This window comes from Gammaproteobacteria bacterium, from assembly GCA_021647245.1.
GTDB lineage: Bacteria > Pseudomonadota > Gammaproteobacteria > RBG-16-57-12 > RBG-16-57-12 > JAFLJP01.
This window is the reverse complement of record JAKIVC010000003.1, coordinates 1-115,343: the sequence shown is the minus strand read 5'-3', so window position 1 is coordinate 115,343 and position 115,343 is coordinate 1. Positions and strand designations below refer to the sequence as shown.

Sequence of the window (115,343 nt, the reverse complement as noted above, 5' to 3'; positions counted from 1 at the left end):
TTGTTACGCTATTTTATGAGTCACCCCGGGATTATTCTTTCAAAAAACCGCCTTACTGAGCATGTGTATGAGGGGGATGCGGATCGTGATAGTAATGTGATTGAAGTGTATGTGAAGCGGTTGCGCAATAAACTCGGAAAATCACTTTTTGAAACACGCCGGGGGCAGGGTTATGTTTTTCGTGGGGAGTCGAAGTGAAGTCGTTACAGGGGCGTTTACACTTAGGCCTTGGTACGTCACTGACGCTGTTTATGTTATTGCTCTGGTGGCTCAGTACTACGGTGGTGAATCAAATTGGTGAGCAGATGGTGCTCTCTCGCATGGAGCATGATGGTGAGGCGTTACTGGCTTCACTGCGGCGGGATGATGCGGGTGGGTGGACGCTAGAAGAGTCCAATGTGGGGCATATTTACCAGCGGGTATTTTCGGGGCACTACTACCTGATTGATGTGGCAGGGCAGCCGCTGCGCTCTCGCTCACTATGGGACTATACGTTACAAGCTCCGCAACAACGTCATCAAGCGGGGCCGGATAACCAGCGTCTGTTGCTCTGGAACGCCGACTTTCAGGTGGGTGATCACAAGGTGAAAATTCTGGTGGCGGAAGATATTACCCCGCTTTACGATGCTTTGCACCACTTTAGCCAGCTGTTTGCTCTGGCCTGCCTGGTGATGTTGGGGCTTTTATTGTTACTGCAACGCTGGGTGATTAGGCGCTCATTTTTATCTTTACAACAGGTTACCAATGAGCTGAAAGCGCTTTCGGAGGGTGATTTAACTGCGCTTACCGCAGAAGTTCCCCAGGAGGTTAAGCCATTGGTTGATGAGGTTAACCGGTTGCTTTATCTGCTAGCGCAACGCTTGCAGCGCTCTCGTAATGCGGTGGGTAATCTTGCCCATAGCCTTAAACACCCGCTTAATTTGCTGATGCAGCTGGCGGAGCAGCCAAGCAATAGTGGCTCGTTGAAGCAGGATATGAGTCGTCATACCCAGCAGATCTATCAGTTGATGGAGCGTGAGCTAAAACGTGCTCGCCTGGCGGGTGCCGGTCTGCCAGGTCAGCATTTTGAGGTGGCTGAAGAGATGCCTGTACTGGTGGATGTTTTGCAGCGAGTCTATCAACAAAAACAGCTGGATATTCACTATGAGATTGACCTGCCGTGTGACTATGCCGCTGATCGTAATGATATGTTAGAGCTGTTTGGCAACCTGCTGGATAACGCATGTAAATGGGCGAACCAGCGAGTGGTTTGTGAGATTTCCTGTCAACAGGGTATGGAAATTACTATTGAAGATGATGGTTTTGGGTGCGAGGAGGCGCTGCTATCAAACCTGACTGAGCGCGGAGTGCGGGTTGATGAGGGGGTGCAGGGTTCAGGCCTCGGTTTAGCGATTGTGAAGGATATTGTTGAGCTCTATAAGGGAACACTCGATTTTGAGCCATCGAAGCTGGGTGGTCTTAAGGTGACGGTAGTGTTGCCATAAGGGTGTTGAGTGAGTCATCTATTGCCTTTGGCTGTGAAAATACGCTCCAATTCATCAATCAAACTGCGCTTGGGTTTGTCATAGTAGATGCCGCTCTTTGCGCCTTGTTGGGGGCATATGCCGCGTAGAAACAGGTAGTAAATGCCGCCAAAGTCTGTTTCATAGTCATAGTTTTTCAGCCGTGTTTTAAGGTAACGGTGCAGTGCGACGGTGTAGATTAGGTACTGCAGGTCGTAGCGGTGTTGTTGCATTGCCGCCTTTAGCTGTACAGGCTGGTAGTCTGCAAGCTGATAGCCTAAGTGGTTTGATTTGTAATCTGCAATGTAGTAGCGCCCTTGGTACTCAAATATCAGATCAACAAAGCCGGTCATTATGCCTTGGTGGGGCTTGAAGTTGAGGGCGGCTCCTTCATCGGAGTGCTCTGTGGTGCCGGTGATCACTTGATTGAGTTTTTTGCTGTTGATATGGGCCAGCGGGAAGTGGAAGGCCAGCTCTACCAGCCGTTGCTGGGTGCTGATCTGCGCAAGGGTCAAACCACTGTTTTCATCTAGTACGGTGTTGAGCAGATTATTAACCATGGTCTCGATGACTGGTTGCCACTGCGGCTCAAAGCCATATTTTATCAGCTGCTCTTCACACACTTCGGCAACGCTTTTTCCTTGTGAACCGCTGAAATCGATATTTTCAAATATCGCGTGCATCATGGTGCCCGCATGGGCACCCCGTGGGAATGTGAAGATATCCTTTGTTTGCTGTTTCACTGGGGCGCTGGTTGGCTCGGTGGCATCGTAGTCGGGCAGAATTGCACGGTGGCCTCGGCTGCTGGTGAGGGCACTGAAGCTACTGACTTGCCAGCTGCGCTCAATATGGCCGTTGAACTGGCGAGACTGTGGTGTTTTTGCTGCACCGCTGGCACCCAGGTAGGGTGCGTGGCGGGCATCCGGCAGGGGTTGCACGGCAATGGCATCGGGTTGCAATTGTACCCGTTGTTGCCAGCAGTTGAGGATTTGTGAGTCGTTTGGTTTATCTATTTCATCTTTATAGAGTAGATAGGCCAGCGCTGATTTGTCGGCATCTTTGATCGCTCCCCAGGCAATGTAACAGCGCTGTTTTGCGCGGGTGAGGGCAACGTAGAGTAGGCGTAGCTCTTCAGCTAGGCGCTCGGTGTCGGATAAGTCGTAGCTGTTTTGATACTGCTCTGACCCAATATCCAGTATTAATTTCCCGCTATCTGCACAGTGGTACTCGACGGGTTTTGGTTTTTTGCGTGGCATACTGCCGTAGCTGTACGGCAGGAAGACCACTTCATACTCCAGCCCTTTACTCTTGTGAATGGTGACAATTTGCACCAGCGCTTCATCACTCTCTAGTCGTAGCTGGCGCTCATCTTCATCACTTTTGGCTCCAAGCTGCTCAAAATACCAGTGCAGTAACCCCTCTATGCCGTGTTGCTGTTTGCTGGCTGTTTGTAAGAGTTCGGCAAGTTGTAATAGGTTGCTGAGTGCCCGTTCACCACCACTGCTGGCGAGTATGTTTTGAGATATTTGCTGCTGACGCAGTAGTGCCTGGAACATCGACATGAAGCCGTGGTCACACCACAGTATGTGGTAGTTTTGGAACTGCTCTAGTAGCTCCTCCCAGCGGTTTTCATTTTCGATGAGTTCAAACAGCTGTTGGGCGCTCATCCCCATCATCTCATCACAGAGTGTGGCACGCAGGCGGCGCTCATTGTTTGGCTCTGATACGGCCAGCAACAGCCGTCCCATTACCTCCGCTTCAGGGCTCTCAAATACGCTATCACGGCTGATATAGGCGCTGGCTATCTGGCAGCTTCGAAGTGCTTTCTGTACCGCTTGCGCCTCTCTGTGAGTGCGCACCAGTATTGCAATGTCACTGGGTTGCAGTGCTTTATCGCCAAGGGTTGCCTCACCCGCTAAGCCGTGATTAAGCAGCCGGGCAATCTGCTGGGCGCAACAGGTTGCCAGTCTGTTTTTAGCGACCTCTTTGCTGATCTCTTTGTTCTCATCGCGGGGTATTAGCCACACTTGGAGTGGCGGGGCGGTTTTGCCGTTAATGAGCAGTGTTTTTTGCGTGGTTTGCGGGGCTGCTTTTACCGGATGAAACTGAATATCTTTATCATAGATGAAGGGTTTTTCCGTGGATGAAAAGAGCTGGTTGACGGCGGTGATCAAGAGGGGAGTGGAGCGCCAGTTGGTATCGAGGGTGTAGTGGTGTTGGCTATCATGGCGTGCCTGCATGTAGGTGAAAATATCGGCACCGCGAAAGCTGTAGATGGCCTGTTTTGGGTCGCCGATCATATAGAGGCCGCAGGCGGGTTGCTGGTGATAAAGGGTGTGGAAGATGGTGTACTGCACGGGGTCAGTATCTTGAAACTCATCAATCATCGCAAGGGGGTATTGTTGGCGAATACGGGCGGCTAACAGGCCCGTAGTATCGTTTTTTAGAGCATCATACAAGCCTGTTAACAGGTCGTTGGTGGAGATGACATTGTGTGCTGTTTTGCGCTCAATTAAGGTGTCACGACTGTATTGGATAAACTGCTGCATAATCAGGCTGCGGCGCAGCTGCTCTGCTTTTTCCCACATTGCAAACAATTGGTCATTCAGTTCAAAAAAACGGTGTTGTAAGGGGGGGTGGCCCTTTTTCATTGAGGTACTGATTTTACTGGCAGTGAGTAGCTCTATTTTTTCTGGTAGTGAGCGTGGGTAGGGTGATTCACAAAATTGATTCATTGCGGTGAATAGTTTTTCAAGCGTATCGATACGGTATGTACGACGGTTTAGTCCTTTGTCTTGGGTCAGTAGCGGGCGAAGCGTTTCAGCCTCGTTGTGCCACAGTTTTTGTACTTGCTCAATTAGCTTATTTCGTTGGCTCCACAGCGCCTCAAGTTGGCGGGTTGTGACGGATGGGATGACGGTTAATTCATGTCGGTTAAGCGCGCTACGCAGCTCTTCCAGGAGGGTTGATGGCCCCTCTTTCCACTGTTTGGCTACCCAGGCTGCATCCGCTTCATTCATGGTGTAGAAGTGGCTGCGCCAAAAATCTTCGGCAATTTCGCGCAGGTAGTCGATTTCGTCGGTTATCAGCTCGGCATCAAACAGTGAGCCACTCTCAAAGGCATTTTCAGTGAGCATCCGTTGGCAGAAGCTGTGAATGGTAAAGATCGCCGCTTCATCCATCAGGGTGAGCGCATCTTTGAGTTGCTGTGCGGCGGTTTTGTGGTCATTTAGTTGAGAGAGAATGCCGAGTAGTGCCGGGTCGGCTGGTTGCTTGCTGCCTTGCAGTTGTTGCAGTGCTTCACGCATCCGTTGACGAATTCGACCCCGCAACTCTTCGGTGGCTGCTTTGGTGAAAGTGACCACCAGAATCTGTTTTACCGAAAGGGTGCGTTCCAGTAACAGGCGCAGGTAGAGGGTGGCGATGGTGTAGGTTTTTCCGGTGCCCGCAGAGGCTTCAATGAGCCGCACGCCATCCAGCGGTAATGTGTTGAGATCGAGTGGTTGCATGGTCACTATTTTGGCTCCTCGGCAGCGAGCAGTGGCTGATAGATCGTTTCTGCCAGTGCCATGAAGTCGTGGTTGAGGGGGGATGCGTTACGCAATACCAACTGTATGTATGGGTCTTCGCCTTCACCTTGGCTGTATTTTGGGTTACCCAAAAAGGTTTTTTCTGCTTTGCTCAGTGCCTCACTGGCCATTTTCCCTTTTTTAATTGATAGCGCATAGTCGAATGAGCTTTGCGGGTAAAATGGTAAGGGTTGATGCAGCCCTTGCCAATAGCACTCCAGTAGCTGCTGCAGTGGTGGCAGGGGATCTTTTACCGGAGTTAAACAGAGCTTGCCATCTTCAGCGAAGTGTCGGCTTTGGCACGCCACGTCGTTGGGTTTGAGTGCGCAGAGTGCGAGATGGTTAAGCCACAGAGCCATTCTGTCGTTGGCTTTGATTTTGGTGTAACGGTAGCTCTGCTGTCCATCATGGCTGATATTTTTTAACCAGCCGTGCAGCTGGAAGTCGCCCACGGTTAGATCCAGTTCAAGGGGTTCTAGTGGGGGGGTTAGTTGCGCTTTTAATTGCTCGGCAAATATAACAGCGGCCTCTTGCTGGTCGCTATAGCAGGCATCGGCAAAGGCCGCTGCGGGTAGCTCACCTTTTGCTTTTAGCCGCTCACGGTACTGGTCGAGGTCGCCCGTTTGTAGCTGTTGCTCTAGCAACTGCTGTTTGAGTTGATAGATCTGTAGGCTGTCGAGGGTAAAGGGTTCGCTGTCGAGCAGTGCATCTTCTTGCTGGTCGAGCTGAATGCCGAAGCGTTGTTGCAGGAAGTAGCGGGCAGGGGCTTTGAAAAAACGGATCAGCTCATTCAGCTCGATGCGGCGCAGTGCATTTTCAGCCGGGGGGAGTGGTGCTTCTGAAAAGGGCAGAGCGGCTCTTTTGTTTTGTAGAACATTGGCGGCATCTGCCCACATTTTATCGTAACTGAAAAGCGCCTGATCACCCTGAAAATAGCGTGGGCTGAAGGGTTGCAGGGGGTGCTCTGTTAGCATTTTTTTTAATATGGGTTGCTCGGTGCCGGTGACAAAGCCCTGTTCGATGTAATCTTGTAGCTCACAGACCAGAACGGATGGCAGCATCGGTGCATTGTCGTGAATTGAGCGGCCAATATAGCTGATATAGAGCATTTGCCTGGCGGAGAGCAGTGCCTCCAGAAACAGGTAGCGGTCATCATCACGCCGTGAGCGATCACCGGGGCGCGGTGTATCGACTATCAGGTCAAAACCGAGAGGCGGGCGGGTGCGTGGATAGCTGCGGTCATTCATTCCTATCATGCAGACCACCTTGAAGGGTAAGCTACGCATCGGCATCATGGCGCAGAAGCTCACTTGCCCTGCCAGAAAACGGTGCGGTGAGGCGGGGGAGAGTAGGTGGCCTTTAATGTAATCTTGTACCACTTCCAGTGGGATTTTATGTTCATACTCTGCTGCCTCAGTGTGTAGGCTGAGGTCGTGTACTACATCTCTTAACAGCTGTATCGCCTGCTCTTCATCTTCGCCTGTGATCTCAAAACGTGACAACATCTCATTAATGAGCTGCTGCCACTCGGCCGGTGTGCGGGGGCGGCCAAGGCGCTGGCGCAGTGTGGCAAGGTCATCTAAAAAGCGCTGTAATTTGCCGAGCCACTGCGCTTCCATGCCTTCAATATGCATGTAGGGGAGTGCACCTTCATATAGCTGCTCTTCGGCGGGCATGGCATAGCCGAGCATTAACCGTTGCAGGCCAAATTTCCAGGAGAAGTGCTCATCGTCAGGTTGCCCCCGTTCGCGGCGTGACTCACTGTCCACTCCCCAGCGGATACCACTCTCTCTAACCCACTGGCGAATACGCTGTAGTGCCTGTTGATCCAGCCCGTAGTGACGTGATACTGAAGGCACCTCCAGTAGTGCGATAGTTTCGCTGGCACTCATGCGGGCAGCGGGCAGTTGCAGTAGTTGCATAAAGGCGTGCAACACCGGGTGTTCTGCCTGGGCTGAGCGATCGGCAATCGACCAAGGGATTATCCGCTCGCCGGCAGCGCTACCAAATATGGCTTCGATATAGGGTGCGTAGGTGTCAATTTCCGGTGTCATGACGATGATATCGCGGGGTTGCAGTTCGGGGTCTTGTTCAAACATCTGCAAGAGTTGATCATAGAGCACCTGCACTTCGCGCATGGGGCTGTGGCAGCTATGGAGCGTGAGGGAGTGGTCTTGCGGGGTCACCGGGGAGGGCGTGTAATCACCTTGTCCGCGCTCCAGTAACTGCAAAATATCCGATTGAATGGACTCCAGCAGGGTGCTTTCATCCAGGTAGACGCTACAGTCATGATCTTCGACGGTGTACTGCTCCTGATGGATTAAGCGTTGAAAATCACGCCCCTGCTTGCCCATGGAGGCGAGTAGCGAGTTGCCCACTTCATACATTTCAGAGCAGTCTGGTTTGCCCTGTTTTTGCCACAGTTGGCGCAGTCTGGCGACCGTTTTGGGGGCGCTGATATCTTCCCAGAAGGCCAGGCAAGGGTTGAGTGTGAAGAGGTGAACGTCGATTTTTTTGGCCACAGCCGCCAACACGTCAAGATAGCTGGGTGGCAGGTTGTTAATGCCAAATACCATCAAGCGTTGTGGCAGTTTTTGTGGGTCGATTTTGTCCAGTGCTGCCCGTTGCATAAACTGCTGGTGCAGGCTGGCGCGGTGAACGGGGGGGGTGTCACCTACAACCGCTCGCCACAGGCGCGACTGCCAGGGCTGTTTTTCACAGCCACTATCCTCTCCGCGTTGCCATGCGTGAATCCATTCGGGGCGGTAGATCAGGTATTGTTCAAAGGTGTCTGCGATGTAACGGCATAGCTGATACTGCTTGAGCTGCTCACGGCCAGATTTTAAATAGTGCTTTAGGGGTGTGAATTCTGGCTCATCAAGCAGCCTGGGGAGGCAGTCCATTAAGCGCCATGTGAGAATTGAGCGATCAAAAAGGGAGCTTTCAGGTACGTTATCAAGCTGGCTGCGGTACAATTTCCAGATGTAGCTGGCGGGCAGCGGGTAGTCACAATTGGCGCTGATTCCCTGCACTTGTGCCAGCTGCATCGAGAGCCAGCGTGCCATCCCTTGGTGCTGGGTGACAATCACCTCAGGGGCGAGTACCGATTGCAGTGGCTCCACCTGTATGGTAGCTGCCATATAGATAGCAAGCTGCTCCAGGCGGTTGCTGTGATAGACCTTTAGCATGGGGTTATTACAGTTTTTTGTTTAGGGAGTGCCAGTTTACATTGTCGGAAAATGAATGTGCTGGTTTATGGGCTCTGAAAGCGATTAAATGTGGCTTTAGCTTCGTATGTACAGCCCGATGTATACTCTCTATAGTCGATGAGATCTTTGCACCCATGAGGTCGGCAAGGATCTCGAAGAATTAACCAGACGGGTAGGCTCTGCCCGATTAAAAAGATAGGCCATAAAATGAATCTTCACGAATATCAAGCCAAAGCACTTTTCGCCCAGTATGGCGTTAGGGTGCCGAATAACACGGTCGTCAGTAATCTGGAGGAGGCTGAATCGGCACTGGATTCAATTACTACAATGCCTTGGGTTATCAAGGCTCAGGTGCATGCCGGTGGGCGTGGTAAGTCAGGTGGTGTCAAACTTACCCGTGATCGTGCGGAGGCGCTGGAATTTATCAATAATATGCTCGGCTCACGTTTGGTGACCTACCAGACAACGGCTCAGGGGCAGCCAGTTAACCAGGTGTTGATCGAAGAGCCAAGCCGTATTGAGCGAGAGCTCTACTTGGGCGCTGTGCTTGATCGCGCTTCCCGCCGGATTACCTTTATGGCATCCACCGAAGGGGGGGTTGAGATTGAAAAAGTGGCGGCAGAAACACCGGAAAAAATCCTTAAAGCATCTATCGACCCGTTGGTTGGTCTGCAACCGTACCAGGTGAGAGATATCGCCTTTGCGCTGGGGCTGAAAGGAGACCAGATTAAACAGTTTGGTAAAATAATGGGTGGCCTTGCCACTATCTTTGAAGATAAGGATCTTAGCTTATTGGAGATTAACCCCTTGGTTGTTACCGAAGAGGGTGACCTGATCTGTCTGGATGGCAAGGTTAATATTGATGACTCGGCTCTCTACCGCCAGCCAGAGATAAAGGCACTGCGTGATGTTAGCCAGGAAGATGCCCGGGAGGTGCGTGCGACCGAATGGGATCTTAACTACATTTCACTGGACGGTACTATCGGCTGCATGGTGAATGGTGCCGGCCTGGCGATGGCGACCATGGATCTCATCAAGCTACACGGTGGTGATCCGGCCAATTTCCTCGACGTGGGTGGGACGGCGACTAAGGAGCGTGTTGCTGAGGCGTTTAAAATTATTTTATCTGACGATAAGGTGGAAGGGATTCTGGTTAATATTTTTGGTGGGATTGTGCGTTGCGACATCATCGCTGAAGGCATTATCGCCGCCGTTGAAGAGGTGGATATTAAGGTGCCGGTGGTGGTGCGATTAGCGGGTAACAGCGCCCACCGGGGAAGCGAGTTACTCAGCGAAAGCGGTTTGAATATTATCGCTGCGGAAGATCTTGACTCAGCAGCACAGAAAATTGTCGATGCGGTAGGAGCATAACAGTGAGCATATTGATTAATAAAAACACCAAGGTCATCTGTCAGGGTTTTACCGGCAAGCAGGGAAGTTTTCATTCTGAACAGGCGATTGCCTACGGCACACTGATGGTGGGTGGTGTTACACCGGGCAAAGGCGGTGCTGAACACCTTGGCCTGCCGGTTTTTAACACGGTTAAGGATGCAGTGGCTGAAACAGAGGCGAGTGCCTCGGTTATCTATGTGCCCGCCCCCTTTTGTCTTGATGCGATACTGGAAGCTACGGATGCGGGAATTAAGCTCATTGTCTGTATCACCGAAGGGATACCTGCTCGTGACATGTTAAAGGCGAGCCTGATTGTTAAGGCGGCCGGTGCGCGTTTGGTGGGGCCTAACTGCCCGGGTGTGATTACACCGGGTGAGTGCAAAATTGGTATTATGCCAGGGGATATTCATCAGCCAGGGAGCGTGGGTATCGTCTCCCGCTCGGGCACACTAACCTACGAAGCGGTGGCGCAGACTACAGCCATCGGCTATGGACAGAGTACCTGTGTGGGTATCGGTGGTGACCCGATTCCCGGTACCACGTTTATCGACTGTCTGGCGCTATTTCAGAACGACCCAAAGACAGAATCGATCATCATGGTGGGTGAGATTGGCGGCAGTGCTGAAGAGGAGGCCGCTGAGTATATTAAGGATAATGTCACCAAACCGGTAGTGGGTTATATTGCGGGTGCCACCGCGCCAAAGGGAAAGCGTATGGGTCACGCGGGAGCGATTATCGCCGGCGGTAAGGGGACAGCTGAAGATAAGTTTAAAGCACTGGAGCGGGCAGGCGTTACCACCACCCACTCCCCAGCCGAGCTAGGCAGTACCTTGAAAAAATTGGTAGAGGGTGGTTAGTTAACACCAGCGGCCCTATGGTTTTTTCAGCTCTGAAAGCGAGGTGGTTTTTTCTCTGTCGATAATGTCGCTTAAGATGAGTGCGGTCTCCTGTAATTCCACTCGTTTGAGTGCATCGGAGGTACTTTCGTGCTCTTTTCTCTCAGCCTCTTCATCCACTTTTTCATCGTCCTGAAGGGGTGCTAACCCTTGTGCGACACGGAATGTGTTGATGCGTTGGTCGTGGCTCTCTTCAAGTTGTTTGCGCTCTTGTTTACGCTGCTCTTTTAGCAGCGTAACACTCTTCTTCTCTTCCATAATATGGCGCTGCTCTGCCTGTGCCAGCAAAAACTCAAAGCCGCTGTTGGTTGTAATGCGTTGTTGGTGTTGCTGAATAACATCATTCAGCTGAAAGCCAGTCTGGCGGTAGGGTGTAAATTTAGCGGGCTTAATGGTGGCCCAAGGAAGGGCGTTATCATATGAACGCTCACCCTGTTTGGCATCTTGTTCGGCGGTTGGGAATTGTATGTCGGGTATTACGCCACGGTGCTGGGTACTGTCACCGTTGACACGAAAAAACTGTGCCATGGTGAGTTTTAACTGCCCCAGCCCTAGCTCTTTAGAGCGAACATAGCGATTAAGGTCAACCATAGTTTGCACGGTGCCTTTTCCGTATGTCGGCTCGCCGATAATGACGCCACGACCATAGTCTTGAATCGCTCCGGCAAATATTTCTGAAGCGGAGGCGCTGTAGCGGTTAACCAAGACGGCCAGTGGGCCAAGATAGGCGATGTTGGCATCGGTATCATCATCTGATTTTATCTTCCCTTTGCCATCACGAATTTGCACCACAGGACCTTCTTTGATGAAGAGTCCGGTCAGTGCGACGGCCTCTGGCAATGAGCCACCTCCATTATTGCGCAGGTCGATGATTAAGCCATCAATGCCCTGTTGCTGAAGTGCTTCGATAAGTGCCAGTGCGTCACGGGTGGTGCTGCGGTAATCATCATCACCACGGCGGTAACCTTCGAAGTCCATATAGAATGTTGGAATCGAAATCACGCCGATTTTTTTTGCGCCATTGCCCGGTAGTTCAATAATCGATTTTTTCGCTTGCTGCTCTTCTAGCTTGATCTTGTTCCTTTTCAGGGTGATTATTTTGCTTGGGCCATCCAGGCCACTCTCTTTCGGAAGCAGTTGTAACCGAACAATACTATCTTTGGGGCCACGAATAAGGTCCACCACATCATCCAGACGCCAGCCGACAACATCTTCCATTTCACCCTCTTCTCCCTGTGCAACGCCGGTAATGCGATCTTTAGCGTGTATCAGCTGGCTCAGGTCAGCGGGTCCACCAGGAATAATTTTTTGTACTGTGGTCATCTCATCAGCGATGCGTAAAACGGCACCAATCCCTTCAAGTGAGAGGCTCATGTTGATTTTGAAATTCTCAGAGTTGCGCGGTGAAAAATAGCCGGTATGTGGCTCAATGCTGCGTAAGTAGGCGTTGATGAAATACTCATACGCATCTTCAGCTTGGGTTTGTGTGACGTGTGTTTTGATGCGTTGGTAGCGTTTTTGCAGTACCTCTTGAATATCGTCAGGCTCTTTGTTGGCCAACATGAGATTGAGCACATCATTCTTTACACGTTTGCGCCAAATTTCATCCAGTGCCGCACCATTAGCAGCCCAGCTCGACTCACTGCGATCCAGTGTCAGTAACTCATCAATTGTAAAGTCGAAGGCTAATGGTAGGCGTGACAGTGCGTAATCTGCACGCTCAATGCGGCGTTGGCTATAGCGCTGGAAAATGTCGAAGGCGGGCGACATGTCACCTCTTTTCAAGGCATCATCCAGCGTCGTCTGGTAGCGTTCAAAGCTGTCGATATCCTGCTGGGTAAAAAAACTGCGATTGGGATCAAGGGTGGTAAGGTATTTTTCCAATATTAGTTTCGACTGCTGGTTGGTCAGCTCAGTCTGCTTATAGTGATAGTCATTTATAAACTGGGTAATCAATCGAGTTGATATGGTGTGCTGCGGCAGTGGTTCTAGTGGTGTTGATGAGGCAGGTGGTGCAGCAATTAGAGGCGTTGCGATGCTGAGAAACAGCAGTCCAATTAGAGATTTTTTTAACATCGGTGGTACCTGTTACATCATTAGTTGGCTCCATTATAGAGCATAATGGAGCGGCAGTGTATTAACCGCAGTGGCTCAGGTTTAATCAGCCAGGGTGGATTATCGCCGTTGATAATGCCGCTGCCAAAACTGAGCACGCTCTTCATCTTTCGGCTGTCCGTATAAGCCATCATTGAAGGTTTTATAGAGCGCCCACTGTGCCGGTTTATGATGAGCGATGGCCGCTTTCTCGATCCACTGTAGGCCGCCCTCCTCATTTTTTTTAATGCCTTCGCCGGCGAGCAGTAACATGCCGAGGGCAAGCTGAGCGCGTGGTCGTTGCTGTCTTGCCGCCATGCTGAGCCAAAGTGCAGCCTTTTTGAAGTTTTGTGCTCCACCCTCTCCCTGGATCAGCATCAAACCGTAGCTCTCTTGTGACTTGCCATCACCCTGTTGTGCCGCAAGTGACCAGTAGTGGGCGGCTTGTGGCCAGTCGGCTTTAATGCCCATCGCAAAATAGAGCATGGCGGCAACACTGGTTTGAGCTTTTAAGTGGCCATTATCAGCTGCTTTTTTATACCAATCCAGTGCTAGTTGATGGTCTACACCCATCCCCATACCATGTCGATACATGACTGCAATACGGTGCTGGGCATTGGCATCATTCTGTTGGGCGAGAGGGGTGAGTATGGCCAGCGCACGACTGTACTCCTGTGCTTGGAATGCTTCCATACCACGTTCATAATCGCTCCCCTGGGCATAGCCTGCCCAAAACAGGAGGAGTAATAGCCAATAATGCATGTGATTTAACCGTCTTTGTTAATGCGGTTGAACTCAGTGTGGCTGCACTTGGGGCAAGGAGGAATACGTCCTGTTTTATGGAAGTGAATCTCCTCTTTGCAATTTAAGCATTGGAGTGTACCGATACCTGCGATCTGCCCCGTGTGCCACCCTTGGGCATCTGCCTGCATGGCGATTTGATCAAGCTCCAGCCGGGTTTTATCAACCACTTGTGAGAACATATCGAGTAGTTTGCTTTCGATCAGCAGCAGGTCGAGGCGTAGCCAATCTTTTATTTCATCGCCGTGTTCACCGAGGAAGGTAGCGGCATCGTGGATATCACGTTGTAGGTATTTGGCGATATCATCCGCCTCTTCACGAGTCAGCTCACCCAGCTCAACGGCTTTCTCTTTTGCATAGCGGGTGGCTTTTTCAAAACGGGGTTGGGTCTCGCGACCCAGATCGCTGATAAACTCTTTGGTTCGCTCCAGCATCTGGTCGTAGGCGTGGCTCTGTTTATCATTATGCTCGCTCATGGTGTCCTCTCTGGCGGTTAATTTCTCTAAATTAGGTCCAATCAGCCCATATCCAGAGCTGTCTTAGCAAGTATAGTCGTCTCTTGTCGGGCTACACGCTCTCTTTTTGGTTGCACTGCTGCTGCCAAAAGCCGAGTGCATGTTGCGCCAATGGATAGGGAATCGTTGTAGGCGCTAGCTCATCCTCATCATACAGGGATTCGATGTGAATGCCTTGTTGATCACAGCTATAGTGGTAAAGATTGCCGGAACTGCACCCTTGTTGGCGCTCGATGGCCTGTCGTAGTGAGGCTAACTGGCTAGGGGCGCACTGCACATCCATACATAAAAAGGCATGCAGCCGTTGGTGAATCGGATTGTGACCATCAAAGTCTGGCCAAGGGTGTGATGGCATTGTGGTGAGCCTTCTATTGATAGATTGGAAAGGCAGTATTGATGCGTTGTGGATTATCTCGGAGTCGGGCCGAGGCTATTAGATAACTGCGGCCATCGAGGCCCGTGCAAAATTTAGAGTCGCTCACACCTGGGTTGCTTGGGCCACAACTGGCCCAGCTGGGCGAAGTGCACTTACCTTGCTGTTGATGGATAGAGTAGACAATAGAGTGTTTTATCTGCTCCGCACTACAGTGGCTGGGAAACATCGATGAAAAGCCCTTGCGGTGTTGCTCTTTAAATATCAGTTGAATGTTACGCAGGGTGTAGATGCCTTGCCGGTTGGGTTGGTCTGCCAGCTCGGCATCGCGGTAGCTGCTGGGTGGGTGGCCATTAGGCATGGCATGGAAGCCGACAACACGTCCTTTGCGGTTGATCTCACCACAGAATATATGTTTCAGGTTGAGTTGAATGCTCTTGATTGGCTTGCTCCAGTGGGGGAGCGTGCTGCAATTGATGCCTTCAAAAGTGGGGAGTGAGGAGGCGGTGCCCTGTTGTGAGTCGCTACAAGCACTCAATAATAGGACGGCAGCAAGTATTAAAAGGCTGTTGTAACGACTCAGCGTATTCATTTTTCACCTCGACGCTTTGTTATTTGCGTACTCAATCGGTCACATATTTATTATATGCTCGCTTTTTGTGTGCGAAAAATTCTCGAATTTAGGCAAATCTAAACACGCTGAATAGTTATATGAAGCATCATCTCCGCCAATCGGCGGGCATGATACGGTTACCCTCATCCTCGAATAGAAATGTGCGTTGCGTCTCCATCCGCAGGTGAGGGCGTTATCAAGGCCTTTACCATTACACCGGGTTGTCATCACCCTTTTTGGTTGCTTCAGCTTCTGGTTGCTGGGTAGCGGCTGGCGCGGGTGTTGCTGTTTCGGTTTTGTGGTTAGTTTGCGAATCCACAGCACTATTGACAGTTTTTTCAGTGGCAGGCTTTTCACTGGTTAGCGGTTTTTTAGCCTGACTACTCTCTTGGGCTTGCTGTGCTTTTTCTGCTGCGCGCTTAGCCGCAGTACTGGGTGAAAGCGGCGCTGGATCAGGCTTTATGAACTTGGGCTTCTGTGGTTTTTCAGTGCTGGTTTTTTCCTTTTCTTGGGTGGGAAGAGGTGCTTTATCCTCACTCTTAACTGCCACAGGAGCTGCAGGCTTGGTTTCCACAGGCGCAGGCTTAGTTTCCACAGGAGTCGGTTTAGTTTCCGCAGGAGTCGGCTTAGCTTCCACAGGAGTCGGCTTAGCTTCCGCAGGCGCAGACTGTTGCACTGTCTTTTGCTCGAGGGTGGTCGTGCTACTGGTCGTCTCGGGTGTATCGACACTAGCCGGTGTTGCGACTACGCGATCCTCGGCTGCTTTTGGCTGCTCGGTTTTGCTCACTTCACTGCTGCTAAGTAATGCTCTTGTTGCGTCCGGGTTGCTATCACGGCGTGGACGGCGCATACGTGGCGCGTTATCTACGGGTGATTGTGCTTGGCTCTCTGAACTTTGTGGTGACGGTACAGCGTTTTCAGTTTGTGGCTGATCACTGTTCTGAGGCTCATTGCGGTTACGGTTACGGCTGCGATTACGGTTACGATTACGATTACGACGCTCACTTTTCGGGCGACTGTTTTCACCGCTCTCAGCATTTTCATCGTCATGGGTATGCTCTGCTACTTGGTTTGTGGCCTGCTGAGCGGTGTTGTTACGCTGTCCGCCCTCTTGGTTTCGTTCACCACGAGGGTTGCGGCGGCGTGCATCATTACCTTGCTCGCGTCCTCGATTGCGGCCACGGTTTTGGTTGTTTCCGTTGCGCGGGTTGCGGTTGCGCGGGTTGCGATTACCATTGCGCTGTGGCGCTGCCGGCTTTTTCTCTTCTTCCTCTTCGGTACCAAACAGGCTGGCCCAGAGGCGTTTGATCAGGCTGGGTTTGGCGGGTTGCACGGGCTGCATGGGTTGTGCTTGTGGTGGTGCGGGTGTTGCGGGCACCACACTTTTTACTGCGGCCTCTTCAGTTTTGGCTTTGACTCGGGTAGGTTGTGCGGCTACTTCAGGCTCCACTTTAGTGGCCATCTGGTAGCTGCTTTGTTGTGGGTTGGGTTGCGAGCCAACCTCATCTTCTCTGATGCGTTCAATTTCGTAACGCGGGGTTTCCATGTGGCGGTTCGGGATCAGTACAACCGAGATCTTTTGACGCGCTTCCACATCATGGATGACGGTACGTTTTTCGTTGAGCAGAAAAGTGGCAACTTCTACCGGGAGTTGAGCAACAATTTTGCCGGTGTTCTCTTTCATCGCCTCTTCTTCGATAATACGGAGTACTGAAAGGGCGAGAGATTCAACATTGCTCACGTGGCCTGTGCCGTCACAGCGAGGGCAGAGTGCCTGGCTTGATTCACCCAGTGATGGGCGCAGCCGCTGGCGTGACATCTCCAACAGGCCAAAGCGCGAAATGCGCCCGACCTGTACCCGGGCACGGTCCATCTTCAGGGCATCTTTGATGCGGCTTTCAACGTCACGCTGATTGCGCGAGCTGCTCATATCGATAAAGTCGATAACCACCAGTCCGCCAAGGTCACGCAATCGCAGTTGGCGGGCAATCTCATCGGCGGCTTCAAGGTTGGTATTACGTGCGGTCTCCTCGATGTCGCTGCCTTTGGTGGCACGTGCGGAGTTAATATCGATAGAGATCAGTGCCTCCGTGTGATCGATAACAATCGCACCGCCTGATGGTAGCCTCACTTCACGTTGAAAGGCCGTCTCGATCTGGGTCTCAATTTGGTAGCGTGTAAAGAGCGGGGTAGGATCCTGGTAGTGTTTTACCTTGTTCAGGTTGTGCGGCATAACCAGTTGCATGAACTCTCTTGCTTGGTTGTAAATGGCCTCGGAGTCGATCAGGATTTCGCTGATATCCTGACGGAAATAGTCACGGATAGCGCGAATAACAATATTGCTCTCCTGATAGATCAGGAAGGGCGCTTTACGTTGAACTGCGGCCTCATCAACTGCGGTCCAGAGCTGTAGCAGGTAGTCGAGGTCCCACTGTAGCTCTTCGTGGGACTTGCCAACACCTGCGGTGCGGACGATCATGCCCATGCCGTCGGGTAGCTCGAGTGCATTGAGCGCATCGCGTATTTCATTGCGATCCTCGCCAGTGATTCGGCGTGAGACACCGCCTGCACGAGGGTTGTTGGGCATCAGAACCAGGTAGCGGCCTGCCAGGCTTATGAAAGTAGTGAGCGCTGCGCCTTTGTTGCCGCGCTCTTCTTTATCCACTTGAACAACAACTTCCTGCCCCTCTTTGAGGACCTCTTTGATACTAACGCGGCCACTGGTGTTGGCACCTTCTACAAAGTAGCTGCGTGAGATCTCCTTGAGTGGCAAAAATCCGTGACGCTCTGATCCATAATCAACGAAAGCCGCTTCGAGGCTTGGCTCGATACGGGTAATAGTGCCTTTATATATATTGGATTTTTTCTGCTCGCGGCTGCTGGTTTCAATATCAAGGTCGTAGAGTTTTTGGCCATCTACAAGGGCCACGCGCAACTCTTCAGGTTGAGTTGCGTTAAACAACATTCTTCTCATTATGTCTCTCATGCGCTCTACCACGCTTCGCATCGGCAGAACTGAAGTATCTTTTTTGTTGGCTGGCTGGCGTCATCACCGCTTAAGGGGGAGGCCAGCTGTCAGCTGTATACTTTTAAGTGGGTATTAAACCCAGGCTCCGTCTAAATCATCGAAGCGCAGAAGAGCTATTCAATTGAAGTTCACCACTTTTATCGGGGAGGGCTTCAGTTCATATAAAGAGACCTGCTTAAGGAAGCTGTGAACAAATCATGATTGCTTTACGCTGGCTTAAACTGCCCTCATTTATCTCGAAAGTCACACAAACAGATTAACTGTTACTGCGTCATTCGAAATATATTGAGAACAGTTTTTACTTAGCCTAAACCCAATCAGGCTCATTCAGAGCCTTTCTAAATACAGATCTCGAAAAAATATTTTGTCAATTTCCCTGTGTGACAAGGTGGTTATTCACCACTCACAACGGCCGTCACATAAACTGTAAAACTTTTATTACGTTTGGGATTATAATGGCTCTTCTCCAGAAACACAGCATTTTTTTAATTCTTTGCTGAACTCTCCATTTTAATTGAGTGAATAATCGTATCTATGAGCAGATCTGTACAGCAAGCGACTATCGATGAAGGCCATGAAGGGCAGCGTATCGATAACTTTTTACTCTCTAGGCTCAAAGGCGTTCCCAAAAGCCGTATTTATCGCATTTTGCGCAAGGGAGAGGTGCGTGTAAATAAAAAGCGAATTAAGCCGACCTATCGCCTGCAAATTGGCGATATTGTCCGTATTCCACCGGTGCGTATGGCAGAGGCGGGGGAGGTGATTCGTGCGCCCCAGGCTTTTTTAGCTTGTTTGGAGGCAGCGATTCTGTATGAGGATGAGCAGTTGATTGTTATTAACAAGCCCTCAGGTTTGGCTGTGCACGGTGGTAGTGGTATCAGCGTGGGAGTCATCGAAGGTTTTAGGCAGCTCCGTCCTGATGCCCACTTTCTTGAATTGGTTCATCGCCTGGATCGGGATACCTCGGGTTGCCTGATGATCGCCAAAAAACGCAGCATGCTGCGCGCTCTTCACGCCCTGCTACGGGAGGGTGCTATTAGTAAAATCTACTGTGCGCTGGTGCGGGGTGGTTGGCATGGTGAGGCGCGGCGAGTCGATGCGCGGCTGCAAAAAAACACCCTGAAGTCAGGGGAGCGCCTAGTGCGTGTGCACCCGGAGGGGAAGACGGCGCTAACAACATTTCACCCCATGAAGCACTATAGTGATGCCACCTTTGTGCAGATTGATCTTGGCACGGGTCGTACCCATCAAATCCGGGTGCATGCTCAGCATATCAAAAAGCCCATTGCCGGGGATGAAAAATATGGTGACCAACAATTCAATGAAAAAATGCAGGGGCGTGGACTTAAGCGCCTCTTTTTGCACGCGCAAGAGTTGCGTTTTATTCACCCGGTGGCTGAGGTGACATTGGCGGTTCAGGCCCCCTTAAGTGATGAATTAAAAGCTGTTTTAGAGGGTATGAGCTGAATGACCTCTAAATCCTATGCGCTGATTGTGTTTGACTGGGATGGCACTTTGATGGACTCAGAGGCGAAAATCGTCAATGCCATGCAGGCGGCTATTGCTGATGTTGTCATGCCGTTTCGTAGTCGTGAACAGATTAAAGATATTATTGGTCTGGGGCTCCAAGAGGCGCTCTCTGCACTTTTCGATGGGATTGATGAAGCGCAATCGATTCAGTTGATCGATGCGTATCGACATCATTTTTTATTCGCGGATGAGACACCGATGCCGATGTTTGAAGGTGTGGGTCGTTTGCTTGAAACGTTGAATAAACAGGCGTACTGGTTGGCCGTTGCCACAGGAAAGAGCCGCAAAGGGTTGGATCGGGTGTTGGATGAGTGTAATCTGCGCCATTACTTTCATGTCACACGCTGTGCTGATGAGTGTTTTTCCAAGCCCCATCCTCTGATGATGGAGGAGATTATGGCGTTTGTGGGTGTGACATCAAATGAGACACTGATGGTGGGTGATAGTGAGTACGACATGCTGATGGCGAAAAACGCAGGTGTGGATGCACTGGCGGTCAGCTATGGCGTACACGAGAAGAAGCGACTTTTGGATTGTGGTGCCTTGGGCTGCCTCGATGATATTCGCGAATTACATGACTGGTTGCCGGGTGAAAAATAATGAGTGATGAGAAGAAAAATCAAACACCAGAGGGTGGTGTAACAAAAGATGTGTGGACTGAGGGTGAGCCGGTACACGCTTCTCGTAATGAAACCGATGCTTCAACAGCAAAAAAAGAGCAGGAGGTTGATGAGGCTGCGTGGCAGCGTGACCTGCTGAATCGACTGGCCTTTTCTGCAGTCAACGAACAGCGGCGTACCCGCCGTTGGGGTATCTTTTTTAAGTTTATGGTGTTCGCCTATATCTTCTTTATCCTGTTTTATATCCCGCGAGACTGGGGCGGGGCTGACATTAAGCTGGGGGGGGAGCATACCGCACTGATCGAAATTTCAGGTGTGATTGCAGCCGATACCCCCGCAAGTGCGGATACGGTTGTCGGTGGTTTGAGAGCGGCCTTTAAGGATACAAATACGGCGGGTATTATCTTGCGTATCAACAGTCCTGGTGGCAGCCCAGTGCAGTCGGGTTACATTTATGATGAAATCAAGCGCTTGCGTGCACTGTATCCGGCAATTCCGCTCTATGCGGTGGTGGTGGATGTCTGCGCTTCCGGTGGTTATTACATCGCAGCGGCAGCCGATGAGATTTATGCCGATAAGGCGAGTATGGTCGGTTCGATTGGTGTCGTGATGAATGGCTTTGGTTTTACCGGCGCGATGGATAAGCTGGGTGTGGAGCGTCGCCTTTTAACCGCCGGAAGCAGTAAAGGGTTTTTGGACCCTTTCTCTCCCTTGAAAACCGATGAGGTGGACCATGTGAAAGGGATGCTGGGTAACATCCATCAGCAATTTATCGATGCGGTTAAAAATGGCCGAGGTGACCGACTTGCAGACTCCGATAAGATTTTCACAGGGCTTGTCTGGAGTGGTGAGCAAGCCGTGGAGCTGGGTTTAGTCGATGGTTTAGGGAGTAGCAGTTATGTCGCACGCGAGGTGATTGGTGTTGAACGAATTGTCGATTTCACACCACGCCCCGACTACTTCCAACAGTTCGCTGACCGTATTGGAATGACGATGGCCAACGGTTTATCGAATCAGTTAGGCCTCTCGCTTGAGTGATTGGCTTTAAAACCCTGATTTTCGGATCATGACTTGATTAGGGTGTGACCTTTGCCTGGGAGTTGAGGCTGATGCCAGTTGACTTGTTTAGATTTTTTTCACCCGCAGGGCTATTGCTTGTTCTACTGTTGATCTTGTCGGGTTGTACATCTTTAGGCCCGGTGGGCGCGCCGGGTTTTGATGATGAATTTTCACGCACCATAGCGCCGGGTGAACAGCTTGAACACTACGCACCTTGTTATCTTTATGCGGGAACCTACATGGATGGTAAGCCGTTTACTGTTCCCGTTTATGAAGGGGTGCTGGTGATGACTGATCAGCGGATTATTTTTACTCAGTGGGATGCGTCGGAAAAATACTACAAGCCACGGGTATGGATAAAATTGAGTGATATCAGACGGGTGAAAAAACAGCACGATTCGTTACTTCGTTATGTGGCTGTTGAAGGGCGTGATATGAGCAGGAATGCCTATCATATGATGGGGCCGAGCGTGGATCTGGTTTATGAGAAGATCAGGGCGTCGGTTAAAAGCCGGTTATCGTCACCATAACGAACACTATTTACCCTGGTTCGCTTTTTTTTCTATTTTTCTCCGCAAATAGGTTCCGGCTAATATTGATGTGGGTAGTGCGACACCTGCGACGATAAGAGATGAAATTACCCAGTAAGGATCCATGTAACCCGCTTCGGCATAGGCGAGGCCGTGAAAGATGAGTAGGGTATATGTCACGCTTGCAATATTCGCGGGCCAATAGGGTTTGATGAAGTAGTGGCAAAACAGGCTGCAAATCAGCGCGATGGTTGTGGCCGCAAGCAGGCTGACAAGAAGGGCTATCATGGGTTTTCCTTAGGTTTTGCAGATTTTAGTTGGCCCATTTTAGCTTGTTTTTAAGGTGTATTGGTAGGTGATATAATGTGTGCAAAAATCTCACGGTTTTGCTTGTTAAGTATTGGCTTGAATGTCCGACTAACTGACTAATGCCTGTCTGTAGTGTAGTTCTCTCTCTTCTTTTGATTATCCCGGATAGCCGATGCTGAAGCTTGGTGGTAAGTTGATTCTTGGTGTGTTGCTGACCCTGGGAACAATTCTTTCAGTTGGTTTTTATTTTATTTTGGATAAGCAGACGGCTGGCTTGCTGGATGAGATACGAGAAAATTCGATCTCTATTTCTAATATTGTCAGTTTGAGTATTGGCGAGATCTTAGGTGAAATTGAGAGCCAGCAAAACCAGCTGCAATCCCTTTCGGATGAGCTGGTGAAGCATCCCGATATTGAGAGTGTGGTTGTTTTGGGGGGGCTCAGTCATGTTATTGCCAGTACCACTCCCCAGCTGACCCCATTTGAGCCGAAAGGTGCGCTCTCTTCCAGGATTGCAGCTGTTTTTGAAACAGCTCTGCCGCAAGATATTTTTTCTGAAAAGGAGGGGTTTCAGCGCCTCTATGCGGTGGTGGGCGGGCATGATGGGGTGGTCGCAGTGGTGATGGTCTCATTTGCCTCGGCGAAATCCAGTAGTAGCGAGGAGGATGTTACTCAAGCTACCCGGGCACATATGGCAGAAATTCTCCACCATAAGAAGGAGAACAAACGCTTTCTTAATAAGCTGGTAACCCAGGTTCGTGATCTTCCAGAGGTGATGACTCTGGAGGTTTATAATGAACAAATTATGTTGCTACAGTCTTATGCTGATCAGCAGTTAGTAGACCCTGTTATCCTCTCTTCATCTATCAAACATGTGTTTAATTCAGGTGTCGCCCATGAGTCGGGTGGCGACGATGTCGGCTATTACCAGCGCTTAGAACCGGTATTCTTTTTGGGCGGTGATGAGGTTATTGGTGTGGTGCGTCTGGTTAAGGATATGCAGCCGGCACTCGATAAGGTTGCTGAGCTCTCTCATACCATGCGTCTTATTGTGGCGACGGTGGCGATTGCAATATTCTTTGTACTTTCATGGTTAATGCAGCGAGTTATTATTCGCCCGATTCGCCTGCTTTCTGAATCGGCACAACTACTTTCTGAGGGGCATTTTAAGAAGGTTAAGGTGCCGCGTTCCAACGATGAAGTTGCGCAGCTGGGGCGTTCATTTAACCGTATGGTGGATTATCTCTTTGACTCCCAGTCAAAGCTCATTAACGCTAATGAATACAATGAAAACATTCTTCGCACCATGGGGGATGCTCTTTTTGTGGTCGGGGTGGATTACCGCATAGAGCATGTGAATGATGCGGCGCTGAAATTATTAAACTATCCGGCGCGGGATGATGTGATCGGTTTTCCGCTTAGCCTGGTTTGCAGTGATACCCCGGACTGCAAAGGTGAACAGCTCTCATTCTTGATGGAAGATTATGACTTTAATGATCAGGAGAAGTACCTGATCACACGTACTGGAAGTTTTGTGCCGGTGTTACTCTCCTTTTCTCATATTTACGGTGCCGATGGTGAGGTGGATGGCGCGGTATGTGTTGCTAAGGATATTACTGAGCGGAAACGTACCGAGCAGGTGTTGCGCGAGGCGCACGTTAAGCTGGAGGCGCGAGTCAAATATCGTACAGAGGAGCTGTTTCAGGAGAAAGAGCGACTGCAGGTAACATTACGATCAATTGCAGAAGCGGTGGTGACCGTGGATACCCTAGGGCAAATCGCCTATTTCAATCCCGCCGCTGAGCGGGTGACTGGCTGGTCATCTTTTGAGGTTATTGGGCGCGATATGGAGGAGGTGTTGCCATTCTTTGACGAGAAGGGTGAGCGGATGGATTCTGGGTTGCTTAAGGAGTGTATTGATCAAGGTTATTGTGGCCAACTGAATGTGAACCACAGTATGAACTTACTGAATCGTCGTGATGAGATGGTGGCGATTGAGAGCACCATTGCTCCGATGCTGGATAACTATGGCAATGTAACCGGTATTGTGGTGGTTTTCAGGGATGTGAGTGAAGAGCGCAGGCTGCGCAAACAGCTGTTACATCAGGCAAACCATGATGCGTTAACCGGGCTTTTCAACCGTTTGGTTTTTGAAAGGAAGCTGGAGGAGTCGCTTAATCTTGCGCGCAATACCGGTGTTGAGCATGCGGTGCTGTTTCTTGATCTTGACCAGTTTAAAGTGGTTAACGATACCTGTGGCCATGTGGCGGGTGATGCGTTATTGCAGCAGCTTACATCACTGTTGCGTGAAAAGATGCGGGCGACTGATATGCTGGCTCGTCTTGGCGGAGATGAGTTTGGAGTAATACTTAATAGTTGCTCACTGGATCATGCCAAGAAGATTGCCCTCGCACTGTTAGGTATTGTGCGAGAGTTTCGTTTTATCTGGGAAGATAAAACATTTGAAGTGGGTGTCAGTATTGGCTTGGTGATGCTGGATGAAAATTCAGAGAGTGTGGCATCTATCATGAGTGCGGCGGATATTGCATGTTATGCGGCTAAGGATGGCGGACGAAATCGTTACCACCTTTATGAAGCCAGTGATACGGAGCTTAAGCAACGTCATGGTGAAATGCAGTGGGTAACGCTGATTAGCAAAGCGATTGCAGAGGATCGATTTGTCCTGCACCTGCAAAAGATCAAGGCATTGAAGGAGGATGGTGGTAGTGCGCACTATGAGCTGCTGTTACGCATGGTGGATGATAACGGTGCTTTAATTCCCCCGGGTGCATTTCTACCCGCTGCTGAGCGTTATGGTTTGATTGCCAGTGTTGATCGCTGGGTGATTGAAAGAGGGTTGTCTGTTTTAGCAAAATATCTCAAGAAAAATCCGGGAGAAGCGTGTGTTTTTGCGATCAACCTTTCGGGTATGTCGATTGGCGATGATGGTTTTCTTGACTATATCCAGGAGCAGATAGCACGGCATGAGTTGCCACACCACTGTATCTGTTTTGAGATTACCGAAACAGCGGCGGTGGCCAACCTTGCCCGTGCGCGTGAATTTATCAAGGCGCTGCGTGCTTCTGGGTGCAAGTTTGCACTGGATGATTTTGGTTGCGGTGTCTCATCCTTCAGCTATTTGAAAAACCTACCGGTGGATTACCTCAAGATTGATGGCCTGTTTGTGCGTGATATGGCGGATGACTCAATTGATTACGCAATGGTTGAGGCGATCAACAATATTGGCCAGGTTATGGGTCTCAAGACCATTGCAGAATTTGTTGAGAGTCAGGCTGTTTTGGATTGCTTGGTGGCGCTGGAGGTCGATTATGCTCAAGGCTACTATATCGGCGAGCCGATCCCCCTTGAGGAGATCTAGTATATTAACCCTTCGGGCGTTTCTGTGGCACTCCGCCTCGGCGCTATAGCACTTGTTGAGGGAGTAACCATTCCCTGCGAGCTCTGCCTTGATGCGAAATGCCACAGAATCGCTGACTAGGCAATATAAGAGGGTTGATGTACTAGTTTTGACATTGAGGGCAAAAAAAGCTTGATCGTTGCCCCTGTGTGATTTGCTTAATAGGTGTATGGCAGTGGGTGCAAGGCTGGTCTGTACGCCCGTATACCTGTAGCTGTTGCTGAAAATAACCTGGCTTTCCGTCGCTTTGAGTGAAGTCACTTAGGGTGGTTCCGCCCTGTTTTATAGCCTCTTTCAGCACGGTTTTGATAGTGGTTGCTAGCTGGTGGCAGTGGCTTTTAGTGATGCTGGAAGCTTTTCGCCGTGGGTCGACTCCACAGAGAAACAGTGACTCATTGGCATAAATGTTACCCACTCCCACCACAACTTTGTTGTCCATTAAAAACTGTTTGATGGCTATTTTTCGTTTCCGGGATATTTGATGCAGGTGGTTGCCGTTGAACTGCTCTTCGAGAGGTTCTGGGCCAAGATCTCTTATAAGCGGATGCTGTGAGGCCGGCTGTGCGGTCCAGAGCACTGCACCAAAACGGCGTGGATCATTTAGACGCAGGCACTGACCGTTCTCCATTATCAAGTCAAAGTGATCATGCTTTTTTATGGGGGTTTGAGGTGGCAATATGCGCAGGGTACCTGACATGCCAAGATGAAGTATTAGTGTGCCATGGGAGAAGTTTAGCAGCAGATATTTGGCTCTTCGCTCGATGCTGTGTAGTCTCTTTTCGGGCAACATTTGTATCAGTTCAGTGGGGATTGGCCAGCGTAGCGTTGGATGGCGAATAATCACCTCCTTGACGCGTTCACCTTCCATGTGGGGCGTTATTCCGCGACGAACCGTCTCTACTTCCGGTAATTCAGGCACGGGCTATTCACTTGCTACTTTTATAGTGGGGAGGCGCGTCAGTTGAGCCAGGCTGCCTTCATTCAGGTGATATTGAATGCCCAGATCTGGGCGAGCAAGGATCAGTTCCGGGTCGCTGCTGACGAGTTCGAACTGGATGCTCTTCTGATTTTCAAAAGCTACTGTCATGCTGGCTTCACTATCGGTTGTCTGGTAAGGCGCGACTAATAGTGCACGGGCGTGCTGCCAATGGTCGAGCAGTTGCTGGACCTGATCTGCTGAGTAGTGCTCTGGTTGTGGTGTGACCTGCCATCTGCCTTGGTTGTGCTGTAGCGTTAGATTGTCCAGTGTGAGAGCCGTTATGTGTGCGCCCTCAGGTAGCAGGCGGGGTGATACATAGTCATGTGACGCGCCGCTGAGTTGATGAGAGAGGGTGTCATAGATCATGTGAACATGAGTTCCGAACTGGAGGTATCGCAACTGGTTTAATGGGTTGCGGTCACCAAAACAGGCTTGTTGCCGGTTATATTCGATGCAGAGTGATGGTTTCTCAAGACCAACTTGTTGAGGGTTTATTTCACTGAGTGGATATTGAATAAGGCTATCACTCTCCAGCAGTGCCAATAGTTCGGTAACCAGGGGTTTTTTAGCGGCTAGCGGTGGGTTTTGTAGCCACCACTGTTGCTCTTTTTTATGCAGAACGATGCTGGGGTAGCCTTGCCGGGTAACGGTTATGGTGTTGACCGACTCACGATCTAACAGAGGTGCAACCGTGGTGGGCGTGCCGAGTGTTGGTGTGTCGGCTGGCCAGAAAGTGATGGTTAACAGCAGCGCCAGCGTGAAGAGCAGTGAAATATTGAGTAGGTTCTTGGTGTGCATCAGCGCTTCCTGCGTCTTAGCCAGATCCAAACACCCGCCACCAGTAACCCCGCCGGGATGATCAACAAAAAACTAAAGCCAATAATGGCTTGATCAAGGGTGCTGAGTTCCAGCTGATTGTCATTGCGGCTTTTAGTTGGAATGGCGACAAAGCGGTCGTCATGGCTGAGCCAGTTGATAATGTTTACACCAAGGTCAAGGTTGCCGCCATTGCCTAAATAGCTGTTGGAGATAAAGTCGGCATCGTGAATAACCACCATACGCTGTTCACGCTCTGCTGATTGTCGGGTCATGGTGAGACCCAGGATGATGGGACCAGGGTGATCTTTTTCGCTATTGAAATCGACAACCTCAATGATCTCATCCTGCTCAAGCCAACTGCGTGCCAGGGTGGTGAGGAGTGTGTTGGTTTTCCAGAGGCTCTCATTTTTTACTAGCAGCCCACCCGCCTGCGGGAAGAGGGTAAGTGCCTCCATTTGTGCCGTTATGGGGTGCTGTGAATATTCGCTGACAATGGCAAAGCGTGGGTCGTTAATGCCCAGTAGTTGCCCCGTTGGGTCGACCACTGTTCCCGGCAGTATTTCGATGCTCAATTGCTCAGCCAGTGGTTGCAGGTTGGTTTGTTGCTCGGGTTCCAGTAGCCATAGCAGGTTCCCGCCTTGTTCAATATAGCGTTGTATCATGGTTATTTCGCCGGGTAACAGCGGGGTTTGTGGATCGGCAATGACTAAAACGGCGGTGTTGTCAGGAATCTCAGGGTGAGTGCTGAGGTTAATTTTCTGTAGCTGGAAACCCTTTTTTTGCAGCTGTGACCCCCACTCGCCGATATGAAAATTGGCTTCACCCAGGGGGTCTCGTTCGCCATGACCGGACAGAAAAACAATCCAGCGTTCATCGGCACGCGCTAAGCGCTGAAGGGCGTTGGTGATGCTCTCTTCGGAGCTGAGTTTGATGTTTTCGCGCTTTTTGTCATAGTGAATAACCAGCTCACCTACTACCGTAATGCCTTGCTCACGGACTTTTTTCGGTTCGGTATCGGGATTGATAAAGTGTAATGTTATATCCGCTTTATGGCGTTGGTAGCGGGAGATCAGGTCGCTGACGGCCTCCCGCTCCAGATCGCCTTCTCTGACGAATGCCTCTATTTCTACCGGTTTGTTGAGAGTGGCGAGTAACTGGATCGAGGCTTCAGAGAGCGTGTTGCGGCTGTTGTTTGTCCAGTCTGACTCCAGGGTGTAGCGGGTACTGAGCCAGGCCAGCAGGGCAATAATGGAGAGGAACAGTACGATAAATACCAGGTTTTGTAGGCGTGATTGGTTTTTTGTGGGGTGTAAATTAGCCATGTCAGGTCAATTCAGCTTCTTTAAGGTTGCAGACGGTCGGCATCCAGACGACGAATCGCCAATACCAGAAAAGAGAAAATGAAGAGTAAGAAATAGGCGATATCGGCACTGCTAACAACCCCTCTTAAGAGGGGTTGTAGATGGTGCAGCATTGAGAGGTAGGCCAGTAACCCGTTGGGGTCACTGTTGCTTGCCCAGTTGATAATCCAGAGCAGTAACAGTGCGCCAAAGGTGATAACCGCCGCCACTGTGGGGTAGCTGGTGAGGCTGGAAATATAGAGGCCGATGGCGGAGAAACTTGCCAGCATGAGTGTGAGGCCGAGCAGCCCTGCGGCGAGCATGCCAATATCCAGGTTGCCACCCAACAACAGGGAGAGCGGCATCAGTGCGATTAACATCACCATGATCAACATAAAGCTGAGAATGCCCAGGTACTTTCCAATTACGATTTCACTCATGGAAATAGGTGCAGAGAAGAGCAGTGGCAGTGTCTGGTTGCGACGCTCCTCACTGATGAGTCGCATGGTGAGCAAGGGGACAACCAACAGCAGTACAATGGCCGCATTGCCCAGTAGTGGCGCAACCATTATTTCGGTGGTTCCAGGCGCATTTTCGAGCAGTGCGATTTGTGCCTGCCACTGGAGCAAAGTGTCGAGCTGAGAGAGAAACATGAAACCTAAAATTAGCTGAACAACGGCTAATATTGCCCATGCGAGGGGCGATAAAAATAGACTGCGCAGCTCTCGGCCTGCCAGGGTGAATATCATCATGGTTGGACGACCTTATCATGATGAGGCTCGCGGCAGGTGAGATCGACAAATACCTCTTCTAAACTCATGCGCTCCGGAGTGAGCTCATAGATTCCCCACCCTTCACTTACGGAGGTGCTGACCAGTATTTCTGTCGGATCCTGCTCGGCTAAAAAGTGAATTCGTCGCGTATTTTCATCTACCGATTCAACATCCTGAACCCCAGTCAGTGAAAGTATTTCAGAGGTTGCTGGTGGCTGTTTGAAACGCAACAACAGCGCGGTGGTTTGCATCCGCTGGCTCAAGTTTTCGATGCTGTCATTGAAGACAAGTTTTCCCTGCTTGATGATCTGTACCCGGTCACAGGTGGCTTGCACTTCGGGTAAAATATGGGTGGAAAGAATAACGCTGTGTGTTTGACCCAGCTCACGAATAAGTTGTCTGATTTCACGGATCTGGATGGGATCGAGGCCAACGGTAGGCTCATCAAGCAGCACTAGAGCAGGGCTGTGGATGATCGCCTGGGCAATGCCTACCCGCTGCTGGTAACCTTTGGACAGGTTGGCAATTAGCCGCTTGCCCATCTGTTCAAGGCCACAGCGCTGCTTGCAGCTGTCTACAGCAGCACTAATATATGGCTTAGCAATACGGTTGAGGCGTGCGGCATAGTGAAGGTACTCATCGACCATGAGTTCTTTATAGAGCGGTGGATTTTCAGGTAAAAACCCCAGGGCTGCTTTGGCCTGTTTGGGGTCATTTAATATATCGTAGCCATCTATTGTTACGCTGCCCGAAGTGGGAGCCAGATTGCCCGTGATCATCTTCATGGTGGTGGACTTGCCGGCTCCGTTGGGGCCGAGGAAACCGAGGACTTCGCCACGCTCGAGAGAGAAACTAATTCCATCGACCGCTTTAATCGACCCATAGTGGCGAGAAAGCGCGTCGACTCGCAATAACGGGGCCGTGGGTTGGTGTACTAATTGATCCATTTTTTAAGTTTACTGATCAGACTGAAATTGGTTTTCTATGATAGATTGGAACACCCAAAAATCATAGTGTTAACTGAAACCGTGCCTGGGAGTTAAGGTTGAGTGAAGAGAGATAAAATGTGGCTAGGCATTGATACCGGTGGTACTTTTACCGATTTTCTATTGTTCGATGGCGAGCAGTTGCGGGTGCATAAGGTGCTTTCAACTCCCGCTACACCCGAAGTGGCGATTATACAAGGCATCGAAGATCTTGGGCTGACTGACCGAAGTCGCTTGGAAAAGCTGGTGATCGTGCACGGCTCAACTGTCGCCACCAATGCGGTGCTGGAGGGGAAAGGTGTTCGTACGGTCTATATTACCAATCATGGGCTGGCTGATCTGTTGACGATTGGCCGGCAAAATCGTGCAGAGCTCTATAACTTGTCACCGCAACCCCGCTCTGCTCCGGTGCCGCATGAACTCTGTTTGGAGGTTGGCGGGCGCTTGGCTGCGGATGGCAGTGTGGTTGAAGTGTTGACGGATGCAGAGCTGGAACGGTTGCATCAACAGCTGCGGGTACTTAAACCCGAATCGGTCGCAATTAACCTGCTCTTTTCGTTTGTTGATGATCAATTTGAACGAAGAGTCGAGGCGGTTATTCCTGATGGAATTTTTATCTCCCGCTCATCCCGCATACTGCCCGAATATCGTGAGTATGAGCGTGGTTTGGCCACTTGGCTAAATGCGTGGGTTGGGCCGCTGATGCAGCGCTATCTCAGTCGTCTTAAGGGGGCACTGGATGTGGCGACTCTTTCGGTGATGCAGAGCTCTGGTGGGACGATTGATATCGATCAGGCCGCGAACAGAGCAGTACATTTGCTATTGTCAGGGCCGGCCGGGGGGTTGGCGGCGGCCAAATTTATTGGTGAGCAGACGGGTTGCCGACGTATGTTGACATTCGATATGGGTGGAACCTCAACGGATGTGGCGTTGATTGATGGTGATATTGCACTGACTAATGAAGGCCGGATTGGCCCCTATCCGGTCGCTGTGCCGATGGTCGATATGCATACTATTGGTGCGGGGGGTGGCTCCATTGCGTCTGTTGATGAAGGGGGGATGTTGCAAGTCGGGCCAGCATCGGCAGGGGCCGAGCCTGGCCCTGTCTGCTATGGCAATGGCGGGCGTGAAATAACGGTCAGTGATGCTAATCTTATTTTGGGCCGTTTACTGCCAGATGCTTTTCTGGGTGGTGGTATGCGACTGGATGTGCCTGCGGCTGAGCGTGAAATGGATCTTTTAGCGTCGCGGATGGAGACGAGCCGAACGGCAGCGGCAAAGGGTGTTATTGATGTTGCCAATGAACATATGGCGCGAGCACTGCGGGTGATGTCGGTGCAGCGGGGTGTTGATCCTCGTTCATTAACGCTGACATCCTTTGGCGGAGCCGGTGGGCTACATGTTTGTGCACTTGCAGAATCTTTGGGCATGGATCGAGCCATGGTGCCACTTCACTCGGGTGTGCTCTCTGCACTGGGTATGCTGGTGGCACCAAAACAGCGCGGGCTCTCCCGTACTTTAAATCAGCTATTACCAGAGATAACCCCTTCTGCGGTTGAGCAGCTCTATAATGAGATGGCAGAGGATGGGCGTGCCGATCTTATAGCTGAAGGTGTTTTGGATGAGCAGATTAGGGTGAGCTATAGTGCGGATCTGCGCTACCATGGACAAAATGCCTACTTAAACACTCCATGGGGCTCCCGTGAGCAGTTGGCAGAGCAATTTCATCAGCTGCACCTGCAACGCCTTGGGCATGTGCTGGAGCTTCCGATTGAAGTGGTTAATCTGCGAGTGAAAGTGGGTTGTGACGTTGATCGGCCACAATTTCCGCAGCCGGATTTATCACCACCCTCCACGCACGTGGTGAATGATGCCGGGGTGGCGCTGTGGCAGCGTGGGCAGTTGTCTGTGGACCAGGTTATTCAAGGCCCTGCTTTAATTAGTGACCCGGTGTCAACGACGTATCTGGCTGCTGGCTGGTGCTGTTATAAAGATCACTTTGGTCATTTGTGGCTTCAGTGCAAAGAGTAGCTGGGCTTAAAAATTGATATGCAACAAGGTGTTAGTTAAATGAGTAATAAACCTCAAATCAAGAAAGATGAACTCTATCAACTATTACGGATAGGCCATGTTGCTGAGTTTAATCAGCGTGTGGCAGCGGGTGAGTGCTGTGACCTCACAGGGTGTGATTTTCGCGGCTTAGACCTGCGCGAAATGAGTGCGCGAGGCCTTGACCTGAGTAATGGCTATTTTCGACAGACAGACTTACGCGGTGTTGATCTCCACGAGACCCGCCTGGAGGGGGCAAGCATCCACGGGGCGATGATCTCGGGTGCTTATTTTCCTAAGGCACTGAGCAGTGACGAAATTGCTCTTTCACTCGTGCATGGAACACGAATGCGCTACGATCACTAGCCGCTATTGACAATGTAGGCTTATTCTGTAAGATACGCGTTTCTTGTTATGTGGTGCTTGGCGTAGAGCTCAGGTGGCGGCGTAACCCAAAGAACATTATGAGGGCATCAAAATGAAGGCTGATATTCATCCAGCATATGAAGAGATCACAGTAAGCTGTAGCTGTGGTAACAGTTTCAAGACACGTTCTACGATGTCAAAAGATTTGTCGCTAGAGGTCTGTTCTGCTTGTCATCCGTTCTACACGGGTAAGCAGCGACTGGTAGATACTGCTGGCCGTGTTGATAAGTTCCGTCAGAAATACGGAATGTAACCAGTCTTCATTTCGGCTGTTACACGAAAAGGCGCCCATGTGGCGCCTTTTTACTTTCAGCCTGAAAGCCATTATGGAAGCGTTGCCCGAAAAGTAGTTCTCGCTCCAGCAAGAAAAATATGAATCGTGCAAGGCTCTCATTATGAAATATTCAATTGTGACGCTAATAGGCGTACTTATCGAACCTTATTGTGAGAGGAATAATCTCCATGACTAAAGAGCTGAAACAGGCTGCGCTTGATTATCACGCTTTACCAGCACCCGGGAAAATCGGCATTGCGATTACCAAACCTTGTGACAGTCAGCTCGATCTCTCCCTGGCTTACACCCCCGGTGTTGCAGAGCCTGTAAGAGCCATTGCTGCGGATAAAGAGAGTGCTTATAAATATACGATCAAAGGGAACTTGGTTGCGGTTGTGACAGATGGTACGGCCGTTTTAGGGCTAGGTAATGTGGGTGCGCTGGCTGGAAAGCCGGTAATGGAAGGTAAGGCTGTTTTGTTTAAGCGTTTTGCAAATATCGATGTGTTTGATATTGAGGTTGACAGTGATACCCCTGAGCAATTCATCGAGACGGTTGAGCGTATCGCAACAACCTTTGGTGGTATTAACCTTGAAGATATTGCGGCACCTCACTGTTTTGAGATTGAAAAACGCCTTGTTGAGAAACTGGATATTCCGGTTTTTCACGATGACCAGCACGGTACGGCAATTATTATAGCGGCTGGTTTGATGAATGCGCTGGAGCTGCAAGGCAAGGCGATTGAGACAACAAAAATTGTCTGCCTCGGTGCAGGTGCAGCCGGTATTGCTTCCATGGCGCTGTTAGTCTCATTGGGCGCACAGCGGGAAAATCTACGTTTGGTTGACCGGCAGGGTGTGATTCGTAGCACGCGTAGTGACTTGAATGAATACAAGCAGGCATTTGCCATCGAGACGGATGATGTAACACTTGAGGATGCCATGAATAATGCGGATGTTTTTATTGGTGTTTCCGGGCCGAACCTTGTAAGCAAAGAGATGTTGGCCAGTATGGCAGATAATCCCACTGTTTTTGCACTCTCAAACCCAGACCCCGAAATCAGCCCTGAGCTCGCGCACTCGGTGCGCAATGACTTGATTATGGCGACCGGTCGCAGTGACTATCCGAACCAGGTGAATAATGTTCTGGGGTTCCCGTTTATTTTTCGGGGTGCTTTGGATGTTCGAGCCAAAATGATCAATGAAGAGATGAAGGTAGCTGCCGTGAAGGCGCTTTGTGCATTGGCTCGCGAGCCTGTGCCCGATGAGGTGTTGGAGGCTTATCAGGTCGAATCCATGAGTTTTGGTGCGGATTACATTATTCCTAAACCACTGGACTCTCGTTTGATGGGTTATGTCGCCAGTGCGGTTGCTCTTGCGGCGGTGGAGAGCGGTGTTGCGGCTCTCCCTTACCCTGATCACTACCCACCGCTTTGTGACTTGCCGGGCTAAAACAGTTCATCAGCCCCCTCATCAAGAGGGGGTATATCGGCATTGTTATCGCCTACCGTAGTGGTGTTTATGGTGGCTGTGGGAGGAGAGGCCACCTCCTTGGGGGCGTGTTCTGCGCGAAATGTTTCAAATACCGCCTTACGATCACCACTGTGGGCGAGTTTTCCACTGACCGGGTCAATGCGTACCGTCAGCATGCCGGGTGGTTGAGGTAGATCCATGTTGGGGATGCCGCGCAACGCCTCTTCCATATAATCAATCCACATGGGTAGCGCCGTGCGCCCACCCGTTTCGCCACCACCGAGTGCTCGAGGTTGATCAAAGCCCACCCACGCAGTGGCGACTTGCGAAGGGCTATAACCCGAAAACCAAGCGTCAAATTGATCATTAGTGGTGCCTGTTTTTCCATGTAAGTCGTCTCGCCCTAGGCGCAGTGCTTGCCGCCCCGTCCCTCGTTTGACAACATCTTTGAGGATGGAGCTGATTTGATAAATGGTTTGGGGTGATATTGCCTGAGGTGAAAACGGCGTATCCACTGTATTACGTTCATCGGGCAGGCAGTCGGTGCAGGCGAGTCGGGGTGATGCCTGGTAGAGTAGCTCGTCGCGACCATTCATGACCTGAGAGATAAAATAGGGCTCCACCTTAAAGCCACCATTGGCAAATACCGCGTAACCGGTCGCTATCTCGAGTGGAGAGAAGGAGGCGCTGCCCAATGCCAGCGAGAGATCGCTGGGCAGGTGGTTAGTGTTGATGCCAAATCGCTTGCTGTAGTTGATGGCGTAGCGGATGCCAATATCCTGAAGAACCCGTATCGATACTAGGTTTCGCGAGTGAATCAGCGCCTCTCGCAGTCGGGTAGGGCCAAAAAATTTCCCACTATAGTTTTCAGGACGCCAGGTGGTTTCGAGGGCATCATCTTCAAACACCACAGGCGCATCGTTAATCAGGGTGGCGGGTGTGTAGCCTTTGTCGAGAGCGGCCGTATAGAAAAAGGGTTTAAAGTTTGAGCCTGGCTGGCGTGCGCCTTGGAAGGCGCGATTAAACTTACTGCGATAATAATCATAGCCGCCGACCAGTGCTTGGATGGCACCGCTGTTAGGGTTTAACGCAACAAAAGCACCCTCTATTTCAGGTGTTTGTGCTAACGACCATTCGTCACTGCTTACCTGTTGAACTTCTATCACATCACCCACGTTGAGTATATCGGTCGCTTTCTTTGGAATAGGGCCACGGTGTCCGCTGTTTTTATCAAGCGCTCTGGCCCACTTTAAATTTTCCCAGGCAATCTGAATCTCACCTTTGAGCGGGTGTTGGAGTGTGGCGCTGGTTTCGCCCACATGGGTAACGAGTGCGATGGTGAGCGGCTCATAGGTTTTGTAACTTGAAAGCCTCTCTTTCAGTACCTCTGGCTCGAGCTCCTCACCGATCTCTATATGGTCAAGCGGGCCTCGATACCCTTTGCGGCGTTCATAGTTAAGTAGAGCATTCTGCAGTGCTCGATTAGCGGCAATTTGGCGGGAGCTGTTGAGAGTTGTGTAAACTTTCATCCCTTGAGTGTATATATCACTGCCGTACTGTTTATAGAGCTTAGCACGCACCATCTCGGCAACGTAGGGTGCGGATACTTTGATCTGACTGTGATGAAAAATAGCATCATCGATAGAGTCGGTGGCTTGCTTATACTCCATCTGAGTAATAAAACCGAGCTGGTGCATGCGGCGTAGTACATAATTTCGGCGCAATGTGGCCCGCTCCATATTGGATATTGGGTTGTATGCAGAGGGCGCTTTGGGTAGTCCTGCCAGCATTGCCATTTGTGGCAGTGTTAGCTCATCGATTGGTTTTCCATAGTAGACATGTGACGCTGCACCGAACCCATATGCGCGATGGCCAAGAAATATTTTATTAATATAGAGCTCCAAAATCTCCTTTTTGCTAAGGGATTTTTCGATTTTCAGGGAGAGTAGAATCTCATTGAGCTTTCGTATATAGGTTTTTTCCCGCGTCAAAAAATAGTTGCGAATCACCTGCATGGTAATGGTGCTGCCACCCTGACTTTTTTCCCCAGTGAGCGCCAGAGAGTAGAGGGCGCGCATGATGCCTTGATAATCAACACCCGGATGTTTAAAGAAACGGTCGTCTTCTGCCGCCAATATGGCATTGATCATATTTCCCGGGGTGTTTTCAAACTGGAGTGGCACGCGCTTTTTCTCACCATACTCCGCAATCAGCTTGTGGTCATAAGTGTAAATACGCATGGGTACTTGAAGTTGCACCTCTTTAACTGAGTCGATGCTGGGCAGTTTTGGCATCACAACAAAGTAAATATAAGCGCCAACACTTAAAGCAGTAACGAGTGCTAGTAAAAAAAATAGTTTGAGAAGCGGAATGATGAATTTTTTAACCATATACTGTCGTGACTCGAGGGTAGGTGCTGCTCAGGAAAACACCATTGTAGTGCATTGCGATGTTAATGTTTTGCATTTGCTTATTTTGCAAATTACTTGATTAGGTTATATTTTTAAATAAATAAATGCTAGTCTGGTCGATATATAGGTTGGCGCAAGAGTAGCGCCACTTGTTAATTATAAGGATACTGTCGTGCAATCGTCTCTCTCAGAGCTGTTTAAGAAGCGGAAAGCTCCTATTCTTGGAATTGATATCAGCTCTTCAGCCGTAAAATTATTGGAGCTGAGCCAGCAGGCTACGGGTTTTCGTGTTGAAAACTATGCGGTTGAAGCGCTGGCTCCTGGTTCAGTTGTTGAAAAAAATATCAGTGACGTTGAAGCGGTAGGCGAGGCGATACGCCGGGCGGTGAAACGCTCAGGTGCACGCGCAAAATATGCTGCTGTTGGTGTTTCAGGCTCTGCGGTGATCACTAAGGTCATTGCGATGCCGTCATCACTTAGTGATGAAGATATGGAGGTACAGATTCAGCTAGAAGCAGATCAATACATACCTTACCCACTTGATGAAGTTAATATGGACTTTGAAGTGTTGGGTCCATCCGAGAAAAACCCAAATATGGTAGATGTGTTGCTGGCCGCCTCGCGAAGTGAAAATATTGATATGCGAGTTGCGGCGCTAGAGCTGGCAGGGCTTACTGCGAAAGTTGTCGATGTAGAGGCCTATGCCATGGAGAATGCATTTGCACTGTTGGGGCCACAGCTACCTGATAATTTCAATGACATGACAATTGCCGTGGCAGATATTGGCGCAACCATGACAACCCTTAATGTGATGCACAATAATCAGATTATCTATACTCGGGAACAGGTGTTTGGTGGTAAGCAATTGACGGAAGAGATACAGCGACGCTATGGCTTGACTTACGAGGAGGCGGGTATGGCAAAACGCCAGGGCGGTCTGCCAGATAACTACACTCCTGAAGTGCTGCAACCCTTCAAAGAAGCGATGGTTCAACAGGTGAGTCGCTCACTCCAGTTTTTTTTCTCCTCAAGTCACTACAATAGTGTTGATTACGTCGTTCTGGCGGGTGGCTGCGCATCTGTTGCCGGTGTTGATGAGTTGCTTGAGGGGCATTTGGGTACGCCTGCGGCGATTGCGAATCCATTTGCAAACATGTCACTGGCATCACGGGTTAAAGCGCAGGCATTGAGTAATGATGCACCCTCTTTAATGATTGCCTGTGGCCTTGCAATGAGGAGTTTTGATTAATGGCAAGTATAAATCTTCTGCCGTGGCGAGAGAGTCAACGAAAAGAGAAACAGAAAGATTTTATCCAGTTGGCAATTTTGGCCGCCATTCTAATGGCTGTCATTGTGGGCGCTGTACTGGTTCAGGTTAAAAGCTCAGTGAGTGCTCAGGAGTCAAGAAATGACTATCTTGAGCGTGAAATAGTCGTTTTTCAGGATATGATTGCCCAGATTAGGGTGTTAGAGGATGAAAAAGAGGGGCTGGTCCAGCGCATGGATGTGATTCAAAAGCTGCAGCGAAGCCGCCCAGGAATCGTCCACATGTTTGATGAAATGGTTTTTGCCATTCCTGAAGGAGTCTACTTTACATCAGTGACACGCAGCGGCAATGTCGTCACAATTGATGGACGAGCTCAGTCCAATGCTCGTGTGTCGAGCTTTATGAGAAACCTTGATGCCTCAATTTGGTTTGATGATCCTCGCTTGATTGTTATTGACTCATCAGGAAAGCAAGAGCGCGGGCGCGGACACCGTTTTTCACTCACGGTGAACCAGGTGGATGTTGTCGGGCATGAAGGGGAGGAGGAGAAATGAGTCTTTCAACTGACATGCAAAACCTCAACCTAGATTTTAATAATGTTGGATCATGGCCTGTCTGGGTACGAGGCGTCGCGATTGCCATTACTTGCGTCGTTGTTTTTGTTATAGGATATATGGTTGTCATCAAACCAGAGCTTGATCGCCTAGCAGCCGCTGAAGCTAAAGAGATTAGCTTGAAGAGTGAGTTCGAAATGAAACAGTCTAAAGCAGCCAATTTGGACGAATACCAGGAACAGATGAAGGAGATTGAAAGATCTTTTGGGACACTTTTGCGTCAGTTGCCCAGCAAAACTGAAGTGGCTGATCTGCTCTCTGAAGTTTCATCGGTGGGTGCTGCGAATGGGTTGGACTTTAAACTGTTTCAGCCTGAAAAAGAGAAGCCTTTGGAATTCTATGCCGAATTGCCGATCCAGCTTGAGGTGGCGGGTGAATATCATCAGTTTGGCCGATTTGTAAGCGATGTGGCTCAATTGCCGCGCATTGTGACATTACATGATTTTAAAATCAGTAGCGGAAATGAAGGCGTTTTTTTGATGACTGCACAAGCGAAAACATACCGCTACTTGGATGATGAAGAGATTGAACAGGTCGCCAAAGAGAAGAAAAAATCGGGTAAACGTACCGCAAGGAGACGATAGGGGCTATCTATGTTGTATCGTAATGTGAAATTTAAGTGTAAAAGCACTTTGAGGTTAGCTTCACCCCTTGTCATTGTGTTGGGATTAACATCATGCAGCGGCGGGTCAACGGAAGACTTAAGAGCCTATGTGGAGTCTGTCAAGGCGCGTCCTGCGGGAAGTGTGGAGCCACTACGTGACCCTGTTGAATATGAGACCTACGAGTATCAGTCAGATTCTCGGCGCGATCCATTCAAACCATCATTTACCCTAAATAAGGTCGCACCTACCAAAAACGGAAGTAGTTCAGGCGGCCCAAATTTAGATCGTGAACGCAATCAATTGGAGTCATTCCCGATTGATACACTGCGCTATATCGGTAATCTGCAGCGGGGGGCGGTATCATGGGGGTTGATAAAGACACCCGACGGGGAGATCGTTCGGGTTAGATTGGGTGATTATATGGGGCAAGATTATGGCCGTGTCACACTGGTAGATTCAGATAAAATTGAGTTGTTGGAGCTTATTCCTGATGGGATGGGTGGCTGGGAAGAACGGGCCGTCTCTTTGGTTCTTAACGGATGATTGAGGGGCGTACTAATGGGAAAATCATGCGTAAATGTTCATGCAAACTGGGGTGCTATAGTATGAGACAAATAATTCTATTCATACTGCTAATTTCTTTCTCTGGACTTTCGGCATCACTGCATGCGGCAGAGGCTCAGAGTTCATTGGTCTATATAGGGTATAAAGCAGAAAAAGGGGCCCCGGTAGAGCTTCAATTGAGCTTTAAGGGTGATATTCCCGAACCCAGTTACTTCACCACAGCATCTCCTGCACGCATCACTTTTGACTTTAAAGGTGTTGACAATCAACTGCCCTGGACATTGCCGTTAAAAATAAAGGGGGGGGTGAATGCTCATAGTGTGACCGCAGTAGAAGCCAGTGGCCGAACCCGGGTTGTCATCAACCTAGATGAGCTGGTTGGATATGAGAGCCGGATTGAAAATGGCAGTCTGTTTATAAAGCTTAATTCAGAGGAGAGCGTAGCCTCTTCCTCCCCGCTGCAGGACGAAGCAGAGAGCGTGGTCGATACCGTCGTTGATTTTCCCACAAGTAATCGTGTGGCGGCAAAGCGTTCACTGCTTGAAATCAAACAACAAACTATTGCTGATCGCAAGCTGCAGCTTCGATTGATTTTTGATGGTGACACACCGAAGGTGAGCGAGTTTTCCATTGATAATCCGCCTCGGCTGGTTTTTGACTTGGAAGGTGTGAGTAGTGAACTGGCAGACAGTAATATTGAACTGGGTGTGGGTGTCGTCAAGAGCATCGAAACGGTAGAGGTGGGCGATCGAACGCGCGTTGTTATTAACATGGCTGACTCTGTAAATTACGAGGTCAAACCAACGGGGAGCGAGCTGGTGATAACATTCGACAACCCCAACTCGAGCAATAAATATACCTCCTCAGCAGATGGCTACCAAATAGATGCCATTGATTTTCGTCGTGGCAATGATGGTCAAGGCCGCGTAATTGTGAAGTTATCCGATAAGAATATTGTCACCGATACTCGGCTAGTGGGTAAAAAAGTTATTGTTGATTTTATGGGTACAGATATTCCAGCGCAGTTGGCTCAGCGCTACGATGTTTTAGACTTTGCTACTCCGGTAAAATCTATTGATGCTAATGCCGGTGATGGTTATACGCGTCTGATTATCACCATGAATGAAGAGTTTGACCACATGGCATTTCAGGCAGAAAAAGAGTTTGTCCTCGAGGTGAAATCCCCCGAAAATAGTCAACAGATTGGCAGTGTGGATGGTGAGTATATCGGCGATAAACTCTCGCTTAATTTTCAGGATATTGAAGTGAGGGCAGTATTACAGTTGATTGCTGATTTTACAGGTTTGAATATGGTCGCGAGCGACACGGTGAGTGGAAATTTGACACTTCGCCTTAAAAACGTGCCGTGGGATCAAGCGCTGGAAATTATATTACGTATAAAAGGGTTGGCGATGCGACAAGAGGGTAATGTTATTTTGATTGCCCCCAGTGAAGAGGTCGCCGCACGCGAGAAAATGGAGCTGGAGTCACAGCGACAACTGAAAGATCTTGAGATGGTGAGAACTGAGTTGCTACAGGTTAATTATGCCAAAGCGACAGAGTTTGCTGAACTGCTCTCTGGGGGAGAGGGGTTGCTTTCGTCCCGTGGTAAGATAAGTGTTGATGAACGTACCAATACGCTGTTGATAAGTGATATTGCAGAAAAACGTGAAAATATTCGTGAGTTAATAAAAACCTTGGATGTTCCTATTCGCCAGGTAATGATCGATTCTCGTATTGTGATTGCAACCAGCAACTTCTCGCGTGATCTGGGTGCTCGCTTTGGGGTCACCAATGTTGATCAGGCAGGGGACAATCTGTTTATGACCTCGGGTACATCGCGTGGAGTTGCATCAACTATGGTGGGCTCTGCTCTGGATACCTCTACCAGTGGTGTCGAAGTTCCTACCGGTGCAACCACATATACTGATCGTTTGAATGTGAATATGCCGGTTACTGCGATAAATGCCGGGCGGTTTGCCTTATCTATATTGAGTGGTGGCTCCCTGCTTGATCTTGAAATTTCAGCACTACAGGCTGAAGGCCGCGGCGAGGTAATTTCAAGCCCGCGTGTGGTGACCTCTAATGGTAAAGAGGCATTGATAGAGCAGGGTACTGAGATCCCTTATCGAGAAGCATCATCCAGTGGCGCGGCGACTGTCTCATTTAAAAAGGCTGTTCTTAGTTTGACGGTTACCCCTCAAATTACCCCCGATGACCGGGTGTTAATGGATTTGCGGGTTAGCAAGGACTCGGTGGGCGAGGTGTTTAATGATGTGCCGAGTGTCGATACAAAAGAAGTCAGTAGCCAGGTTTTGGTCAATAATGGTGATACGGTTGTTTTGGGTGGGGTATATGAACAGACCAAAATGGAAGGTGTGAGCAAGGTTCCATTGCTTGGTGACCTACCCATCATAGGTGCACTGTTCCGCAACACTTCGAAACAAGATGATAAAGTTGAGTTACTGATTTTTGTGACACCAAAAATTTTAAAAGAGGGCGGACGCCTCCAGTAGTCGTTGCATTAGGTCGCTATGTGCCTGTTTAGCTATCCTTGGGTAGGGGTTGGATTTTGTCGAAACTGCTTCATGATCGGTTGAATGTTGTGCTGGTAGGTCCGATGGGGGCTGGTAAAACAACTATCGGTCGCCAGCTGGCTAAAAGCCTGAAAATGCGCTTCGTTGATAGTGATCACGAGATTGAGCATCGAACGGGAGTGGATATTCCACTTATTTTCGAGCTTGAAGGCGAAGCAGGTTTCCGCAAACGAGAATCCTCAATGATTGAGGAGCTCACCGCAAAAGCTGGCCTGGTTTTAGCAACGGGTGGAGGTGCTGTCCTCGATCCGCACAGTAGAGAGTTGATGCGTCTTAACAGCGTTGTTGTTTATTTGAGCGCTGATATTGATCATTTACTCAAACGAACCGGGAAGGATAGCAAACGGCCACTATTAAAAACGGAAGATCCTAGGGCGCGCATGCAGCAGCTCCTGACACTCAGGGATCCGCTTTATCGAGAGGTTTCCGACTTTACAGTTGATACGGGTAGTCGAAGTGTAAAAGCGGCGATAAAAGAGATCGTTGAGCAGATTGTTGCTTAGTGGCTAACGAAACAGATGAAAGTACCTTTTGTCTGTAGGTGAGCGGCTAATACGGGTACTTAGGTGCTTGTTCAATTATTATGTAACTCCTGTGCCAGCGGTGGTATTGACCACGCCACTCTCATCCTCCCTCTTGCCTCTATCTGGGTGCAGGAGATAACCGTTACGATAACCGAGCTGAACCCTTATGATGAAAACGCTAACTGTTGATTTGGCTGATAGAAGTTATCCAATCTATATTGGTCAGAATCTTCTTTCTAATGCCAAGTTATTACAGTTGCATATTGTCGGTAGTGAGGTCCTAGTTGTCAGTAATGAGACAGTTGCACCACTCTATTTAGAGCGTTTATTACAGTCACTGGACGGGAAAAATGTCGAAAAAGTGATATTGCCCGATGGCGAGTGCTATAAAAACCTTGAGGTATTGAATCGCATTTTTGATGCACTACTTGAATCACGCTTTGGCCGCAAGGTGACACTGGTTGCTCTGGGTGGTGGTGTGGTGGGTGACATGACCGGGTTCGCTGCGGCGTGCTACCAGCGGGGTGTGGCATTTATTCAAATTCCAACGACACTGCTTTCCCAGGTTGACTCTTCGGTTGGCGGAAAAACCGGTGTTAATCACCCAATGGGTAAAAATATGATTGGGGCTTTTCACCAGCCCGAATGTGTTATCGCCGATACGGATACCTTGAGTACACTTGATGAACGACAGCTCAGTTCCGGAGTTGCTGAAGTGATTAAATATGGTTTGATCAATGATAAGCCGCTCTTTTCATGGCTTGAAAAAAACATCGAAAAATTGCTAGCTTGTGATCACCAAGCACTGGCTTATGCCATTGAGCGCTCTTGTCACGACAAGGCTAAAATAGTGGCCGAAGATGAACGAGAAGGTGGTGTGAGAGTGCTGCTTAATTTGGGCCATACATTCGGCCATGCGATAGAAACAGGCATGGGGTATGGTACCTGGCTGCACGGCGAGGCTGTGGCGGTTGGCATGCTGATGGCAGCAGACCTCTCAATGCGCATGGGCTGGGTAACGGCTGACGATGTGCACCAAATCGATAACTTACTGGATCGTGCCGGCCTGCCAACTCGAGCGCCGCTTGAGATGACTAAACAGCACTTTCTTAGCTTAATGTCAGTGGATAAGAAAGTGGAAAATGGCCACCTGAGATTGGTGTTGATGCGAGGCTTGGGCGACTCAGTTATAAGCTCTGATTTCCCGTATGAGCTACTTGAAGAGACGCTTGATGCTCACCACGTTATTTCAGCATAAGAGTGGTTTCTGTGTTTTATCCCGCGTAATGCCACTCAGCCTAAGTCTAATCCGATTTAATTTGAGTCTCCTTAACGACTCCCACTTAACGGCGTAATGTATGCGTATCTATATGCAAAGTCAGCCTGGAAGCCAAAAAACCGCTCGTTATTACCAGTTGGTTCTGCAAGAAGATCTGATTGAAGGGTGGAGCTTACTGGTTGAAAATGGCGCACAAGGGAGTGCCGGGCGTATGCGCCGTGAGCATTTTTCAAGTTGGGATGATGCGCTTGAACGATTGATGCAAATGAGAGACCTACAGATAAAACGAGGCTATCGAGTCATGTATGTGCAAGGGCAGGCTCAGCTTAAGAGCAAATGATGGATGAACAAAGCATAAAATTACCGACACAAGAGCCAGTGGCCGATGCGACGGCTTTATCGATGAAGGAGGTTAGCGCCGCCAACCTGGCTGAATTTCAGGCAATCGCTGTTGCATGGGCCTTCTCCTCATCAGTGATAAGCTTGCAAGGGGATCAGGTGAATATTGCGCCTGCCATGAAGCGCATTAAGCTTAGCCTGGCTCAATCTCATAACATTGCACAAATTGACCCGCTTAATCAGCTTGATGAAGCAACACTCACGGAGTTCCTGGCCACTGAGTGGTGCTTGGCTCGGGGTGGTCTAGGTGACGGTGTAGCGGCAGTTATTGAATGCATAGAAAAAAGAGAAAGCAGCCCGGCTCGTTATCTGTTGCTGGTTGAAAGCGCAGATGCCCTAGCTGATGAGGTGTGGCAACTGTTGTATACACTCTGCAAGCGGGGCGATGGGCGAATCGGTTTATTGCTTGGCGGCGAACCACCCCGTTTAAATGAACAGTGCGATAAATTTTTCAGCTCCGCAGGACTCTCTGTACTCCACCATACCCTCGACTACCGTGTAGTTATGGATGAAAAGCAGCCGCTTGACTCCAGCCACCCCCCGCAGAAAAAAACAGCATCACTGCTTCGAAATGCTTACTTGATCATCGTGGTGATATTGGTGCTGGCTCTGCTCTTTTTTCAGCAAAAGATCAACAGCTGGGTAGCCAGCTCTGATCCCACAACAGCCGCAGTTGAAATTTTATCGGATCTGCCACAGGCAATGAGTTTAAATAAGGCGGGCATTGAAGTGCATCATGAGGTTGAAAGTAAGTTGCATCAGCCAACGCGTGAGGAGCCGCATCAAGTGGCCTCCAGTGAGTTGACTGCGCAGAGGGAGAGTCACACAACAAAAGTGACAAAGCCTGAGGCGCATGTTGAAGAGAGTCTAAAAGCGTTGGCGGCGGTGACAAAAATAGCCGCAGTGGCCGCCGAAACCCCAACGCCCGAAGATCGGGTTGTGGCAAATAAGGGGTCTAAGCTAAAAACAGAAAGCTGGATATTATCGCAACCCCCACAGCAGTATACCCTTCATGTAATGAGTGTGCGCAATGAACAAAGCCTGCGTGATTTTATTATCGAGAAAAACCTTACAGATAAAGCTGCCTACTACCGAGCGTTGCGTAAGAGTGGCGAGTGGTTTGTTTTATTGGTGGGGCATTATGTGGATATTGAAGCCGCAGAAAAGGTGGTTCCCGCTATCGAGCAGCAGCTTAATGTTAAAGGCATTATTATTCGAAAATTTGAATACTCTCAAGCCGACATTGTGGCCAGTAGAGGCTAGTCTCCACTCGTGCTTCATTTGTGCAGTAATTTCCGTATGCTGCGGGAGCGGGTGTGAAATCGGTAAAGTCTTGCTACGAATAATTTTTTACCACAGGTGAACGAGTTATCCAGACTGCTGTGTGCTCACTGGCAACGGAGCTATAGTGAAAAATTTTATTAGAATAACGGTTGGCGCGGTCATGCTATTTTTGGTGTTATTTGCGTGTTCTGGAGTGCCTTCTTACGGTGGTGATAAAACCGTAGTGGAAGGTAAGCCCGAGCATCACACTGATACTGGTTTTCAAAATGCTCCTTTTGTGGAAACGGCTTCCTCCAAAGGGGTTCTTTTTTATCTCCGCAGGTTTTGGAGTTCGGTTTTTATCCCAGATGCTTCTGAAGGGCATGTTTTGTCTGAGTTAGAGTCCTTGCGGATGTTTAACTTGGTAAAAGGGGACAGCATTACTTGGCTGGGTCATGCCAGTTTTTTAATAAAATCATCTGGAAAAATTATTTTGACAGATCCTTTCTTGACAGAATTCGCCAGCCCGGTTTCATGGGCAGGTCCTCGGCGGTTTGTAGAGCACGGTATACCGTTGGATAAGTTGCCACCCATTGATATACTGGTTGTTTCTCACAACCACTACGACCACTTAGATGATAAAACGGTTAGAATGTTGAAAAACAAAGAAAAAATTAAAGTTGTTGTTCCTTTGGGGTTGGGAGAGTTTTTTATAGAGCGTGGATATAGCAATGTAACTGAATTAGATTGGACGGAGTCAGTGCGTATTGACGGTGTGAAGATTACTTCGTTACCCGCTGTCCATGATTCAGCGAGAAGCATTGATGATCATAATCAAACATTATGGGCATCGTGGGCAATAGAAAACCCACAGAATAGGGTTCTTTTTATTGGTGATACTGGCTATTCAGCTTCAATTTTTAAAAAAATGGGTAGCGAGCACGGCTCGTTTGATTATGCGATTCTGCCTGTAGGCGCGTATGAGCCTAGAGAGTTGATGTGGATGTCCCATATTACCCCGGAAGAAGCGATCCAGATTGGAAAAGAAGTTGATGCAAGTGTATTAATAGCGTCACATTGGGGGACAGTAAGTAGCTTGTCAGATGAGCCGATTTGGGAACCCCCAAGGCGATTTAAAGAGGCGGGGCTTGAGAATGATTTTTCTGAAGAAGCGCTATGGGTAATGAAAATTGGTGAGACTCGTCCTCTTTCACAAAGGCCGCTTCCTGAATAGAGGGGGAGTGTAATGCCCATGAAAACATCTCATCGGGTAGTCAAAGATCTCTAATTTTCACTCCCCTTTTACGACGTATCAATCTCATCCACTTTAGCTGGGTACCCTCATCCCCAGATAGAAACACGTATGCTTACACAAGCTCTTGATTCCACAGTAAAAAAATATCCGCCGAACCTGCGGGTGCCACTAATATTTTTAGTTTCACTGTGAAACCAAACGCTTACACATCATCTCGCGCTTCTATCTGGGGATTAGGGTGGTAAATCACAGCACGGTCCATAATCTGGAAAGCACCCCGGGATCGGGAGGACGTGTGTTATAGTGTCCGGTTTTGATGCGGGGCCTTCTAATGCTTGCTTGCGGAGAGCAGGTTTAGCTTGTGTGTAAAGGGCTCGATATGGCTATAATTTTATTTTTTGTGGTGTTTCATGGCGCGTAAACTGTTTATAAAGACCTTTGGTTGTCAGATGAATGAGTACGATTCGAGCAAGATCGCGGATCTACTGGATAACTCCCATGGTGTAGCCTTGGTAGAGACAGCGGAAGAGGCGGATATTTTGTTGTTGAACACGTGCTCTGTGCGTGAGAAGGCGCAAGAGAAGGTGTTCTCTCTGCTTGGCCGATGGCGCAAGCAGAAGGATAAGCAGCCGGGCACTATTATCTGTGTGGGTGGGTGTGTGGCGAGTCAGGAGGGAGAGGCAATCCGCAAGCGAGCCCCCTGTGTGGATGTTATTTTTGGCCCGCAAACGCTGCATCGCCTGCCTGCAATGCTAACCGAAGTGATTGAGGGGCGAGCCAAGGTGGTGGATATCTCTTTTCCTGAAATTGAGAAATTTGACCACTTGCCGGCCCCTCGGGCGGATGGCCCTACTGCGTTTGTCTCAATCATGGAGGGCTGCTCCAAATATTGCACTTTTTGTGTGGTTCCGTTTACCCGTGGCGAAGAGGTCAGCCGTCCATTTGATGATGTTATCTCAGAAGTTGCTCAGCTAGCAGCACAGGGTGTGCGCGAAGTGAACTTGCTGGGGCAGAATGTAAATGCTTATCGTGGTCCTATGCATGATGGTGATGTGGCTGATTTAGCGCTGTTGATTCGCTATGTGGCGGCTATTGATGGCATTGGCCGCATTCGTTATACCACCTCACACCCCATGGAGATGAGCGACAGTCTGATTGAGGTGTACAGAGAGGTTCCTGAGCTGGTAAGCCACCTGCATCTGCCCGTGCAGTCGGGGTCTGATCGTATTTTGGCGTTGATGAAGCGCAATCATATGGTATTGGAATACAAAGCAATTATTCGCAAGCTTCGTAAAATTCGCCCTGAATTAAGCATGTCATCTGATTTTATTATCGGTTTTCCCGGTGAAACCGATACTGATTTTGAGGCGACCATGAAGCTGATTGCTGATATTAACTACGACCTCTCATATAGTTTTATATACAGCCCCCGCCCGGGTACCCCCGCATCAAGTTTGCCAGACGACGTTCCGCTGGAAGTTAAAAAACAGCGCCTGAAAATCTTGCAAGATCGTATTAATCAGCAGACGGCAGCATTTAGCCGCGCAATGGTGGGCACCGTCCAACGTATTTTGGTGGAAGGCCCTTCACGAAAAACCCCAGCAGAGATGGCTGGTCGCACCGAGAATAATCGCGTGGTTAATTTTTGTGGGGCAAAGGCGCTGGTAGGGCAGTTTGTAAATGTTAATATTACAGTAGCACTTCCAAATTCACTGCGTGGTGAATTGATTTCAAAGCATTCAAATATTGCTGAGGCATAACCCGTAACGCACTGAGGAATACACTATTGAGCGAATATTATGAGCTAACACTGGCACCAGAGGATAACCAGCGCCTTGCCGCGCTGTGTGGCCAAGTGGGTGATAACCTGCGCCTGATTGAACGCCGTATGGGTGTCACTATCAGCAACCATGGCTGGCGTTTTCGTATTGCGGGTGAGGGTGAGGCGCTTGAAAGCAGTGCGCGGCTGTTGGAGCGTCTCTACGCAGAAACAGAACATGGTGATGAGGTCACTCCGGCACGCGTTCATCTGCTATTGCAGGAGATCAAAGCTGACGATATTCCGAGCAGTATCGAAGGATCCCCCGACCCGGTTGTACAGGCGAAACGTAAACAGGTGAAAGGGCGTGGCCCAAACCAACGTCGCTACCTGCAAAATGTGCTGACACACGACCTGAGTTTTGGTATTGGTCCGGCAGGTACCGGCAAAACCTATCTGGCAGTGGCCTGTGCCGTGGCGGCGCTGGAGCGCGATGAGGTGGCGCGTATTGTATTAACACGCCCCGCAGTAGAGGCCGGAGAACGCCTCGGGTTTTTGCCGGGTGATCTAGAGCAGAAAATAGACCCCTATCTGCGCCCGCTTTACGATGCACTCTATGAGATGCTGGGTAATGAAACGGTGGTTAAGTTAATGGAGCGCAATGTAATTGAAGTCGCACCATTGGCCTACATGCGTGGCCGTACCCTGAACGACTGTTTTATTATTCTGGATGAGGCACAAAATACCACGGTTGAGCAGATGAAGATGTTTCTGACGCGTATTGGCTTCGCCTCTAAAGCGGTGATTACGGGTGACGTGACACAGGTTGATCTGCCTAACAAGGTAAAATCTGGCTTACGCCATGCAACAGAAGTTTTGGGTGAAGTTGACGGTATTAGCTTTACCTTTTTCAAGTCCAGAGATGTGGTTCGTCATCCGCTGGTACAGCGTATTGTTGAGGCTTATGAGGCGAAGCAAGAGCCTGACCATGACTGAAATGGTGTTGACACTTGAGTGTCAGCGGGTGCTTGATGAAGATAACCCACTGAATGCCACACTGCCGAGTGATACCCAGCTCAAAAAATGGGTGTTAATGGCACTAGGCGATAAATTGGGCTTGACAGAGCTGGTGATACGCATCGTTGAGGTGGCAGAAAGTGCGGAGCTAAACGACACTTATCGTAATAAAAAAGCGCCGACCAATGTCCTCTCATTCCCCTTTGAAACACCTCAAGGTGTTACACCGTTGCCGTTGCTGGGTGACCTAGTAATATGCGCTACAGTGGTCACCCGAGAGGCCGAAGAACAACATAAAACATTGCATGCTCATTGGGCGCATATGGTTATTCATGGTGTATTACACCTGCTGGGTTACGACCATATTGAAGATGATGACGCGGCAGCGATGGAAAAACTTGAAATTGAGCTATTAGCCAGTCTAGGCTATAGCGATCCTTACATAGAAAATGGAATACAATGAACGACGGTCCCCTTACGAACGACCCTGCCAATAATGGGCAGCGGTCTTGGATAGAACGACTGGGTGATGCGCTCATGCGAGAACCCCAAGATAGACACCAACTGATTAACATCCTCCGTGATGCACAAAATCGTAACCTGCTGGATGCCGATGCCCTTGAGATGATTGAAGGGGTGTTAGCGGTTTCACAGATGCGGGTTCGTGACGTAATGCTCCCTCGCAACCAGATGATTACGGTGGATCGTGATGCTTCGCCTAAAGAATTTCTACCGGTGATGGTCGAGTCCGCACACTCTCGTTTTCCGGTAATTGGTGATAATAAAGACGAGGTTGCGGGTATTCTGCTGGCAAAAGATATGTTGAAATATTTTGTCTGCAAAGAAGAAAATTTTGATATTCGCGAGCTGCTGCGCCCCGTTGTGTTTATTCCGGAAAGCAAACGATTGAACGTGTTATTGCGCGAATTCCGCGCCAGTCGCAACCATATGGCCGTGGTGGTTGATGAGTACGGCGGTGTGTCTGGTTTGATTACTATCGAAGATGTACTTGAGCAGATTGTCGGTGAAATTGAAGATGAACATGATGTCGATGAAGATCTGACAATCTTCAAAAATAATGATGCAAGTTACACTATCAAGGCGATTACAGAAATCGAGGAGTTTAACAGCTACTTTGGGGTTGATTTGAACGGTGATGAATTTGACACAATTGGCGGCTATGTGGTGAACCAGCATGGCAACATGCCAAAGCGTGGTGATGTCATTGTTGTCGATAACTTCAGTTTTACAGTTGTCCGCTCCGACAAACGGCGCATACACCTGCTGCGCATGACTCTACTGAATGGCGAATCATCGCCCGCATCAAAATCAGTAAAAGATAACACCACAGAGCACGCTGGTGGCATTAGTTAAATCCCTAAATCGTGGGCCAGTGATATGGATTGCTCCCCTGGTTGCGGGTGCCATAACACCGCTGGCCTTCGCCCCTTTTGAGTTCTCACTGCTCATCTTTCCGGCCTTAATGGTACTGTTTCACCATTGGCTGACCTTACCCTCCAAACAGGCGTTACGCAGCGGCTACCTGTTTGGCCTTGGCCTGTTTGGCGTGGGCTGTTCATGGGTCTTTGTCAGCATGTACAATTATGGCGGTCTGGGAATGGCCGGCAGTCTTTTAGCGACCTCTATCTTTGTGGCCATTCTGGCGCTCTACCCAGCTGGGGCCAGTTGGCTGGCAGTTAAGTTGCGTGATCATTGTCACAGGCCGTGGCAGCAGCTGCTACTGGTAGCATCGCTGTGGGCGGGGTGTGAGATGTTTCGTGGCTGGTTTCTGACCGGTTTTTCCTGGCTCAACAGTGGCACCAGCCAGCTTGAAATGCCATTGTCAGGGTTCGCTCCGCTACTGGGTGTCTATGGTGTGAGCTGGCTGGTTGCATTCAGTGCTGGCCTGCTGTTGCTGTGGGCTTACCAGCGCCAGCAAGGCTGGCGCTTTGGCATCGTTTTTATACTGCTGTGGCTGAGTGCAGGTCTATTGCAGAGTGTTGAGTGGACTGAGGCAGAGGGTGAGTCGATTCAGGTGAGTGCCATGCAAGGCAATGTGGGCCTAGATGTTAAGTGGCTACCTGAGCAGCGCAGTGAGAATTTCAATATCTACGCTGGCTTGACCGATCTGCACTGGAAAAGTGATCTGGTGTTGTGGCCGGAGACCGCAATGACTGCATTTCTTCATCAAGTGGATGGCGAGATAGATCAGTTTATTGCCACCGCGCAGGAGACCGAGACCACGGTAATTACCGGTATCCCGGTTTATAACCAAGAGAGTGATCAGTATTATAATGCGCTGGTTGCCTTTAATAAGGGGGAAACAGCACTCTATTACAAGCGCCACCTGGTGCCTTTTGGTGAATACATCCCCTTTGAATCGGTACTCGGGCGGCTGCTTGAGTTTATGAGTATTCCAATGTCCAGTTTCACCGCAGGAAGTGACCAGCAAGAGACCCTGCGAGGCGCAGGTTTAAATATTGGTGCTTCGATCTGTTATGAGATCGCTTTTGCCGAGGAGATGATTCAGTCACTGCCCAAGGCTAATCTGCTGGTTAATGTGAGTAACGATACCTGGTTTGATGGCTCACTGGCACCCTATCAACACCTGCAAATGGCACGGATGCGTGCGCTGGAGAGTGAGCGATGGATCGTGCGAGCCACTAATACCGGGATTTCCGCCATTATTGATGATAAAGGTGTAGTGCGGGAAGTCAGCCCGCAAAACGAAGTGTATGTGGTAAGCGGTGAAGTACAGCCACGTAGCGGTGCAACGCCTTATGTGATGTGGGGTAACTGGCCAATTTGGCTGTTGATTGTCAGCTCACTATTATGGTTTGGTGGACGCTATTATCGGGCGCGTGCGATATAGCGTGCGGTTACATTTTGATACAAAAGACGCATGTAACAGCAACAGTATAAAAAATCTAATGGCTATAATTTAAAACAGCTTGTTGTGAGGTCGAATTGCCTGGGAGTTTCGTCGCAATGGGTAATGGTGTAGTCTTCATGCTTTATGCGGCGCCCCATAATTGGCCGATGGGTAATTGGAAAACGGAAGCTGAATGAGTAAACAAAATTCAACTGCACCGCTGATCGAGATTCGAGGCTTGACCTTCTCTCGCGGAGAGAGGGTGATTTTTGACGATATTGACATGGATATTGCCCGAGGCGAGGTGACGACCATAATGGGGCCGAGTGGCACGGGTAAAACCACACTGCTGCGCTTGATTGGTGGCCAGCTGCGCCCGGACTCTGGCTCAATTCGTGTCGATGGCGAAGAGGTCACAACATTATCACGCCGTGCGCTCTACCAGTTGCGGAAACGCATGGGTATGTTGTTTCAAAGTGGCGCGCTGCTGACGGATATGACCGTATACGATAATGTTGCCTTTCCATTGCGTGAACATACCAAGCTCTCCCCCTCAATGATCCGTAACCTAGTCTTGATGAAGCTGGAAGCGGTTGGGCTTCGTGGCGCAAGAGAGCTGATGCCCAGTGAGCTTTCAGGAGGAATGGCCAGGCGTGTTGCCATGGCCAGGGCGATTGCCCTTGACCCGATGATGATTATGTATGATGAACCTTTCACCGGGCAGGATCCTATCTCAATGGGCGTGCTGGTGTCGTTGATTCGCAAGCTTAACAGTGCATTAGGGCTATCGAGTATTGTGGTGAGCCACGATGTGGCTGAGGCGACCGCGATTGCCGATCATGTCTATCTTATTTCAAACGGCAAGGTGGTTGAGCACGGCACACCTGAGCAGCTGAATAATTCAGCCTCACCCTGGGTGAAGCAGTTCTTGAGGGGCGAACCCGATGGCCCGGTGCCATTTCACTTCGAGGCGGGTGACTACCTAGATGACCTGTTAGAGGGGCCTGCGGATGCTAAGTAAGGTACAACAGCTAGGTCGCTCGACCATCTCAGTGCTGGAGCGCTTGGGGCGAGGGTTTCTGTTCTTTGTGCAGTTGATAGCGGCGCTGCCAAATGTCGTCACGCGCGCTCCTCTGCTGGTTCAGCAGCTCTACTCGATTGGTGTGTTGTCCTTTCTGATAATATTTGTCTCAGGGCTGTTTGTTGGTATGGTGTTGGGGTTGCAGGGCTACTATACCTTGATCGACTTTGGTGCTGAGGAGTCGCTTGGGGTGATGGTGGCGCTCTCTTTGGTAAGAGAGCTGGGCCCCGTGGTGACCGCGCTTCTCTTTGCGGGGCGGGCGGGCTCCGCATTAACCGCTGAAATAGGCTTGATGAAGGCGACCGAACAACTCTCTGGCATGGAGATGATGGCGGTTGATCCCATTAAACGTATTGTGGCACCCCGCTTTTGGGCCGGTGTGATTTCGATGCCACTGCTGGCAGCTATTTTTAGCGCCATAGGCGTTGTGGGTGGCTACATCGTTGGGGTCGGTTTGCTGGGTATTGATGCAGGGGCTTTTTGGTCCCAGATGCAATCGAAAGTTGATCTGACAGAAGATATTTTAAACGGTGTGATTAAAAGTATTGTTTTTGGTGTGGTGGTGAGCTGGATTGCCGTTTACGAAGGATACGATGCCATCCCGACCTCTGAAGGGGTGAGTCGTGCAACAACACGCACTGTGGTGCATTCGGCGCTGGCGGTTCTGGCGCTCGACTTTATGCTGACCGCACTGATGTTTGGAGAGTAATTGAGATGCATAAAAAATCAGTAGAAATCTGGGTTGGGCTATTCATGGTGGTGGCGATAGCTGCGCTCTTTTTTCTCTCAATGCAAGTCAGTAGCTTGAACAAGTTTTCGGTTGATAGTGGCTATACTGTTGAGGCCAGCTTTGAGAATGTTGGTGGCTTGAAGGTTCGCTCACCCGTTTCTGTTTCCGGGGTTAAAGTGGGGCGTGTCGAAGCGATCAGCTATGATATGGAAAATTTCGAGGCACGGGTGGTGCTGTTGATTGATAATCAATATGATGCTTTTCCTGAAGATACCTCTGCCAGCATCTTCACCTCAGGCCTGCTGGGTGAACAGTATGTCAGCTTGGAGCCGGGTGGCAGCGATGAAGTTTTAAAAGATGGTGACACGATTAAACTGGTTCAGTCGGCCGTTATATTGGAGCAGCTTATTGGGCAGTTTTTATTTAGCAAGGCGGATGAATGAAACGGATAGCTGTTTTATTGAGTGCTCTGTGGCTACTGTTTGCCAGTATGACGACGGTTGCCGAGCCACTTGATTTTGATCAGGTGCTTGAGCGGGCACTTGATGTGGATCAAAGAATCATAGAGCGCGAACACTATGTAGTGGCAGCGCGTGCGCGCAAGGATGAGGTGAGTGGTAGCGATGATCTCCTCATCAGCCTGAATACTTTTGTAGGGCTTACGCCGAGAATAGAGGGTGGGTTTTACGGTGAGAATGGCGAAAGTTGTACCGGAAGCTGCGTACCAAGAGATGATAATCGTGATTTTGATGAGGTAACCCCCTGGTTTAATCTGCAGCTTAGCCTGATTAAACCACTCTATACATTTGGGAAAATTGAGAACTATGAAAAGGCGGCTACCGGCAATATTGCCCTCAAACAGGGAGATGTTGCTGTTCAACGTGGTAAAACAACACTGGATGTGAGTAAGGCGTATTACGGTTATCTTGCGGCGCGTGATACGCGCAAGCTGATGCGGGATGTGAGCAATCGTCTACAGAGTGCAACAGAGTTGGTTGAAGGTTGGCTTGAAGAGGGGAGCGGCGATGCGAAACAGTCAGACCTTTATGCCCTTAAGGCGGGCCACGCGCTAGCCAAAGGCTATTTTGCCAAAGCAAATGCCTTGGAGAAGGTCGCAATGACGGGCTTAAGAACACTCACGCAGTGGCCTGTAGCTGAGTCGTTTGAATTAATTGAACGGCGCATTCGGCCACTGCCCAAGCCTGCACTCCTGCTGCCTGAGCTGCAACAACAAGCCCTTGAACATCGCCCTGAAATGAAGCAGGTCGAGGCGGGTTTGTTGGCACGAAAAGCATTGATTGAAGCAAAGCGGTCGGAGGGGAAACCCAATATCTATGCTGGAATTATTGCCGGTGCGGCCTTCTCGCCCGGGCGGGATCAGCTGGATAACCCACATGTTTATGATCCCTTTAACTATGAGGCGGCCACACCGGTGTTGGGTCTGCAGTGGTCGTTCTCTTATGGTGCTCAACCGGCGAGAGTTGCACAGGCACAAGCCGAACTGGATGCAACACTCTCGATTGCAGCGTTTGCACGCCAAGGTATTCCATTTCAAGTGGCAGAGAGTTACTACCAGGTTCAAGGCTATTCAGAGATGGTGGCATCACTGGAGATGGCAGCCCGGGAGTCTCGGCGCTGGATGATTGCCAGTTATGCTGATTTTGAAGCGGGCCTGGAAACAGCCGATAAGGCGGTCACAGCTCTACAAGCTTATGTGTTGGCGTACAGTCAATATTTGCAGGCAGTGTACGAATATAATATGCAGGTTAAAACACTATCTGTTGTGAGTGGGGAGAGTTAAATGTTGCGAAATGGGATGATGGGTGTGTTGTTAATGGCTTTATCCTTTCCGGCTTTGGCGGTAGCCAATGTTGCACCGGATGCACTAGTGAAGCAGACCACAGAAATTATTATTCAGAAGATCAAGGCCGACCGGCAGCAGATTCAAAATGACCCCGAGCGGCTCTTTAGATTAGTTGACGAGGTTGTGCTTCCGCACTTTGATTTTGAAAAAATGTCGAAGTGGGTGCTCGGAAAATATTGGCGCAAGGCAGATCAGGCTCAGCGACAGCAGTTTGTTTATGAGTTTCGCCAGCTATTGGTACGCACCTATGCTAAAGCGTTGCTGGAAAATGTGGATCAGCCTGTAGACTTTTTGCCTTTGCGTGCCAAGGCGGATGCCGTTGATGTGACGGTGAGCACAGAGATCCCTCAGGATGGCGGGTTCCCGATCCCGATTAACTATAAAATGCACCTGAATGATGATGGCTGGAAGGTGTACGATGTCAATATTGACGGCATTAGTCTGGTGACTAATTACCGTACCAGCTTCTCGAGTGAAATTCGTAAAAATGGCATTGATGGTCTGCTCGCTAAACTCTCATCACGTAGCAGCTCCCCTTAATGGCTGCGTTGGCAACGATCGAGTCACAAGGGGCGGGTAAAATGGAGGTGAAGGGCGATCTGGTCTTCTCCTCTGTCACATCACTACTGGCCGAGAGTGTGGCATATTTTAAACCGCAGGAAGAGTTGTCGATTGATCTCGCTGCGGTCACACACTCCGACAGTGCGGGTGTTGCTCTACTCCTTGAGTGGATGCAGATGGCAAAATTGCGAAATCTCAAGCTCTCTTTCAGTAATATTCCGGCTCAGATGTGGACCATTATCGATGTCAGCGGACTTGCCCAGCGACTCCCGTTGCTGAATAGCAGTCAATCACCCTAAAAAGGTGGTTTATCATGGGTTATCTAAGGTATCCTTGCCAGCCTTGAAAGTATCGTGAGGCAGCGCTATGCAAAATGAACAGGTTCAGGTTCAATTATTAACGGCATTTCCAGAATCAGAGGTGCTGGTGAGTGGCGAAGGCTGTAATTTTGCGGTAACGATTATCAGCAAGCAGTTTGAAGGCCTGAGTAGGGTGCAGGAGCAAAAGTTGGTCTATGCCACGCTGTCAGAGCAGATTGCCAGTGGCGAGATTCATGCGGTGACAATCAAAGCCTACACCCCCGAAGAGTGGGCAACATTAGCAAAAAATGTGAGCTGATTACAGATGACTTCCCTCTCGTGAATGAGTTAAGGCTGGATTGATGGATGAATTAATTATTACTGGCGGCACAACCCTGCAGGGTGAAATTCGTATTTCAGGTGCGAAAAATGCAGCCCTACCTATTCTGGCGGCAACCCTGCTGGCAAGTGAACCCGTTACGATTGGCAATGTTCCCCACCTACAGGACGTAACCACCACCATGGAGCTTTTAGGGCGCATGGGCGTGACACTGGTTATTGATGAAAAAATGAATGTTGAGGTTGACGTCTCAACCATAGAGTCATTTGTTGCCCCCTACGAGCTGGTAAAAAAAATGCGTGCGTCAATTCTGGTATTAGGCCCCATGCTGGCACGTTTTGGTGAAGCTGAAGTCTCACTACCCGGTGGTTGCGCTATTGGTTCTCGCCCTGTCGATCTGCATATTCGCGGTTTACAGGCAATGGGGGCAGAGGTGGTGGTTGAAAACGGCTACATCAAGGCTCGTGCCAAGCGCTTAAAAGGGGCTAAGCTGGTCATGGATGTGGTGACGGTTACCGGTACCGAAAATCTGCTGATGGCCGCCGCACTGGCTGAAGGTACCACTATCATTGAAAATGCAGCACGTGAACCCGAGGTGGTTGACCTGGCTGGGTTTATTAACGCGATGGGCGGTAAGATCAGTGGCGCAGGCACCGATACCATTACTATTGAAGGGGTCGAAACGCTACACGGTTGCCACTATAATGTACTGCCCGATCGTATAGAGACGGGTACCTTCCTTGTGGGTGCTGCGATGACCGGCGGTAAAGTTAGACTGAAGGACACTAATCCGGCACTGCTGGATGCTGTCGTTGCCAAACTGACCGAAGCGGGCGCGCTGGTGACGGCAGGTGAGGATTGGATCGAACTCGATATGCAGGGTAAGCGCCCCAAGGCAGTGGATATTCATACGGCACCTTACCCCGCATTTCCAACAGATATGCAGGCGCAGTTCAGCGCTTTAAATGTAGTCGCTGAGGGTGTGGGAACCATCCGCGAGACGGTGTTTGAGAACCGCTTTATGCACGTTCAAGAACTTCAGCGTATGGGAGCTAAAATCAAGGTTGAAGGGAATACAGCGATTGTCAGCGGTCGAGAGGGATTAACCGGCGCGCCAGTGATGGCAACCGATCTGCGTGCATCAGCTTGTCTGGTGCTGGCGGGGCTTGTGGCGAAGGGTGATACCCATGTGCAGCGCATCTATCATATTGATCGCGGTTATGAGCGTATTGAAGAAAAATTACAACAGCTGGGTGCGCGGATACGCCGCGTACCGGCTTAATGGTTGTCAGATAACATGAGTGAACAATTGATAATAGCCCTTTCAAAAGGGCGCATCTTCAAAGAGACCCTGCCGCTGTTAGCCCATGCGGGCATAGAGCCGCTGGAAGAGCCTGAGTCGAGCCGCAAGCTGATTCTGGATACCAATCATGATGATATTAAGTTGATCATTGTGCGCGCCTCCGATGTGCCAACCTATGTTCAGTACGGGGGGGCAGACTTAGGGGTCACTGGTAAAGATGTGTTGATGGAGCATGGCGGTGAAGGGGTGTATGAGCCTCTGGACTTGAAAATTGCCCGCTGTAAGTTGATGGTGGCCGGTCCCAAGGGTCAACCCGAGCCTAGTCGCCGCTTGCGGATCGCTACAAAATTTGTCAACAGCACCAAGCGTTACTATGCTGAGCAGGGTAAACAGGTCGATATTATTAAACTGTACGGTTCAATGGAGCTAGCGCCCTTGGTCGGAATGGCCGACCGTATCGTGGATGTAGTGGATACCGGCAATACACTGAGAGCAAATGGTCTTGAGCCGCTAGAGCATATCGCCGAAATCAGCTCCCGCCTCATTGTTAACAAGGCGTCAATGAAAACAAAAAACAGGCGTATTCAGGCGCTCATCAAAGATTTTTCTGAAGCAGTACAGTAACTATACAGTACAAAACGCATAACCCGTTGTTGTCACAAGGTTGAGAGAGCGCCATGGTTAATATCAAACGTCTAAATGCCTCCGATGAAAAATTTGCCGAGCAACTAGAGGCACTTTTGGCGTGGGAGTCCGTATCAGATGATGCGGTTTTCAATGTGGTTAAGGGTATTATTCAAAGTGTTCGCCATCGTGGTGATGAGGCAGTAGTTGAGTTTACCAACCGTTTCGATCGAATGAGTGTCGATTCGATGACAGAGTTGGAAATACCGCTCTCACAAGCCGTAGCCGCCCTAGAGAATATTCCTCAAGAGCAGCTGGCAGCACTGAAATTATCGGCGCAGCGAATTCGCGAGTATCATCAGCGCCAGAAACAGGCCTCCTGGTCATACACCGAGGCGGATGGCACCATGTTGGGCCAACAGGTCACACCATTAGATCGCGTCGGCCTCTATGTGCCGGGTGGCAAAGCGGCGTACCCCTCGTCCGTATTAATGAATGCGATTCCAGCTAAAGTGGCGGGCGTTGAAGAGCTGATTATGGTGGTGCCAACACCTGATGGCGTAGTGAATGAGCTGGTTTTGGCCGCTGCCGCCATCTCTAATGTTGACCGTATCTTTTCGATTGGTGGTGCACAGGCGATTGCCGCACTCGCCTACGGTACCGAGACAATACCCAAAGTGGATAAAGTGGTGGGGCCCGGTAATATCTATGTGGCAACCGCCAAGGGAATGGTATTTGGAGCCGTGGGTATCGACATGATTGCCGGGCCTTCAGAAATACTAGTGGTGTGTGATGGTCAGACTGATCCAGATTGGATAGCAATGGATCTCTTCTCCCAAGCTGAGCATGATGAAGATGCTCAATCGATTCTTGTTTCACCCGATGCCGGTTTTCTTGATAAGGTGCAAGCGAGCATAAACAGACTGTTACCCACCATGGAACGTAAAGAAATTATTAGCACCTCACTGACAGCGCGTGGCGCACTCATCCATGTCGCCGATATGCAACAAGCGATGTTGGTAACCAATACCATTGCACCAGAGCATTTGGAGCTTTCAGTTGCCGACCCAGAGGCGCTTCTACCCGAAATTCGCCATGCGGGTGCTATTTTTATGGGGCGATACACAGCGGAGGCTTTGGGTGACTACTGTGCAGGCCCCAACCATGTGCTGCCAACCTCACGTACCGCACGTTTTAGCTCAGCACTTGGGGTCTATGACTTTCAGAAACGCTCAAGCTTAATTATGTGCTCTGCTGAGGGAGCCTCAGAGCTGGGAAGAACTGCGTCGGTATTTGCACGTGGTGAAGGGCTTACCGCTCACGCCCAGTCTGCCGAGTTTCGTATTAAGCAGTGAGCTGGTTTTTTAAATCTCAACGCCTCAACCTATTAACCCGCAGCGATATTAGATCTCAACGATGAACTCGATAGATAACCGTATGAAGCGCTGGATTCGCCCTGAAATTCGCGCCCTTCACGCCTACCCTGTACCTGATGCCAGCGGCATGATAAAACTGGATGCTATGGAAAACCCCTACAGATGGCCAGCATCGATGCGAGAAGAGTGGCAGAAGCTGCTGGGCGCTACCGATGTGAATCGCTATCCTGATTCGGGCGCAAAAGCGTTAAGTTTGCGCCTTAAGCAAGCGCTTGAGGTACCCGACGGAATGGATATCGTGCTGGGTAACGGCTCGGATGAAATCATTCAGATGCTCGCCATGGCCGTGGCTGCACCTGGGCGCGCTATTATGGCACCTGAGCCTGGGTTTGTGATGTATAAAATGATCGCCGGGTTTGTGGCGATGGACTATATTGGTGTGCCACTAAAGCAGGACTTCTCGCTGGATATGCCCGCCATGCTCGCGGCAATTGAAGCGCAGCAACCGGCACTGATTTTCTTAGCCTACCCAAACAACCCAACCGGCAACATGTTTTCTGAGCAGCAAGTGAAGGCAATTATTGAGGCCGCCGATGGCTTGGTTATTGTCGATGAGGCCTACCACGCCTTTGCCGATCACAGCTTCATGGGAGCGCTGGGCAACTATCCGAACCTGTTAGTGATGCGTACTCTATCCAAGTTAGGTCTGGCGGGTTTGCGCCTGGGCCTGCTGGTCGGGCCGCCTGCCTGGCTGGCTGAAATCGATAAGGTACGTCTTCCGTACAACATCAATGTACTCACCCAGGTCAGCGCCGACTTTGCACTTCAGCATGCCGATGTTTTTGCAAAACAGACTGCCGCCATTCGCGCTGATCGAACTCTGCTGATGGTAGCACTTGAAGAGATTGCACTGCTGGAGGTTTTTCCCAGTGCCGCCAATTTCATCCTGTTTCGCGTACCCGAAGGGCGGGGCAACGATATTTTTGATAAGCTCAAACAGTCGGGCATCTTGATTAAAAACTTAACGCCCCAAGGTGGCTTGCTGCAAGACTGCCTGCGGGTGACCGTAGGCACACCTGAAGAGAATCAAGCCTTTATCAAAGCACTCACTACACTGCTTTAGCGTAGTGCAATAATTGATTGGAGAGCAATATGGCACGTACAGCCAGTGTAAAACGCAATACCTTGGAGACCCAGGTTGCGGTGAGTATCAACCTAGATGGCAGCGGAAAAGCCAGCCTAGATACCGGTGTTGCATTTTTGGAACATATGCTTGATCAAATTGCACGCCACGGCATGCTCGACCTTGAGATCATCGCAACAGGTGACCTGCATATCGACGCACACCACACCGTAGAGGATATCGGTATTACACTGGGCCAGGCTTTTGCTAAAGCGGTGGGTGACAAACGTGGTATCCGTCGTTACGGGCACGCCTATTGCCCCCTTGATGAAGCACTATCCCGAGTAGTGATCGACTTCTCTGGTCGCCCGGGCCTGGAGTACCATGTGGCGTTTACCCGCGCCTCAATTGGTGGCTTTGATACCGAGCTGTTCTACGAGTTTTTTCAGGGCTTTGTTAACCATGCAGGTGTAACACTGCACATCGACACCTTGCGTGGGCGCAATGCACACCATATTGCAGAAACTATCTTCAAAGCCTTTGGTCGCGCACTACGTAATGCAGTGGAGCTTGATGAGCGCCTAGGTGATCAGATGCCCTCCACCAAGGGCTCCTTGTAAAGTCAGGATTGAAAACATGAAAACAGTGGCTGTTATCGATTATGGAATGGGCAACCTCCACTCGGTTGCCAAGGCGTTAGAGAAAGTGGCAACGGATACCCGGGTGGTCGTGACATCAGACGCTGAGACAATTGTTAAAGCAGACCGCGTGGTGCTTCCGGGAGTGGGTGCTATTCGTGACTGCATGGCCGAAATAAAACGCCTGGGAATCGATCAAGTGGTGAGCGAAGTAGCGGCTAGCAAGCCGTTGCTGGCTGTCTGTGTCGGTATGCAGGCACTGCTGTCACACAGCGCAGAAAATGGTGGCACAGACGGCTTAAACATCCTGCCGGGGGAGATTCGTTTTTTTGCAGATACTTTTTCAGGAAAAGCTGAATACGCTCCGCTGAAAGTGCCCCACATGGGGTGGAATCAGGTTCATCAAAAGGCCCTCTCTCATCCCATGTGGGAGAAAATATCACAGGATAGCCGTTTCTATTTTGTGCACAGTTATTATGCGCCGGCCGCAGAAGTTGCAGCCTGTTCAGCCACAACCGAATACGGTGTTCAGATCGCCTCTGCACTCCATCATGAAAATATCTTTGCGACCCAGTTTCATCCCGAAAAAAGTGCCAATGACGGTTTGCAGTTATACGCAAATTTCCTGAATTGGGATGTGTAATAATATAGCGTTTGTTATCAAAACGAGGAAATTGTACTCATGTTGTTAATACCTGCGATTGATCTTAAAGAGGGAAAGTGTGTTCGGCTCCGTCAGGGACGTATGGAGGATGACACTGTTTTTTCAGACGATCCGGTGGCCATGGCAGCTCGTTGGGTTGAGGCAGGTGCACGGCGTTTGCATCTGGTGGATCTGGACGGTGCCTTTGCTGGGCGACCGGTTAATGCTGAGGTGATTCACCGCATCAGCAAAGAGTTTCCTGATCTGCCTATTCAGATTGGTGGCGGCATTCGCAGCAAAAGTACCGTGCAGTCATACCTGGATGCGGGTGTGCAGTTTGCCATTATTGGCACCAAAGCAGTCAATGAACCTGACTTTGTGGGTGATTTGTGTCTTGAATTTCCGGGACATATCATCGTTGGTCTGGATGCCAAGGATGGCAAAGTGGCCATTGATGGTTGGTCAAAACTTTCCAAGCACGATGTTATTGATATGGCAAAACACTTTGAAAATGATGGTGTTGAAGCAATCATATATACCGACATCAGCCGTGATGGAATGATGCAGGGGGTTAACGTGGAAGCAACCGTTAAGTTGGCACAAGCGGTCAATATCCCCATTATCGCCTCCGGTGGTATTACCAATATTGATGATATTCGTGCCCTGAGTGAGGTCGCGGACGAGGGGATTTCAGGTGCAATAACCGGTCGTGCCATCTACGAAGGAGGCCTCGACTTTGCCGAAGGGCAAACGCTAGCTGACAAGCTTTGTAGCCGGTAACGATTAAAATAAATCCCTCACTCACCGTTATAAAGAGGACAAAATGGGTCTAGCAAAACGAATCATCCCCTGCCTTGATGTGGATAATGGCCGCGTTGTCAAAGGCGTGCAGTTTGTAGATATTCGTGATGCGGGTGATCCGGTAGAGGTTGCGCGTCGCTACGATGAGCAAGGGGCTGATGAGCTGGTGTTCCTTGATATAACCGCCACCGCCCACGATCGGGATACTATCGTGCATGTGGTCGAAGAGGTCGCAAGTCAGGTGTTTATTCCGCTTACAGTGGGGGGTGGGATACGCAGTAACGATGATATTCGTATCATGTTAAACGCCGGTGCCGATAAAGTAGCCATCAATAGCGCAGCCGTGTCTCGCCCAGAATTTGTGCGCGAGGCGGCGGAGCGCTTTGGCAGTCAGTGTATTGTGGTCGCCATTGATGCCAAATGCGTCTCCTCCAAGGGTGAAGCGCCACACTGGGAAATATTTACCCACGGCGGGCGCAAGCCCACCGGCATCGATGCCGTTAGCTGGGCAAAACGCATGACTGACTACGGTGCGGGTGAAATATTACTCACCAGCATGGATCGCGATGGCACCAAAAATGGCTTTGACCTTGCACTGGTTCGCGCAGTGAGTGACGCTGTCCCCGTGCCTGTTATCGCCTCAGGGGGTGTCGGCAAGCTGGAGCATCTGGCCGATGGTGTTATCAAGGGTGGGGCAGAGGCCGTACTGGCGGCCAGTATTTTTCATTTTGGAGAATACAGCGTCGAACAAGCGAAACAGTGTATGGCGGCACAAGGTATTGAGGTGCGTCTTTAATGAATAAAACAGAGTGGCTCGATGTCATTAAATGGAGTGGTGATGGCTTGGTTCCGGTGATTACTCAGGAAGCAGACAGCGGTACGATATTGATGTTTGCGTGGATGAGCCGCGAAGCACTGGAGATGACCGCTCGCATTGGCGAAGCCGTATACTGGTCACGCTCCCGGGGCAAACTCTGGCACAAGGGAGAGCGCTCCGGCCATACCCAAAAGGTGCTGGATATACGTCTCGATTGCGACAACGATGTGATATTGCTAAAAGTTGAACAGCAGGGAGTAGCCTGTCATACCGGGCGACACAGTTGTTTTTACCAGCAGTTACAAAACAGCCAATGGCAGCGTGTTGAGCCGGTTATCAAAAACCCTAACGAAATCTACGGGAAATCATGAGCGAACAGACCTTAATTCAGTTAGCGCAGGTACTGGAGCAGCGCAAGCAGCAAAGTGCCGATGACTCCTACGTTGCAAGTCTCTATCATAAAGGGTTGGATGCTATCCTTAAAAAAATAGGCGAAGAGGCAACAGAAACCGTGATGGCGGCCAAAGACGGTGAAAATGATAAAATTGTCTACGAAGTAGCAGATCTCTGGTTTCACACCATGGTATTGTTAGCCCATAAGGGGTTGGGGCCTGATGATGTGTTAAATGAGCTTGAACGGCGCTTTGGCCTCTCTGGCCACGCCGAAAAAGTAGCCAGAAAGGATAAATAACCCATGAGTGACTGTGTTTTTTGCAAAATTGTGGCGGGTGATATTCCAGCCAACATTGTATATGAAGATGACAAGGTTCTGGTTTTTAAAGATATTAACCCCCGCACCCAGGTGCACTTGCTGACTATTCCTAAACAACACATAGAAAGTTTGGCCGAGATCGATGATAGCCACGACCCATTAATGGCGCACATGATCAAGATTCAGCAGTCGCTGGCCAAAAAACAGGGGCTTGAAAGCGGCTTCCGCACTATCATCAATACAGGAAAAGGTGGCGGACAAGAGGTCTTCCACCTACATATACATCTACTGGGTGGCAATAATCTACCCACGTTCACGAAAGAGTGAGGAGTTAGTTATGGGTGGCATAAGTGTTTGGCAGCTGTTAATTCTGCTAGTGATTGTCGTACTGCTGTTTGGTACCAAAAAACTGAAAAACATGGGTAAAGATGCAGGTGATGCGGTTAAAGGCTTCAAAAACGCAATGAGTGATGGTGAAAAAGATGCCGCCCCACCTCAAACAACCCCCTCTTCAGTAGAGCATCAGCCATCAGCGGATGCCGCTGCAAAAGTGGTCGAGGGCGAAACACCAAAGAAGGAGGCAGAGCGCAGCTAACGCTGCCTCTGTTGATCCCGTGTTTGATATCGGCTTCTTTGAAATGGCTGTGGTCGCTGTGGTTGCGTTGTTTGTGGTCGGCCCAGAGCGTTTGCCGGGGCTGGTACGCACCGGTGGCTACTGGTTTGGGAAAATTCGTTACTGGGTCAATAACACCAAAAGCGAAATGAAACGGGAGTTTCATAATGCCGAAGTATTGCGCCAAGAGACGGAACAAAAAATAGAGCAGAGCGCCACAGAGGCACTTGATATTCAAGCAAAACCCAATGAAATAAATAGTGCAAATAAGCATTTGCCGCCAAAACAACCATGAGTGATGCACCGGTTCACCCCCAGCAATCGCTTATACAGCACCTCAGTGAGTTGCGTAATCGACTCATTATCTCTGTGGTGGCGATCCTCATCGCACTGGTAGCTATCTACCCCTTTGCCAACGAACTCTACAACTTTGTCGCGCAGCCGCTGTTAAAACATCTTCCCACAGACACTAGCATGATTGCCACTCAGGTATCATCACCCTTCATGGCACCCTTCAAGCTATCACTGGTTGCCGCCATCTTTGCCGCCATCCCCGTGGTGCTGTACCAACTGTGGGGCTTTATCGCGCCAGGGCTTTACAAACATGAACGTCGCCTGGTTTTCCCCCTGCTGTTTATGAGCGTCACCCTTTTTTATCTGGGTGCCTTATTCGCCTACTATGCTGTTTTTCCGCTGGTTTTTGGTTTTTTCACTGCAATGGCACCCGAAGGGGTCACGGTGATGACCGATATCTCGAGCTATCTCGACTTTATACTCAAAATGTTCTTCGCCTTTGGTGTGGTATTTGAAGTGCCAGTATTGACCATTATTTTAGTGCGCAGTGGCATCACTACACCGCAAAAACTACTGGCGAAAAGACCCTATGTCATTGTAGGCGCGTTTGCTTTGGGCATGTTGCTGACTCCACCAGATATCTTCTCACAAACACTGCTGGCCGTACCCATGTGGCTACTGTTCGAACTGGGTGTGTTGCTGAGTCGGTTGGAGATGTTCGGAGGCAAGCCAGAAGTCGCCACATCTACTGACACGCATAGGGATTAAATGATTATTTCCCTTTTTGAAGGTCCTGGTGCAGGGGGCGTTAGTGTTTTTTAATCGGTATATTTAACAACGCAAGATATTCATCAGCCGGTACAGGTTTACTGTAGAGGAATCCCTGGATCATTTCACAGTGTAGGGTGCAAAGGAATCTGGCTTGTACGGCCTCTTCCACTCCTTCGGCAACAACGTTGAGGTGAAGGCTGTGGGCAAGGGCGATAATGGCGGTGACAATGGCGGCATCACTCTTGTCATGTTCGATATCTTTTACGAAAGAGCGGTCAATTTTCAGTGTGTCGATGGGGAAGCGTTTAAGGTAGCTCAGTGATGAGTACCCGACACCAAAGTCATCAATTGAGAGTGTAATCCCCAGCTGGTGAATGGCTTGAAGGGTATCGATACAGCGGGTGCTATTTTGCATGATAGTACTTTCGGTGATCTCCAGCTCGAGCAACGCGGGTGGCAGCTGGCTTTGGCTGAGCGCATTTTTTATCTTTTCTATCAATAAGCTGTCTTTGAATTGCTGAGCAGATATGTTGACGGCAATCTTTTGCTCTAACCCCAGATCTAACCACTCTTTGGCTTGCCTGCACGCTTCTTGAAGTACCCACTCACCAATTTGAATGATCTGGCCTGAGTGTTCAGCTATCGAAATGAAGTCGTTCGGCGGGACGATACTGCCATCGCTCTTGATCCAGCGGATAAGGGCTTCGGCACCGGTAATCGTCTGTGTTTTTACATCAATTTTGGGTTGGTAGAAGAGTTTGAATTCATGGTTTTCGATGGCATGTCGCAACTGACTCTCGATGACCAGGTGTTGATAGCTGATACAGTTGATCTCTTCAGAGTAAAACTGGTAGTTGTTACGCCCCTCTTCTTTTGCATGATGCATTGCGACATCTGCTTTTTGCAATAGTGTGGCGGTCTCTTCACTATCGGTGGGAAAGAGTGATATACCGATGCTTAACGTAATGAGTACCTCTTGGCCCTGTAGTGAAAAGGGTGTTGAGATGACTTCAAAAATTCTTCGAATAATGTTGATGATGTTGTCAACATCTTCGAGGTCGATAATCAGTAGGCTGAACTCATCACCACCTAAGCGGGAGATGCTGATGTTGTTTTTATCATCGGCGGGCCTGCCAATGGAGTCGCTGTTTCGCAGTGTATTGTTGAGCCGGTTGGCAACGGCTTTTAATAGTTCATCACCGGCACTGTGCCCCATGCTCTCATTGATTCGGCTAAACAGGTCGATATCGAGCAGTAAAATCGCCAGCTTGGTTTTGTGACGGTGGGCATTACTGATCGCTTGTTCCACGCGATCTTGAAACAGCATTCGATTTGCCAGGCCGGTAAGCGGGTCGTGGCCAAGCCGGTATTCGAGCTCTTGAGTGCGCTGGTCAATCGCATTCGTCAGGGTGCGATTTTGCTGTTGAATTAGGTTGTACAGTGCTGAACTTTCTAGTGCTGAGGCGCAGTTGTGCAGAATAACAGAGAGCAGGCTTAGACGAGTGGCAGAGAGTTGATCAAAGGGTACTTCGCTCACACCGATAAACATACCCCGCACCCGGGTTTTTGTGGTGAGAACGTGCAGAATAACCGGTTTATCCTTTTCTTTAGACTCCATGGTGACCGGGCGGTTTTGCTGGATGGCCCAGGCAAACTGGCCGCTTTCAATTAATCTATCAACCTGCTGTTGCAGCGGCTCGTAATGCTCATCAGGCTTCCAGTGAGTGAGATTGAATGAGGCATCCGCTTCATCAATGGTGAGAATGGCCAGGCTTTTAAAATTGATTGTGCGTTGTATGTAACTCAGGCTGGTGGCGAATATCGCACCGACATCCCGGCTCTGACTGGATGAACCGTACATGCCGTTTAGGGAGGTTAGCAGCTCCAGTGTCAGCTCGTGCCACTGTTGCAGGTCATCATCTGGGATTGTGGTTGAGGGTTTCACGAGTGCAGAGTGCTCTTAAATAGTTTGATTGATTCGTTGTACTGCATTTTGACCTGTTCTGTCATTTCTGGCAGTTGTTCCAAGGTGATCCCAAGCCGCTGCCAGGCCATATCAGAGAGTGGCGCAATGCGTTTTTCGCCGCTGTTTCCCAGTTGCAGTGCGTGGGCAATGATGTCTGCCATATGAAGTGTGGCACACTCATCTTGATAGTGCTCTGCACTTTCAGGGTGATGGTGGTGGTGAATGGGTTGATGAATCGAGGGGGGAAGGTGCCAGTGTGCTAAAAAACGGGCACCAATTTCACCGTGGTCAATCTGCCACATGGCAAGCTCCGTTTGGTGCAGTAGTCGTTTGGATTGATGAGCCGTTTGCAGGAGTTTACGAGCCTCACCAGGGTCGCCCAGGCAGATGACAATGCGGCCAATGTCATGTAAAAGACCCAGCACATAATAACGCTCAATATTAGACTCTTTTCGTAGGGTGGCAATCACGCGCGAAGCCACGGCAACACCCAGGCTGTGCTGCCAAAAACCGTTTATGTTGAAGTCGTCGTTGGGGATGGATGGAAATGCCCTGAGCATAGCGCAGGCTAAGGTGAGCTCGCGTAACTGTTGTATTCCAACAATAGTAATGGCTTGCGCTACGGTGGTGATTTCTGCCGGAAAACTGAAAAAGGCACTATTGGCAATGCGTAATAACTGGGCAGTGAGCGAGGCATCCTGATTTATAATGTTGCTAATATCCTTCAGGCTTGAGTTGGGGTTATTGATCGCGTTGTTCAGTTGATAATATGTCGAGGGCGGTGTGGCCAGTGTAGTGGTGCGGGAAATAAGCGCCTCAAGATCATACATGTTTATCACGCTTTTCCCCGCTATCCAGCTCGATAGCAATGTGTTGTACGCTAATATCGAATAGCTGTTGCATGACGGGATGTTGCTGGTTGGCTAGACTGAATAAGTCATTGGCAATTTCGTGAGCACGTTTGATCGCAGCGTGGGTGGCTGGAGTGATGCTCTGTTGTAGTGGCTTCTCTTCGGTCGAGCCTCCGTCAACGCTCACTTCAGTAATCCCCCAGGTTTTGAGTACCTTTATGTAGTGGGCCGTTAGCACGGTATCTGTTTTGACCAGCAAGCGACCATAGCTGTCGCGAACATCACTGTGCAATGTCATGCCGGGCTGTAGATGTTCTGTCTGCACCATACGCTTGTACCACCTGTCTATTTGCGCGTTACAAAGTAACATCCTGTTGGTGTTGTTTCTATGTCATTACCCCGTAAATAGAGGCTTTTAGTCTGGGTGATGAATCGGCTGAGTAGTGAGATCCTTTAGCAATTTTACCCCGTGTTTTACAGGATGGCTTACTAAATAGTGGTATCATTAAGTAATAGGATAGTTTTGTAACACCCTGTAAATTAAAGATATATGATATTCATATTTTGTTGTGAACAGTGCGCTGTGCTTGACCTTATGACGGAAAACCCTGATCATAGCGCATTTTCACACCCCATATAAATATGCGTGGTGTTAGCCCGCTATGCCACCGTTGTCCCCAAGTAAGGGAGGCGGTTTGAATCAATAATGAGAGGTTGGAGCATATGTCTCAGCAATCACAGATACCCGATATCGATGCAGTTGAAACCCAGGAGTGGCTGGAAGCCCTGGAAGCGGTTATTGAGACCGAAGGGGTCGAACGTGCCCATTTCCTGCTGGAACAGATGATTGATAAGGCGCGTCGCTCGGGTGCTAATTTACCCTACTCTGCGAATACCGCTTACGTGAATACCATTCCAACCCATATGGAGGCGCCTATTCCGGGTGATCAGGCGATTGAGGATCGAATCCGCTCCTTTATTCGCTGGAATGCGATTGCCATGGTGGTCAAAGCGAACCGCAAGGCTTCCGAACTGGGCGGGCACATCGCCTCTTTTGCCTCTTCAGCGGTTTTGTATGATGTCGGTTTCAACCACTTTTGGCGCGCACCCAGTCATGAGCACGGTGGTGATCTGATCTACTCACAAGGGCACGCATCACCGGGGACCTATGCCCGCGCCTTTCTGGAGGGGCGTTTGACAGAAGAGCAGATGGACCATTTCCGCCAAGAGGTGGATGGTAAAGGTCTGCCCTCATATCCACACCCGTATTTGATGCCGGACTTCTGGCAATTCCCGACCGTCTCCATGGGGCTGGGGCCGATTATGTCGATCTACCAGGCGCGGTTTATGAAGTACCTTCAGGATCGAGGCATTGCCAATACTCAGCAGCGTAAAGTCTGGGCTTTTTTGGGTGATGGCGAGTGTGATGAGCCTGAATCACTAGGTGCTATCTCGCTGGCTTCGCGGGAAAATTTGGATAACCTGGCCTGGGTGATCAACTGTAACCTGCAACGGCTCGATGGGCCGGTGCGTGGTAACGGTAAAATTGTTCAAGAGCTGGAGGCGATGTTCCGGGGTGCGGGCTGGAATGTGGTTAAGGTTTTGTGGGGCTCCTATTGGGACCCACTGCTGGCGAAAGATACCAGCGGATTGCTGCAAAAGCGCATGATGGAATGCGTGGATGGTGATTTACAGAACTACAAGGCGAAGGATGGCGCTTATGTTCGAGAGCACTTTTTTGGTAAATATCCAGAGCTGCTGGAGATGGTTTCCAAAATGTCGGATGATGATATTTGGCGCTTGAATCGTGGTGGCCACGATCCTCATAAAGTATATGCGGCCTATCATAATGCTATGAATACCGAAGGTCAGCCGACGGTTGTGTTGGCCCACACCGTTAAAGGGTATGGTATGGGTTCGGCGGGTGAAGCACAAAACCGTACCCACTCACAGAAAAAGCTGGCGGGCGATGAGATGATCTATGTGCGTGATCGCTTTAATATCCCGCTGAATGATGAGGATGCGGCGGCGGGTAAGTATTATGTGCCTGATGCGAAAAGTCCTGAAATGCAGTATATGCACGCCCGTCGCAAAGAGCTGGGTGGCTACCTGCCACAGCGCAATCAAAATGCTGCACCGCTTGAGGTGCCCCCGCTGGAGACTTTCGCCGCTCTTTTGAAAGGGTCAGGCGAAAAAGAGATGTCCACCACTATGGTCTACGTGCGTCTGTTGACGCTGTTGTGCCGTGACAAAAAGATGGGCAGATATGTGGTGCCGATTGTTCCCGATGAGGCGCGCACCTTCGGTATGGAGGGGATGTTCCGCCAGCTGGGTATCTACTCTTCGGTGGGGCAGCTTTATACCCCACAGGATAAAGATGAGATCATGTTCTATAAAGAGGACAAATCGGGCCAGATTCTGGAAGAGGGTATTAATGAAGCGGGTGCCATGTCGTCCTGGATTGCCGCAGCCACCTCCTATGCCAACCATAACGTCAACATGGTGCCATTCTACATCTACTACTCGATGTTTGGTTTCCAACGCATTGGCGACTTGGCGTGGGCAGCGGGTGATATGCAGGCACGAGGCTTTCTGATTGGAGCCACGGCGGGCCGTACTACCTTGTCGGGTGAGGGGCTACAGCATCAGGATGGCCACGGGCTGGTTCAGGCGGGCACTATTCCTAATTGCGTCAGCTATGACCCCACCTTTGGTTATGAGTTGGCGGTCATTATCCATGATGGTTTGCGTCGCATGTATGGCGAGCAGGAGAATGTTTTCTACTATGTCACCACCATGAATGAAAACTACACCATGCCAGCGATGCCGGAAGGCGTTGAAGAGGGCATCATCAAAGGCATGTATGAGTTCCGCAAAGGTGGCAAGAAGAAGCTTAAGGTTCAGTTGATGGGCTCCGGCACCATCTTCCGTGAAGTGATTAAGGCATCGGAGATGCTTAAAGATGACTGGGGTATCGAGTCTGATATTTTGAGTGCTACCAGCTTTAATGAACTGAGTCGCCAAGGTGAAGATTGTGAGCGTTGGAACCGCTTGAATCCTGCCAAAGAGCAGCGTCTGCCCTATGTTGCCCAGATGCTACAAGATCGTGAAGGCCCCTTCATTGCGGCAACGGACTATATTCGTAACTATGCGGATCAGATTCGTAAATGGGTGCCAGGACAATATGTGGTGCTGGGTACCGATGGCTTTGGCCGCTCGGATATTCGCGCCAATTTGCGCCGTCACTTTGAAGTGGACAGTTTCAGCGTAGTCCTTGCGGCACTGAAGGCGTTGGCAGATGAAGGGAAACTTCCGGCCAAAAAGGTAGAAGAGGCGATTGCCAAGTACGGACTTGATTCAGAAAAACCAAACCCTCTGTATAACTAGGCGGAGAGAAGGAAGATCATGAGTAAAGAGATACTTGTTCCTGATATTGGTGACTTCGCAGATGTTGAAGTTATTGAGATTTTGGTCTCAGTGGGCGACACCGTCGCCGCTGATGATTCGTTGATTTCAGTAGAGTCAGATAAAGCCTCGATGGAGATCCCTTGCCCCGAAGCGGGTGTAATCAAAGAGATCAAGGTTGCCTTGGGTGATCGTATTGCGGAAGGTAGTCCGCTGATTGTTTTAGAGCCCAGTACCGAATCGGCATCCGCCAAAGCCACTGAAGCTGAGGTGACACCGGCTGCAAAAACAACGGAGTCGAGCGTAGCGCTGCCAACAGCCAAAGTAGCACCCAGACCTGCTCGTCAATCGCCCACCGCAAAAATTGATGAGGTGAGCTTCTCGAAAGCTTATGCCTCGCCCTCGGTACGAAAATTTGCCCGTGAGTTAGGGGTAGACTTGGGCCGAGTAGATGGCACGGGGCGCAAAGGACGTATCCTCAAACAGGATGTGCAGGGCTTTGTGAAACATGCTATGAGCCAGCCTGCCGGCGGTGGCTTAGGCGTTGCGCCGATGCCGGAGATCGACTTCAGCCAATGGGGTGAGGTTGAGTCTCAGCCACTCTCTAAAATCAACAAATTGACGGGTCAATTTCTACATCGTAACTGGGTCACCATTCCCCATGTGACTCAGTTCGATGAGGCTGATGTGACTGATATGGAGGCGTTTCGTAAGGAGCTGGCAGCAGACTATAAAGAGAAAGGGATTCGTATTACACCCTTGGTTTTCCTGATGAAAGCGCTGGTCTCGGCCATGAAACAATACCCGCGTTTTAACTCATCACTGGACTCCAGTGGTGAAAACTTGATTATGAAGAGCTACTTCAATGTCGGTATCGCCATTGATACGCCCGATGGCTTGGTGGTGCCGGTGGTGCGCGATGTGGATCATAAAAGCATTGTCGAACTGGCGGTAGAGTTGGGTGAGATCAGCGTCAAGGCGCGTGATAAAAAACTCAAGCCCTCTGATATGCAAGGTGGTTCAATTACTATCTCTAGTCTCGGTGGTATCGGTGGCACCCAGTTCACACCCATCGTCAATGCACCTGAGGTGGCCATCTTAGGTGTCTCTCGTTCGAAGATGCAGCCAGTCTGGAATGGTAAAGAGTTTGAGCCGCGCTTGATGTTGCCACTGTCACTCTCATATGACCACCGTGTCATTGATGGCGCGGATGGCGCTCGTTTTACCACCTTCCTTAGTCGTGTATTATCCGATACACGCCGCCTGTTGTTGTGATGAGAGGAAATCCATGAGCAATCTAATTGAGATAAATGTCCCCGATATTGGTGACTTCGACACGGTTGAAGTGATTGAAATTTTGGTGAGTGTGGGTGACTCCATTGCAGAAGAGCAGTCACTGATCACAGTTGAGTCGGATAAAGCCTCGATGGAGATCCCCGCTCCACAAGGAGGTGTGGTTAGAGAAATTCTGCTGAAGGTCGGTGACAACGTCTCCAAAGGAAGTGCAGTGCTCCTACTGGAAGTCGGTGGGGTTGCTTCCACAGTAGCAAAGACAGAAGGGGTGCAAACCGTGCACACGCCAGCTCCCGCCGCCGTTAATTTTGCAGGTGATGTGGACATCAGCACCGAAGTGGTGGTGTTGGGGTCTGGGCCAGGTGGTTATACGGCGGCGTTTCGGGCGGCTGATCTGGGTAAGCAGGTGGTGCTGATTGAGCGTTATGAGAGCATTGGCGGTGTCTGTCTGAATGTGGGCTGTATCCCCTCCAAGGCACTGTTGCATACCGCACAGGTGATCAATGAAGCAGAAGAGTTTGAACACATTGGGGTTAAATTCAACAAGCCCGAGGTGGATCTGGAACAGCTGCGCGATTATAAAAACTCGATTGTCGGTAAACTGACCGGTGGCTTAAAAGGTCTCGCCAAACAGCGTAAGGTGAAAATAGTCCACGGCTATGGAAAATTCACCTCAGCACATACCCTTGAGGTAGAGGCCGCTGATGGTAGCAAACAAACCATTGGTTTCCAGAGCTGTATTATTGCAGCAGGCTCCCGCGTTACCAAATTGCCCTTTATTCCGTGGGATGATCCCCGTGTCATGGACTCAACCGATGCACTGGAGATTAAAGAGATTCCCAAGCGACTACTGGTGGTGGGTGGCGGCATTATCGGCCTGGAGATGGCGACGGTCTATGACGCACTGGGTGCAAATGTCACCGTGGTTGAACTCTCCGCCGGCCTGATTCCGGGTGTTGACCGCGACATCGTGCGGCCACTGGAACGACGTATTAAAAAGCGCTATGAAAACATCTACACCAACACAAAGGTTTCAGCCATTGAGTCAACGGATGCCGGGCTGCTCTGTACCTTCGAAGGTAAGGATGCTCCCGCAACCGATACTTTTGACCGGGTACTGGTCTCCATAGGCCGCACCCCTAATGGCAAGCTGATTGACGCAGAAAAAGCCGGTGTTGCAGTCAATGAGTGGGGCTTTATCGAGGTTGATAAGCAGCAGCGCACCAATGTGGATCATATCTTCGCCATTGGCGATGTGGTGGGCCAACCGATGCTGGCTCACAAGGCGACCCATGAAGGCAAAGTGGCGGCACAAAACATTGCCGGTGAAAAGTCATTCTTCGATGCGCGCACTATCCCATCGGTTGCCTACACGGACCCCGAAGTGGCGTGGATGGGTAAAACCGAAGAGGAGTGTAAAAAAGAGGGTATTCAATATACCAAAGGCGCCTTTCCTTGGGCCGCCTCGGGTCGCTCGCTCTCCATTGGTCGTGATGAGGGGTTAACCAAGCTGCTGTTCGATGAAAATCATAAAATCATCGGCGCGGCGATTGTTGGTACCAACGCCGGTGAGTTAATTGCAGAGGCAGTATTGGCACTGGAGATGGGAGCGGATGTGGAAGATATTGCCCTGACAATACATCCACATCCCACCCTTTCTGAAACTATTAACTTTGCCGCTGAAATGGCCGAGGGGAGCTGTACTGACCTCTATGCACCGAAAAAAAAATAGCGGTTGGTTGATCGTCCAGCAAAACCCGCTTCGGCGGGTTTTTTTGTGCCTGTAATATCTGGCAAGGGGTAGATAGGGAGTCTACTCCTAAAATGTCTATACCAAAATAAAGCTAAAAACGTATTGGCCGTTACTATAGTCACACCTCGGGTAGCGTGGCTTCTGCTTGCTTCTTTTTGTGGGGAAGAAAGGGAAGAATATATGGACTTTAACTTAACTAGGAGGCCGCATGAAAAGCCTTAATCTCAAACAAAAAGGTTTAATGCTTTCCGTCTTTTTTGGCGTGTTATTGATACTTTGCAGTGTCATTATTTTCACCTCACTGGCAAACAGCCAACATGACTCAGAAGTGGTGAACGCAGTGGGTAAGCAGCGCATGTTGAGCCAGATGATGGGTAAAGATATTCTAAGCTATATTCTGGCAAAAAGTAGCTTGCAAACAGCAACCTTAGAAGTCCAGAAACTGGATGAATATATTACGCAGATGCGTACTGTGTATACTTCGAGTGTGGTGGCTCCGGTTAAGTCAATGGGACTCCCTCTCTCCATGCATCCGGATGGCCAGAAGGAGGTCCCTTACCCCGCTACTTTTGCGCGCATGGTGAGTGAGCGGTTTTCAGAGAAAAGTGCTATTTCAGTTGAAATTATCACCGATAATCCAATCAATTCGGAGATGGGCTTGCGTGATCAGATAGATCGTGATGCCTTTGCCGCGTTAAATAAAAATGGTGAGGAACTCTATTTCAAAGAGGTTGCGAGGGATGGCCAGCTCTATCTCAATTTTTATACACCGGATAGGGCAACGGTAGCGGCTTGTGCTGATTGCCATACCCAGCTGCTGGGTACTCCGGTTGAGATGGGTGATCTGCTGGGTATTCGACGTTTTGTTCTTCACTACTCCAATGATATTGCACTGGGCAAGCAGCGTTTAATACCGAACCTGGATGGCTATGAAGCGGCACTGACCATTTTCAGTAAAACACTGCAGGCGATGAAGCGTGGTGGTGAATATCCTACTGATTTTACGTTGAGCCAAGCGGCCTATTTCGCCGGGAGTAGTGATGCTGAGGTGCTGAGCAAGATTTCTGTTATAGAGACAGAGCTGGCGCGCTTTGTTGATGCGGTGGATCGCCTGAAAAGTGCAAAAATTGGTTCGGATGCCTTTGCGCTGGCAAAGCAGGATGTGCTCGTGGGGTCCAATACGCTATTCAAATTGAGTGATGGCCTTACCGTCCGCTTTGTGCAGCTGGCTGAGAAGAAAAGCGCTTACATTTTCTGGGCGGTTGTGGGCATGTTGCTGATGTCACTGTTGGCCTTTGCGGTCTTTTATCTGCTGACCAGTAAAATGATTATTGGTCCAGTACAAGAGGTGACCCGTGCTGCCAATGCCATCGCTGAGGGGGATTTGAGTGTCCGGTTGGAGGTGCGTGGCGATGATGAGATCGGTAACCTTTCAACATCAATTAATGAGATGGCGGGTAGTCTTAATCAGATAGTGGCAAAAATTTCGGGTTCTGCTGAGCAGCTAGCTTCTGCAACGGAGCAAATTGCGGTTGCATCGCGAGAAATGGCCACCGGTGCCGAGAGTCAGAGCCGGCAGATGGACAGTGTCTCTGCGGCAATTAATGAGCTGGGCGCCACCTCTACTGAGGTGTGTAATAACACCAGCGAAGCGGCTCAGGCGGCAGAGCTGGCCTCTCAGGCGGCGACCTCGGGTGGTGATATTGTTCGACAAAGTATCGATGGCATGTCGCGCATCTCCAGTGCGGTTCAAGATACTGCTGATAACGTTGGCGAGCTGGCCAAACATTCGGATCAGATTGGCCAGATTGTCTCGGTGATTGAAGATATTGCCAACCAAACAAACCTGCTGGCACTGAATGCAGCCATTGAGGCGGCCCGAGCAGGTGAGCAGGGGCGTGGTTTCGCAGTGGTTGCCGATGAAGTGCGGTCACTGGCTAGTCGTACCACGGTGGCAACTCAGGAGATTGCCGATATGATCAAAAACATTCAGAGTGGTACTGAGTCGGCGGTTCACTCCATGAATGTGGGTAAGCAGGAGGTGGAGAGCGGTGTTGAGTTGGTTGCCAAGGCGGGCAGTGCGCTGGAGGAAATTGTGACCGTGGTAGATAGCCTCTCAAGCCGTTTCCAGCAAATTGCCACAGCGGCAACCGAGCAGTCGGCTGTTGCCGATGAGATAACCCAAAATGTTACAGAGGTCACCGAGGTCTCTCAAAGCACTGAACAGACGGCGCTGCACACGGTGACTGCCACCGATGAGCTGGCGCAGTTGGCGAGTGATTTGCAGACAATTGTGTCACGCTTTCGTTTATAAAGCGGGCGCTGCGGGCGTAACACAATAAAAGGCGTGGTGAGTTCATTATTTTACTCACCACGCCTTTTTTGTATGGAGTGCGCACCATATTGAGCTGAATTAGCGTATACTGCGCGGCATTCAAGTCGAGAGTAACGCTTAAGCGATATTTCTGGACAGCGTATGAATTGATCCAAGGAATATTGTTTATGTCATTTTCTTCCCTCGGCCTGTGTGATGAGCTGTTAAAAGCAGTTGCAGAGCAAGGTTATGAAAAACCCTCACCGATTCAGCTGGAAGCGATTCCGGCGGTACTCAGCCATCGCGATGTAATGGCGGCAGCGCAAACCGGCACCGGTAAAACGGCCAGCTTTACGTTACCGATGGTGCAGCGCCTGGCAGCGGGTAAACGCCCGGCAGCCAAGCAGGTGCGCGCATTGGTGCTCACACCCACACGCGAGCTGGCAGCCCAAGTGGCCGAAAGCGTGCAGAACTACAGTCGTTACCTTAATATTCGCTCTGCGGTGGTCTTTGGTGGGGTGAAAGCTGGCCCGCAAATTTCCAAATTACAAGGTGGGTTGGATGTGCTGGTGGCCACGCCGGGGCGTTTGATGGATCTTTATAATCAACGCGCTATCAATTTTGATCAGCTGGAAGTGCTGGTGCTGGATGAAGCGGATCGGATGTTGGATATGGGTTTTATCCACGACATTCGCCGCATCCAAAAACTGTTGCCGGTAAAACGCCAAACGCTGATGTTCTCTGCCACCTTTTCAAAAGAGATCAAAGCGCTGGCGAAGGGGATGATTAATAACCCTATTTACGTTGAGGTGGCGGCTGCTAACTGCACGGCAGACAACATTAAACAAATTATTCACCCGGTGGATAAATCACAGAAACGTGATGTGCTGATCCACTTGATCAAAACTAATAATTGGCATCAAGTGCTGGTTTTCAGCCGTACTAAACACGGTGCAAACCGGCTGGCTCGACAGTTGGATAGCGTCGGAATTCAAGCCGCAGCTATTCACGGAGACAAGAGTCAGGGCGCACGTACCCGGGCACTGGATAATTTTAAAAAGGGTAGTATTGCAGTGCTGGTGGCCACTGATATTGCGGCCCGTGGTATTGATATTGATCAGCTCCCCTATGTGGTTAATTTTGACTTGCCACAGGTGCCAGAAGATTATGTGCACCGCATTGGTCGCACTGGTCGTGCCGGTTCCAACGGCCTTGCGATCTCACTAGTCAGTATTGATGAGTCAAAGCAGTTGCATGCTATTGAACGTGTTATCGGGCGTAAGTTTGAGCGCGATGTTATTGAGGGGTTTGAACCTAAAGACAAAGTCCCAACAATCTCGACAAATAGCACAAGAAGGCCCGCACAGCCACGCAGAGGGCAGGGTCAAGGGCAGCGGAGGGCAGCGGGACGGAGTGCGGCACCCCGCAATCGCTCATCCCATTAAGTAAAAAAGGGGCTTACGCCCCTTTTTTATGGGGGTTATTTGAGTCGATGCCAGAGGTGCTTGCCGAGTAGCATAAGTGCGATTGCAATCAAGGCGTGCAGTAGATAGCTGAAATGGAAGCCCACATAGAGCACCGACTCACTGTGATTGATCGGGTTGTAGTAAACCGTCAGCGATTGTGCGTCCAACTGCTGGGTATCTCTTATTTTTCCACCACCAAAAGCGGCGCGTTGACTTGAGTATTCTACCCCGTTGACACGGTAGTGATACTGCAGGCTGGCACTGTTTACACCGCTGTAGTTGATGATGCTGCCATCGTTGTAGCTTCTCATCTGCCCTTGTGTTGTGGGCCAATCTACCGCTTGTAGGCTGGCATTTAGATTAAGCAGGGTGTTGGAGAGGATGAACAACCCCATAATGATAGGCAGGAGAGAGAAGCAGACTCTTAATAGTTGATAGATCATCGGATAATTCTAACCGATTTCTCTTTTTTACCCCAACCCAGGATGGGGTATACTCACCACATGAATCAGATAATAGCCATTGCTGTGGGGGGTGCTACCGGTGCGCTGCTGCGCTTTTGGGTCTCCGGCTGGGTTTACGCTCAAATGGGTCGCGGTTTTCCCTACGGTACTTTGGTGGTGAATGTGCTGGGTTCATTGCTGATGGGTTTTCTCTATGTTTGGTTGATAGAGCGCACTGCACTATCGCCAGAGTGGCGAGCCGCACTGCTGGTTGGTTTGCTGGGTGCGTTTACCACCTTCTCCACTTTTTCCATCGAGAGCATTGCGCTAATAGAGAGTGGTGAACTGGCCAAAGCGGTGCTCAATGTGCTGTTGAGTGTAATATTGTGTATCGCAGCGGCGTGGGTTGGTATGATAGCGGGGAGGCAATTATGAACGGTGAAACCATTACCATGGTGCGTATCTATCTGAGCGAGGGAGAAGCGCAACTCTCGACACTGATGAAACGCCTGCACGACTGGGAAAAGTTACGTGGTGTGACTGTCTTTCGTGGCATCAGTGGCTTTGGCGGCTCGGGAGATATTCATACCTGGAGCTTGGTCAATTTGTCGCTGGATCTGCCGATTGTGGTTGAGTTTTTCGATACGCCGGAAAAGGTTGAAAAAGCTATCGAGCATCTCGGGTCACTGGTAAAGCCCGGTCACCTAGTGTGGTGGCAGGTTAATGTAAATGGTAGCCCTTAAAGCCGATACCCTATCCGAAGATTAGGGCACTGTTATTATCTGAATAGAGAATATAAATATGCTTGACCCACATCTGCTGCGAACTGACCTGGACGGTATTGCACAACAACTGAAAGTACGTGGTTTTCAACTGGAAACCAGCCGGATTGCTGAGCTGGAGAGCCAGCGTAAAGCGATTCAAGTGGCCACTCAAACACTCCAGGCCGAGCGAAATAGTCGCTCCAAACAGATTGGCCAGAGCAAGGCCAAAGGTGAAGATGTTCAGCCGCTGCTGGATGCTGTTGCTTCCCTTGGTGATAAATTGAAAGCAGCCGAGCAGCAGCTCAGTGGTGTTCAGGATGAGATGAATGAGATCCTCCTGGGGCTGCCCAACCTGCCCCACGAGTCGGTGCCCGCAGGCCTGAATGAAGAGGATAATGTTGAAATTGCTCGCTGGGGTGAACCCACATCATTCGATTTTGAGGTTAAAGACCATGTTGACCTGGGTGAAAAGCTGGGGCTTGATTTCGAAACAGCGGCTAAATTAACCGGCTCACGCTTCTCCACTATTGTCGGCCCACTGGCGCGTCTGCACCGCGCACTGATTCAGCTCATGCTGGATACACATACCGGCGAACACGGTTATGTGGAGTGCTACGTCCCTTACTTGGTTAATCGTGACAGTTTGAAGGGGACGGGACAGCTACCCAAGTTTGAAGAGGATCTCTTCTACATCGGCGATGACCATGGCTACTACCTGATCCCTACCGCCGAGGTGCCGGTGACCAACATGGTGCGCGGTGAGATTATCGATGATCAGCAGATGCCACTGCGCTATGCCGCACACACCCCCTGTTTTCGCAGCGAGGCAGGCTCTTATGGCCGTGACACCCGTGGCATGATTCGCCAACATCAATTTGAGAAGGTTGAGATGGTACAGATGGTGCGTCCAAGTGACTCTTACGATGCGCTTGAAGCGTTGACGGGCCACGCCGAGAAGATCTTACAGATACTTGGTTTACCCTATCGTAAAATGGTGCTTTGTGCTGGTGATATGGGTTTCTCGGCCACAAAAACCTACGATCTTGAAGTGTGGCTGCCAGGGCAGCAGGCTTACCGTGAAATATCTTCATGCTCAAATTTTGAAAGTTTTCAGGCGCGGCGAATGAAAGCGCGTTGGCGTAACCCGGAGACGGGTAAGCCCGAGTTATTACATACGGTGAATGGTTCAGGCTTGGCCGTTGGCCGCGCGTTAGTGGCTATTCTGGAAAACTATCAACAAGCCGATGGCAGTGTAAAAATACCCGCCGCGCTACAACCCTATATGGGTGGTGTAGAAATATTAACACCATCCAAATGATGCTTCGCCACCGTCAGATAGACCCTAACGGCACTGCTAATGCGTATTCCTGATTACCAGGGTGGCTCCATCGTTAACCTTGTCAGCTCCATTCGCCAGGGGTGTGGCGGTGAACCGGGGTTATACCCAGCGCTGCGGGATTTCAGCTGCGCACAGCTCAGTGATGCTAAAAATGTAGTGTTGTTGGTGGTCGATGGACTCGGCTACGACTACCTCACCAATCAGGGCCACGGTAGCTCACTACAGCAACAGCTGCACTGCGCTCTAGATGCTGTGGCACCCCCCACCACCGCCGCTTCCATTACCACTTTTTTAACCGGTGTAGCGCCGCAACAGCACGGTCTGACTGGTTGGTTCACTTGGCTGCGTGAAGTGGGTGGTGTGGTGACGGTGCTCCCCTTCGCCATGCGCGGTAATCGCAGCGACCTGGGTGCCAACGGTATGACACCCCAGCAGCTGTTTAACCACAAACCTTTTTCGGATCAGCTAAACGTCGCCAGCTACACACTGATGCCGGACTGGTTGGGTGAGTCGGCATTCAACGACTCGCTGTTGGGAAAAAGTGAGCTGATACTACACCGTGGTGTGAGTGACTATTTCGATAAAATTGCTGAAGTTGTTCAGCAGGATGAACAAGCCAAATACCTCTACGCCTACTGGCCCCAATTTGACACACTGGCCCATAAATATGGCACGGAGAGTAAGCAGCTCGCCAAACACTTCGCTAAACTGAACCGAGGTTTTGAAAAGCTTCAACAGCAGCTGGCAGGTAGCCAGACACTGTTGCTGCTAACCGCCGACCACGGCTTCATTAACACTACTCCGGAGAGTCGCCTCTCGATTAATGATTACCCGGAAATTATGGATTGCCTGCAAATCCCGTTGTGTGGCGAACCACGCCTAGCCTATTGCTATGTGCAAAACAGCCAGCAGAAACGCTTTGTTGAGCGGGTAGAGCAGCAGTTAGGGCATGCGCTGACTATTCACCGGGGCGAGAACCTCATTGCACAGGGGCTGTTTGGTCTAGGCCAAGCCCACCCAGAACTAAAGCATCGGGTAGGTGAGTTTGTCTTGGAGATGAAAGAGAACTATATTCTCACCCAACGCCTACCGGGAGAAGCCGACCTGCAGATGATCGGCCAACACGGCGGCCTGAGCGAAGCTGAAATGCGCGTACCACTGGTAGTGGCTTACTGCTGATCAGATTAAAAATCCAGTTTTTACCTCAGAAGCGCATCTCGAGTCCAAGGTTTACTGCCAAGGTGCGCGGGTATTTTTCGCCATCCTCTTCAACCTCTTCCAGACCATAGCCGACATCGAGATTAAGCCCTTTTATTAACGTGAGGCCAAAGGTTGCCATGCTCAGCTCGCTGCCAGCCATATTTTTACGATAACCTACACGAACACCTGGAATCCAGTTGTCAGGGGCGTAGCCAACCGCCAGGGTGGCCCACTGCATCTCATTACCCACCGGGCCGTATACGGCATTACCATCATATGAGGCACTGAGTTGCCAATGTTTGTTTTGAGAGTGGAGTGAGCCTTCAATACGCAGTTGGGCATCCATAGTGTAGGTTTCGGTGAGGTCTATTTTGTTACTGTGGGTGGCTGCGGCAAGGCAGTTACTCTGTGCGCTACCGGTTAATAGGTTGCAGTCGTTACCGATTTCGCCATAATCAAAGCGGGGTGAATTGGCGTTGGCGAGGGTTGCGCCGAGGCTATAGTTGTTGGCGACCCACAACACCCCCAGATCGATGCCGATGCCTGTGGAGGTATTCTGGTTTTGCTCAAACTCATCTGCAAGCGTATCGCCAACATCGTTGTTTGCATCATCCATCAGTGGAATGACATTTTTACTGAGCCCAACCTGATAATATTTTCCGGTAACGCCAGCAAATAGATTACCGTGCTGATTATTCCATACCTTTCGGCTATAGCCAACGCTGGCCTCTAAAACGGTAGCGCCCTTTATATAGAATGCGGAGTCAGTCGTCATCTCCTGCGTTATTGCGTTATATGAGAGTGGTGCTGAAAGAACACCTAAATAGGCTTGCACAGCTGCGTTAATATCGAGAGTGATCGCTCCTCCCAATGTTTCACTGTTAATCATGAAAGGCATGGCCGGAACGTGGGCAGCGGCATTAATGATCAAATACCCGTCTCTTTCTGCCAGAAGCAGGAAGTCGTTAAAATCGCTTTCGATCTGCTGGCCTTCAGCGAGTGTGAGGTTGGTTCGATCAAGTTGTGTGCTCAGGTCATCAATCTGCTGTGAGAAATTATCCACTTGGCCCAGTTCGGTGGAGATACCAATCGAGCTGATTACACCGATTGCAGTAGTGGTGCTGTTCTCTTCTCTGGTGAGGGTGGCTGCGGCGGCAGCAGGGTTGTTGGTGATGCTGATGACGGAGGGGCTATTGCTGCTCATACCGTTGGTTAAGTTGCTGCCTGATGGGTGAAACAGCGGTTGTGCATGTGCTGCAAATGGAATGATAAGTGCCATGGCGAAGGCGAGTTTTTTCATCGTTAATTCCTTTATTATCGTTGCAACCGAGAATGAGCGATCCTCGAACGGGTTAATGAAATAATCATCTGTAGTGTAGCGGCAGCTCAACAAAAGATATCACCTATTATTTTATGCCTTCTGGATTTTAAGTGATTTTTCAGTAAACAGGTTGATTTAAGACTCAATATCAACCCTGGTGGATTTTTGGGGCTATGTTTTTGATGCAAGGCTAGGTATTATGCCCCCATATTTTGCGTAAATTATGGCGGTTGCAACATGAAGCAGTTTTTAAAAGTTTTTCTGATGTTATGGCTCTCGGTGGTCGGTGCATTTTTGGTGAGTAATTACCTGCTGCCGGCCTCTGCGTCAACTATGTTGGAGTATCAGGCGCTGTATACGGAGATGGTGGCGGAGCCTGAGGTTGATCCTGAGAAAAAAGAGCGGCTTGATAGGTTGCTTCAGGAGTTAAACCAAAAAGATAATATTGTTGAGGATCAATTGGGTTATCTGGCAAAAAATGTACTCTTTTTTGTGCTGATGGCACCTTTTATGTTCTGGCTTGCACGTCGTAGTGGTTTGACCGATAACGCAATTCTTATTGCCGCCGGACTGATCTTTTTACCGTTTATTTTTGTGAATTTTTTTATTACCGGCGCGATCTTGGCTAGTGCGTTTGTGGTGGGTGGTATCGCCTTTCGTTATAAACCTGAACAACAGACGGCTGACGCAACCGATAGTGAGTAGTGGGCAGTGTCTCCTTCTGCACCAATTGGTGTTTTTGATTCAGGGTTAGGCGGTCTCTCGGTATTGCACGAGATTCGTCAGCTAATGCCCCATGAGTCGCTCTGCTATATTGCCGATTCACACTATGCTCCCTACGGTGAGAAGTCACAAGTTCAGATTTGTCAGCGCAGCATCGCCTGTGTCGATTGGCTGATTGAACAAGGTGCCAAGGCGATTGTGGTGGCCTGCAATACGGCAACCGCTGCGGCAATTGGCCCGCTGCGTGCTCGATATACCCTGCCTATTATCGCCATGGAACCTGCCATAAAACCGGCGGGAGAGATCACCCGTACGGGGAGGGTGGGCGTGCTGGCAACAGCCGGTACCTTGAGCAGCAAAAAGTATGAATCTTTGTTACGCCAACATGCCCGCCATATTTCGGTTATTAATCAAGCTTGTCCCGGCTTGGTAGAGGTGATTGAGGCGGGTGATTTCTCCTCAGTTGCACTGGGTGAGTTGCTGGATCAATATCTTGCGCCATTACGCCAAGCACACATTGATACCCTGATTTTGGGTTGCACTCACTATCCGTTAATTCGTTCGTTAATTACTGAGCGAGTGGGTGAGGGGGTTGCCGTGGTGGAGAGTGGTTCAGCGGTTGCACGGCGTTTGCAGCAGCAGTTAGCTGAGCGAAACTTACTTAACTCACAGGCTAGGCCATCCCTTCTGCGTTGCTGGAGTAGTGGTGAGTTGAAAACACAGCAGTCGCTGTTACAGAAAGTCTGGGGAGCGCCTTTGCGGCTTCACTCTCTGCCTGTTTTGAGTTGCCGCAGGGTGTGGTGTGATTGAAGTGAAAAAGGCCGGGTAAATGCCCGGCCTTTACTGCGGAAAAGCCATTCCGGCCCATTTCTCCGATCCTTTTCGTTGAATATGCCAATATTCGCCTCAAACGATCAAAAAAATGGACTCAAAATAGCTTTCCCTCGCTACGATCACTTAAGTTCGACAGCCTCCTCCTAGGCCGCTTTTTCAGGGGTCTCTGCTTGAACAGTTGGGTTGTGTACATCCATCTGTGGGTAGGGAATGCTGATGCCGTTGGCATCAAAAATCTCTTTTACGTTCTCTAGCGTGTCGGCGTAAACGCCCCAGTAGTCGGCTGACTTTACCCAGGGTCTTACGTTGATATTAACGCTACTATCGGCAAGTTCTCCCACTGCAATGGTGGGGGCGGGATCTTTAAGCACTCGCTCATCGGCATTCAATATCTGTTCAATCAGTTGTTTGGCCTGCTTGATGTTGTCGTCATAACCGATACCAAAAACCATATCAACACGGCGGGTCTCTTTGGCGGAGTAGTTGGTAATGGTGCCGCCATATATGCCGGAGTTAGGTACGATAACCTCTTTGTTGTCACCGGTGCGCATGATGGTGCTGAAGACCGATATTTTTTCAACCACACCCGTTACGCCGCCCGCCTCAATGAAGTCGCCATTTTTAAAAGGCTTGAATAGAATCAGCATAACGCCAGCAGAGAAGTTGGAGAGCGTGTCTTTAAGCGCCATGCCGATGGCTAAACCGGCCGCAGCAAAGATGGCAATCGCCGAGGTAGTGTTGACGCCAAGCTGCTCAAGGGCCGCAATAATGACCGCAATCAGTAAGAGGGCGTAGATGATTTTGCCAAGAAAGTCACTCAGGGTTTCATCAACACCACTCTTCCCCATGACGCGTCCGGCAGTCTTGGTAAGTGCTCGCGCAACCCAGCGACCGATGATGAAAATTGCAATGGCAGTGATAATTTTGATCCCCCAGGGGATCAAATATACATTTAAAATATCCGATGCTTGTTGGCCGGTTAAAGCGTCCATTAGCATATCTCCTTGTTGTTGTTGGTTAATAAAGCTTGAATTTAGCTAAACCCATTGGCCTTTCCTATTCTTGGTTTTTTGACAGGTTTTAGCTGGTTAAAAAAGCATAACTAATTGATATTTTACCATCAATTTAGCTTGGCTTTCAAATTTGCCCTTTGATTGTCGTGTGGAGTGAAACGGTGTGATTTTATCTGTGTAATAGCCTAAAAATGTGAGGAAAATTAGGCATTTCTAAACTATATTTAAGGCAGGTGGTCTTATTTATATTACTCGGGATGTGATGGTTGGTTTGGTCACTACATTGATGGGTTAACCCGTTAGGGGGTGTAAAGCATTGAGCGTTGGCGTTTTCCCTGATATTTTCACAGAAATGGCGGTGCTGCTGTTGATAGCGGCAGCAGTAGGTGCTGTGGGCGTGCGCTTGCGGCAACCATTGATTGTCTCCTTTATTGCGGTGGGTATTCTGGTCGGCCCATCGGTGTTGGGCTTGGTCAGTGCTAATGATCAGATTGACCTGCTGGCAAAGTTTGGTATTACTCTGCTGCTGTTTGTGGTGGGGCTTAAGCTGGATCTTCATATTATCCGCACCATGGGGCCGGTGGCGCTAGCGACGGGGCTGGGACAGGTCATTTTCACCAGTGTATTTGGTTATCTCATTGCGATCACCATGGGAATGACTCCGATTGCAGCCCTTTATGTGGCAGTTGCTTTAACCTTCTCCAGTACCATCATTATCGTCAAGTTGCTCTCGGATAAACGTGAAGTTGATACCTTGCACGGGCGCATCGCACTGGGTTTTCTGATTGTTCAGGACCTGATTGTGGTGTTGGTGATGATCGGGCTGAATGCACTGGCTCAGACCGATGATATGCCGATCTCCATGGCCGCACTGTCCGTACTACTGAAAGGCATCGCTTTTCTGGTGGTGGTGGCATTAATCACCCGTTATGTTTTACCACGCCTGTTGGGGTTGCTCGCTAGCTCTCAGGAGCTGCTGGTGCTGTTTGGTATTGCTTGGGCAGTGAGTTTGGCGATGCTGGGCGACACCTTGGGCTTTAGTAAAGAGGTGGGTGCCTTTGTTGCGGGTGTTTCGCTGGCATCAACACCTTATCGCGATGCGCTGGGTGCACGGCTGGTAAGTCTGCGAGACTTCTTGCTGCTGTTTTTCTTTATTGATCTGGGTGCACGCCTGGATCTTGCCTTGCTGGGAACGCAAATTCCCGAAGCGATCATCTTCTCCCTGTTTGTATTGATTGGCAATCCATTGATCGTGATGGTTATTATGGGTTTTTTGGGGTACCGAAAACGAACCGGGTTTTTAGCCGGATTAACGGTGGCGCAGATCAGTGAGTTTTCGCTTATTTTGGGTGCGCTGGGTTTAAGCCTGGGCCATATCAATGTTGAAACCATGGGGCTGATTACTTTGGTGGGGTTGATCACCATTAGTGTATCGACCTACATGATTATCTTCTCTCATCCTATTTATGAGCGCCTAGCCCCTTGGTTAACGCTGTTTGAGCGCAAGAATCCTTATCGCGAGAACGAGCAAGCGGTTAAATCCGAAAGTGGTGATCGTGAGGTGATTCTGTTTGGTCTGGGGCGGTACGGGGCGAGTATTGCTCAAGTGCTGCGGGAGCGCGGCTGCCGTGTGCAGGGTGTCGATTATAATCCTGAATTGATACGCTCCGGGGATGATATGGGGCACTCGGTGTTATTTGGCGATGCGGAAGATCCTGAGTTTGTGGCTTCTCTCTCTCTGGATAATGTCGAATGGGTGATCTGTACGGCGCGGGAGCGTCATGTGAGCCACTCACTGATTCATACCTTGCAAGATCTTGGCTACCAAGGGCGTATTGCAGTGACTGCACATAGTGTCACTGAGGCGGGTCGGCTGGAGCAGGCGGGTGCCGACCTGGTGATGGTGCCTTATGCCGATGCTGCCGGTGAGGCGGTTGATCGGCTTTTGCAGCCAGCCGCGAAGGAGGCTCGTGATGAGTGATACAGGACGGCAACAGTGGTTTTCATCGACTCTGCTGCGCGGTCTGTTTCTGGCATTTATCTGGTGGTCTCTTAGTGGCGGAGTGGCGGCCTCTTGGTGGCTCGGGGTTCCGGCGGTCGTGTTGGCACTGCTTGTGAGTATTTTGCTACTGCCGCCACAGCGTTTGGTGTGGCACGCACTGTTTCGGTTTATCCCCTTTTTCCTGATACGTTCACTGCTGGGTGGGGCTGATGTGGCTTGGCGTGCTTTTCATCCACAACTGCCTATTACCCCCGCACTGCTCTGCTACCGGCTGCGGTTACCTGCTGGGTTATCACGGGTGGTGATGGTCAATTGTGTCACGCTACTGCCGGGCACATTGAGTGCGGCAGTTGATGGAAATGTATTGCAAGTGCACCTGCTGGGTGGACGGGAAAATTGTTTGGCAGAGTTACGACAGCTGGAGGTACGAGTGGCACATATATTTGACGCCTCATTAATGGGTTCTGACGGAGTGGAATAAGATGAAAAGATTTAAAAATATTCTTTGTGTTGTGGAACCGGGTGACCAGAGTAAACCGGCATTGGAACGGGCTGTTTCGTTGGCTGAAAAGAATCAGGCCAGGCTGACGGTTGTCGATGTGATCGAACAGACTGCTGGCTCTAATCTGCCTTGTGAGGGGCTGAGCGGGGAGGAGTTGCAGCAGGCGATGAATAACTTTCACACTAAAAATCTGCAGGCGTTGGTTGCCCCCTACCGTGAACGAATTGAGATCCACTACAAGGTGTTACAGGGAACCCCTTTTCTGGTTATTATCCGTGCAGTCTTGTGTCACAACTATGATCTGGTGATCAAAGTGACCGAGACAGAGGATTGGCTGACGCGGGTGTTTGGCAGTGATGATATGCACTTGATGCGCAAATGTCCCTCTCCGGTTTGGCTGATTAGACCAAACACATCTCAAAATCATCAACGTATTCTAGCGGCAGTGGATGTTGATGAGAGTGAAGCGGGTTCCGCTGAAGAGGTAGAACGGCTACGAAGTGCGAGCCGTAAAATCCTTGAAATGGCCAGTTCACTGGCACTCTCCAACTCGGCTGAGCTGCACATTGTGCATATCTGGGAAGCGATTGGTGAGGGGATTATGCGTTCTGGGTTTATGAGTAACACCGAAGAGAAAATTAACACCTATGTGGAGCAGGTGCGCCAGCAACACCAATCCAGCATGGATCAGTTGATGCACGAAGTGGCCGAAACGGTGGGGCAGGATACGCTGGATTATCTTAAGCCTGAAATTCATCTAATCAAAGGGGGTGTGCGCAAAGAGGTTCCGCGACTGGCAAAAGAGATTAATGCCGATCTTCTGGTGATGGGTACGGTGGCGCGTACTGGTGTGCCTGGTTTTATTATGGGTAACACGGCGGAGTCGATACTCAATCAAATTGAGTGCTCGGTGATGGCGATTAAACCGGAAGGATTTGTCTCTCCAGTGGAGTAAAACCGTATGGATATGCTGTATCTTGGGGTTGCTTTTTTTTTGCTGTTGAACCTGCTGGCAGGCCTGTGGCGAGTTTTGCGTGGGCCAAGTGCAGCGGATCGGATGCTGGCCAGTCAGCTGTTTGGCACCACTGCGGTGGCTATTTTACTGTTGTTGGCGGAGCGTTTCGCCACGCCAGCGTTACGGGATGTGGCACTGCTGTTTGCCTTGCTGGCGGCAGTCACCGCAGTGGCCTTTGTGCGGCGTATCGGGTCGAGCCATGAGCGCCAGTGATTATCTCTCTGCCACTCTGTTAATAGCCGGAGGTTTTTTTTTCCTGGCAGGCACTGTCGGGCTGTTGCGTTTTCCTGACCTCTACACTCGTCTGCATGCACTCACCAAGGCGGATAATGTTGGCTTGGGCCTGATGATTGCGGGGTTAGCGATACAGGCGGAGTCCTGGGCTGTGGTGGGGAAGTTGCTACTGATCTGGGGGTTGGTGCTGCTGGCGGGTGCCAGTGTCGCACATCTAATTGCCAGTAGTGCCTTGAAACAGGGGGTTCGCCCATGGAAAAAGTGACACTGTTAGTGATGCTGTTCGATGTTCTGCTGGGATTAGGGTTGCTTTGGTTGGCTTGGCAGCTACTTGAGAGCAGGGATCTATTCAAGGCGATCGTACTGTTTGTCGCTTTTGGTCTGTTGATGGCGCTTGCCTGGGTACGCCTCGATGCCCCCGATGTGGCGCTGGCAGAGGCGGCGATTGGTGCGGGGTTAACCGGTGCACTCCTAATGGCGGCGCTGGCAAAATTGCCATCGCGGGACACATCAGAGTCTCTGGCAGATGAAAAAGGCTACTGGCTGTTACGGCTGACACTGCTACTGGTTGCTGTCGGGTTGGGTTCCGTGGTGTTATCACTGCCTGAGAGTGCGCCAGGCTTGGGTGCTGAAATTGCCAGTAACCTTGCGAGCAGTGGAGTCAATAACCCGGTCACTGCGGTACTGCTCAACTTTCGCGGCTACGACACACTACTTGAGTTAATGGTGTTGTTGTTGGCACTGCTGGGGGTCTGGTCACTGGGTAGAAGCGCACCCACGCGAGAGAAGCCCGCTGGCCAGGTGCTCACTACCCTGGTGCAGTTTTTAACGCCGCTACTGATTCTGGTGGCCGCCTATCTACTTTGGGCGGGTGCCGATGCACCGGGTGGTGCTTTTCAGGCAGGCGCGGTGTTGGCGGCAGCGATGGTGCTGCTATTATTGGCTGGCTGGCCTCTTCAACATCTGCTGAGCGGGTGGGCGCTGCGGCTGGTGTTGGTGGCGGGCCCTGCCACTTTCGTGGCCCTTGCCGGGCTAACCCTGCTGGATGTGGGACTGCTGGCCTATCCGCCACAACATGCGGGTAAGTTGATTTTTATCCTGGAGGTCGCCGCTACGTTCTCTATCGCGGTTACCCTTGCTGCGCTATTTTTGGGCTATCGTCCCCGCGCCTCCAATAAGGAGTCGGGATGAGTACTGCTCTCCTATATGCCTTGGTGGGTATCGGACTCTTCTCTTTGGGGTTGTACGCACTGATTGTGCACGCCCATCTGTTGCGCAAAATTCTCGCGATCAATGTCATGGGCAGTGGGGTGTTTCTGTTGTTGATTGCACTAACAAAACGTAGCGTGACATCCTTTCCTGATGCCGTTCCCCACGCCATGGTGATTACCGGAATCGTCGTAACGGTTGCCGCGACAGCCTTAGCGCTTACGTTAATGGTGCGGGTAGCGATAGAAAATCGCTGTGCCGAGCTGTCTGATCAATCAGAGGAGTAGCCAGGGTGCTGAGCAGTGAAATCCCCTGGGGTGCCCTGTTGATTCTACTGCCATTAGCCGCCGCCATATTCTGTTTTGTTTTGCCCCGACTGGCCGCTCTTACGGGAGTGGTAGCGGTGATACTGGTCACGCTGGTCGTGGGCGCTTTTGGTTGGCAGCTATATTGCCAAGGTGTTTACCAGCATGCAGTAGGTGGGTGGGGAGCACCACTAGGCATTGACCTTTATGGTGACGGCCTGAGCCTGTTGATGCTGGTAATGACCGCGCTGGTGGGGCTGGCGGTTACTCTCTATGCACGGAGCTACTTCAGCCAAAAACAGGCGCGAGTGTTTTGGCCGCTCTGGCTCCTGCTGTTGGCAGCATTGAATGCGCTATTTTTATCCGCTGATATTTTTAACCTCTATATCACCCTGGAGATGGTGGGCCTGGCCGCTGTTGCGTTGGTTGCTTTGAAAGGTGGGCGCGATGCACTGAATGGCGCGATGCGTTACCTGTTGGCCACACTGTTGGGTTCATTGACCTATCTGCTCGGTGTGGCACTGCTCTATCACAGTTATGGCACCGTGGATATTGCACTGTTGGCTGAACGCATTGATAGCAGCCCAGTGGTTTGGGCGGCGCTGGGTTTGATGGGGGCTGGGCTGCTGCTGAAGACAGCACTGTTTCCATTGCATTTTTGGTTGCCCCCCGCCCATGCCAGTGCGCCAGCACCGATCAGTGCACTGCTCTCAGCACTGCTGGTAAAGGCTTCGTTCTATATTTTTTTACGTTTGTGGCGGGAGCTATTTTCCCCGCTGGGTGGTGATGTGGCGCTGCTGTTGGGGCTGCTTGGGGCACTGGCGATACTCTGGGGTTCCTGGCGGGCGCTACGCCAAACACGCCTTAAACTACTGGTAGCCTACTCGACGGTGGCGCAGATCGGCTATCTTTTCGTGGCATTTCCATTGGCAGCCGCCGCCGGAACGATGTTATGGAATGGGGTCTCTTATCTGATGCTCTCCCATGCCCTGGCCAAGGCGGCGATGTTTCTGGCAGCGGGTAATCTACTGCTGTTTGGTGGCCATGATCGAATTGCAGAGCTGGATAGAGCGGTGCAGCGTTTGCCCATCAGTACCGCCGCTTTTGCCTTGGCCGGAGTGAGCATTATGGGGTTACCACCCAGTGGTGGTTTTATTGGCAAGTGGTTGTTGCTGGAGGCTGCAATAGAGCAGGGGTATTGGCTGCTGGGAGCCGTTATGGTGGTTGGCGGGCTACTGGCATCTGCTTACATCTTTAAGGTGGTGGGTTACGCATTTACCCGCTCGACCGCGACACATGAGCCGAAATCGATCCCTGCGAGCATGGAGTGGGCCGCACTGCTGTTGGCCCTCTCTTCAATTTTGTTGGGCCTCACAGCCCCTTGGGTGTTTGCACTGCTGGATATTGGTAATCCTTTTGGCGGGGTGGAGAGATGAACTGGAGTGTATGGTTGCCACTACTGGTGATTGCCAGCTCACTGATACCGGGGGTGATTATCTTTGGGCTGGCTGAACGGCAGGTGAAGTTGCGAACCGCACTTAACTTGTGCGGCGCACTGTTGAAAATGGCACTGGTCGCGGCGATGTTATGGGGGGTTTATCACGGTCAACACTATGAAGTGAGGTGGGCGCTGTTACCGCAGCTGGAGTTGGTGTTGCGTGCTGATGCGTTGTCACTGCTGTTTGTTACGCTCTCTTCGCTATTATGGCTGGTGACTACGGTATATGCCATTGGCTATCTGGAAGGCTCACCCAATCGAAGCCGTTTTTTTGGTTTCTTCAGTCTCTGTGTGACCGCCACGGTCGGGCTGGCCCTGGCAGGTAACTTGATCACTTTTCTGCTTTTTTATGAGCTTCTGACTCTGGCAACTTACCCTTTGATTATGCACCGTGGTACAGAAGCGTCACGGCGTGCAGGCAAGATTTATCTGCGCTATACCATGGCAGGAGGTGCGCTGCTGTTGGTCGCTATTGTCTGGCTCTATACCTTGAGTGGCACGCTGGAGTTTACCCCACAGGGCTTTCTGGACGATATGGATGAGCAACATCATCCGGCACTCATTATGATTTTTGTGTTGTTGATTGCCGGTTTGGGTGTCAAAGCGGCACTGGTGCCGTTACACGGCTGGTTACCCGAGGCGATGGTGGCACCTGCACCGGTGAGTGCACTGTTGCACGCGGTGGCGGTGGTGAAGGCCGGTGCGTTTGGCATTATTCGTGTGGTTTATGATGTCTTTGGTGTCGACTTTGCGACGCTGCTGGGGGTGACCGGGCCACTGGTAATATTGGCTGCGATCACCATTCTCTACGGCTCACTACGGGCACTGTTTCAGGATGATCTAAAGCGTCGGCTGGCGTTTTCCACGGTCAGTCAAGTGGCCTATATCACGTTGGGTGTGGCGATTGCAGGACCCATTGCCGCAGTGGGTGGTATGGTGCATCTAGTACATCAGGGGTTGATGAAAATTACGCTGTTTTTCTGTGCCGGTAATCTGGCCGAAACCCTGGGTATTCACAAGGTGAGTGAGATGAACGGTGTGGGGCGGCGTATGCCGTGGACCATGGCCGCATTTACTGTCGGTGCTTTCGGTATGATCGGTGCACCACCCGTGGCCGGTTTTATCAGTAAGTGGTATCTGGGTATGGGCGCATTGGAGATGAATCAGGGGTGGCTGATTTTAATATTAGCCGCCAGTACGCTAATGAATGCGGCCTATTTTTTGCCCATTTTACATGCGGCCTGGTTCCGCGAACCCCCAGACTCATGGCCAGAAGAGCGTAAGTTCGGAGATAAAGAGACCGCCTGGGCACTGTTGTTACCACCCGTGGTGACGGCGCTGCTGGCACTGGCTGTTGGTCTGCTGGCGCTGGCTCCCTTCAGCCCTTTGGCGTGGGTTCAGTTTGTAGTGCAGCGGGAGTTTGTCCCATGATCAACAGTGACCCCTATGGTGTTGTGTTGTGGGTTGTTGTGGGCTGGCCACTCTTGTTGGCGATACCGGCGGTACGCCGCTCTCTTCCCACGCCTGATTACCTTGCTATTTTACCTGCGCTGTTGCTGGTATGGCTGCCTGTAGACTTGAGCTCGACGCTCTCCTGGTTATTACTGGGTGTGGGAGTGAGTGTTGACGGTGAGCGCCGTTGGGTAGTGGCTGCGGTGGTTTTCATCTGGGTATTGGCTGCGACGCAGCGGCGTGATCCACAGTACACGGTAGCCCATTGGCAAAATACCCTCTATCTAATCACTTTGGCAGGCAGCTTAGGGGTGGTATTGGCCAGTGATAAGGTGGGTTTTTTTAGTTTTTCAACACTAATGGGCTATGGGTTTTATGGGTTATTAGTTTGCGGGCAGAGTAGAGCGGTTCAGCAGGCGGCTCGCTACTATTTGATCTGCCTGATCATCGCTGATCTGCTGCTTTTTGAGGCACTGCTATTGTCTGCCTTTAACCATCAACAGCTCTCTTTATCTTCTTTGACGGATTTCAGTACACCTTACCTGTTGATGGTGTTTGGCGCGGTTATTTTAAAAGCGGGGCTCTGGCCTGCCCATTTCTGGCTCTGCGCCAGTTATCGGTCAGCCAGCCCTTTTTCTGCTCTGCTACTGGTGTTGCCTGTTGTTATGGCGCTGTTCACCTTGATACGTTGGTTGCCATTGGGCTATCTGCACGATGGACGACTGGGGTGGTTGCTTATGGTCGCTGGTGGAGCCTCTATACTGTATGCAGGGTGGTGGTTTTTTCAGCGCTCTGTACAGGGTATGCCCCTTGCCAGAGCGAGTTTGCTTGCCAGTGGCGTGGTCACCGCGTTCGTTGGGCTGGTTCTGCTTGAGCCGTTATGGTGGCAGCCGTATGGCACACTTGTCTATCCACTGATTGCGCTAATCGGCATCAGTTTATCGGTGGCGGGTTTTATCTGCTCACGGGGGGCTGTGGTGTTGCCGCCGTATCGTTCAGCCCCTTTGGTTGAACGTGTATGGGTGGGTTGCGGTGCTTTATTTCGTAAGCTGCCTGCTTGGTATTGCCATTGGCATCAGGCGGGGTTAAAAAGGGTGAAACAGCTACAAGATTGGCTGGAACGACAGGATTCAACACGGTTGCGTTGTCATTGGCGTAGTGCGATCACACTGTTCGTATTGCTGGGTGTTGGTTTGGCTTGGCTTGTTAACTAAATAAGGAAGCATAAGGTGGAGAACTTACTTTCAAAACATTGGCACCATCTGCCTGATGATGAGGTAATGACACTGTTGGAGGTGGAGGAAAGTAAAGGGTTAGATACTTTTGAAGTAGCCCACCGGCAAGCCCATTATGGCGAAAATCGCCTGACGCTTAAAAAGGGAAAATCACCCTTTATTCTATTCCTGTTGCAGTTTAACCAGCCATTGGTCTACATTCTGCTGGCTGCGGCGCTAATTACTTTTTTATTGCAAGCGTGGGTAGATAGCGGTGTGATTTTTGGGGTGGTGCTGATCAATGCGGTTATTGGCTATATTCAAGAGTCAAAAGCGTTAAAAGCGATTGAGGCGCTGAGCTGTACTCTGGAGGGGAGTGCAATGGTGCTGAGAGCAGGGGAGAAAGTACAGCTCTCCGCCGCTGAGCTGGTGCCGGGCGATGTGGTTTTTTTACAATCAGGTGATCGGGTGCCTGCCGACCTGCGACTGTTATCGACCCGCGAGTTGCAGATTGATGAGTCGGCCCTGACAGGGGAGTCGGTTCCGGTGCAGAAGCAGTCTCGGCAACTGGTCCGCGAGACACCGCTGGCGGATCGCATCAATATGGCCTACTCATCAGCGCTTGTCAGCTATGGTACGGCTACGGGTGTTGTGGTTGCCACTGGCGATGAGACAGAAATAGGCTATATCAACACGCTGATTGCCAGTGCCGATACGCTGGCGACACCTTTAACTAAAAAAATAACCCATTTCAGCAGCATTCTGTTACGGGTTATTTTAATTCTGGCCACTTTTACGCTACTGGCCGGTTGGTTACGTGGTGAGTCACTGCTTGACACCTTTATGGCGGCGGTGGCATTAGCCGTGGCGGCCATACCCGAAGGGTTGCCTGCGGCGATGACCATTATGTTGGCGATTGGTGTGAACAAAATGGCGCGCAGCCATGCCATTATCCGCAAAATGCCCGCAGTGGAAACACTCGGTAGTACCACGGTGATCTGCTCTGATAAAACCGGCACCTTGACACAAAACCAGATGACAGTGCAGCAGCTCTTTGTAGCGGGTCAGGGGTTTCAGCTCTCCGGCATAGGTTATGCCCCACAAGGGGAGATGTTACTCAATGGGGTAGCGATTGACCTGAAGAGGTACCCAGCCCTAGAGCAGTGCTTGATAGCAGGCCTGCTCTGTAATGATTCACGGTTATTTAATCACGAAGGCGAGTGGCAGATTGAGGGTGATCCCACCGAAGCCGCTTTAATTGTTGCGGCGGAAAAAGCGGGGCTGGTGCGTGAAACGGTTGAAAAGCAATGGCCGCGCCGCGACACTCTGCCGTTTGAGTCACAGCATCAATATATGGCGACGCTGCACGATTTGGGTAATGGCGGGGCGATCATCTATCTGAAAGGGTCGGTTGAAAAAGTGCTTGCCCGTTGCCGTTGTTGTGTGGACGTAAAGGGTGAAGAGCGGCCCATTGATCAGGCCGCAATTCACCATGAAATGGAGATAATGGCCGCCAGCGGGCTGCGCATATTGGCGTTCGCCTGTCAACGTATTGGGGCCTCAATCTCCTCGGTAAACCATGCGGAGGTGGCAGAAGGGCTCACCTTTTTGGGGCTACAGGCGATGATGGACCCCCCTAGAGTGGAGGCGGTCAGCGCAGTACGAGCCTGTCAGCGGGCGGGGATTCAGGTCAAAATGATCACCGGTGACCATGTGGCAACCGCCGCAGCGATTGCCCAGCAGATTGGTTTGCAGGGCGTGACAGAGGGTGGACATGAGCGCTTTGCCATGAGCGGTCATACACTCTCAGCACTGCCTGATCACGAGCTGCTGGCAGTTGTCGAGCGGATCTCGGTTTTTGCCAGGGTCTCTCCGGAGCAGAAACTTCGCCTAGTCGAGGCGCTACAAGCCGGTGGCCACATAGTCGCCATGACGGGTGATGGCGTCAATGATGCGCCGGCACTTAAACAGGCCGATATCGGTATTGCCATGGGCGTGGCGGGTACCGAGGTGGCGAAAGAGGCGGCGGATATGGTGTTGACTGATGACAACTTCTCCACCATTGAGGCGGCGGTAGAGGAGGGGCGGGCGGTGTTTGATAACCTGGTTAAATTTATCACCTGGACGTTACCCACAAATGTCGGCCAGGGTTCGGTGATTCTAGTGGCTATTATTGCCGGAGTTGCTCTGCCAGTGACCCCGGTACAGATTCTCTGGATCAACATGACCACCGCACTGCTATTAGGGATGATGCTGGCCTTCGAAAATAAGGAGCCAGGGATTATGGCGCGTCCACCCCGGCGACCTAACACCCCGGTATTGACTCGCGAGTTGGGTGTGCGTATCGGTATTGTTGGCATGATGTTGTTAGTGGGGGCTTTTGGACTGTTTGAGTTGACCCTACGACAAGGCGGCAGCATCGAAACAGCGCGTACCGTCGCGGTTAATATGTTTATATTTGGTCAGGCCTTCTATCTGCTTAACTGCCGGTCACTGCGTTATTCAATGTTTAAGCTGGGGGTTTTCTCCAACCGCTGGCTAGTTGTTGGGGTTGCACTCATGGTGCTGTTACAACTGCTGTTTACCTACTTGCCCATTTTAAATCAGCTGTTTGGTAGTGCGCCCATCGGTATTACCGAATGGTTGTGGGTGCTGGCGGGCGGTGTGTTGATTTATACCGTGGTGGGTATTGAAAAAATGTGGCGTTATGGCTTGCAGATAAATATCCGGGCTAACCCGGATAACTCATCATGAGCATGTTACACGATGATACGGCGATGCCCCCATAACTCCCCTGTAAAACCAAGTGCCTATGTGATCTTTTCGGTGGTACATTGCCGGCCGCAGATGAGCAGGTGCCCATGATCATTCCAGTTAGCCAACACGATCCGCTGGCAGCGCTGGCCACCGACTTCAAGTGTATGCTGGGCGGGCCGGTGGGTATGGCCATGAATTAAGCGTGAGACGTGGTATTTTTGCATACTGTCACTCACGTTCTGTAGATTAACATCCATTATGGCGTCGCTCTTCTCCTGGGTTGCTTCGCGGCTGGCGCTGCGCGCCTGTTCTGCAAACTGCATCCGCTCTTCGATGGATTTTGAGAGAAACTCAGCCTGCCATTGAGGATTTCTGACCTGGGAGCGAAACTGTTGGTAGGCAGTATCGTCACTACAAAAAATATCACCGTGGCTGAGCAGTGTTGCCTCACCGGCTACGTCAAATACGCAGGGATCATCCAGTAGTGTGGCACCGGTCAGATCAGCAAAGTGCTGGCCCACCAAAAAGTCACGATTACCCCGCATAAAGAGGACCTCGACACCGCTCGAACTCAGGCTTTTCAGCGCGCTAATAACCGGCTGATAGTGGGGGTGTATAGCATCATCACCTAACCAGTACTCAAAAAGATCACCCAGAATAAAGAGCCGCTCAGCATCACGGGCGCGGCTATTCAGGAAGCGAATGAATATCTCGGTCAGATGGGGCTGTTGTGGCCCCAAATGCAGATCAGAGATGAAATAGTCGGCCATTAGGCGGCTGACTCAATAATATCGATGCTTTCGATAATGATGTCGTCTACAGGTACATTTTGATGTCCCGAGACGGTCCCTGTTTCAACACCTTCAATTTCAGAGATGATCTCCATGCCATCCACTATTTTTCCAAACACACAGTAGCCATACCCCTCTGCTGTTGCCGAGCTGAAGTTGAGAAAGCTGTTGTTGGCCACATTAATGAAAAACTGTGAGCTGGCCGAGTGCGGGTCGGGGGTGCGTGCCATGGCGACGGTACCCACCTCATTGGTCAGACCATTGTCTGCCTCATTTTCAATGGTGGCGTTGGTCTTTTTCTGCTGCATACCCGGCTCCATGCCGCCACCCTGAACCATGAACCCCTTAATGACACGGTGAAATATAGTGCCATCGTAGAAGCCATCTTTGGCATATTGAATGAAATTTTCAACTGTTTTAGGGGCTTTTTCTGCATCCAGCTCCAGTGTGAAGCTGCCTTTATTGGTATTGATCTTAATCATTATATTTACCTGTTTAATTGATGAGAGTGACGTTTTCGATAATGACTTTATCTTGTGGCGCATCGCTGCGGAAAGGGCCACCACGACCGGTGCGAACATCACGGATTGTATCCACAGTATTCATCCCCTCGACCACTTTGCCAAACACAGTGTAGCCCCAGCCGCGAGGTGTTTTGCTGCGGTAATTAAGCGAGCCGTTATCGAGTACATTAATAAAGAATTGTGCCGTTGCCGAGTGCGGCTCGCCGGTACGCGCCATGGCAATTGAACCTCGTTCATTGCGCAGGCCGTTATAGGCCTCATTTTTGATAGGTTCATGGGTGGGTTTTTTACTGTAGTCCGTGGTAAATCCACCCCCTTGGATCATGAAGTTGGCAATCACCCGATGGAAAATGGTGCCCGGATAATATCCCTCTTCAACATAACGCAAAAAATTTTCAACTGTTTTGGGAGCCTTTTGTGGGTTGAGCTCCAAGATAATATCACCCAGATTGGTCTCTATTTTAACCCGGGGGTTCTCGGCAGCCAGCACCGAGCCAGAAATGAACAGGCATGATGCCAGAATGGCTGAAATTAATAGTTTCATCACTACATCCTAATTAATAAGTAGGGCATAATATAAAGCTTTTCGGCTTGATACAAAAGCCGCTCATCCAAGCCAACTAACGGAACCGCTTCCTGATGCTGCAAATACACAACAATCTGAGCCGTAAAAAAGAGTCCTTTCAACCGATAGACGATAAAAATGTCAGGCTCTATGTCTGTGGTATGACGGTGTATGACTTCTGCCATGTGGGGCATGCCCGGGTGATGGTAGTGTTTGATGTGGTCTACCGCTACCTCTGCCACCTCTATGGTAAAGAAGCGGTCACCTATGTGCGCAATGTGACCGACATTGACGACAAAATAATCAAGCGGGCCAACGAAAATAGCGAACCCTACTCATCACTTACCGAGCGTTTTATCACCGAAATGAAGGCCGATGAAGCCGCGCTGGGCATTTTACCGCCTGATCAGGAACCACGGGCAACCCATTACATGCAAGAGATTCTGGAGATGATCCAGACTCTGGTTGATAAAGGGGTTGCCTATGCAGCAAAGAATGGTGATGTCTATTACGATATTTCAAAGTTTGAGAGCTATGGCCAGCTCTCCGGTAAGCGGCTGGAAGATTTGCGTGTCGGTGAGCGGGTTGCCGTGGATGAATCAAAAAATGACCCGATGGATTTTGTGTTGTGGAAATCAGCCAAGCCAGGGGAGCCTAGCTGGGAGTCACCCTGGGGTGCAGGCCGTCCGGGCTGGCATATTGAGTGCTCTGCTATGTCGACCTGTTGCCTAGGAAACCACTTTGACATTCATGGCGGTGGTCTGGACCTGCAATTCCCTCACCATGAAAATGAAATCGCACAATCTGAAGCCGCCACCGGCGAAAAGTTTGCCAATGTCTGGATGCACAACGGTTTTGTGCGGATTAATGATGAGAAGATGTCGAAGTCGCTGAATAACTTTTTCACCATCCGCGAGGTGTTGAAAATTTATGATGCAGAAGTGGTGCGTTCATTCATATTGAATAGTCACTATCGCAGCCCGCTCAACTACTCAGATAGCCATCTGGATGAGGCGAAAAATGCGCTAACCACACTCTACACGGCGCTACGTGGTATCGAAATCGATAGGGGTGTAGAGATGACGGGTGAAATGGCTGAAAAGTTCTTTGCTGCGATGAATGATGACTTTAACACCCCGGCGGCCATGGCTGTGCTGTTTGAACTTGCTGGAAAAGTTAATAAGGCCCGTAACCGTGACCATGATAAAGCCGTGCTGTGGGCATCGCAGCTAAAACAGCTGGCGGCAACGCTGGGTATCTTGCAGCGCGAGCCACAAGCATTTTTCCAAAACGGCACAGCGGGTGAAGCCGGCATCAGTAATGAGCAGATTGAACAGCTGATCCAGCAACGTCTGGATGCGCGCAAGAGTAAAGCCTGGGCTGAGAGCGACCGAATTCGAGATCAATTGAAAGCAGAAGGTATTATTTTGGAAGATAGCGGCCAAGGCACCACCTGGCGGCGCGAATAGATCTGAAGGGTTGGGATTCAAATCTATCCTTGGAATATCAATCAAAGGGGGCAAGGAACTCTGGGGTGCGATACTTAACTGCGGGGTTAAGTCAGTGCATCTAGGGTCAGCACCCTCAGCGAAATAATATTTGGTATCTTTTTTCACTCACAAGGCAGAGGAAGAGTCAGGTTTAACATGCTGGTGTTGGTACAGACCCACACTTTTAAAATGCGGAGCACTTATGACTAAAATCCGCGCCAAATATGGAGATACAAAATGAAAAAAATTATAACTTTAAGCTTGGTCATATTATTAACAGGTTGTGTTGGAGCAAATATTAGCTCTCTCTCTCGAGAATCAGGCCATGAAGGTTCCAACCTAATGATGCGTTGTGTTGATATGAGTACTAGTAGTGAAAGAGCTATGAATGCTAATTTAAAGAAATATGATGGCTGGAAAATGGTTTATGCTTCCGAATATACAACGAGTAATAAATCTGCTACGGCTGCTGTCATGTGCTTTGAAAAGCCATATACTAAATAAATAAATTAACTTTGCTGACCCCTTCGATTATTTAATGAAATTTATTAGGGCTTAACTTACTGCTGCTGGTGTCAGAACCCTTTGATGCCATTATAGGCAATAATGCAAACTTAAGAGTCTGCATCTCTTCGTTCATATTACTCAGAGAGATAATATCTGGCAGGCTCTCTTTTTTGAGTCTAGAGATAAAAAATAATCGCGGGGTGGAATAAATCAGTTTGGCTATCGTTGTGTCTGTACTAAGAACCCATATAAGGCCAGATATGATGTACAACATACTTCCTTCCTTTTCCGCACGACATGTGGTGGCTCCCTTGATTATTGCCGCCACGTTGCTCTCGGCTTCACCGGTTGAGGCTAAGCGATTCAAATACAGCAATGATGGTTTTGAGGCATGGGCACGCTTAGCGCTCTCTTCGCAGGTATCGGCACTGGATACTAATATGACGGCGCGTGATAGTAGTAACTGGAATGGCGATGCGTCACTGCGTTTGAATTTGCGTTGGATCAGTGACAATGCACTGACTTACGGGTTGCGTGTCGAGTATGATTCAAATACTCACACTGCAGAAGATTTGAAGCGTGATGAGATCTACGCATATATGGTGGGTAGCTTCGGGCGTGTGGAGATAGGTGAGCAGGATGGTCCGGCGGATCGGCTGGCTTTTCATGCACCGATTACTGCGCTGGGGCAGATACGGGGTGATTTTTCACGCTATGTTGGCAGTCAGGCACTGCTTTCGGCATATGATACCAGTGATGCGGCAAAGCTTATATTTCTCTCAGCACCTATGAGGGGGTGGCGTTATGGCCTCTCGTATGCGCCTGAGTATACGCGCAACCAGGATGCTATTGACCCCCGTGACCGCACCCGCCAACGTAACGCCATGGAGTTTGGGGTGCAGTATCAGCAAGATATCGGCGAGTGGGTCGGTGGAGTTAGTGGTGGCTATGTGACGGGTGATGCGGATGCCAGCACCCAGCGTGCGGATCTCGATTCATGGAGTGTGGGTGGTGAGTTGCGCCGTGGCCGCTTCACCTTGGGTACGGCGTATGTGTGGCGAGGTGATAGTAATCTGCGTACTGCCAACTATGACCAGGAGGAGATCAATATGGGGGTCTCATGGCGTGGGCGCAAGTGGCAGGGTCGAAAGTGGCGCGCCGCGTTCTCTGCGGCCAGTGTGACCTCTTCTGGTCGTGACTATGATCTGCTGGGTGTGGGGATGTCCATGGAGGTGATACGCAATCTTCATTGGCGGGCGGATCTTGTCCAATACAATGAGACAAGTCTGTTGACTGGAAAGCAGCGTGCTACGGTGTTTATTACTGAGCTGGAGTTGCGGATTTAGAACAAAACAGGCGGGGGCAGCCCTCTACCCTCTTGTATTGCCTGACCAGGCAATACAAGAGGGTTGATGGACTGGGCTTGCCCCCTGCTACACGTTATGGCAGTTACTCTATTCCCTGTAGCTGTTTCAGGATATTTTCGTTTTCCAGTGTTGAGGTGTCCTGGGTGATTTTTTCACCTTTGGCAATGGTGCGGAGCAGGCGGCGCATTATCTTTCCGGAACGAGTTTTGGGCAGGTTGTCAGAAAAGCGCATCTCATCCGGTTTAGCGATAGGGCCAATTTGTTCGCCGACCCAGGCGCGTAACTCTTGGGTAAGTGCCTGATCGATACCACCTGCCGGGCGTTCGCCTTTAAGCACCACAAAGGCAAAGATACCTTCACCCTTGATCTCATCGCGACGACCCACTACCGCTGCTTCAGCCACCATGGGGTTTGCGACCAGTGCGGATTCGATTTCCATGGTGCCCAGGCGATGGCCGGAGACATTCAATACATCATCAATGCGTCCCATGATCCAGAAGTAGCCATCGTTATCGCGGCGGGCGCTGTCGCCTGCCAGGTAATATTTTCCATCAAACATTCCCCAGTAGGTCTCTTTGTAGCGCTGTTCATCTCCCCATACCGTGCGCAACATGGCGGGCCACGGTTTTTTGATGACCAGATAGCCTCCTTGATTGGCTTCGGTAATACTGTTTCCCTGTTCATCAACGATATCCACATCCATGCCGGGCAGGGCGTGTGTACATGAACCGGGCTTGGTGGCGGTGGCACCGGGGAGGGGGGCTATTACATTGGCGCCGGTTTCGGTCTGCCACCAAGTATCGACAATCGGGCAGCGCTCTTTTCCTATCACGGTGTGATACCAGATCCAGGCTTCCGGGTTGATCGGCTCTCCCACAGTGCCGAGCAGGCGTATTGAGCTGAGGTCATATTGGTTGGGAATCTCATCCCCCAGCTTCATGAGTGCACGGATTGCAGTGGGAGCGGTATAGAAAATAGTCACTTTGTGGTCTTGGCAGAGCTTCCAGAAACGCCCGCTATCAGGAACCGTGGGTGCACCTTCGTAGATCACTACGGTGCCACCGATAGCCAGTGGCCCGTAGGCAACGTAGGTGTGGCCGGTAATCCAGCCAACATCGGCGGTGCACCAGAAGATGTCACTCTCTTGTACGTCAAAGACCCATTTACAGGTGGTGATAGCTCCTAGCAGATAACCGGCGCTGGCGTGTTGTATCCCTTTTGGCTTACCAGTGGAGCCTGATGTGTAGAGCAGGAAGAGAGGATGTTCGCTATTAACCCACTCAGGCTCGCAGTGGCGGGGCTGCTCTGCAACAGCATCGTGCCACCAGATGTCTCGTTCGCTCTGCATGTTGATCGGCTGCTTTGTACGCTGCAGAACGATGACTCTTTCGATGCTCGGACAGCCAGCGTCAAGTGCTTTATCGGCGGCAGTTTTTAGTGCAACGATTTTTCCGCCACGGTGACCACCATCAGCGGTGATCAGGATTTTTGCGCGGGCATCTTCGATGCGATCTTTGAGTGACTCAGCGGAGAAACCACCAAATACCACAGAGTGTATGGCTCCGATACGTGCACAGGCCTGCATGGCGATAACGGCTTCCGGGGTCATTGGCATATAGATGACAACGCGATCACCACTGACCACCCCTTGGCTCTTTAAGAGGTTAGACATTGCACACACGTCGCCATACAGCTCTTTGTAGCTGATATGGCGGGTGTCGCCCTGTTCACCTTCAAAGATGATGGCAGTTTTGTCGCCACGGTTTTCAAGGTGGCGATCCAGGCAGTTGTAGGAGACGTTGAGGCTGCCATCGCCAAACCAGCTAAAATGGGGTGCCCGGCTCTCATCGAGTACTTTGCTAAACGGTATTTTCCAGCTGATCTCCTGATTGGCCCGATTGGCCCAGAAGCCGGTGTAATCGTTGTCGGCTTCTGCGCGCAACTGTTGTAGCTTTTCGGGGGTAATGCGGGCTTGCTTGGCAAACGCGGCGGATGGAGTGAACAGACGCTCTTCGATGAGGGTGGATTCTATGTTGTTTGACACGGTGGTTCGCTCTCCATGGGCTGAGGTTTAACGTGTACGCAGTCGCTTCGACTCTATATTAAAAATAAATCGTTGGATCTGGCTCTCTATCGATGCCGATATATCGATAAAAGTGAAACCGATCAGGGTGGTTGTTTCGCTGTTATTATTTGATTTTACGATGTTGTTTTTTACTTTTAAAGTGGTTTTAAAGCCATCATTCAGTGAGAGTTGAATTTCGCACGCCTCTATAATGTCATCCACTTTGAATGACAGGTGGCAATCACCATGAACCAGAATCGAAAATCCGCCAATACTGATGTCAGCCAACTCGGTTTTCACCGGGGTGGTATCGGTCGGGAAGTAGCAAATAGCGGAGATGCCTTGGGGAATATTAATGCGAAAAAACTCCCGCCGCTGCATGCGTATCAATAGTTGCGGGAAGGGGGTGATAAAGCACATTTTATCGGTGCATTTCTCCTGATGCGGTGCATCCAGCATAAATTCGATGGGCACATCATTAATTGTCGATGCGCAATAGAGCATTGTCGCTTCACTGATCTGCTGGTTGAGCGGCTCATCGGGTGTCGTCTCAAATATCAGAGAGCCGTTTTCCGGATCAATGCCGAGTAGGCGGGTGGAGAAGTTTACGGTGGTTTTTTTAGTATCATCAACAAGATGAACGGTGACCGGAATCTCTTTGGTGATGATCATATTGATCAGGTTCTGGCGCTGGTTTTGGCTGCCGATAAGGAAGCTTTCCTGCTCAGGTGTACCCAGGAGAGTGATGGGGTGGTGAGTGCTCATATGCTGAGAATAGCGCCTTTATGGGGAGTTATCTGACCTATTTGTTCTTTCATGGCATTTTATTTAAGGGAGTATTACGCACTGTGCTCCTGCACGCCACGTTTGTGAATAATATAGCCATTCAGGAAGTGATTTAGCAGTAGGTCGCTACACACCTTGTAGTTTTTATGCCCCTCTTTACGAAAAATGCCGGATAGCTCAGACTTCTTTATCTCATATCCTGACATTTCAAATATCTCGATCATATCGATCTCTTTCAGGTCGAGGGCGATGCGTAGTTTTTTGATGATTTCGTTATTGGTCATTGTGATTTTTTTACTCGTGATTTTTCAGTGGCAATCTGTACGATAATCTCTTGGCCGAAAACGCTCTGCCCATCTTGAGCCAGTGCTTGTTCAGCTGACGACTCCTGACTAAAGATGATAAAAGCGTATCCTTTGATCTGTTTGGTTTTTCGGTCTTGTGGCAAAAGAACCTCTTTAATCTCACCAAACTCTGAAAAGTGCTGTTTCAGGGTCTCTTGGGTGACTGATTGACTGAGGTTACCTAAATAAATTTTTGTTTTGCTCATGGTGCTCTCTTTGTCGTGTTCAGGCTTGATGAGTGCCGGTTGGTTTTTGATGGGGCAGCTCTATGTTTTTATCGATAACGCCAGCATCCGGGTTGTTAAAGGTATCCATATTCAGCGTTTTTTCAGAGCGGGCAACCACGGTGGTCACCACCGCATCGCCGGTGACATTGACCGCCGTCCGCATCATATCCAGCAGCCGGTCAACGCCGATAATAAGCGCAATGCCTTCAACCGGCAGCCCCACCTGGTTTAATACCATGGCCAGCATGATCAATCCGACACCTGGCACACCGGCGGTGCCGATAGAGGCCAGTACCGCCATTGATACCACGGTAAGATAGCCCATTAAACCCAGTTCAATACCGTACACATTGGCGATGAAGACAGTGGCAACACCTTGCATGATCGCGGTGCCATCCATATTGATGGTCGCACCAAACGGAACCACAAATGAGGCGGTGGAGTTGTCGACACCGATACGTTTTTCAACACTGGTGAGTGTGACCGGAATGGTGGCGTTGGAGCTGGAGGTGCTAAAGGCAAAAATCTGCGCAGCACGCATTTTTTTTAAGAAGATGAGGGGGTTCACTTTGCCCAGTAGTTTGAGTATCAGCATCAGAGTGCCGGTGAGGTGTAGTAACAGCACCAGTGCCACGGTCAAAAAATAACTCATCATCGGAATAATGAGGTCTAGCCCTTGCTGAGAAAATGTTTTGCACATCAGTGCAAATACGCCATAGGGGGCAATATGCATCACGATATTGACCACCTGCATCATCACCTCGTTGAGGCGCTCGGTTATATCAATTAATGGTTTTCCACGCTCACCAATCATCAATATGCAGATACCAAATAGAATGGTAAAGAAGATGATTTGCAGCATATTTCCTTCGGCATAGGCGGCAACCGGGTTGGTGGGCACTAGGTCTATAATAACTTGGCTCAAAGGCGGGGCCTCGGGTGCGGTAAAGCTGGTTGCCGCATTATCCGCCATATCGAACCCCTGGCCAGGGCCAATCAGTGTGGCAAACGCAATGGCCATGGAGATAGCCAGAGCAGTTGTCATCAAAAACAACAAAAATGATTTCAAGCCGACTCGGCCTAATTTATTTACATCACCTAAACCACACACGCCACAGATCAGTGAGAAGGTGACCAGTGGAACCACTAGCATTTTCAGGGTGCTGATAAAGAGCGCCCCAACAACCAGAAACAGCCCCTCAACCAAGTATACCTGCACCCATTCGACATCCGACAAAAAGGTGTTGATGATGCTACCTACTATGAGGCCGGCCACCATCCAGATTAAAATTTTGGTGGTCATGGTTGTCTTTGAAGACATAGGAACTCCATTTATCGGGTGACGATGTAGTGGTCAATTTGCAGAAACCTGTCGCTAGTGTACTACGCTTGAGGCGTTGCCTGACAAGTCATGGCTATTTTATAAGCCAGGTGGTATCTATTTCAGCCGTTTTACAGGGTAGTGATACAAGAGCGTGACGCGTTACAATACATCATCATCAATATCTTTTTGCGGATCCCAACCCTCTTTGTTGGCGCGTTTAATCGCTTCGCTCTGGATGCGTTCGAAGCATTTTCTTTGCTCTTCTGGAAGATTGCTGACCAAAAAACCGTATTTCTCCCACTCTTTGCTGGTTTTATCCCACAGATCCTGAATAGCCGTTGAGAGCCACCCCTCACAGGTTTCAGTTTCGGGAATGAGCCCAAACACCCAGGCATCACGGATAACCTTACCGGTGTCGGTCATGCCGCCATTTCTATCGTTATAAATGCCCGCGTATTTACTCATGTTTTTTCTGGTGCGCATATTCGTGTTCCATTTTAATAATTAGGAAAGTCTAGGAGGCTGTCGGACTTAGGGTGAATCTACTGCGGAAAAGCCATTCCGGCCTATTTCTCCGATCCTTTTCGTTGAATATGCCCAATATTCGCCTCAAATGATCAAAAAAATGGACTTAAAGTGGTTTTTCCTCGCTACGATCACCTAAACCCGACAGCCTTCTAGATTGCTCAGATGGGTTACCCCTTGTCTGCTTTCTGGCGACGCTGTCGTTTGATTTTTTTGTTGTTTTTACGGCGTTTTTCTCTTGCCGTTAGCCTCTTTTTGTCTGGGTTTTTAACCCCGTAGGCTTTGCCCGATGCTTTTACTCGCTCGGGTCCTCGGTAGTGGCCGGGTAGCTCTTCGATGATGCGTCGTATCAGTTTCTGTTTTAGATAGCGCTCAATGCTAGCGGCAAGATTCCACTCGGTGGGATCTATCAATGTAATCGCAAGGCCTTTGTTACCAGCGCGGCCGGTGCGGCCGATGCGGTGTAGATAGCTGTCACCTCGGCGCGCCATTGCTGAGTTCACTACCAAATCAACGCCTTCGATGTCCAGCCCTCGTGCAGCGAGGTCGGTGGCAACCAGTATATTAATTTTACCGTCATGCAGCAGATCCATAGCCCGGTCTCGCTGGTTCTGCTCTAGACTGCCGTGTAGAACCGTTGCACGCAGTCCTCTGTGCATCAAGTAGCTACCAATTTTTTCTGCCTTTTCGCGGCTGTTGGCAAATACAATTGCTTTTTGATAGTGTTCGTTACGCAGTAACCAGTAGATCTGCTCTTGCTTGTGTTGTGCGTTATCACTCAGGATCATCTGTTGCAGAATATTAGCGTGTCGATCCCATACGGTATTGAGTGAGATCAGCTCAGGTTGGTTCATTATCTGTTGAGCAATGACGCTAATGCTGCCTTTGCTAGAGGCTGAGACCAGCAGCGTCTGGCGCTCACTATTGCACTGCCCGGCAATGGTCAGAACATCATCGCTCATCCCCAGATCCAACATGCGGTCTGCTTCGTCGAGCACCAGCATCTCAAGATCAAGAAAATCGGCGGCACCTTTTTTCAGTAGCTCCAGTAGTCGACCCGGGGTGGCGATGATGACATCGGGATTATGTTGCAGTAGTTCAAGCTGTGCATTGATATCGTCACCACCACTGATTAAATCTATTTTCAGGCGGGTGAATTTTGCCAGCTCAGCGCAAACACCATGAACCTGGGTGGCCAGCTCGCGTGTTGGCAGCAGCACCAAGGCGCGGGTGCCTCCTGGGCTGGCTTTGCTTAGCAGGGTGTGTAGCATCGGTACCAAAAAGGCGATGGTTTTACCACTGCCGGTTTCGGCGTTGATCTGTAGGTCAATCTGTTCCAGTGCCAGTGGGATCGCTTTAACCTGAACAGCGGTCGGATCCTTGATGTTCATCTCGTTAAGGGCGCGTAACAGTGAGCGATGGAAATTGAAATGTGCAAACAACGGGGTGGCCTCTTGGTGGTGCGGTGGCGCATTTTAACAGAAAGCGGCGAGTAATGCCTATTGCTCGGGATTGTGGTGGGTGTGCCCGCAACCGTGGCTGCGGGTTGGCGGGGTTATTGCTTGGCGTAGTAGGCGGCGATGGCTTTGATTTCGATGAGGCTGAGCACATCTGACATGGCGGTCATTTTGGGGTCTTTACGCAGCCCTTGTTGGTACTCTTGCATGGCTAACACAATATAAGGTTCCAATTGCCCCGCCAGGCGTGGCACGCCGGGTTGTGTACTGTACCCACGTTCGCCGTGACAAAAGCTGCAGCGCTCTTCCACCAGTCTGGCAGGGTCATAGAGTGGGTAGGTGGTCGGTTTTGCCGCTTGTTGGGCCTCAAAGTAGAGCGCAATATCGTTGAGCTGCTGTGTGGTGAGGCCTTGAGCAACCGTTTCCATGCTCTCATGGCTGCGTTTGCCGTTGCTATAGGCGAGTGTGGCGGAGACCAGATAAAATGAGTCTTGCCCGGCCAGCCCGGGTACATTGGCAGGATCACCACTGATGCCCTTGTCACCGTGGCACACGGTACAGGCGGATGCCAGCTCTTCACCACGGCTAATATCACCTTCAACACTCGGTTTATTTTGCCGTTCCGGCTCCTGCCTGGCATAGAAATAGGCGATTTTTTCGATATCTACATCACTCAACCCGGAGACCAGGTTAGTCATCGCTTTATGGTGACGAACATCAATTTGGTAATCTTTGGTGGCGCGGGCCAGATATTTGACATCAAACCCGGTGAGGCTGGGGATGTTTTTCATCTGGCTATTACCCTTGTTGCCATGGCAGCCGTTACAGGAGGCGGCCATGCGTTTGCCATCTTCCAACGGGTGGAAAGCACCGTCTGACTCGATATCTTTGTGTAGTGGCGACTCGGTGGTTTGCAAGGCGTAATAGGCTGAAAGGTCACGAATCTGTTGGTTACTCAGCTTGGCTACGGGCTCTTGCATCAGCTCTTCGTTGCGTTTGCCATCACGGTAATCCATGGTTGCTTTGACCAGGTAGGCAGCGGGTGAACCCGCCAGGCTAGGCATGTAGGGGTTGAGGCTGTTGCCATCATAGCCGTGGCACCCGGCGCAACGCTCCGCCAGGCGCTTGCCTCGGTTGGCGTTACCTTTTTTAGGCTTGGGTGGTTTTTCCGGCTTTTGAACCGCATAGTGCGCGGCGATAGCGCGAATTTTTTCATTCTCCCCACCCAGCATACTTTTGAACATAGCCATCAATTCGTGGTCACGCTCGCCATTAAAGTAGCTGTTAAGTGCCGGTTCAAAATACTCAAGCGGCATACCCGCAAGGCTTGGTGTATTGACATGTTTTTGGCTACGCCCCTTCTCCCCGTGGCAGCCATCACAGCTTTTAGCGATGCGCGAGCCAACTTTAAGTGCTTTTTTATCGCTCAGTATTGATTTGGACTCGGCATCCGCCACCGCACCCGTCCACAGGGTCTCCAGGCTGGCGTAGTAAGCAGATACATTGGCCAGACTCTCGGGGCTAACCTTTTGGGTAATGCGCTCCATTTCAGCATGTTTGCGTGCGCCATTGGTGTAGGCAATCATTGAGCGAATCAGATAATCCTGCTCCATGCCGGCAATGAAGGGAGCACCGCTACGTGCTTCAACACCGCTCATGCCGTGGCAGAGTGCACAGCTGGATTTTGCGACTTGGCGACCCGCAGCGATGTCTCCAATGTGAAATGGCTCGGCTACAGTCGCTTCCACCTTTGAAAGGTCGGTTGTGTCGTCACTCTCTTCCGGGGTGGTTGGTTTTTCGTGATTACTTTTCAGCGAGTCTGGAGCCGGGGACGAATCGCAACCGCTAAGCAATATGAATAGCAGTGCCAGCATGACGCGTGTGAATTTCATTGATCGCTCCTTTCAGGGTAAAGGGTGATGGCGCTACCGAGTAGCGCCGCGATTTCAATTATGAGGTTGAGGCTGGCGGGTCTGCCTCATCTTGCTGTACCAGTCCCTGCTCTTCCTGGTGGGCATTAGAGGGTAATTTGTAGAACCACATCTGGTACATCGAGATGAAAAACATCACCGCAAAGCAGATCCCCATTGCGGCACCGCTGATGAGTACAACCCAAGCGAAGGGTTCAAATATTTTGGTGATGTACCAGGCGGAAATATCAAGGAATATGGCGATAAAAGGGACAGTAATAAGTGAAACCTTAACCCATTCACGCTTCAAGTAGGCGTGGCAGAAGATTGATCCAATAATGAAAAATATGAAGGTGAGACCAAACAGATGAATATGTGAAACCCGTACCAGCGTATACAGGTCAGCACCATGATCCTCCTCGGCAACATTCTGGATACCCTCAAAATCTTCCAGTTGTGGGAGGTGAGGGTTACGTTTGTTGTGGCAGGTGATGCAGCGTTTATCAAAAATCGCTTTCATCTCACTCTCATAACGCTCCTCGGTAATACCGTTACGCACCCAGTTGCTGATTTTTATATTTTCATCGGCGGGTAACATGTTAGACATGGGACCCCTAAGTGAAGATTCCAGCACGGTACCTGTTTTGGTGCCACTGTAGGCAATAACAATATCATCAACTGTGAGCATTGGCTCACCATCACGACCGTGGTGGCTGGCAAATACGTAGATCATTGCGAATGTGTAACCAAGGCCTAATACACAAAGTGCACCACTGTAAAGAGCCTTTTGCACCAGTGGAAGGTGTGAAAAGTGTACAAAAAAACGCCAGCTCATAATTGCCTCATACTGTTTTAATAACCTGATATTTGCCTAGGAGGCTGTCGGACTTAGGGTGAATCTACTGCGGAAAAGCCATTCAGGCCCATTTCTCCGATCATTTTCGTTGAATATGCTCAATATTCGCCTCAAACGATCAAAAAAATGGACTCAAAATG

At 50.2% G+C, this 115,343-nt stretch carries 107 protein-coding genes (1 of these 107 running past the window's edge); 74 read left to right on the top strand and 33 right to left on the bottom strand.

Going from position 1 to position 115,343, the window contains the following annotated elements:
- Positions 1-198 carry the end of a response regulator transcription factor gene (locus L3J94_01845; GenBank protein ID MCF6217499.1) on the top strand. Its footprint begins 471 nt before the window's first position, so only the last 198 of its 669 coding nucleotides appear in the window; its start codon lies off the left edge, out of view; the stop codon is at positions 196-198.
- Positions 195-1,484, top strand: coding sequence for a sensor histidine kinase (locus L3J94_01840; GenBank protein MCF6217498.1), 1,290 nt, complete (start codon positions 195-197; stop codon positions 1,482-1,484). The genes L3J94_01845 and L3J94_01840 overlap by 4 nt, the downstream gene beginning before the upstream one ends.
- 14 nt (positions 1,485-1,498) lie before the next feature.
- On the opposite strand, the gene recB is transcribed toward L3J94_01840, so the two are convergent.
- Together recB and recC are read right to left on the bottom strand one after the other, a co-directional pair.
- Positions 1,499-5,011, bottom strand: coding sequence for an exodeoxyribonuclease V subunit beta (gene recB / locus L3J94_01835; GenBank protein MCF6217497.1), 3,513 nt, complete (start codon positions 5,009-5,011; stop codon positions 1,499-1,501).
- A gap of 5 nt (positions 5,012-5,016) precedes the next feature.
- Entirely contained in the window at positions 5,017-8,259 is a 3,243-nt protein-coding gene (gene recC, locus L3J94_01830; GenBank protein ID MCF6217496.1) for an exodeoxyribonuclease V subunit gamma, read from the bottom strand.
- Between the two features lie 228 nt (positions 8,260-8,487).
- Here recC and sucC point away from each other — a divergent pair, with 228 nt between their 5' ends.
- Both sucC and sucD read left to right on the top strand, forming a co-directional pair.
- Positions 8,488-9,651 (top strand): ADP-forming succinate--CoA ligase subunit beta, encoded by a 1,164-nt coding sequence (gene sucC / locus L3J94_01825; protein ID MCF6217495.1) that lies wholly within the window; start codon positions 8,488-8,490, stop codon positions 9,649-9,651.
- 2 nt (positions 9,652-9,653) lie between these two features.
- On the top strand, positions 9,654-10,529 hold the full coding sequence (gene sucD / locus L3J94_01820) for a succinate--CoA ligase subunit alpha (protein ID MCF6217494.1): 876 nt from the start codon (positions 9,654-9,656) through the stop codon (positions 10,527-10,529).
- Positions 10,530-10,544: 15 nt separating this feature from the next.
- On the opposite strand, the gene L3J94_01815 is transcribed toward sucD, so the two are convergent.
- The 6 genes from L3J94_01815 to rne all read right to left on the bottom strand — a co-directional run bounded on the left by L3J94_01815 (position 10,545) and on the right by rne (position 17,929).
- Positions 10,545-12,644, bottom strand: coding sequence for a carboxy terminal-processing peptidase (locus tag L3J94_01815; GenBank protein MCF6217493.1), 2,100 nt, complete (start codon positions 12,642-12,644; stop codon positions 10,545-10,547).
- Between the two features lie 99 nt (positions 12,645-12,743).
- Entirely contained in the window at positions 12,744-13,424 is a 681-nt protein-coding gene (locus tag L3J94_01810; GenBank protein MCF6217492.1) for a sel1 repeat family protein, read from the bottom strand.
- Between the two features lie 5 nt (positions 13,425-13,429).
- Complete coding sequence (locus tag L3J94_01805; protein ID MCF6217491.1) at positions 13,430-13,939, bottom strand: zinc ribbon-containing protein; 510 nt, start codon at positions 13,937-13,939, stop codon at positions 13,430-13,432.
- Positions 13,940-14,030: 91 nt separating this feature from the next.
- The gene (locus L3J94_01800; GenBank protein ID MCF6217490.1) at positions 14,031-14,333 is read right to left on the bottom strand and encodes a hypothetical protein; all 303 of its coding nucleotides are present in this window, start codon (positions 14,331-14,333) and stop codon (positions 14,031-14,033) included.
- A gap of 13 nt (positions 14,334-14,346) precedes the next feature.
- The gene (locus L3J94_01795) at positions 14,347-14,943 is read right to left on the bottom strand and encodes an EndoU domain-containing protein (protein ID MCF6217489.1); all 597 of its coding nucleotides are present in this window, start codon (positions 14,941-14,943) and stop codon (positions 14,347-14,349) included.
- A gap of 232 nt (positions 14,944-15,175) precedes the next feature.
- A complete protein-coding gene (gene rne / locus L3J94_01790) occupies positions 15,176-17,929 on the bottom strand; it encodes a ribonuclease E (GenBank protein MCF6217488.1) in 2,754 nt (917 codons plus the stop codon).
- Between the two features lie 588 nt (positions 17,930-18,517).
- Between rne and rluC the strand changes: the two genes are divergently transcribed.
- The 4 genes from rluC to L3J94_01770 all read left to right on the top strand — a co-directional run bounded on the left by rluC (position 18,518) and on the right by L3J94_01770 (position 21,731).
- Complete coding sequence (gene rluC, locus L3J94_01785) at positions 18,518-19,459, top strand: 23S rRNA pseudouridine(955/2504/2580) synthase RluC (protein ID MCF6217487.1); 942 nt, start codon at positions 18,518-18,520, stop codon at positions 19,457-19,459.
- Positions 19,460-20,122: an HAD-IA family hydrolase gene (locus L3J94_01780; protein ID MCF6217486.1), complete on the top strand. Its 663-nt coding sequence runs from the start codon at positions 19,460-19,462 to the stop codon at positions 20,120-20,122.
- A complete protein-coding gene (locus L3J94_01775) occupies positions 20,122-21,180 on the top strand; it encodes a S49 family peptidase (GenBank protein MCF6217485.1) in 1,059 nt (352 codons plus the stop codon). Before L3J94_01780 ends, L3J94_01775 begins: the two co-directional genes overlap by 1 nt.
- A gap of 71 nt (positions 21,181-21,251) precedes the next feature.
- Positions 21,252-21,731, top strand: coding sequence for a hypothetical protein (locus tag L3J94_01770; protein ID MCF6217484.1), 480 nt, complete (start codon positions 21,252-21,254; stop codon positions 21,729-21,731).
- A gap of 6 nt (positions 21,732-21,737) precedes the next feature.
- Here L3J94_01770 and L3J94_01765 read toward each other — a convergent pair whose 3' ends face one another.
- Positions 21,738-22,019, bottom strand: coding sequence for a hypothetical protein (locus L3J94_01765; GenBank protein ID MCF6217483.1), 282 nt, complete (start codon positions 22,017-22,019; stop codon positions 21,738-21,740).
- Positions 22,020-22,212: 193 nt separating this feature from the next.
- Here L3J94_01765 and L3J94_01760 point away from each other — a divergent pair, with 193 nt between their 5' ends.
- Positions 22,213-25,419: an EAL domain-containing protein gene (locus L3J94_01760; protein ID MCF6217482.1), complete on the top strand. Its 3,207-nt coding sequence runs from the start codon at positions 22,213-22,215 to the stop codon at positions 25,417-25,419.
- Positions 25,420-25,561: 142 nt separating this feature from the next.
- On the opposite strand, the gene mutM is transcribed toward L3J94_01760, so the two are convergent.
- From mutM to L3J94_01735, 5 genes are read right to left on the bottom strand one after another with little or no spacing between them, the layout of a single operon-like run.
- The gene (gene mutM / locus L3J94_01755) at positions 25,562-26,377 is read right to left on the bottom strand and encodes a bifunctional DNA-formamidopyrimidine glycosylase/DNA-(apurinic or apyrimidinic site) lyase (GenBank protein MCF6217481.1); all 816 of its coding nucleotides are present in this window, start codon (positions 26,375-26,377) and stop codon (positions 25,562-25,564) included.
- 3 nt (positions 26,378-26,380) lie between these two features.
- A complete protein-coding gene (locus L3J94_01750) occupies positions 26,381-27,235 on the bottom strand; it encodes a hypothetical protein (protein ID MCF6217480.1) in 855 nt (284 codons plus the stop codon).
- The gene (locus tag L3J94_01745; protein MCF6217479.1) at positions 27,235-28,578 is read right to left on the bottom strand and encodes a GldG family protein; all 1,344 of its coding nucleotides are present in this window, start codon (positions 28,576-28,578) and stop codon (positions 27,235-27,237) included. The genes L3J94_01750 and L3J94_01745 overlap by 1 nt, the downstream gene beginning before the upstream one ends.
- A 20-nt stretch (positions 28,579-28,598) precedes the next feature.
- Complete coding sequence (locus L3J94_01740; protein MCF6217478.1) at positions 28,599-29,348, bottom strand: ABC transporter permease subunit; 750 nt, start codon at positions 29,346-29,348, stop codon at positions 28,599-28,601.
- The gene (locus L3J94_01735) at positions 29,345-30,316 is read right to left on the bottom strand and encodes an ABC transporter ATP-binding protein (GenBank protein MCF6217477.1); all 972 of its coding nucleotides are present in this window, start codon (positions 30,314-30,316) and stop codon (positions 29,345-29,347) included. The genes L3J94_01740 and L3J94_01735 overlap by 4 nt, the downstream gene beginning before the upstream one ends.
- A 117-nt stretch (positions 30,317-30,433) precedes the next feature.
- On the opposite strand from L3J94_01735, the gene L3J94_01730 reads away from it, so the two are divergent.
- The 4 genes from L3J94_01730 to L3J94_01715 all read left to right on the top strand — a co-directional run bounded on the left by L3J94_01730 (position 30,434) and on the right by L3J94_01715 (position 34,555).
- Complete coding sequence (locus L3J94_01730; GenBank protein ID MCF6217476.1) at positions 30,434-32,386, top strand: hydantoinase/oxoprolinase family protein; 1,953 nt, start codon at positions 30,434-30,436, stop codon at positions 32,384-32,386.
- A 39-nt stretch (positions 32,387-32,425) separates the two neighbouring features.
- Positions 32,426-32,770, top strand: coding sequence for a pentapeptide repeat-containing protein (locus L3J94_01725; protein MCF6217475.1), 345 nt, complete (start codon positions 32,426-32,428; stop codon positions 32,768-32,770).
- Between the two features lie 112 nt (positions 32,771-32,882).
- On the top strand, positions 32,883-33,083 hold the full coding sequence (gene rpmE, locus L3J94_01720) for a 50S ribosomal protein L31 (protein MCF6217474.1): 201 nt from the start codon (positions 32,883-32,885) through the stop codon (positions 33,081-33,083).
- 209 nt (positions 33,084-33,292) lie between these two features.
- Positions 33,293-34,555 carry a malate dehydrogenase gene (locus L3J94_01715; protein ID MCF6217473.1) on the top strand — a complete coding sequence of 421 codons (1,263 nt, stop codon included), beginning with the start codon at positions 33,293-33,295 and terminating at the stop codon, positions 34,553-34,555.
- Here L3J94_01715 and L3J94_01710 read toward each other — a convergent pair.
- Positions 34,552-36,966, bottom strand: coding sequence for a penicillin-binding protein 1A (locus tag L3J94_01710; protein MCF6217472.1), 2,415 nt, complete (start codon positions 36,964-36,966; stop codon positions 34,552-34,554). The genes L3J94_01715 and L3J94_01710 overlap by 4 nt on opposite strands.
- A gap of 193 nt (positions 36,967-37,159) precedes the next feature.
- On the opposite strand from L3J94_01710, the gene L3J94_01705 reads away from it, so the two are divergent.
- The 36 genes from L3J94_01705 (at position 37,160) to tatC (ending at position 67,589) form a co-directional block, all read left to right on the top strand.
- A complete protein-coding gene (locus L3J94_01705; GenBank protein MCF6217471.1) occupies positions 37,160-38,236 on the top strand; it encodes a pilus assembly protein PilM in 1,077 nt (358 codons plus the stop codon).
- On the top strand, positions 38,236-38,808 hold the full coding sequence (locus L3J94_01700) for a PilN domain-containing protein (GenBank protein MCF6217470.1): 573 nt from the start codon (positions 38,236-38,238) through the stop codon (positions 38,806-38,808). The genes L3J94_01705 and L3J94_01700 overlap by 1 nt, the downstream gene beginning before the upstream one ends.
- Positions 38,805-39,452 (top strand): type 4a pilus biogenesis protein PilO, encoded by a 648-nt coding sequence (locus L3J94_01695; protein MCF6217469.1) that lies wholly within the window; start codon positions 38,805-38,807, stop codon positions 39,450-39,452. Before L3J94_01700 ends, L3J94_01695 begins: the two co-directional genes overlap by 4 nt.
- Positions 39,453-39,581: 129 nt before the next feature.
- Positions 39,582-40,016, top strand: coding sequence for a pilus assembly protein PilP (locus tag L3J94_01690; protein ID MCF6217468.1), 435 nt, complete (start codon positions 39,582-39,584; stop codon positions 40,014-40,016).
- Positions 40,017-40,078: 62 nt separating this feature from the next.
- Positions 40,079-42,553 (top strand): type IV pilus secretin PilQ, encoded by a 2,475-nt coding sequence (locus tag L3J94_01685; GenBank protein MCF6217467.1) that lies wholly within the window; start codon positions 40,079-40,081, stop codon positions 42,551-42,553.
- A gap of 56 nt (positions 42,554-42,609) precedes the next feature.
- Positions 42,610-43,137 carry a shikimate kinase AroK gene (gene aroK, locus L3J94_01680; protein MCF6217466.1) on the top strand — a complete coding sequence of 176 codons (528 nt, stop codon included), beginning with the start codon at positions 42,610-42,612 and terminating at the stop codon, positions 43,135-43,137.
- 190 nt (positions 43,138-43,327) lie between these two features.
- The gene (gene aroB, locus L3J94_01675; GenBank protein ID MCF6217465.1) at positions 43,328-44,416 is read left to right on the top strand and encodes a 3-dehydroquinate synthase; all 1,089 of its coding nucleotides are present in this window, start codon (positions 43,328-43,330) and stop codon (positions 44,414-44,416) included.
- Between the two features lie 100 nt (positions 44,417-44,516).
- Positions 44,517-44,777: a WGR domain-containing protein gene (locus L3J94_01670; protein ID MCF6217464.1), complete on the top strand. Its 261-nt coding sequence runs from the start codon at positions 44,517-44,519 to the stop codon at positions 44,775-44,777.
- Positions 44,777-46,099 (top strand): hypothetical protein, encoded by a 1,323-nt coding sequence (locus L3J94_01665; GenBank protein ID MCF6217463.1) that lies wholly within the window; start codon positions 44,777-44,779, stop codon positions 46,097-46,099. The genes L3J94_01670 and L3J94_01665 overlap by 1 nt, the downstream gene beginning before the upstream one ends.
- Positions 46,100-46,244: 145 nt before the next feature.
- Positions 46,245-47,333, top strand: coding sequence for an MBL fold metallo-hydrolase (locus L3J94_01660; GenBank protein ID MCF6217462.1), 1,089 nt, complete (start codon positions 46,245-46,247; stop codon positions 47,331-47,333).
- Between the two features lie 431 nt (positions 47,334-47,764).
- Positions 47,765-49,114: a tRNA (N6-isopentenyl adenosine(37)-C2)-methylthiotransferase MiaB gene (miaB, locus tag L3J94_01655; GenBank protein MCF6217461.1), complete on the top strand. Its 1,350-nt coding sequence runs from the start codon at positions 47,765-47,767 to the stop codon at positions 49,112-49,114.
- 26 nt (positions 49,115-49,140) lie between these two features.
- A complete protein-coding gene (locus L3J94_01650) occupies positions 49,141-50,109 on the top strand; it encodes a PhoH family protein (GenBank protein ID MCF6217460.1) in 969 nt (322 codons plus the stop codon).
- A gap of 1 nt (position 50,110) precedes the next feature.
- Entirely contained in the window at positions 50,111-50,593 is a 483-nt protein-coding gene (gene ybeY / locus L3J94_01645) for an rRNA maturation RNase YbeY (GenBank protein MCF6217459.1), read from the top strand.
- The gene (locus L3J94_01640) at positions 50,590-51,504 is read left to right on the top strand and encodes a CBS domain-containing protein (GenBank protein ID MCF6217458.1); all 915 of its coding nucleotides are present in this window, start codon (positions 50,590-50,592) and stop codon (positions 51,502-51,504) included. The genes ybeY and L3J94_01640 overlap by 4 nt, the downstream gene beginning before the upstream one ends.
- Positions 51,491-53,002, top strand: a complete 1,512-nt coding sequence (lnt, locus tag L3J94_01635; GenBank protein MCF6217457.1) for an apolipoprotein N-acyltransferase — start codon at positions 51,491-51,493, stop codon at positions 53,000-53,002. The genes L3J94_01640 and lnt overlap by 14 nt, the downstream gene beginning before the upstream one ends.
- Before the next feature lie 193 nt (positions 53,003-53,195).
- On the top strand, positions 53,196-54,023 hold the full coding sequence (locus tag L3J94_01630) for an ATP-binding cassette domain-containing protein (protein MCF6217456.1): 828 nt from the start codon (positions 53,196-53,198) through the stop codon (positions 54,021-54,023).
- The gene (gene mlaE / locus L3J94_01625) at positions 54,013-54,792 is read left to right on the top strand and encodes a lipid asymmetry maintenance ABC transporter permease subunit MlaE (protein MCF6217455.1); all 780 of its coding nucleotides are present in this window, start codon (positions 54,013-54,015) and stop codon (positions 54,790-54,792) included. Before L3J94_01630 ends, mlaE begins: the two co-directional genes overlap by 11 nt.
- 5 nt (positions 54,793-54,797) lie before the next feature.
- Positions 54,798-55,256: an outer membrane lipid asymmetry maintenance protein MlaD gene (mlaD, locus tag L3J94_01620; protein ID MCF6217454.1), complete on the top strand. Its 459-nt coding sequence runs from the start codon at positions 54,798-54,800 to the stop codon at positions 55,254-55,256.
- Positions 55,253-56,614, top strand: a complete 1,362-nt coding sequence (locus tag L3J94_01615; protein ID MCF6217453.1) for a TolC family protein — start codon at positions 55,253-55,255, stop codon at positions 56,612-56,614. The genes mlaD and L3J94_01615 overlap by 4 nt, the downstream gene beginning before the upstream one ends.
- Positions 56,615-57,217 carry an ABC transporter substrate-binding protein gene (locus L3J94_01610; protein ID MCF6217452.1) on the top strand — a complete coding sequence of 201 codons (603 nt, stop codon included), beginning with the start codon at positions 56,615-56,617 and terminating at the stop codon, positions 57,215-57,217. It begins immediately after the preceding gene.
- Positions 57,217-57,537: an STAS domain-containing protein gene (locus L3J94_01605; protein ID MCF6217451.1), complete on the top strand. Its 321-nt coding sequence runs from the start codon at positions 57,217-57,219 to the stop codon at positions 57,535-57,537. The genes L3J94_01610 and L3J94_01605 overlap by 1 nt, the downstream gene beginning before the upstream one ends.
- 67 nt (positions 57,538-57,604) lie before the next feature.
- A complete protein-coding gene (locus tag L3J94_01600) occupies positions 57,605-57,856 on the top strand; it encodes a BolA/IbaG family iron-sulfur metabolism protein (protein MCF6217450.1) in 252 nt (83 codons plus the stop codon).
- A gap of 43 nt (positions 57,857-57,899) precedes the next feature.
- The gene (gene murA / locus L3J94_01595; protein MCF6217449.1) at positions 57,900-59,159 is read left to right on the top strand and encodes a UDP-N-acetylglucosamine 1-carboxyvinyltransferase; all 1,260 of its coding nucleotides are present in this window, start codon (positions 57,900-57,902) and stop codon (positions 59,157-59,159) included.
- A gap of 15 nt (positions 59,160-59,174) precedes the next feature.
- A complete protein-coding gene (gene hisG, locus L3J94_01590) occupies positions 59,175-59,804 on the top strand; it encodes an ATP phosphoribosyltransferase (GenBank protein MCF6217448.1) in 630 nt (209 codons plus the stop codon).
- A gap of 53 nt (positions 59,805-59,857) precedes the next feature.
- Complete coding sequence (gene hisD / locus L3J94_01585; protein ID MCF6217447.1) at positions 59,858-61,159, top strand: histidinol dehydrogenase; 1,302 nt, start codon at positions 59,858-59,860, stop codon at positions 61,157-61,159.
- A 61-nt stretch (positions 61,160-61,220) separates the two neighbouring features.
- Positions 61,221-62,303 carry a histidinol-phosphate transaminase gene (gene hisC / locus L3J94_01580; GenBank protein ID MCF6217446.1) on the top strand — a complete coding sequence of 361 codons (1,083 nt, stop codon included), beginning with the start codon at positions 61,221-61,223 and terminating at the stop codon, positions 62,301-62,303.
- 29 nt (positions 62,304-62,332) lie between these two features.
- Entirely contained in the window at positions 62,333-62,923 is a 591-nt protein-coding gene (hisB, locus tag L3J94_01575; GenBank protein ID MCF6217445.1) for an imidazoleglycerol-phosphate dehydratase HisB, read from the top strand.
- A 16-nt stretch (positions 62,924-62,939) separates the two neighbouring features.
- On the top strand, positions 62,940-63,584 hold the full coding sequence (gene hisH / locus L3J94_01570; protein ID MCF6217444.1) for an imidazole glycerol phosphate synthase subunit HisH: 645 nt from the start codon (positions 62,940-62,942) through the stop codon (positions 63,582-63,584).
- 39 nt (positions 63,585-63,623) lie between these two features.
- Positions 63,624-64,364, top strand: a complete 741-nt coding sequence (gene hisA / locus L3J94_01565; GenBank protein ID MCF6217443.1) for a 1-(5-phosphoribosyl)-5-[(5-phosphoribosylamino)methylideneamino]imidazole-4-carboxamide isomerase — start codon at positions 63,624-63,626, stop codon at positions 64,362-64,364.
- Between the two features lie 43 nt (positions 64,365-64,407).
- A complete protein-coding gene (hisF, locus tag L3J94_01560; protein ID MCF6217442.1) occupies positions 64,408-65,181 on the top strand; it encodes an imidazole glycerol phosphate synthase subunit HisF in 774 nt (257 codons plus the stop codon).
- On the top strand, positions 65,181-65,573 hold the full coding sequence (hisI, locus tag L3J94_01555) for a phosphoribosyl-AMP cyclohydrolase (protein ID MCF6217441.1): 393 nt from the start codon (positions 65,181-65,183) through the stop codon (positions 65,571-65,573). The genes hisF and hisI overlap by 1 nt, the downstream gene beginning before the upstream one ends.
- Positions 65,570-65,893 (top strand): phosphoribosyl-ATP diphosphatase, encoded by a 324-nt coding sequence (locus tag L3J94_01550; protein ID MCF6217440.1) that lies wholly within the window; start codon positions 65,570-65,572, stop codon positions 65,891-65,893. The genes hisI and L3J94_01550 overlap by 4 nt, the downstream gene beginning before the upstream one ends.
- A 3-nt stretch (positions 65,894-65,896) precedes the next feature.
- Positions 65,897-66,241: a histidine triad nucleotide-binding protein gene (locus L3J94_01545; protein ID MCF6217439.1), complete on the top strand. Its 345-nt coding sequence runs from the start codon at positions 65,897-65,899 to the stop codon at positions 66,239-66,241.
- A 10-nt stretch (positions 66,242-66,251) separates the two neighbouring features.
- Positions 66,252-66,509, top strand: coding sequence for a Sec-independent protein translocase subunit TatA (tatA, locus tag L3J94_01540; protein ID MCF6217438.1), 258 nt, complete (start codon positions 66,252-66,254; stop codon positions 66,507-66,509).
- Positions 66,510-66,552: 43 nt separating this feature from the next.
- A complete protein-coding gene (locus L3J94_01535) occupies positions 66,553-66,822 on the top strand; it encodes a hypothetical protein (protein MCF6217437.1) in 270 nt (89 codons plus the stop codon).
- The gene (gene tatC / locus L3J94_01530; GenBank protein MCF6217436.1) at positions 66,819-67,589 is read left to right on the top strand and encodes a twin-arginine translocase subunit TatC; all 771 of its coding nucleotides are present in this window, start codon (positions 66,819-66,821) and stop codon (positions 67,587-67,589) included. The genes L3J94_01535 and tatC overlap by 4 nt, the downstream gene beginning before the upstream one ends.
- A 40-nt stretch (positions 67,590-67,629) precedes the next feature.
- On the opposite strand, the gene L3J94_01525 is transcribed toward tatC, so the two are convergent.
- From L3J94_01525 to L3J94_01515, 3 genes are read right to left on the bottom strand one after another with little or no spacing between them, the layout of a single operon-like run.
- Entirely contained in the window at positions 67,630-69,537 is a 1,908-nt protein-coding gene (locus L3J94_01525) for a bifunctional diguanylate cyclase/phosphodiesterase (GenBank protein ID MCF6217435.1), read from the bottom strand.
- The gene (locus L3J94_01520) at positions 69,534-70,388 is read right to left on the bottom strand and encodes an HDOD domain-containing protein (protein MCF6217434.1); all 855 of its coding nucleotides are present in this window, start codon (positions 70,386-70,388) and stop codon (positions 69,534-69,536) included. Before L3J94_01520 ends, L3J94_01525 begins: the two co-directional genes overlap by 4 nt.
- Positions 70,381-70,737 carry a hypothetical protein gene (locus L3J94_01515; GenBank protein ID MCF6217433.1) on the bottom strand — a complete coding sequence of 119 codons (357 nt, stop codon included), beginning with the start codon at positions 70,735-70,737 and terminating at the stop codon, positions 70,381-70,383. The genes L3J94_01520 and L3J94_01515 overlap by 8 nt, the downstream gene beginning before the upstream one ends.
- A gap of 395 nt (positions 70,738-71,132) precedes the next feature.
- Between L3J94_01515 and aceE the strand changes: the two genes are divergently transcribed.
- The 5 genes from aceE to L3J94_01490 all read left to right on the top strand — a co-directional run bounded on the left by aceE (position 71,133) and on the right by L3J94_01490 (position 80,619).
- Positions 71,133-73,796 (top strand): pyruvate dehydrogenase (acetyl-transferring), homodimeric type, encoded by a 2,664-nt coding sequence (gene aceE, locus L3J94_01510; GenBank protein MCF6217432.1) that lies wholly within the window; start codon positions 71,133-71,135, stop codon positions 73,794-73,796.
- Positions 73,797-73,814: 18 nt separating this feature from the next.
- Positions 73,815-75,089, top strand: a complete 1,275-nt coding sequence (aceF, locus tag L3J94_01505; GenBank protein MCF6217431.1) for a dihydrolipoyllysine-residue acetyltransferase — start codon at positions 73,815-73,817, stop codon at positions 75,087-75,089.
- A 13-nt stretch (positions 75,090-75,102) separates the two neighbouring features.
- Complete coding sequence (lpdA, locus tag L3J94_01500; protein MCF6217430.1) at positions 75,103-76,839, top strand: dihydrolipoyl dehydrogenase; 1,737 nt, start codon at positions 75,103-75,105, stop codon at positions 76,837-76,839.
- A 229-nt stretch (positions 76,840-77,068) separates the two neighbouring features.
- Positions 77,069-79,174 (top strand): methyl-accepting chemotaxis protein, encoded by a 2,106-nt coding sequence (locus L3J94_01495; GenBank protein ID MCF6217429.1) that lies wholly within the window; start codon positions 77,069-77,071, stop codon positions 79,172-79,174.
- Between the two features lie 188 nt (positions 79,175-79,362).
- On the top strand, positions 79,363-80,619 hold the full coding sequence (locus L3J94_01490) for a DEAD/DEAH box helicase (GenBank protein ID MCF6217428.1): 1,257 nt from the start codon (positions 79,363-79,365) through the stop codon (positions 80,617-80,619).
- A gap of 35 nt (positions 80,620-80,654) precedes the next feature.
- Here L3J94_01490 and L3J94_01485 read toward each other — a convergent pair whose 3' ends face one another.
- Complete coding sequence (locus tag L3J94_01485) at positions 80,655-81,083, bottom strand: DUF3592 domain-containing protein (protein MCF6217427.1); 429 nt, start codon at positions 81,081-81,083, stop codon at positions 80,655-80,657.
- A gap of 60 nt (positions 81,084-81,143) precedes the next feature.
- On the opposite strand from L3J94_01485, the gene crcB reads away from it, so the two are divergent.
- Genes crcB through L3J94_01465 form a run of 4 tightly spaced genes read left to right on the top strand, consistent with a single transcriptional unit; the run spans position 81,144 to position 84,365 of the window.
- Complete coding sequence (gene crcB / locus L3J94_01480; protein ID MCF6217426.1) at positions 81,144-81,518, top strand: fluoride efflux transporter CrcB; 375 nt, start codon at positions 81,144-81,146, stop codon at positions 81,516-81,518.
- Positions 81,515-81,826 (top strand): DUF190 domain-containing protein, encoded by a 312-nt coding sequence (locus tag L3J94_01475; protein ID MCF6217425.1) that lies wholly within the window; start codon positions 81,515-81,517, stop codon positions 81,824-81,826. The genes crcB and L3J94_01475 overlap by 4 nt, the downstream gene beginning before the upstream one ends.
- Positions 81,827-81,884: 58 nt before the next feature.
- Positions 81,885-83,165 carry a serine--tRNA ligase gene (gene serS, locus L3J94_01470; GenBank protein MCF6217424.1) on the top strand — a complete coding sequence of 427 codons (1,281 nt, stop codon included), beginning with the start codon at positions 81,885-81,887 and terminating at the stop codon, positions 83,163-83,165.
- A gap of 39 nt (positions 83,166-83,204) precedes the next feature.
- On the top strand, positions 83,205-84,365 hold the full coding sequence (locus L3J94_01465; protein ID MCF6217423.1) for an alkaline phosphatase family protein: 1,161 nt from the start codon (positions 83,205-83,207) through the stop codon (positions 84,363-84,365).
- Positions 84,366-84,390: 25 nt separating this feature from the next.
- On the opposite strand, the gene L3J94_01460 is transcribed toward L3J94_01465, so the two are convergent.
- Positions 84,391-85,686: a conjugal transfer protein TraF gene (locus L3J94_01460; GenBank protein ID MCF6217422.1), complete on the bottom strand. Its 1,296-nt coding sequence runs from the start codon at positions 85,684-85,686 to the stop codon at positions 84,391-84,393.
- 258 nt (positions 85,687-85,944) lie between these two features.
- Here L3J94_01460 and L3J94_01455 point away from each other — a divergent pair, with 258 nt between their 5' ends.
- Complete coding sequence (locus L3J94_01455; protein ID MCF6217421.1) at positions 85,945-86,412, top strand: hypothetical protein; 468 nt, start codon at positions 85,945-85,947, stop codon at positions 86,410-86,412.
- Between the two features lie 6 nt (positions 86,413-86,418).
- Positions 86,419-87,240, top strand: coding sequence for a glutamate racemase (gene murI / locus L3J94_01450; protein ID MCF6217420.1), 822 nt, complete (start codon positions 86,419-86,421; stop codon positions 87,238-87,240).
- 167 nt (positions 87,241-87,407) lie between these two features.
- Here murI and L3J94_01445 read toward each other — a convergent pair whose 3' ends face one another.
- Positions 87,408-88,256, bottom strand: a complete 849-nt coding sequence (locus L3J94_01445) for a mechanosensitive ion channel (GenBank protein ID MCF6217419.1) — start codon at positions 88,254-88,256, stop codon at positions 87,408-87,410.
- Between the two features lie 373 nt (positions 88,257-88,629).
- Between L3J94_01445 and L3J94_01440 the strand changes: the two genes are divergently transcribed.
- The 11 genes from L3J94_01440 to L3J94_01390 are packed head-to-tail and all read left to right on the top strand — an operon-like array spanning position 88,630 to position 100,462.
- Positions 88,630-90,258 (top strand): cation:proton antiporter, encoded by a 1,629-nt coding sequence (locus tag L3J94_01440; GenBank protein ID MCF6217418.1) that lies wholly within the window; start codon positions 88,630-88,632, stop codon positions 90,256-90,258.
- Positions 90,251-90,760, top strand: coding sequence for a Na+/H+ antiporter subunit E (locus L3J94_01435; protein MCF6217417.1), 510 nt, complete (start codon positions 90,251-90,253; stop codon positions 90,758-90,760). Before L3J94_01440 ends, L3J94_01435 begins: the two co-directional genes overlap by 8 nt.
- A gap of 1 nt (position 90,761) precedes the next feature.
- Positions 90,762-91,736: a universal stress protein gene (locus L3J94_01430; GenBank protein ID MCF6217416.1), complete on the top strand. Its 975-nt coding sequence runs from the start codon at positions 90,762-90,764 to the stop codon at positions 91,734-91,736.
- 6 nt (positions 91,737-91,742) lie between these two features.
- Complete coding sequence (locus tag L3J94_01425; protein ID MCF6217415.1) at positions 91,743-92,009, top strand: monovalent cation/H+ antiporter complex subunit F; 267 nt, start codon at positions 91,743-91,745, stop codon at positions 92,007-92,009.
- Positions 91,996-92,295 (top strand): monovalent cation/H(+) antiporter subunit G, encoded by a 300-nt coding sequence (mnhG, locus tag L3J94_01420; protein ID MCF6217414.1) that lies wholly within the window; start codon positions 91,996-91,998, stop codon positions 92,293-92,295. The genes L3J94_01425 and mnhG overlap by 14 nt, the downstream gene beginning before the upstream one ends.
- Complete coding sequence (locus L3J94_01415; protein ID MCF6217413.1) at positions 92,283-93,221, top strand: DUF4040 domain-containing protein; 939 nt, start codon at positions 92,283-92,285, stop codon at positions 93,219-93,221. The genes mnhG and L3J94_01415 overlap by 13 nt, the downstream gene beginning before the upstream one ends.
- The gene (locus L3J94_01410) at positions 93,218-93,526 is read left to right on the top strand and encodes an NADH-quinone oxidoreductase subunit K (GenBank protein MCF6217412.1); all 309 of its coding nucleotides are present in this window, start codon (positions 93,218-93,220) and stop codon (positions 93,524-93,526) included. The genes L3J94_01415 and L3J94_01410 overlap by 4 nt, the downstream gene beginning before the upstream one ends.
- Before the next feature lie 5 nt (positions 93,527-93,531).
- Positions 93,532-94,980 (top strand): oxidoreductase, encoded by a 1,449-nt coding sequence (locus L3J94_01405; protein ID MCF6217411.1) that lies wholly within the window; start codon positions 93,532-93,534, stop codon positions 94,978-94,980.
- Positions 94,977-96,473 (top strand): monovalent cation/H+ antiporter subunit D family protein, encoded by a 1,497-nt coding sequence (locus tag L3J94_01400; protein ID MCF6217410.1) that lies wholly within the window; start codon positions 94,977-94,979, stop codon positions 96,471-96,473. Before L3J94_01405 ends, L3J94_01400 begins: the two co-directional genes overlap by 4 nt.
- Positions 96,470-97,708 (top strand): hypothetical protein, encoded by a 1,239-nt coding sequence (locus L3J94_01395; GenBank protein MCF6217409.1) that lies wholly within the window; start codon positions 96,470-96,472, stop codon positions 97,706-97,708. Before L3J94_01400 ends, L3J94_01395 begins: the two co-directional genes overlap by 4 nt.
- Positions 97,709-97,723: 15 nt before the next feature.
- A complete protein-coding gene (locus tag L3J94_01390; protein ID MCF6217408.1) occupies positions 97,724-100,462 on the top strand; it encodes a cation-transporting P-type ATPase in 2,739 nt (912 codons plus the stop codon).
- A gap of 56 nt (positions 100,463-100,518) precedes the next feature.
- Here the strand turns inward: L3J94_01390 and L3J94_01385 are convergent, their stop codons facing one another.
- The 3 genes from L3J94_01385 to L3J94_01375 are packed head-to-tail and all read right to left on the bottom strand — an operon-like array spanning position 100,519 to position 102,324.
- Positions 100,519-101,235: a UDP-2,3-diacylglucosamine diphosphatase gene (locus L3J94_01385; protein ID MCF6217407.1), complete on the bottom strand. Its 717-nt coding sequence runs from the start codon at positions 101,233-101,235 to the stop codon at positions 100,519-100,521.
- Complete coding sequence (locus L3J94_01380; GenBank protein MCF6217406.1) at positions 101,235-101,738, bottom strand: peptidylprolyl isomerase; 504 nt, start codon at positions 101,736-101,738, stop codon at positions 101,235-101,237. Before L3J94_01380 ends, L3J94_01385 begins: the two co-directional genes overlap by 1 nt.
- A 13-nt stretch (positions 101,739-101,751) precedes the next feature.
- Entirely contained in the window at positions 101,752-102,324 is a 573-nt protein-coding gene (locus L3J94_01375) for a peptidyl-prolyl cis-trans isomerase (protein MCF6217405.1), read from the bottom strand.
- 95 nt (positions 102,325-102,419) lie between these two features.
- Between L3J94_01375 and cysS the strand changes: the two genes are divergently transcribed.
- From cysS to L3J94_01360, 3 genes are all read left to right on the top strand, one after another.
- Positions 102,420-103,814, top strand: coding sequence for a cysteine--tRNA ligase (gene cysS / locus L3J94_01370; protein MCF6217404.1), 1,395 nt, complete (start codon positions 102,420-102,422; stop codon positions 103,812-103,814).
- A gap of 258 nt (positions 103,815-104,072) precedes the next feature.
- On the top strand, positions 104,073-104,339 hold the full coding sequence (locus L3J94_01365; protein ID MCF6217403.1) for a hypothetical protein: 267 nt from the start codon (positions 104,073-104,075) through the stop codon (positions 104,337-104,339).
- Positions 104,340-104,602: 263 nt separating this feature from the next.
- On the top strand, positions 104,603-105,688 hold the full coding sequence (locus L3J94_01360; GenBank protein MCF6217402.1) for a porin: 1,086 nt from the start codon (positions 104,603-104,605) through the stop codon (positions 105,686-105,688).
- Positions 105,689-105,791: 103 nt separating this feature from the next.
- Here the strand turns inward: L3J94_01360 and acs are convergent, their stop codons facing one another.
- The 9 genes from acs to L3J94_01315 form a co-directional block, all read right to left on the bottom strand.
- Positions 105,792-107,753: an acetate--CoA ligase gene (acs, locus tag L3J94_01355; protein MCF6217401.1), complete on the bottom strand. Its 1,962-nt coding sequence runs from the start codon at positions 107,751-107,753 to the stop codon at positions 105,792-105,794.
- Positions 107,754-107,780: 27 nt separating this feature from the next.
- Positions 107,781-108,539 (bottom strand): flagellar brake protein, encoded by a 759-nt coding sequence (locus tag L3J94_01350; GenBank protein ID MCF6217400.1) that lies wholly within the window; start codon positions 108,537-108,539, stop codon positions 107,781-107,783.
- Between the two features lie 74 nt (positions 108,540-108,613).
- Positions 108,614-108,844, bottom strand: a complete 231-nt coding sequence (locus tag L3J94_01345; GenBank protein ID MCF6217399.1) for a DUF1456 family protein — start codon at positions 108,842-108,844, stop codon at positions 108,614-108,616.
- Positions 108,841-109,110 (bottom strand): RNA-binding protein, encoded by a 270-nt coding sequence (locus L3J94_01340; GenBank protein MCF6217398.1) that lies wholly within the window; start codon positions 109,108-109,110, stop codon positions 108,841-108,843. Before L3J94_01340 ends, L3J94_01345 begins: the two co-directional genes overlap by 4 nt.
- 19 nt (positions 109,111-109,129) lie before the next feature.
- Positions 109,130-110,452 carry a dicarboxylate/amino acid:cation symporter gene (locus L3J94_01335; protein MCF6217397.1) on the bottom strand — a complete coding sequence of 441 codons (1,323 nt, stop codon included), beginning with the start codon at positions 110,450-110,452 and terminating at the stop codon, positions 109,130-109,132.
- 162 nt (positions 110,453-110,614) lie between these two features.
- On the bottom strand, positions 110,615-110,938 hold the full coding sequence (locus L3J94_01330; GenBank protein MCF6217396.1) for a hypothetical protein: 324 nt from the start codon (positions 110,936-110,938) through the stop codon (positions 110,615-110,617).
- Between the two features lie 212 nt (positions 110,939-111,150).
- Positions 111,151-112,422 carry a DEAD/DEAH box helicase gene (locus L3J94_01325; GenBank protein MCF6217395.1) on the bottom strand — a complete coding sequence of 424 codons (1,272 nt, stop codon included), beginning with the start codon at positions 112,420-112,422 and terminating at the stop codon, positions 111,151-111,153.
- A 113-nt stretch (positions 112,423-112,535) separates the two neighbouring features.
- On the bottom strand, positions 112,536-114,329 hold the full coding sequence (locus tag L3J94_01320) for a c-type cytochrome (protein MCF6217394.1): 1,794 nt from the start codon (positions 114,327-114,329) through the stop codon (positions 112,536-112,538).
- A gap of 58 nt (positions 114,330-114,387) precedes the next feature.
- Positions 114,388-115,182, bottom strand: a complete 795-nt coding sequence (locus tag L3J94_01315) for an elongation factor-1 alpha (protein MCF6217393.1) — start codon at positions 115,180-115,182, stop codon at positions 114,388-114,390.
- Positions 115,183-115,343 lie beyond the last annotated feature (161 nt).

Excerpts from the sequence above, each read along its gene's own strand:
- recB (MCF6217497.1), bottom strand. The coding sequence starts at position 5,011 with ATGCAACCACTCGATCTCAACACATTACCGCTGGATGGCGTGCGGCTC.
- recC (MCF6217496.1), bottom strand. The coding sequence starts at position 8,259 with ATGCTAAAGGTCTATCACAGCAACCGCCTGGAGCAGCTTGCTATCTAT.
- sucC (MCF6217495.1), top strand. The coding sequence starts at position 8,488 with ATGAATCTTCACGAATATCAAGCCAAAGCACTTTTCGCCCAGTATGGC.
- L3J94_01815 (MCF6217493.1), bottom strand. The coding sequence starts at position 12,644 with ATGTTAAAAAAATCTCTAATTGGACTGCTGTTTCTCAGCATCGCAACG.
- L3J94_01810 (MCF6217492.1), bottom strand. The coding sequence starts at position 13,424 with ATGCATTATTGGCTATTACTCCTCCTGTTTTGGGCAGGCTATGCCCAG.
- L3J94_01805 (MCF6217491.1), bottom strand. The coding sequence starts at position 13,939 with ATGAGCGAGCATAATGATAAACAGAGCCACGCCTACGACCAGATGCTG.
- L3J94_01800 (MCF6217490.1), bottom strand. The coding sequence starts at position 14,333 with ATGCCATCACACCCTTGGCCAGACTTTGATGGTCACAATCCGATTCAC.
- L3J94_01795 (MCF6217489.1), bottom strand. The coding sequence starts at position 14,943 with ATGAATACGCTGAGTCGTTACAACAGCCTTTTAATACTTGCTGCCGTC.
- rne (MCF6217488.1), bottom strand. The coding sequence starts at position 17,929 with ATGTTGTTTAACGCAACTCAACCTGAAGAGTTGCGCGTGGCCCTTGTA.
- L3J94_01780 (MCF6217486.1), top strand. The coding sequence starts at position 19,460 with ATGACCTCTAAATCCTATGCGCTGATTGTGTTTGACTGGGATGGCACT.
- L3J94_01775 (MCF6217485.1), top strand. The coding sequence starts at position 20,122 with ATGAGTGATGAGAAGAAAAATCAAACACCAGAGGGTGGTGTAACAAAA.
- L3J94_01770 (MCF6217484.1), top strand. The coding sequence starts at position 21,252 with ATGCCAGTTGACTTGTTTAGATTTTTTTCACCCGCAGGGCTATTGCTT.
- L3J94_01765 (MCF6217483.1), bottom strand. The coding sequence starts at position 22,019 with ATGATAGCCCTTCTTGTCAGCCTGCTTGCGGCCACAACCATCGCGCTG.
- L3J94_01760 (MCF6217482.1), top strand. The coding sequence starts at position 22,213 with ATGCTGAAGCTTGGTGGTAAGTTGATTCTTGGTGTGTTGCTGACCCTG.
- L3J94_01750 (MCF6217480.1), bottom strand. The coding sequence starts at position 27,235 with ATGCACACCAAGAACCTACTCAATATTTCACTGCTCTTCACGCTGGCG.
- L3J94_01745 (MCF6217479.1), bottom strand. The coding sequence starts at position 28,578 with ATGGCTAATTTACACCCCACAAAAAACCAATCACGCCTACAAAACCTG.
- L3J94_01740 (MCF6217478.1), bottom strand. The coding sequence starts at position 29,348 with ATGATGATATTCACCCTGGCAGGCCGAGAGCTGCGCAGTCTATTTTTA.
- L3J94_01735 (MCF6217477.1), bottom strand. The coding sequence starts at position 30,316 with ATGGATCAATTAGTACACCAACCCACGGCCCCGTTATTGCGAGTCGAC.
- L3J94_01730 (MCF6217476.1), top strand. The coding sequence starts at position 30,434 with ATGTGGCTAGGCATTGATACCGGTGGTACTTTTACCGATTTTCTATTG.
- L3J94_01725 (MCF6217475.1), top strand. The coding sequence starts at position 32,426 with ATGAGTAATAAACCTCAAATCAAGAAAGATGAACTCTATCAACTATTA.
- rpmE (MCF6217474.1), top strand. The coding sequence starts at position 32,883 with ATGAAGGCTGATATTCATCCAGCATATGAAGAGATCACAGTAAGCTGT.
- L3J94_01715 (MCF6217473.1), top strand. The coding sequence starts at position 33,293 with ATGACTAAAGAGCTGAAACAGGCTGCGCTTGATTATCACGCTTTACCA.
- L3J94_01710 (MCF6217472.1), bottom strand. The coding sequence starts at position 36,966 with ATGGTTAAAAAATTCATCATTCCGCTTCTCAAACTATTTTTTTTACTA.
- L3J94_01700 (MCF6217470.1), top strand. The coding sequence starts at position 38,236 with ATGGCAAGTATAAATCTTCTGCCGTGGCGAGAGAGTCAACGAAAAGAG.
- L3J94_01695 (MCF6217469.1), top strand. The coding sequence starts at position 38,805 with ATGAGTCTTTCAACTGACATGCAAAACCTCAACCTAGATTTTAATAAT.
- L3J94_01685 (MCF6217467.1), top strand. The coding sequence starts at position 40,079 with ATGAGACAAATAATTCTATTCATACTGCTAATTTCTTTCTCTGGACTT.
- aroB (MCF6217465.1), top strand. The coding sequence starts at position 43,328 with ATGAAAACGCTAACTGTTGATTTGGCTGATAGAAGTTATCCAATCTAT.
- L3J94_01670 (MCF6217464.1), top strand. The coding sequence starts at position 44,517 with ATGCGTATCTATATGCAAAGTCAGCCTGGAAGCCAAAAAACCGCTCGT.
- L3J94_01665 (MCF6217463.1), top strand. The coding sequence starts at position 44,777 with ATGGATGAACAAAGCATAAAATTACCGACACAAGAGCCAGTGGCCGAT.
- miaB (MCF6217461.1), top strand. The coding sequence starts at position 47,765 with ATGGCGCGTAAACTGTTTATAAAGACCTTTGGTTGTCAGATGAATGAG.
- ybeY (MCF6217459.1), top strand. The coding sequence starts at position 50,111 with ATGGTGTTGACACTTGAGTGTCAGCGGGTGCTTGATGAAGATAACCCA.
- L3J94_01640 (MCF6217458.1), top strand. The coding sequence starts at position 50,590 with ATGAACGACGGTCCCCTTACGAACGACCCTGCCAATAATGGGCAGCGG.
- L3J94_01630 (MCF6217456.1), top strand. The coding sequence starts at position 53,196 with ATGAGTAAACAAAATTCAACTGCACCGCTGATCGAGATTCGAGGCTTG.
- mlaE (MCF6217455.1), top strand. The coding sequence starts at position 54,013 with ATGCTAAGTAAGGTACAACAGCTAGGTCGCTCGACCATCTCAGTGCTG.
- mlaD (MCF6217454.1), top strand. The coding sequence starts at position 54,798 with ATGCATAAAAAATCAGTAGAAATCTGGGTTGGGCTATTCATGGTGGTG.
- L3J94_01615 (MCF6217453.1), top strand. The coding sequence starts at position 55,253 with ATGAAACGGATAGCTGTTTTATTGAGTGCTCTGTGGCTACTGTTTGCC.
- L3J94_01610 (MCF6217452.1), top strand. The coding sequence starts at position 56,615 with ATGTTGCGAAATGGGATGATGGGTGTGTTGTTAATGGCTTTATCCTTT.
- L3J94_01605 (MCF6217451.1), top strand. The coding sequence starts at position 57,217 with ATGGCTGCGTTGGCAACGATCGAGTCACAAGGGGCGGGTAAAATGGAG.
- L3J94_01600 (MCF6217450.1), top strand. The coding sequence starts at position 57,605 with ATGCAAAATGAACAGGTTCAGGTTCAATTATTAACGGCATTTCCAGAA.
- murA (MCF6217449.1), top strand. The coding sequence starts at position 57,900 with ATGGATGAATTAATTATTACTGGCGGCACAACCCTGCAGGGTGAAATT.
- hisG (MCF6217448.1), top strand. The coding sequence starts at position 59,175 with ATGAGTGAACAATTGATAATAGCCCTTTCAAAAGGGCGCATCTTCAAA.
- hisD (MCF6217447.1), top strand. The coding sequence starts at position 59,858 with ATGGTTAATATCAAACGTCTAAATGCCTCCGATGAAAAATTTGCCGAG.
- hisC (MCF6217446.1), top strand. The coding sequence starts at position 61,221 with ATGAACTCGATAGATAACCGTATGAAGCGCTGGATTCGCCCTGAAATT.
- hisB (MCF6217445.1), top strand. The coding sequence starts at position 62,333 with ATGGCACGTACAGCCAGTGTAAAACGCAATACCTTGGAGACCCAGGTT.
- hisH (MCF6217444.1), top strand. The coding sequence starts at position 62,940 with ATGAAAACAGTGGCTGTTATCGATTATGGAATGGGCAACCTCCACTCG.
- hisA (MCF6217443.1), top strand. The coding sequence starts at position 63,624 with ATGTTGTTAATACCTGCGATTGATCTTAAAGAGGGAAAGTGTGTTCGG.
- hisF (MCF6217442.1), top strand. The coding sequence starts at position 64,408 with ATGGGTCTAGCAAAACGAATCATCCCCTGCCTTGATGTGGATAATGGC.
- hisI (MCF6217441.1), top strand. The coding sequence starts at position 65,181 with ATGAATAAAACAGAGTGGCTCGATGTCATTAAATGGAGTGGTGATGGC.
- L3J94_01550 (MCF6217440.1), top strand. The coding sequence starts at position 65,570 with ATGAGCGAACAGACCTTAATTCAGTTAGCGCAGGTACTGGAGCAGCGC.
- L3J94_01545 (MCF6217439.1), top strand. The coding sequence starts at position 65,897 with ATGAGTGACTGTGTTTTTTGCAAAATTGTGGCGGGTGATATTCCAGCC.
- tatA (MCF6217438.1), top strand. The coding sequence starts at position 66,252 with ATGGGTGGCATAAGTGTTTGGCAGCTGTTAATTCTGCTAGTGATTGTC.
- L3J94_01535 (MCF6217437.1), top strand. The coding sequence starts at position 66,553 with ATGGCTGTGGTCGCTGTGGTTGCGTTGTTTGTGGTCGGCCCAGAGCGT.
- tatC (MCF6217436.1), top strand. The coding sequence starts at position 66,819 with ATGAGTGATGCACCGGTTCACCCCCAGCAATCGCTTATACAGCACCTC.
- L3J94_01520 (MCF6217434.1), bottom strand. The coding sequence starts at position 70,388 with ATGTATGATCTTGAGGCGCTTATTTCCCGCACCACTACACTGGCCACA.
- L3J94_01515 (MCF6217433.1), bottom strand. The coding sequence starts at position 70,737 with ATGGTGCAGACAGAACATCTACAGCCCGGCATGACATTGCACAGTGAT.
- aceE (MCF6217432.1), top strand. The coding sequence starts at position 71,133 with ATGTCTCAGCAATCACAGATACCCGATATCGATGCAGTTGAAACCCAG.
- aceF (MCF6217431.1), top strand. The coding sequence starts at position 73,815 with ATGAGTAAAGAGATACTTGTTCCTGATATTGGTGACTTCGCAGATGTT.
- lpdA (MCF6217430.1), top strand. The coding sequence starts at position 75,103 with ATGAGCAATCTAATTGAGATAAATGTCCCCGATATTGGTGACTTCGAC.
- L3J94_01495 (MCF6217429.1), top strand. The coding sequence starts at position 77,069 with ATGAAAAGCCTTAATCTCAAACAAAAAGGTTTAATGCTTTCCGTCTTT.
- L3J94_01490 (MCF6217428.1), top strand. The coding sequence starts at position 79,363 with ATGTCATTTTCTTCCCTCGGCCTGTGTGATGAGCTGTTAAAAGCAGTT.
- L3J94_01485 (MCF6217427.1), bottom strand. The coding sequence starts at position 81,083 with ATGATCTATCAACTATTAAGAGTCTGCTTCTCTCTCCTGCCTATCATT.
- crcB (MCF6217426.1), top strand. The coding sequence starts at position 81,144 with ATGAATCAGATAATAGCCATTGCTGTGGGGGGTGCTACCGGTGCGCTG.
- L3J94_01475 (MCF6217425.1), top strand. The coding sequence starts at position 81,515 with ATGAACGGTGAAACCATTACCATGGTGCGTATCTATCTGAGCGAGGGA.
- serS (MCF6217424.1), top strand. The coding sequence starts at position 81,885 with ATGCTTGACCCACATCTGCTGCGAACTGACCTGGACGGTATTGCACAA.
- L3J94_01465 (MCF6217423.1), top strand. The coding sequence starts at position 83,205 with ATGCGTATTCCTGATTACCAGGGTGGCTCCATCGTTAACCTTGTCAGC.
- L3J94_01460 (MCF6217422.1), bottom strand. The coding sequence starts at position 85,686 with ATGAAAAAACTCGCCTTCGCCATGGCACTTATCATTCCATTTGCAGCA.
- L3J94_01455 (MCF6217421.1), top strand. The coding sequence starts at position 85,945 with ATGAAGCAGTTTTTAAAAGTTTTTCTGATGTTATGGCTCTCGGTGGTC.
- L3J94_01445 (MCF6217419.1), bottom strand. The coding sequence starts at position 88,256 with ATGGACGCTTTAACCGGCCAACAAGCATCGGATATTTTAAATGTATAT.
- L3J94_01440 (MCF6217418.1), top strand. The coding sequence starts at position 88,630 with ATGGCGGTGCTGCTGTTGATAGCGGCAGCAGTAGGTGCTGTGGGCGTG.
- L3J94_01435 (MCF6217417.1), top strand. The coding sequence starts at position 90,251 with ATGAGTGATACAGGACGGCAACAGTGGTTTTCATCGACTCTGCTGCGC.
- L3J94_01430 (MCF6217416.1), top strand. The coding sequence starts at position 90,762 with ATGAAAAGATTTAAAAATATTCTTTGTGTTGTGGAACCGGGTGACCAG.
- L3J94_01425 (MCF6217415.1), top strand. The coding sequence starts at position 91,743 with ATGGATATGCTGTATCTTGGGGTTGCTTTTTTTTTGCTGTTGAACCTG.
- mnhG (MCF6217414.1), top strand. The coding sequence starts at position 91,996 with ATGAGCGCCAGTGATTATCTCTCTGCCACTCTGTTAATAGCCGGAGGT.
- L3J94_01415 (MCF6217413.1), top strand. The coding sequence starts at position 92,283 with ATGGAAAAAGTGACACTGTTAGTGATGCTGTTCGATGTTCTGCTGGGA.
- L3J94_01410 (MCF6217412.1), top strand. The coding sequence starts at position 93,218 with ATGAGTACTGCTCTCCTATATGCCTTGGTGGGTATCGGACTCTTCTCT.
- L3J94_01400 (MCF6217410.1), top strand. The coding sequence starts at position 94,977 with ATGAACTGGAGTGTATGGTTGCCACTACTGGTGATTGCCAGCTCACTG.
- L3J94_01395 (MCF6217409.1), top strand. The coding sequence starts at position 96,470 with ATGATCAACAGTGACCCCTATGGTGTTGTGTTGTGGGTTGTTGTGGGC.
- L3J94_01385 (MCF6217407.1), bottom strand. The coding sequence starts at position 101,235 with ATGGCCGACTATTTCATCTCTGATCTGCATTTGGGGCCACAACAGCCC.
- L3J94_01380 (MCF6217406.1), bottom strand. The coding sequence starts at position 101,738 with ATGATTAAGATCAATACCAATAAAGGCAGCTTCACACTGGAGCTGGAT.
- L3J94_01375 (MCF6217405.1), bottom strand. The coding sequence starts at position 102,324 with ATGAAACTATTAATTTCAGCCATTCTGGCATCATGCCTGTTCATTTCT.
- cysS (MCF6217404.1), top strand. The coding sequence starts at position 102,420 with ATGCTGCAAATACACAACAATCTGAGCCGTAAAAAAGAGTCCTTTCAA.
- L3J94_01365 (MCF6217403.1), top strand. The coding sequence starts at position 104,073 with ATGAAAAAAATTATAACTTTAAGCTTGGTCATATTATTAACAGGTTGT.
- L3J94_01360 (MCF6217402.1), top strand. The coding sequence starts at position 104,603 with ATGATGTACAACATACTTCCTTCCTTTTCCGCACGACATGTGGTGGCT.
- L3J94_01350 (MCF6217400.1), bottom strand. The coding sequence starts at position 108,539 with ATGAGCACTCACCACCCCATCACTCTCCTGGGTACACCTGAGCAGGAA.
- L3J94_01345 (MCF6217399.1), bottom strand. The coding sequence starts at position 108,844 with ATGACCAATAACGAAATCATCAAAAAACTACGCATCGCCCTCGACCTG.
- L3J94_01340 (MCF6217398.1), bottom strand. The coding sequence starts at position 109,110 with ATGAGCAAAACAAAAATTTATTTAGGTAACCTCAGTCAATCAGTCACC.
- L3J94_01335 (MCF6217397.1), bottom strand. The coding sequence starts at position 110,452 with ATGTCTTCAAAGACAACCATGACCACCAAAATTTTAATCTGGATGGTG.
- L3J94_01330 (MCF6217396.1), bottom strand. The coding sequence starts at position 110,938 with ATGCGCACCAGAAAAAACATGAGTAAATACGCGGGCATTTATAACGAT.
- L3J94_01320 (MCF6217394.1), bottom strand. The coding sequence starts at position 114,329 with ATGAAATTCACACGCGTCATGCTGGCACTGCTATTCATATTGCTTAGC.
- L3J94_01315 (MCF6217393.1), bottom strand. The coding sequence starts at position 115,182 with ATGAGCTGGCGTTTTTTTGTACACTTTTCACACCTTCCACTGGTGCAA.